At 66.7% G+C, this 110,906-nt stretch carries 111 protein-coding genes and 1 other RNA gene (1 of these 112 running past the window's edge); 46 read left to right on the forward strand and 66 right to left on the reverse strand.

Annotated features, from left to right (window positions below; translation table 11 throughout):
• The first annotated feature begins 126 nt into the window (after positions 1-126).
• The 7 genes from LZ005_RS13220 (at position 127) to yacG (ending at position 6,976) form a co-directional block, all read left to right on the forward strand.
• Positions 127-1,395: an HlyC/CorC family transporter gene (locus tag LZ005_RS13220; RefSeq protein WP_237808547.1), complete on the forward strand. Its 1,269-nt coding sequence runs from the start codon at positions 127-129 to the stop codon at positions 1,393-1,395.
• A 118-nt stretch (positions 1,396-1,513) separates the two neighbouring features.
• Positions 1,514-3,238, forward strand: coding sequence for a type IV-A pilus assembly ATPase PilB (gene pilB / locus LZ005_RS13225; protein ID WP_237808548.1), 1,725 nt, complete (start codon positions 1,514-1,516; stop codon positions 3,236-3,238).
• A gap of 7 nt (positions 3,239-3,245) precedes the next feature.
• On the forward strand, positions 3,246-4,475 hold the full coding sequence (locus LZ005_RS13230) for a type II secretion system F family protein (protein ID WP_237808549.1): 1,230 nt from the start codon (positions 3,246-3,248) through the stop codon (positions 4,473-4,475).
• Positions 4,475-5,341 carry an A24 family peptidase gene (locus LZ005_RS13235; protein WP_307727804.1) on the forward strand — a complete coding sequence of 289 codons (867 nt, stop codon included), beginning with the start codon at positions 4,475-4,477 and terminating at the stop codon, positions 5,339-5,341. Before LZ005_RS13230 ends, LZ005_RS13235 begins: the two co-directional genes overlap by 1 nt.
• A 1-nt stretch (position 5,342) precedes the next feature.
• Entirely contained in the window at positions 5,343-5,969 is a 627-nt protein-coding gene (coaE, locus tag LZ005_RS13240) for a dephospho-CoA kinase (RefSeq protein ID WP_237808550.1), read from the forward strand.
• A gap of 61 nt (positions 5,970-6,030) precedes the next feature.
• Complete coding sequence (zapD, locus tag LZ005_RS13245; RefSeq protein WP_237808551.1) at positions 6,031-6,786, forward strand: cell division protein ZapD; 756 nt, start codon at positions 6,031-6,033, stop codon at positions 6,784-6,786.
• A gap of 1 nt (position 6,787) precedes the next feature.
• A complete protein-coding gene (yacG, locus tag LZ005_RS13250; RefSeq protein WP_237808552.1) occupies positions 6,788-6,976 on the forward strand; it encodes a DNA gyrase inhibitor YacG in 189 nt (62 codons plus the stop codon).
• A gap of 3 nt (positions 6,977-6,979) precedes the next feature.
• Here the strand turns inward: yacG and LZ005_RS13255 are convergent, their stop codons facing one another.
• Positions 6,980-7,462 (reverse strand): hypothetical protein, encoded by a 483-nt coding sequence (locus LZ005_RS13255; protein WP_237808553.1) that lies wholly within the window; start codon positions 7,460-7,462, stop codon positions 6,980-6,982.
• Positions 7,463-7,594: 132 nt separating this feature from the next.
• On the opposite strand from LZ005_RS13255, the gene LZ005_RS13260 reads away from it, so the two are divergent.
• Positions 7,595-8,038: a GNAT family N-acetyltransferase gene (locus LZ005_RS13260; RefSeq protein ID WP_237808554.1), complete on the forward strand. Its 444-nt coding sequence runs from the start codon at positions 7,595-7,597 to the stop codon at positions 8,036-8,038.
• On the opposite strand, the gene LZ005_RS13265 is transcribed toward LZ005_RS13260, so the two are convergent.
• Genes LZ005_RS13265 through argJ form a run of 4 tightly spaced genes read right to left on the reverse strand, consistent with a single transcriptional unit; the run spans position 8,028 to position 11,842 of the window.
• Positions 8,028-9,323: a D-amino acid dehydrogenase gene (locus tag LZ005_RS13265; protein ID WP_237808555.1), complete on the reverse strand. Its 1,296-nt coding sequence runs from the start codon at positions 9,321-9,323 to the stop codon at positions 8,028-8,030. The genes LZ005_RS13260 and LZ005_RS13265 overlap by 11 nt on opposite strands.
• On the reverse strand, positions 9,320-9,751 hold the full coding sequence (locus LZ005_RS13270) for an NUDIX domain-containing protein (protein WP_237808556.1): 432 nt from the start codon (positions 9,749-9,751) through the stop codon (positions 9,320-9,322). The genes LZ005_RS13265 and LZ005_RS13270 overlap by 4 nt, the downstream gene beginning before the upstream one ends.
• Positions 9,744-10,616: an ATP-binding protein gene (locus LZ005_RS13275; RefSeq protein ID WP_237808753.1), complete on the reverse strand. Its 873-nt coding sequence runs from the start codon at positions 10,614-10,616 to the stop codon at positions 9,744-9,746. The genes LZ005_RS13270 and LZ005_RS13275 overlap by 8 nt, the downstream gene beginning before the upstream one ends.
• On the reverse strand, positions 10,616-11,842 hold the full coding sequence (argJ, locus tag LZ005_RS13280) for a bifunctional glutamate N-acetyltransferase/amino-acid acetyltransferase ArgJ (protein ID WP_237808557.1): 1,227 nt from the start codon (positions 11,840-11,842) through the stop codon (positions 10,616-10,618). The genes LZ005_RS13275 and argJ overlap by 1 nt, the downstream gene beginning before the upstream one ends.
• A 132-nt stretch (positions 11,843-11,974) precedes the next feature.
• Here argJ and LZ005_RS13285 point away from each other — a divergent pair, with 132 nt between their 5' ends.
• Positions 11,975-13,987 carry a PAS domain-containing sensor histidine kinase gene (locus tag LZ005_RS13285; protein ID WP_237808558.1) on the forward strand — a complete coding sequence of 671 codons (2,013 nt, stop codon included), beginning with the start codon at positions 11,975-11,977 and terminating at the stop codon, positions 13,985-13,987.
• A 2-nt stretch (positions 13,988-13,989) separates the two neighbouring features.
• On the opposite strand, the gene LZ005_RS13290 is transcribed toward LZ005_RS13285, so the two are convergent.
• The 3 genes from LZ005_RS13290 to secA all read right to left on the reverse strand — a co-directional run bounded on the left by LZ005_RS13290 (position 13,990) and on the right by secA (position 19,260).
• A complete protein-coding gene (locus tag LZ005_RS13290) occupies positions 13,990-14,328 on the reverse strand; it encodes a four-helix bundle copper-binding protein (RefSeq protein WP_237808559.1) in 339 nt (112 codons plus the stop codon).
• Between the two features lie 73 nt (positions 14,329-14,401).
• Positions 14,402-16,411, reverse strand: coding sequence for a S9 family peptidase (locus LZ005_RS13295; RefSeq protein ID WP_237808560.1), 2,010 nt, complete (start codon positions 16,409-16,411; stop codon positions 14,402-14,404).
• A gap of 89 nt (positions 16,412-16,500) precedes the next feature.
• The gene (secA, locus tag LZ005_RS13300) at positions 16,501-19,260 is read right to left on the reverse strand and encodes a preprotein translocase subunit SecA (RefSeq protein ID WP_237808561.1); all 2,760 of its coding nucleotides are present in this window, start codon (positions 19,258-19,260) and stop codon (positions 16,501-16,503) included.
• Between the two features lie 241 nt (positions 19,261-19,501).
• Between secA and LZ005_RS13305 the strand changes: the two genes are divergently transcribed.
• Together LZ005_RS13305 and LZ005_RS21895 are read left to right on the forward strand one after the other, a co-directional pair.
• The gene (locus LZ005_RS13305; protein WP_237808562.1) at positions 19,502-19,990 is read left to right on the forward strand and encodes a DciA family protein; all 489 of its coding nucleotides are present in this window, start codon (positions 19,502-19,504) and stop codon (positions 19,988-19,990) included.
• Positions 19,983-21,149, forward strand: a complete 1,167-nt coding sequence (locus tag LZ005_RS21895; RefSeq protein ID WP_237808563.1) for a DUF418 domain-containing protein — start codon at positions 19,983-19,985, stop codon at positions 21,147-21,149. The genes LZ005_RS13305 and LZ005_RS21895 overlap by 8 nt, the downstream gene beginning before the upstream one ends.
• On the opposite strand, the gene lpxC is transcribed toward LZ005_RS21895, so the two are convergent.
• The 20 genes from lpxC to rnpB form a co-directional block, all read right to left on the reverse strand.
• Positions 21,142-22,077 carry a UDP-3-O-acyl-N-acetylglucosamine deacetylase gene (gene lpxC, locus LZ005_RS13315; RefSeq protein ID WP_237808564.1) on the reverse strand — a complete coding sequence of 312 codons (936 nt, stop codon included), beginning with the start codon at positions 22,075-22,077 and terminating at the stop codon, positions 21,142-21,144. The genes LZ005_RS21895 and lpxC overlap by 8 nt on opposite strands.
• Positions 22,078-22,100: 23 nt before the next feature.
• Positions 22,101-22,982 carry a DMT family transporter gene (locus LZ005_RS13320; protein WP_237808565.1) on the reverse strand — a complete coding sequence of 294 codons (882 nt, stop codon included), beginning with the start codon at positions 22,980-22,982 and terminating at the stop codon, positions 22,101-22,103.
• Between the two features lie 104 nt (positions 22,983-23,086).
• On the reverse strand, positions 23,087-23,593 hold the full coding sequence (locus tag LZ005_RS13325; protein WP_237808566.1) for a peroxiredoxin: 507 nt from the start codon (positions 23,591-23,593) through the stop codon (positions 23,087-23,089).
• A gap of 230 nt (positions 23,594-23,823) precedes the next feature.
• Positions 23,824-25,023, reverse strand: coding sequence for a cell division protein FtsZ (gene ftsZ / locus LZ005_RS13330; protein ID WP_237808567.1), 1,200 nt, complete (start codon positions 25,021-25,023; stop codon positions 23,824-23,826).
• A gap of 137 nt (positions 25,024-25,160) precedes the next feature.
• Complete coding sequence (gene ftsA / locus LZ005_RS13335) at positions 25,161-26,393, reverse strand: cell division protein FtsA (protein WP_237808568.1); 1,233 nt, start codon at positions 26,391-26,393, stop codon at positions 25,161-25,163.
• 14 nt (positions 26,394-26,407) lie between these two features.
• On the reverse strand, positions 26,408-27,217 hold the full coding sequence (locus tag LZ005_RS13340) for a cell division protein FtsQ/DivIB (RefSeq protein ID WP_237808569.1): 810 nt from the start codon (positions 27,215-27,217) through the stop codon (positions 26,408-26,410).
• A gap of 6 nt (positions 27,218-27,223) precedes the next feature.
• Positions 27,224-28,177, reverse strand: a complete 954-nt coding sequence (locus LZ005_RS13345; RefSeq protein WP_237808570.1) for a D-alanine--D-alanine ligase — start codon at positions 28,175-28,177, stop codon at positions 27,224-27,226.
• A 2-nt stretch (positions 28,178-28,179) separates the two neighbouring features.
• A complete protein-coding gene (gene murC / locus LZ005_RS13350) occupies positions 28,180-29,571 on the reverse strand; it encodes a UDP-N-acetylmuramate--L-alanine ligase (protein WP_237808571.1) in 1,392 nt (463 codons plus the stop codon).
• Positions 29,568-30,644 carry an undecaprenyldiphospho-muramoylpentapeptide beta-N-acetylglucosaminyltransferase gene (gene murG / locus LZ005_RS13355; RefSeq protein ID WP_237808572.1) on the reverse strand — a complete coding sequence of 359 codons (1,077 nt, stop codon included), beginning with the start codon at positions 30,642-30,644 and terminating at the stop codon, positions 29,568-29,570. Before murG ends, murC begins: the two co-directional genes overlap by 4 nt.
• Entirely contained in the window at positions 30,641-31,849 is a 1,209-nt protein-coding gene (ftsW, locus tag LZ005_RS13360) for a putative lipid II flippase FtsW (RefSeq protein ID WP_373889333.1), read from the reverse strand. The genes murG and ftsW overlap by 4 nt, the downstream gene beginning before the upstream one ends.
• Positions 31,849-33,348 carry a UDP-N-acetylmuramoyl-L-alanine--D-glutamate ligase gene (gene murD / locus LZ005_RS13365; protein WP_237808573.1) on the reverse strand — a complete coding sequence of 500 codons (1,500 nt, stop codon included), beginning with the start codon at positions 33,346-33,348 and terminating at the stop codon, positions 31,849-31,851. The genes ftsW and murD overlap by 1 nt, the downstream gene beginning before the upstream one ends.
• Positions 33,348-34,517 (reverse strand): phospho-N-acetylmuramoyl-pentapeptide-transferase, encoded by a 1,170-nt coding sequence (gene mraY / locus LZ005_RS13370; RefSeq protein WP_237808574.1) that lies wholly within the window; start codon positions 34,515-34,517, stop codon positions 33,348-33,350. Before mraY ends, murD begins: the two co-directional genes overlap by 1 nt.
• A gap of 1 nt (position 34,518) precedes the next feature.
• A complete protein-coding gene (murF, locus tag LZ005_RS13375) occupies positions 34,519-35,910 on the reverse strand; it encodes a UDP-N-acetylmuramoyl-tripeptide--D-alanyl-D-alanine ligase (RefSeq protein ID WP_237808755.1) in 1,392 nt (463 codons plus the stop codon).
• Complete coding sequence (locus LZ005_RS13380; RefSeq protein WP_237808575.1) at positions 35,910-37,430, reverse strand: UDP-N-acetylmuramoyl-L-alanyl-D-glutamate--2,6-diaminopimelate ligase; 1,521 nt, start codon at positions 37,428-37,430, stop codon at positions 35,910-35,912. Before LZ005_RS13380 ends, murF begins: the two co-directional genes overlap by 1 nt.
• On the reverse strand, positions 37,430-39,205 hold the full coding sequence (locus LZ005_RS13385; RefSeq protein ID WP_237808576.1) for a penicillin-binding protein 2: 1,776 nt from the start codon (positions 39,203-39,205) through the stop codon (positions 37,430-37,432). The genes LZ005_RS13380 and LZ005_RS13385 overlap by 1 nt, the downstream gene beginning before the upstream one ends.
• Complete coding sequence (gene ftsL, locus LZ005_RS13390) at positions 39,202-39,471, reverse strand: cell division protein FtsL (protein ID WP_237808577.1); 270 nt, start codon at positions 39,469-39,471, stop codon at positions 39,202-39,204. The genes LZ005_RS13385 and ftsL overlap by 4 nt, the downstream gene beginning before the upstream one ends.
• A complete protein-coding gene (rsmH, locus tag LZ005_RS13395) occupies positions 39,468-40,430 on the reverse strand; it encodes a 16S rRNA (cytosine(1402)-N(4))-methyltransferase RsmH (protein WP_237808578.1) in 963 nt (320 codons plus the stop codon). Before rsmH ends, ftsL begins: the two co-directional genes overlap by 4 nt.
• Positions 40,431-40,439: 9 nt before the next feature.
• Positions 40,440-40,868, reverse strand: a complete 429-nt coding sequence (gene mraZ / locus LZ005_RS13400) for a division/cell wall cluster transcriptional repressor MraZ (RefSeq protein WP_237808579.1) — start codon at positions 40,866-40,868, stop codon at positions 40,440-40,442.
• A gap of 425 nt (positions 40,869-41,293) precedes the next feature.
• Entirely contained in the window at positions 41,294-42,793 is a 1,500-nt protein-coding gene (gene glpK / locus LZ005_RS13405) for a glycerol kinase GlpK (protein ID WP_237808580.1), read from the reverse strand.
• A 17-nt stretch (positions 42,794-42,810) separates the two neighbouring features.
• Positions 42,811-43,144, reverse strand: an RNA gene (rnpB, locus tag LZ005_RS13410) — RNase P RNA component class A.
• Between the two features lie 113 nt (positions 43,145-43,257).
• On the opposite strand from rnpB, the gene LZ005_RS13415 reads away from it, so the two are divergent.
• Entirely contained in the window at positions 43,258-44,958 is a 1,701-nt protein-coding gene (locus LZ005_RS13415) for a thiamine pyrophosphate-binding protein (protein ID WP_237808581.1), read from the forward strand.
• Here LZ005_RS13415 and LZ005_RS13420 read toward each other — a convergent pair.
• From LZ005_RS13420 to LZ005_RS13445, 6 genes are read right to left on the reverse strand one after another with little or no spacing between them, the layout of a single operon-like run.
• Entirely contained in the window at positions 44,955-45,368 is a 414-nt protein-coding gene (locus LZ005_RS13420) for a nuclear transport factor 2 family protein (protein WP_237808582.1), read from the reverse strand. The genes LZ005_RS13415 and LZ005_RS13420 overlap by 4 nt on opposite strands.
• Entirely contained in the window at positions 45,365-46,129 is a 765-nt protein-coding gene (locus tag LZ005_RS13425; protein WP_237808756.1) for an SDR family oxidoreductase, read from the reverse strand. The genes LZ005_RS13420 and LZ005_RS13425 overlap by 4 nt, the downstream gene beginning before the upstream one ends.
• The gene (locus LZ005_RS13430) at positions 46,129-46,665 is read right to left on the reverse strand and encodes a chalcone isomerase family protein (RefSeq protein ID WP_237808583.1); all 537 of its coding nucleotides are present in this window, start codon (positions 46,663-46,665) and stop codon (positions 46,129-46,131) included. Before LZ005_RS13430 ends, LZ005_RS13425 begins: the two co-directional genes overlap by 1 nt.
• Entirely contained in the window at positions 46,662-47,867 is a 1,206-nt protein-coding gene (locus tag LZ005_RS13435) for a cyclopropane-fatty-acyl-phospholipid synthase family protein (protein ID WP_237808584.1), read from the reverse strand. Before LZ005_RS13435 ends, LZ005_RS13430 begins: the two co-directional genes overlap by 4 nt.
• Positions 47,864-48,640 (reverse strand): DUF1365 domain-containing protein, encoded by a 777-nt coding sequence (locus tag LZ005_RS13440; protein WP_237808585.1) that lies wholly within the window; start codon positions 48,638-48,640, stop codon positions 47,864-47,866. The genes LZ005_RS13435 and LZ005_RS13440 overlap by 4 nt, the downstream gene beginning before the upstream one ends.
• The gene (locus LZ005_RS13445; RefSeq protein WP_237808586.1) at positions 48,627-49,901 is read right to left on the reverse strand and encodes an NAD(P)/FAD-dependent oxidoreductase; all 1,275 of its coding nucleotides are present in this window, start codon (positions 49,899-49,901) and stop codon (positions 48,627-48,629) included. The genes LZ005_RS13440 and LZ005_RS13445 overlap by 14 nt, the downstream gene beginning before the upstream one ends.
• Before the next feature lie 134 nt (positions 49,902-50,035).
• On the opposite strand from LZ005_RS13445, the gene LZ005_RS13450 reads away from it, so the two are divergent.
• From LZ005_RS13450 to ggt, 7 genes are all read left to right on the forward strand, one after another.
• Complete coding sequence (locus LZ005_RS13450; RefSeq protein ID WP_237808587.1) at positions 50,036-50,968, forward strand: MerR family transcriptional regulator; 933 nt, start codon at positions 50,036-50,038, stop codon at positions 50,966-50,968.
• Between the two features lie 39 nt (positions 50,969-51,007).
• On the forward strand, positions 51,008-52,156 hold the full coding sequence (gene ftsY, locus LZ005_RS13455; RefSeq protein ID WP_237808588.1) for a signal recognition particle-docking protein FtsY: 1,149 nt from the start codon (positions 51,008-51,010) through the stop codon (positions 52,154-52,156).
• A gap of 11 nt (positions 52,157-52,167) precedes the next feature.
• Complete coding sequence (locus tag LZ005_RS13460; RefSeq protein WP_237808757.1) at positions 52,168-52,827, forward strand: cell division ATP-binding protein FtsE; 660 nt, start codon at positions 52,168-52,170, stop codon at positions 52,825-52,827.
• Positions 52,824-53,744 (forward strand): permease-like cell division protein FtsX, encoded by a 921-nt coding sequence (gene ftsX / locus LZ005_RS13465; RefSeq protein ID WP_237808589.1) that lies wholly within the window; start codon positions 52,824-52,826, stop codon positions 53,742-53,744. The genes LZ005_RS13460 and ftsX overlap by 4 nt, the downstream gene beginning before the upstream one ends.
• Before the next feature lie 244 nt (positions 53,745-53,988).
• Positions 53,989-54,882 (forward strand): RNA polymerase sigma factor RpoH, encoded by an 894-nt coding sequence (rpoH, locus tag LZ005_RS13470; protein ID WP_237808590.1) that lies wholly within the window; start codon positions 53,989-53,991, stop codon positions 54,880-54,882.
• Between the two features lie 86 nt (positions 54,883-54,968).
• Positions 54,969-55,355 carry a hypothetical protein gene (locus LZ005_RS13475; protein WP_237808591.1) on the forward strand — a complete coding sequence of 129 codons (387 nt, stop codon included), beginning with the start codon at positions 54,969-54,971 and terminating at the stop codon, positions 55,353-55,355.
• The gene (ggt, locus tag LZ005_RS13480) at positions 55,352-57,109 is read left to right on the forward strand and encodes a gamma-glutamyltransferase (protein WP_237808592.1); all 1,758 of its coding nucleotides are present in this window, start codon (positions 55,352-55,354) and stop codon (positions 57,107-57,109) included. The genes LZ005_RS13475 and ggt overlap by 4 nt, the downstream gene beginning before the upstream one ends.
• Positions 57,110-57,111: 2 nt before the next feature.
• Here the strand turns inward: ggt and LZ005_RS13485 are convergent, their stop codons facing one another.
• Complete coding sequence (locus tag LZ005_RS13485) at positions 57,112-58,140, reverse strand: DUF475 domain-containing protein (RefSeq protein ID WP_237808593.1); 1,029 nt, start codon at positions 58,138-58,140, stop codon at positions 57,112-57,114.
• Positions 58,141-58,234: 94 nt separating this feature from the next.
• Between LZ005_RS13485 and LZ005_RS13490 the strand changes: the two genes are divergently transcribed.
• The 5 genes from LZ005_RS13490 (at position 58,235) to LZ005_RS13510 (ending at position 63,675) form a co-directional block, all read left to right on the forward strand.
• Positions 58,235-59,101: a LysR family transcriptional regulator gene (locus tag LZ005_RS13490; RefSeq protein ID WP_237808594.1), complete on the forward strand. Its 867-nt coding sequence runs from the start codon at positions 58,235-58,237 to the stop codon at positions 59,099-59,101.
• Positions 59,102-59,139: 38 nt separating this feature from the next.
• Complete coding sequence (locus LZ005_RS13495; RefSeq protein WP_237808595.1) at positions 59,140-60,462, forward strand: hemolysin family protein; 1,323 nt, start codon at positions 59,140-59,142, stop codon at positions 60,460-60,462.
• A gap of 55 nt (positions 60,463-60,517) precedes the next feature.
• Complete coding sequence (locus LZ005_RS13500; protein ID WP_237808596.1) at positions 60,518-61,303, forward strand: ABC transporter substrate-binding protein; 786 nt, start codon at positions 60,518-60,520, stop codon at positions 61,301-61,303.
• 91 nt (positions 61,304-61,394) lie between these two features.
• Entirely contained in the window at positions 61,395-62,171 is a 777-nt protein-coding gene (locus LZ005_RS13505) for an ABC transporter substrate-binding protein (protein WP_237808597.1), read from the forward strand.
• Between the two features lie 112 nt (positions 62,172-62,283).
• Entirely contained in the window at positions 62,284-63,675 is a 1,392-nt protein-coding gene (locus tag LZ005_RS13510; RefSeq protein ID WP_269106704.1) for a kelch repeat-containing protein, read from the forward strand.
• A 193-nt stretch (positions 63,676-63,868) separates the two neighbouring features.
• Here the strand turns inward: LZ005_RS13510 and LZ005_RS13515 are convergent, their stop codons facing one another.
• The 5 genes from LZ005_RS13515 to LZ005_RS13535 are packed head-to-tail and all read right to left on the reverse strand — an operon-like array spanning position 63,869 to position 67,760.
• Positions 63,869-64,456, reverse strand: a complete 588-nt coding sequence (locus LZ005_RS13515) for an SCO family protein (protein WP_237808598.1) — start codon at positions 64,454-64,456, stop codon at positions 63,869-63,871.
• 2 nt (positions 64,457-64,458) lie between these two features.
• Positions 64,459-65,358, reverse strand: a complete 900-nt coding sequence (cyoE, locus tag LZ005_RS13520) for a heme o synthase (RefSeq protein ID WP_237808599.1) — start codon at positions 65,356-65,358, stop codon at positions 64,459-64,461.
• Positions 65,355-66,476 (reverse strand): heme A synthase, encoded by a 1,122-nt coding sequence (locus LZ005_RS13525; protein ID WP_237808600.1) that lies wholly within the window; start codon positions 66,474-66,476, stop codon positions 65,355-65,357. Before LZ005_RS13525 ends, cyoE begins: the two co-directional genes overlap by 4 nt.
• The gene (locus LZ005_RS13530) at positions 66,476-67,030 is read right to left on the reverse strand and encodes a cytochrome C oxidase subunit I (RefSeq protein ID WP_237808601.1); all 555 of its coding nucleotides are present in this window, start codon (positions 67,028-67,030) and stop codon (positions 66,476-66,478) included. Before LZ005_RS13530 ends, LZ005_RS13525 begins: the two co-directional genes overlap by 1 nt.
• Before the next feature lie 4 nt (positions 67,031-67,034).
• Complete coding sequence (locus LZ005_RS13535; RefSeq protein ID WP_237808602.1) at positions 67,035-67,760, reverse strand: SURF1 family protein; 726 nt, start codon at positions 67,758-67,760, stop codon at positions 67,035-67,037.
• Positions 67,761-67,795: 35 nt separating this feature from the next.
• On the opposite strand from LZ005_RS13535, the gene LZ005_RS13540 reads away from it, so the two are divergent.
• Positions 67,796-67,996: a twin transmembrane helix small protein gene (locus LZ005_RS13540; protein ID WP_237808603.1), complete on the forward strand. Its 201-nt coding sequence runs from the start codon at positions 67,796-67,798 to the stop codon at positions 67,994-67,996.
• An 85-nt stretch (positions 67,997-68,081) separates the two neighbouring features.
• Here LZ005_RS13540 and LZ005_RS13545 read toward each other — a convergent pair whose 3' ends face one another.
• The 7 genes from LZ005_RS13545 to LZ005_RS13575 form a co-directional block, all read right to left on the reverse strand.
• Complete coding sequence (locus LZ005_RS13545) at positions 68,082-68,942, reverse strand: cytochrome c oxidase subunit 3 (RefSeq protein ID WP_237808604.1); 861 nt, start codon at positions 68,940-68,942, stop codon at positions 68,082-68,084.
• Positions 68,943-68,976: 34 nt separating this feature from the next.
• Positions 68,977-69,180, reverse strand: coding sequence for a DUF2970 domain-containing protein (locus tag LZ005_RS13550; protein WP_237808605.1), 204 nt, complete (start codon positions 69,178-69,180; stop codon positions 68,977-68,979).
• Positions 69,181-69,720, reverse strand: a complete 540-nt coding sequence (locus LZ005_RS13555) for a cytochrome c oxidase assembly protein (protein ID WP_237808606.1) — start codon at positions 69,718-69,720, stop codon at positions 69,181-69,183.
• Positions 69,720-69,824 carry a cytochrome oxidase small assembly protein gene (locus LZ005_RS13560; RefSeq protein ID WP_237808607.1) on the reverse strand — a complete coding sequence of 35 codons (105 nt, stop codon included), beginning with the start codon at positions 69,822-69,824 and terminating at the stop codon, positions 69,720-69,722. Before LZ005_RS13560 ends, LZ005_RS13555 begins: the two co-directional genes overlap by 1 nt.
• Positions 69,824-71,419, reverse strand: coding sequence for a cytochrome c oxidase subunit I (gene ctaD / locus LZ005_RS13565; RefSeq protein ID WP_237808608.1), 1,596 nt, complete (start codon positions 71,417-71,419; stop codon positions 69,824-69,826). Before ctaD ends, LZ005_RS13560 begins: the two co-directional genes overlap by 1 nt.
• A 12-nt stretch (positions 71,420-71,431) precedes the next feature.
• Entirely contained in the window at positions 71,432-72,619 is a 1,188-nt protein-coding gene (gene coxB / locus LZ005_RS13570; protein WP_237808609.1) for a cytochrome c oxidase subunit II, read from the reverse strand.
• 287 nt (positions 72,620-72,906) lie between these two features.
• Positions 72,907-73,818, reverse strand: a complete 912-nt coding sequence (locus LZ005_RS13575) for a methyltransferase domain-containing protein (RefSeq protein ID WP_237808610.1) — start codon at positions 73,816-73,818, stop codon at positions 72,907-72,909.
• On the opposite strand from LZ005_RS13575, the gene LZ005_RS13580 reads away from it, so the two are divergent.
• The 3 genes from LZ005_RS13580 to LZ005_RS13590 all read left to right on the forward strand — a co-directional run bounded on the left by LZ005_RS13580 (position 73,817) and on the right by LZ005_RS13590 (position 75,674).
• Complete coding sequence (locus LZ005_RS13580; protein ID WP_237808611.1) at positions 73,817-74,602, forward strand: ComF family protein; 786 nt, start codon at positions 73,817-73,819, stop codon at positions 74,600-74,602. The two genes, LZ005_RS13575 and LZ005_RS13580, sit on opposite strands and share 2 nt — an antisense overlap.
• Positions 74,581-75,051, forward strand: coding sequence for a tRNA (uridine(34)/cytosine(34)/5-carboxymethylaminomethyluridine(34)-2'-O)-methyltransferase TrmL (gene trmL, locus LZ005_RS13585; protein ID WP_237808612.1), 471 nt, complete (start codon positions 74,581-74,583; stop codon positions 75,049-75,051). The genes LZ005_RS13580 and trmL overlap by 22 nt, the downstream gene beginning before the upstream one ends.
• A 113-nt stretch (positions 75,052-75,164) precedes the next feature.
• Positions 75,165-75,674 (forward strand): hypothetical protein, encoded by a 510-nt coding sequence (locus LZ005_RS13590; RefSeq protein WP_237808613.1) that lies wholly within the window; start codon positions 75,165-75,167, stop codon positions 75,672-75,674.
• On the opposite strand, the gene LZ005_RS13595 is transcribed toward LZ005_RS13590, so the two are convergent.
• The 3 genes from LZ005_RS13595 to LZ005_RS13605 are packed head-to-tail and all read right to left on the reverse strand — an operon-like array spanning position 75,675 to position 77,560.
• Positions 75,675-76,157 (reverse strand): adenylyltransferase/cytidyltransferase family protein, encoded by a 483-nt coding sequence (locus LZ005_RS13595; RefSeq protein WP_237808614.1) that lies wholly within the window; start codon positions 76,155-76,157, stop codon positions 75,675-75,677.
• Positions 76,154-76,366 carry a DUF3717 domain-containing protein gene (locus LZ005_RS13600; protein WP_237808615.1) on the reverse strand — a complete coding sequence of 71 codons (213 nt, stop codon included), beginning with the start codon at positions 76,364-76,366 and terminating at the stop codon, positions 76,154-76,156. Before LZ005_RS13600 ends, LZ005_RS13595 begins: the two co-directional genes overlap by 4 nt.
• The gene (locus LZ005_RS13605; protein WP_269106705.1) at positions 76,367-77,560 is read right to left on the reverse strand and encodes a PilT/PilU family type 4a pilus ATPase; all 1,194 of its coding nucleotides are present in this window, start codon (positions 77,558-77,560) and stop codon (positions 76,367-76,369) included.
• A 116-nt stretch (positions 77,561-77,676) separates the two neighbouring features.
• Between LZ005_RS13605 and LZ005_RS13610 the strand changes: the two genes are divergently transcribed.
• The 5 genes from LZ005_RS13610 to LZ005_RS13630 all read left to right on the forward strand — a co-directional run bounded on the left by LZ005_RS13610 (position 77,677) and on the right by LZ005_RS13630 (position 80,565).
• Positions 77,677-78,606 carry a LysR substrate-binding domain-containing protein gene (locus LZ005_RS13610; protein ID WP_237808616.1) on the forward strand — a complete coding sequence of 310 codons (930 nt, stop codon included), beginning with the start codon at positions 77,677-77,679 and terminating at the stop codon, positions 78,604-78,606.
• A 19-nt stretch (positions 78,607-78,625) separates the two neighbouring features.
• Complete coding sequence (gene ubiA / locus LZ005_RS13615) at positions 78,626-79,480, forward strand: 4-hydroxybenzoate octaprenyltransferase (RefSeq protein ID WP_237808617.1); 855 nt, start codon at positions 78,626-78,628, stop codon at positions 79,478-79,480.
• A gap of 76 nt (positions 79,481-79,556) precedes the next feature.
• Positions 79,557-79,886 (forward strand): YqjD family protein, encoded by a 330-nt coding sequence (locus tag LZ005_RS13620; protein ID WP_237808618.1) that lies wholly within the window; start codon positions 79,557-79,559, stop codon positions 79,884-79,886.
• Between the two features lie 9 nt (positions 79,887-79,895).
• Positions 79,896-80,288, forward strand: a complete 393-nt coding sequence (locus LZ005_RS13625) for a phage holin family protein (protein WP_237808619.1) — start codon at positions 79,896-79,898, stop codon at positions 80,286-80,288.
• A complete protein-coding gene (locus tag LZ005_RS13630; RefSeq protein WP_237808620.1) occupies positions 80,269-80,565 on the forward strand; it encodes a hypothetical protein in 297 nt (98 codons plus the stop codon). The genes LZ005_RS13625 and LZ005_RS13630 overlap by 20 nt, the downstream gene beginning before the upstream one ends.
• Before the next feature lie 190 nt (positions 80,566-80,755).
• Here LZ005_RS13630 and proC read toward each other — a convergent pair whose 3' ends face one another.
• On the reverse strand, positions 80,756-81,559 hold the full coding sequence (gene proC, locus LZ005_RS13635; RefSeq protein ID WP_237808621.1) for a pyrroline-5-carboxylate reductase: 804 nt from the start codon (positions 81,557-81,559) through the stop codon (positions 80,756-80,758).
• Complete coding sequence (locus LZ005_RS13640) at positions 81,556-82,257, reverse strand: YggS family pyridoxal phosphate-dependent enzyme (RefSeq protein ID WP_237808622.1); 702 nt, start codon at positions 82,255-82,257, stop codon at positions 81,556-81,558. Before LZ005_RS13640 ends, proC begins: the two co-directional genes overlap by 4 nt.
• 45 nt (positions 82,258-82,302) lie before the next feature.
• Between LZ005_RS13640 and LZ005_RS13645 the strand changes: the two genes are divergently transcribed.
• The 3 genes from LZ005_RS13645 to LZ005_RS13655 are packed head-to-tail and all read left to right on the forward strand — an operon-like array spanning position 82,303 to position 84,995.
• The gene (locus tag LZ005_RS13645) at positions 82,303-83,346 is read left to right on the forward strand and encodes a type IV pilus twitching motility protein PilT (protein ID WP_237808623.1); all 1,044 of its coding nucleotides are present in this window, start codon (positions 82,303-82,305) and stop codon (positions 83,344-83,346) included.
• A 24-nt stretch (positions 83,347-83,370) separates the two neighbouring features.
• Positions 83,371-84,510: a PilT/PilU family type 4a pilus ATPase gene (locus LZ005_RS13650; protein ID WP_237808624.1), complete on the forward strand. Its 1,140-nt coding sequence runs from the start codon at positions 83,371-83,373 to the stop codon at positions 84,508-84,510.
• A gap of 2 nt (positions 84,511-84,512) precedes the next feature.
• Positions 84,513-84,995 (forward strand): glutathione peroxidase, encoded by a 483-nt coding sequence (locus LZ005_RS13655; RefSeq protein WP_237808625.1) that lies wholly within the window; start codon positions 84,513-84,515, stop codon positions 84,993-84,995.
• 6 nt (positions 84,996-85,001) lie between these two features.
• On the opposite strand, the gene glcF is transcribed toward LZ005_RS13655, so the two are convergent.
• The 3 genes from glcF to LZ005_RS13670 are packed head-to-tail and all read right to left on the reverse strand — an operon-like array spanning position 85,002 to position 88,743.
• Positions 85,002-86,216 (reverse strand): glycolate oxidase subunit GlcF, encoded by a 1,215-nt coding sequence (gene glcF / locus LZ005_RS13660; RefSeq protein WP_237808626.1) that lies wholly within the window; start codon positions 86,214-86,216, stop codon positions 85,002-85,004.
• Complete coding sequence (glcE, locus tag LZ005_RS13665) at positions 86,206-87,261, reverse strand: glycolate oxidase subunit GlcE (RefSeq protein ID WP_237808627.1); 1,056 nt, start codon at positions 87,259-87,261, stop codon at positions 86,206-86,208. The genes glcF and glcE overlap by 11 nt, the downstream gene beginning before the upstream one ends.
• Entirely contained in the window at positions 87,262-88,743 is a 1,482-nt protein-coding gene (locus LZ005_RS13670) for an FAD-linked oxidase C-terminal domain-containing protein (RefSeq protein ID WP_237808628.1), read from the reverse strand.
• 83 nt (positions 88,744-88,826) lie between these two features.
• Here LZ005_RS13670 and LZ005_RS13675 point away from each other — a divergent pair, with 83 nt between their 5' ends.
• Both LZ005_RS13675 and LZ005_RS13680 read left to right on the forward strand, forming a co-directional pair.
• The gene (locus tag LZ005_RS13675; protein WP_237808629.1) at positions 88,827-89,381 is read left to right on the forward strand and encodes a cob(I)yrinic acid a,c-diamide adenosyltransferase; all 555 of its coding nucleotides are present in this window, start codon (positions 88,827-88,829) and stop codon (positions 89,379-89,381) included.
• Positions 89,382-89,412: 31 nt separating this feature from the next.
• Positions 89,413-89,811, forward strand: coding sequence for a DUF1761 domain-containing protein (locus tag LZ005_RS13680; RefSeq protein ID WP_237808630.1), 399 nt, complete (start codon positions 89,413-89,415; stop codon positions 89,809-89,811).
• A 4-nt stretch (positions 89,812-89,815) separates the two neighbouring features.
• Here LZ005_RS13680 and LZ005_RS13685 read toward each other — a convergent pair whose 3' ends face one another.
• Positions 89,816-91,129 carry an ATP-binding protein gene (locus LZ005_RS13685; protein ID WP_237808631.1) on the reverse strand — a complete coding sequence of 438 codons (1,314 nt, stop codon included), beginning with the start codon at positions 91,127-91,129 and terminating at the stop codon, positions 89,816-89,818.
• Complete coding sequence (locus tag LZ005_RS13690; protein ID WP_237808632.1) at positions 91,126-91,791, reverse strand: response regulator; 666 nt, start codon at positions 91,789-91,791, stop codon at positions 91,126-91,128. Before LZ005_RS13690 ends, LZ005_RS13685 begins: the two co-directional genes overlap by 4 nt.
• A gap of 110 nt (positions 91,792-91,901) precedes the next feature.
• Between LZ005_RS13690 and LZ005_RS13695 the strand changes: the two genes are divergently transcribed.
• Positions 91,902-94,094 carry a carbohydrate binding family 9 domain-containing protein gene (locus LZ005_RS13695; protein WP_237808633.1) on the forward strand — a complete coding sequence of 731 codons (2,193 nt, stop codon included), beginning with the start codon at positions 91,902-91,904 and terminating at the stop codon, positions 94,092-94,094.
• A 147-nt stretch (positions 94,095-94,241) separates the two neighbouring features.
• On the opposite strand, the gene dxs is transcribed toward LZ005_RS13695, so the two are convergent.
• Genes dxs through LZ005_RS13710 form a run of 3 tightly spaced genes read right to left on the reverse strand, consistent with a single transcriptional unit; the run spans position 94,242 to position 97,250 of the window.
• Positions 94,242-96,113 carry a 1-deoxy-D-xylulose-5-phosphate synthase gene (gene dxs, locus LZ005_RS13700; protein ID WP_237808634.1) on the reverse strand — a complete coding sequence of 624 codons (1,872 nt, stop codon included), beginning with the start codon at positions 96,111-96,113 and terminating at the stop codon, positions 94,242-94,244.
• Positions 96,114-96,995, reverse strand: coding sequence for a polyprenyl synthetase family protein (locus tag LZ005_RS13705; RefSeq protein ID WP_237808635.1), 882 nt, complete (start codon positions 96,993-96,995; stop codon positions 96,114-96,116).
• Positions 96,996-97,007: 12 nt separating this feature from the next.
• A complete protein-coding gene (locus tag LZ005_RS13710; protein WP_237808636.1) occupies positions 97,008-97,250 on the reverse strand; it encodes an exodeoxyribonuclease VII small subunit in 243 nt (80 codons plus the stop codon).
• Between the two features lie 256 nt (positions 97,251-97,506).
• Here LZ005_RS13710 and LZ005_RS13715 point away from each other — a divergent pair, with 256 nt between their 5' ends.
• Genes LZ005_RS13715 through LZ005_RS13730 form a run of 4 tightly spaced genes read left to right on the forward strand, consistent with a single transcriptional unit; the run spans position 97,507 to position 100,909 of the window.
• On the forward strand, positions 97,507-98,607 hold the full coding sequence (locus tag LZ005_RS13715; protein WP_237808637.1) for an aromatic ring-hydroxylating dioxygenase subunit alpha: 1,101 nt from the start codon (positions 97,507-97,509) through the stop codon (positions 98,605-98,607).
• Positions 98,607-99,497 carry a DMT family transporter gene (locus LZ005_RS13720; protein ID WP_237808638.1) on the forward strand — a complete coding sequence of 297 codons (891 nt, stop codon included), beginning with the start codon at positions 98,607-98,609 and terminating at the stop codon, positions 99,495-99,497. The genes LZ005_RS13715 and LZ005_RS13720 overlap by 1 nt, the downstream gene beginning before the upstream one ends.
• 9 nt (positions 99,498-99,506) lie before the next feature.
• On the forward strand, positions 99,507-100,355 hold the full coding sequence (locus LZ005_RS13725) for a sulfurtransferase (protein ID WP_237808639.1): 849 nt from the start codon (positions 99,507-99,509) through the stop codon (positions 100,353-100,355).
• Positions 100,356-100,408: 53 nt separating this feature from the next.
• On the forward strand, positions 100,409-100,909 hold the full coding sequence (locus LZ005_RS13730; RefSeq protein WP_237808640.1) for a Rid family hydrolase: 501 nt from the start codon (positions 100,409-100,411) through the stop codon (positions 100,907-100,909).
• 4 nt (positions 100,910-100,913) lie between these two features.
• Here the strand turns inward: LZ005_RS13730 and LZ005_RS13735 are convergent, their stop codons facing one another.
• From LZ005_RS13735 to polA, 5 genes are all read right to left on the reverse strand, one after another.
• A complete protein-coding gene (locus tag LZ005_RS13735; protein ID WP_237808641.1) occupies positions 100,914-101,888 on the reverse strand; it encodes a hypothetical protein in 975 nt (324 codons plus the stop codon).
• A 28-nt stretch (positions 101,889-101,916) separates the two neighbouring features.
• The gene (locus LZ005_RS13740; RefSeq protein ID WP_237808760.1) at positions 101,917-102,594 is read right to left on the reverse strand and encodes a ZIP family metal transporter; all 678 of its coding nucleotides are present in this window, start codon (positions 102,592-102,594) and stop codon (positions 101,917-101,919) included.
• A gap of 163 nt (positions 102,595-102,757) precedes the next feature.
• Positions 102,758-103,687 carry a TIGR01777 family oxidoreductase gene (locus tag LZ005_RS13745; RefSeq protein WP_237808642.1) on the reverse strand — a complete coding sequence of 310 codons (930 nt, stop codon included), beginning with the start codon at positions 103,685-103,687 and terminating at the stop codon, positions 102,758-102,760.
• A complete protein-coding gene (locus LZ005_RS13750; protein WP_237808643.1) occupies positions 103,684-104,319 on the reverse strand; it encodes an HAD family phosphatase in 636 nt (211 codons plus the stop codon). Before LZ005_RS13750 ends, LZ005_RS13745 begins: the two co-directional genes overlap by 4 nt.
• Entirely contained in the window at positions 104,316-107,063 is a 2,748-nt protein-coding gene (polA, locus tag LZ005_RS13755; RefSeq protein ID WP_237808644.1) for a DNA polymerase I, read from the reverse strand. Before polA ends, LZ005_RS13750 begins: the two co-directional genes overlap by 4 nt.
• A gap of 86 nt (positions 107,064-107,149) precedes the next feature.
• On the opposite strand from polA, the gene LZ005_RS13760 reads away from it, so the two are divergent.
• The 3 genes from LZ005_RS13760 to LZ005_RS13770 are packed head-to-tail and all read left to right on the forward strand — an operon-like array spanning position 107,150 to position 109,329.
• Positions 107,150-107,584 (forward strand): hypothetical protein, encoded by a 435-nt coding sequence (locus LZ005_RS13760; protein WP_237808645.1) that lies wholly within the window; start codon positions 107,150-107,152, stop codon positions 107,582-107,584.
• Between the two features lie 15 nt (positions 107,585-107,599).
• Complete coding sequence (locus LZ005_RS13765; RefSeq protein ID WP_237808646.1) at positions 107,600-108,559, forward strand: homoserine kinase; 960 nt, start codon at positions 107,600-107,602, stop codon at positions 108,557-108,559.
• The gene (locus LZ005_RS13770; RefSeq protein ID WP_237808647.1) at positions 108,556-109,329 is read left to right on the forward strand and encodes a BPSS1780 family membrane protein; all 774 of its coding nucleotides are present in this window, start codon (positions 108,556-108,558) and stop codon (positions 109,327-109,329) included. Before LZ005_RS13765 ends, LZ005_RS13770 begins: the two co-directional genes overlap by 4 nt.
• A gap of 88 nt (positions 109,330-109,417) precedes the next feature.
• Here the strand turns inward: LZ005_RS13770 and LZ005_RS13775 are convergent, their stop codons facing one another.
• Positions 109,418-110,906, reverse strand: the 3' portion of a protein-coding gene (locus LZ005_RS13775) for a UvrD-helicase domain-containing protein (RefSeq protein ID WP_237808648.1). The gene runs 797 nt beyond the window's last position; the window shows 1,489 of its 2,286 coding nt (coding positions 798-2,286); the start codon falls outside the window, past its right edge — the gene reads right to left on this strand; the stop codon is at positions 109,418-109,420.

Consider the following 110,906-nt stretch of genomic DNA (forward strand, 5'->3'; position numbering starts at 1 on the left):
AGAAAAATGGGGTCTGACCCCGATTTGTTTGCGCGGCAATTCCGGGCGGTGTTGGGGCTGGATGGGCCTTGGTAGTACAATCCGGAACACTGTGGCCGCAGATTCGGCTGCCTCCCTCCACGCCAATTGGATACCGTTCCCTTGTGGGCTTTGTTGCTCGCACTCGCTTTTCTGATTCTCTGTTCGGCCTTTTTCGCCATGGCGGAAACGGCCTTGATGGCCGCCAACCGCTACCGCCTGCGCCACCAGGCCAAACGCGGCAGCCGCGCCGCCGCCACCGCGCTGTGGCTGCTTGAACGCACGGACAAACTGCTGTCGCTGGTGCTGATCGCCAATACCCTGATCAATGCCATGGTCACGGCCCTGGTCACGGCCATCGCCATCGGCCTGTTCGGGCGCGAGGAAAGTGTGATCACGATCGCCACCGCCGTGGTGGCCTTCCTGCTGATCGTGTTCGCCGAAATTTCGCCCAAGGTCATCGGCGCCACCTACCCGGAAAAAATCTCGCTCGCCTCCTCGTTTGTGCTCAAGGCCATGATGGCCCTGGCCAAGCCGGTGATCTGGTTCGTCAATCTGTTCGTCAGCCTCGTGCTCAAACTGTTCCGCGTGCAGACGGTCGGGGCCGGCCACGACCACCGCCTCTCGCCCGAGGAATTGCGCTCGATCGTTCTCGAAGGCGGCAATTTCATTCCGCAAAAGCACAAGAGCATCCTGCTCAATCTGTTCGACTTCGAGGCCATCTCGGTCGAGGACATCATGACCCCGCGCGCCCAGATCGAGGCGCTCAACCTGGCCGTGCCGGTCGAGGAGATCAAGCACCAGCTGGTGACCTGCTACCACAACAAGCTGCTCGTCTACGAAGGCGAGATCAACCGCGTGCTCGGCATCCTGCACGTGCGCAAGGCGATGGCCCTGCTGAGCGAGGAAGAGCTGACGCCCGAGCATTTCAAGGCCCTGCTGAGCCCGCCCTACTTCATTCCGCAGGAGACCCCGGTATTCGCCCAGCTCCAGTATTTTCAGGAGAAGAAGGAGCGCCTGGCCGTCATCGTCGATGAATACGGTGAGCTGCAGGGCCTGGTCACGCTCGATGACATCATCGAGGAAATGATCGGCGAGTTCACCACCACCCTGCCGGGCACGGGCCGCAATGACCGCTTCCAGTGGGACGAGAAAGGCGAATGCCTGCTCGAGGGCAGCACGCCTCTGCGCGACATTAACAAATTCCTGCAGCTGCAGCTGCCGCTCGACGGCCCCAAGACCCTGAACGGCCTGATCCTCGAACAGCTGCAGGACATCCCCGATGCCGCGATTGCAATCAGGATTGCCAATTGCATCATTGAAGTGGTTCAGGTGCAAAATCAGTCGATCAAAGTCGTGAAATTGATCCGCTCCTGAAGTGCAACACGATTCGGCGCAAGGCTTTACACTTGCTCCCCTATGATGCATGATCCGTGGCAACAGCTCTGGTGGCTCTGCCATCCGAGCCTTTTCGTCCATCCAAAACGTCAAGACCATGGCCGCTGTTCTACCCAATGCGACGTCCGGGCCGCCCCTGTCGGGCTTGGCACGTGCATTGGTGCAAGCGGGCAAACTCTCGCTGCCGCAGGCTGAGGCCGCAAGCAAGAAGGCCGCCGCCGACAAGACCGCCTTCATCGACGCCCTGATCGCCAGCGGCGCCATCGACGCGCGCAGCCTGGCCATCTTCTGTTCCGAGACCTTCGGCTATCCGCTGCTCGACATTGGCGCGCTCCAGCTCGAGGCCCTGCCCCAGCAGGCCATCGACAACAAGCTGATGCAGGGGCAGCGCGTGATCGCCCTGTCCAAGCGCGGCAACAAGATGAGCGTGGCCCTGTCGGACCCGACCAATACCCAGGCGCTCGACCAGATCAAGTTCCAGTCGGAGTCGATGGTCGAGCCCGTGATCGTGGCCCATGACGCGCTGCTGAACCTGCTTGCGCGCCTGGCCAAGTCGGCCGAGCAGAGCATGTCGGAACTGGTCGGCGACGAAGCCGATCTGCAGTTCCAGGACGACGAGCCGCCGCCGCCCGAGCCCGAAGTCCAGGCCGATGTCGAAGACGCGCCGATCGTCAAATTCCTCAACAAGATTCTGATGGACGCCATCCATCTGGGCGCCTCGGACATCCACTTCGAACCCTACGAAAAGTTCTACCGCATCCGCCTGCGCATCGACGGCGTGCTGCGTGAACATGCGATGCCGCCGGTGACGATCCGCGAAAAGCTGGTCTCGCGCATCAAGGTCCTGTCCAAGCTCGACATCTCGGAAAAGCGCGTGCCCCAGGACGGGCGCATGCGCCTGATCGTCTCGCCGACCAAGGTCATCGACTTCCGCGTCTCGACCCTGCCGACCCTGTTCGGCGAAAAGACCGTGATGCGGATTCTCGATCCGTCCTCGGCCACGCTGGGTATCGACGCGCTCGGCTACGATCCGGACCAGAAGGCCAAGCTGCTCGACGCCATCGAGCGCCCGTACGGCATGGTGCTGGTGACGGGGCCGACCGGCTCGGGCAAGACCGTGTCCCTGTACACCTGCCTGAATCTGGTCAACAAACCGGGCATCAATATCTCGACGGCGGAAGACCCGGCCGAGATCAACCTGCCCGGCATCAACCAGGTGAACGTCAACGACAAGGCCGGCCTGACCTTCGCGGCCGCGCTCAAGTCCTTCCTGCGCCAGGATCCGGACATCATCATGGTCGGTGAGATCCGCGATCTGGAAACGGCCGACATTGCCATCAAGGCGGCCCAGACCGGCCACATGGTGTTCTCGACCCTGCACACGAATGACGCGCCGACCACGCTGACGCGTCTGATGAATATGGGGGTGGCGCCGTTCAACATCGCCTCCTCGATCATCCTGATCACGGCCCAGCGCCTGGCGCGCCGCCTGTGCACCTGCAAGCAGCCGATCCATATCGAACAGGAAGTGCTGCTGGCGGCCGGCTACCGCGAGAGCGATCTGGATGGCAGCTGGCAGCCGTACGGCCCGGTCGGCTGTGAACGCTGCACCAACACCGGCTACAAGGGCCGCGTCGGGATCTATCAGGTGATGCCGATTTCCGAGGAAATCAGCCGCATCATCCTGAACCAGGGCAACTCGATGGAGATCGCCGCCCAGGCCGAGAAGGAAGGGGTCAACTCCCTGCGCCGTTCGGGCCTGATGAAAGTGAAACAAGGCCTCACGAGCCTCGAAGAAGTGCTCGGCTGTACCAACGAATAGGAGCACCATGGCCACCTCTGCGAAAGCCGACAAAGGCATCCAAGTCAAGGAAGAGATTTACGCCTGGGAAGGCAAGGACAAGAGCGGCAAGACGGTGCGCGGCGAAATGCGCGCGGCCGGCGAGGCCATCGTCAATGTCGCCCTGCGCCGCCAGGGCGTGATGGTCACCAAGGTCAAAAAGAAGGTGATGCGCAGCGGGAAGAAGATCACCGATGCCGACATCACCATGTTCACGCGCCAGCTGGCCACGATGATGAAGGCCGGCGTGCCCCTGCTGCAGTCCTTCGACATCGTCGGCAAGGGCCACTCGAATCCCTCGGTCGCCAAGCTGATCCTGGATCTGCGCGCCGACATCGAGACCGGCACCAGCCTGAACAACGCGTTCCGCAAATACCCGCTCTACTTCGACCCGCTGTTCTGCAACCTGGTGGGCGCCGGCGAGCAGGCCGGTATTCTCGAAGACCTGCTGACCCGGCTTGCCATCTACAAGGAAAAGACGCTTGCCATCAAAAAGAAGATCAAGTCGGCGCTGACCTATCCGGTCTCGATTCTCGGCGTGGCCTTCATCGTGACGGCGGTGATCATGATCTGGGTGGTGCCGGCCTTCAAGTCCGTGTTCACGAGCTTCGGCGCCGAACTGCCCGGCCCGACCCTCTTGGTGATGGCGATCTCGGAGTTCTTCGTCAAGTGGTGGTACATGATCTTCGGCTCGATCTTCGCCAGCATCTACTTCTTCTTCCAGGCCTGGCAGCGCTCGGCCAAGATGCAGCGCTTCATGGACCTGGCCCTGCTGAAGGCGCCGATCTTCGGCGACGTCATCATGAAGGCGGCCGTGGCGCGCTGGACGCGTACCCTGTCGACCATGTTCGCCGCCGGCGTGCCCCTGGTCGAAGCGCTCGACTCGGTCGGTGGCGCCTCCGGCAATGCCCTGTATTCGGAGGCGACCAAGAAGATCCAGTCGGAAGTCTCGACCGGTACCGGCCTGACCGTGGCCATGCAGAACACCAATGTCTTCCCGGCCATGGTGACCCAGATGGTCGCCATCGGCGAGGAGTCGGGCGCGCTCGACGCCATGCTCGGCAAGGTGGCCGACTTCTATGAGGAAGAAGTGGACGAGGCCGTCGCTTCGCTGTCCTCGCTGATGGAGCCCTTGATCATGGTGATCCTGGGTGGCATCATCGGCGGCCTCGTGGTGGCCTTGTATCTGCCAATTTTCAAACTGGGATCGGTGGTCTGATGTTCGACATGATTTTCTTCGCGGCCCCGAGCGCCGTGCTCCCGGCCGCGGTGGCGGCTGTGTTCGGCCTGCTGGTCGGCAGCTTCCTCAACGTGGTCATCCACCGCCTGCCGGTGATGATGCAGCGCGAGTGGGACAATGACCTGGCCGAGGCCAATGGCCAGCCGCCCCAGCATACCGAGCGCTACAACCTGGTGCTGCCGCGCAGCGCCTGCCCGCACTGCGGCCACCAGATCACGGCGCTGGAAAACATCCCCGTGCTCAGCTACCTGATCCTGGGCGGCAAATGCAGCGCCTGCAAGGCGCCGATCGCGGCGCGCTATCCGGTCATCGAGGCGCTGACGGCGGCGCTGTCGGGCTTTCTGGTGTGGCACTTCGGCAGCGGCTGGATGGGTCTGGCCACGCTGCTGTTCACCTACTACCTGATCGCGATGACCTTCATCGACGCCGACACCCAGTTCCTGCCGGACGTGCTGACCCTGCCGCTGCTGTGGATCGGTCTGCTGCTCAATACCGAGGCCCTGTTCGTGCCCCTGAAGGACGCCGTGCTCGGTGCCGCGGCCGGCTACCTGGCCCTGTGGAGCGTCAACTACCTGTTCAAGCTGCTGCGCGGGATCGACGGCATGGGCGGCGGCGACTTCAAGCTGCTGGCCGCCCTCGGCGCCTGGATGGGCTGGATGATGCTGCCGACGATCATCCTGCTGTCGGCCGCAACCGGCGCCGTGGTCGGCATCGCGCGCATCCTGTTCTTCCGCCACGGGCGCGAGGTGCCGATCCCGTTTGGTCCCTACCTGGCCGCCGCCGGCCTGCTGGCCCTCGTGCATGGCAAGGACCTGGCACGCCTGACTTTCGGCATCGGCGGCTGAGATGCTGCGGATCGGCCTGACCGGCGGCATCGGCAGTGGCAAAAGCACGGTGGCCGCGCTGTTCGCCGAGCATGGGGCCAGCATCGTCGACGCCGACCTGATCGCCCACCAGCTGACCGGCCCGGACGGGGCTGCCATGGCCGCGATCACGGCCGCCTTCGGGCCCGGCTATGAAACGCCCGAGGGCGCACTTGACCGCGCCGCCATGCGCCGCCTGGTGTTTGCCGACCCCAGCGCGCGCCACCGGCTGGAAGCGATTCTGCATCCGCTGATCCGCGCCCGCGCCGAGGCCGAGGCGGCCGCGGCCACGGGCCCGTATGTGATGTTCGTCGTGCCCCTGCTGGTCGAGTCGGGCGGCTGGCGCGAGCGCGTCGCGCGCATCCTCGTGGTCGACTGTCCCGAGGCGGTGCAGGTGGCGCGCGTGATGGCGCGCTCGGGCCTGGCGCGCGACCAGGTCGAGGCCATCATGGCCAGCCAGGCCAGCCGCGAACAACGGCGCGCAGCCGCCGACGACGTGGTCGACAATGGCGGCGATCCGGCCGCGCTGGCGCCGCAGATCGCGCAGCTGCACGCAGCCTATTTGAGTATTTCCGCACGGATCGACGCAAATTCACCATTGCGTTTGTAATTTTGCTTCGCTTGGTTCAGAATCACAGGATGTCTTCACTGCCCACCCAAAGGGAACCACTTTGATCGTCTACGAATACCCTTTCAACGAGCGCATACGCACGTTGTTGCGGCTGGAAGACCTTTACGAGAAGTTCAATTTCTTCGTCCATCAGGAACACCCCTACCAGCATCATGTCGCCCTGGCCACGATCTTCGACATGCTCGAAGTGGCCGGCCGCGCCGACCTGAAATCCGACCTGCTGCAGGAACTCGAGCGGCAAAAACAAAGCCTGCTGTCCTTCCGCGCCAACCCGAGCGTGGACCCGGGCATCGTCGACGCCATCCTGGCCGAAGTGGAACAGGCGGCCAGCAACCTGGTCGGCGCCCAGGGCAAGACCGGGCAGAACGTGCGCGACAATGAATGGCTGATGAGTATCCGCGGGCGTACCATCATCCCGGGCGGCGCCTGCGAATTCGATCTGCCCAGCTACTATGCCTGGCAGCAGCGCGACGCCCAGTTGCGCTTTAACGATATTGCGAATTGGTTTGCGCCGCTGGCGCCGCTGTTCGATGCCCTGTCCCTGGTGCTGCGCCTGCTGCGCGACTCGGGCGGCCCGATCAAGATGATTGCCGGGGCCGGCAGCTATCAGCAAATGCTGCAGGGGAAGGTGTACCAGATGCTGCGCCTGTCCGTTGACGAGCGCCTCGGCGCCATCCCCGAAATTTCGGCCAACAAATACATGCTGTGGGTCCGCTTCACCTCGCAAGGCGGGGACATGAAGCCGCGCCCGCTGGAAGAAGACATCCCCTTCGAGCTCACGCTCTGCAATTTCTGAAATGCCAACTGTCAGCTGTCCCACCTGCGGCGCCAAGGTCGAATGGACCGAAGCCGCCACCTACCGCCCCTTCTGCTCCGAACGCTGCAAACAGATCGACCTGGGTGCCTGGGCCGAGGAAAAGTACAAGATCCCCGGCAGTGCCCCGACCGAAGCCGATCCCGAAGGCGAGGACGAGCGCCTGAACTAAGGCCTAATTGAGTTTCAGCCGCAGCTGGACCGAGATCCCGCCGTGCAGGCGCTCGCCCCAGCCGGGCACGATGGTCGTCATCAGGCCCAGGCGGCCCCATTCGGCGCTGGCGACCGGCAGCACGCTGGGGAACCAGCCGCCGTTGCGGAAATGCGGATAGCCATTGAAGGCGCCGCCGACCACGCCGAGCCGGACCGGTCCGATCTGCCAGGGCTGGTAGTAGACCCCGACATAGTTCGAATGTTCCCAGTCGCTGTTCTTGAAGCGCCCGGCCGTCGCGGCCAGCTGGGTGCTCCAGCGGTATTCGAGGCCCAGGCCCGGGTTCTTCCCGTTCAGGTTGCGGTCACGCTGAAAGTGATAGGTGGCAAAGCCCGGATTGACCCACAGTTCGGACAAGGGCTGGTCCTCGACCGAGCTGATGAGCGGATCGGCCAAGGCCAGCGGCGAAGCGGCCAGCAGGGCCGCGCACAGGGCAAGGGTTTTCATAGCCCCGCATTCTACGCCCCCGCCAAAAAATTGCCACGCCAACAAATCGGGGTCAGACCCCATTTTTCCAGCGAGATAAATGGGGTCTGACCCCGATTTTTCTTCGTGGTATGGTTGGGTATGGAAAAGCTTTTGATTCGGCGCGCTCATCCGTCCGAGGCGGCGGCCATCAGCGCCCTGATCCTCGACCTGGCGCCCTTCATGACGATCGCGCCCGATGGCGCGGGGGCGGAGGAATTTTTGGCCAGCCTGGGACCGACGCCTGTCGGCCTGCTGCTCGCCGATCCGGAGTTCCGCTATTTTTCGGCCTGGATCGGGACCCAGCTGGCCGGCGTCGTCGCCCTGCGCGGGCCGGCCCACTTGTACCACCTGTTCGTGGCGCGCCCCTGGCATGGCCAGGGCCTGGGCCGGCGGCTGTGGGACTTTGCCCGCGCCGAACTGGGCGCGCAGCAGTCCATCACGGTGAATGCCAGCGCCCATGCGCATGGCTTCTATCGGCGCCTGGGCTTTGCCGACAGCGGACCGCGCACCGAAGTGCGCGGCATCGCCTTCATTCCCATGCTGCTCAGGCAGTGATCCCCTGGGGCATGATGACCGGCTTGTTGGCGCGGCCGTAGCGGTCCATGAACAGGCCTTCGAGGCTGATCTCGGGCTGCTTGCCGCTGATGATGTCGGCCAGCACGCGGCCGGAGCCGCAGGACATGGTCCAGCCCAGCGTGCCGTGGCCGGTGTTGAGGAACAGATTGCGGTAAGGCGTCGGGCCGATGATCGGGGTGCCGTCCGGCGTCATTGGACGCAGGCCGCACCAGAAGCTGGCCTGGGCCACGTCGCCGCCACGCGGGAACAGGTCGCTCACCGAGTGCACCAGGGTCGCGCGGCGCGCCTCGCGCAGCGTCAGGTCGAAGCCGGACAGCTCGGCCGTGCCGCCCACGCGGATGCGGTCGCCCAGGCGCGTAATCGCCACCTTGAAGGTCTCGTCCATCACGGTCGACTCGGGCGCGCCGCTGGCATCGGTGATCGGCAGCGTGATCGAATAGCCTTTGACCGGATACACGGGCAGCCGCATGCCGAGTTCCTTGACCATCAGCGGCGAATAGCTGCCCAGCGCCAGCACATAGCTGTCGGCCGTCAGCATGCCCTCGGCCGTTTTGACGCCGGTGATGCGGTCGCCCTCGAAGGCCAGGCGCTCGATGTTCACGCCGTAGCGGAAGCGCACGCCCAGGCCCTCGGCCAGGGTGGCCAGGGCATTGGTGAACTTGAAGCAGTCGCCGGTCTCGTCGTTCGGCAGGCGCAGGCCGCCGACGAATTTGCCGCGCACATGGGCCAGGGCCGGCTCGGGCACTTCGCAACCCTTGGGATCGAGCACCTCGAACGGCACACCGTACTGCTTGAGCACAGCGATGTCGGTGGCGGCGCCATCGAGCTGCTTCTGGGTGCGGAACAATTGCAGCGTGCCCTGGCTGCGCTCATCGTAGGCGATGCCGGTGTCGGCGCGCAGCTGGATCAGCACGTCGCGCGCATACTCGGCCAGACGCACCATGCGGCCCTTGTTGATCGCATAGCTGTCGTGGTTGCAGTTCATCAGCATCTGGAACATCCAGCGCCATTGGGCCGGATCGAGCTGGGGCCGCACCACCAGCGGGCTGTGCTGCATGAGCAGCCATTTCACCGCCTTCTGCGGCACGCCGGGACCGGCCCAGGGCGAGGCATAGCCGGGCGAGATCTCGCCGGCATTGGCAAAACTGGTTTCCAGCGCGGGTCCGCTCTGGCGCTCGATGACGGTCACTTCATGGCCTTGCTGGGCCAGGTAATAGGCCGAGGCAGTCCCGATCACACCGCTGCCTAAGATGATGATTTTCACGGCTTGTCCTTCTCTTGGTTGGAGGCGTAGCGCACACGATCGAGCCAGGTCAGCAAAGGGATCGTGGCGGGCAGAAGGGGCTCGACGCCGACGGCGCCTTGCCAGGCAAAGGCCTGTCCTTCCAGACTTTGGGGTTCGCCACTCCAGTGGCGGCTGATGTAAAAGTGCAGGCGTACGTGGGCATGCGGATAAACATGCTCGACACCGCACCAGGGCTCGGCGTCGTGGATAACCACGCCGAGCTCTTCGACGAACTCGCGCTTGAGCGCGTCGAGAATACTTTCATTGGCTTCGACTTTACCGCCGGGGAATTCCCAGTAGCCGGCATAGGGCTTGCCTTCCGGTCGCTGGCCGAGCAGCACATCGCCGTTCGGCTTCATCAGGATGCCGACCGCGACATCGATGGGACGGCTGGCCGCTTCACTCATGGGCCAGCTTCCCCGCATAGTCTTTGGCGAACTGCCAGGCCACCCGGCCCGAACGCGAGCCGCGCCCCAGCGCCCAGCGCAGGGCCTCGGGCCGGGCCGCCGCGATCTGATCCGCGCTGCAGCCGAAATGCCGGAGCCAGTGGGCGCAGATGTCCAGGTATTCGTCCTGGCTGAACGGGTAGAAGGACAGCCACAGGCCGAAGCGCTCGGACAGGGAAATCCTTTCCTCCACCGTCTCGCCCGGATGCAGGTCGCCATCCTCGGTATGCCGGTAGCTGGCGTTGTCGCTCATCTTTTCGGGCAGCAGGTGGCGCCGGTTCGAGGTCGCGTAGATCAGCACATTGTCGCTGGCCCCGGCGATCGAGCCGTCGAGCGCCACCTTGAGGGCCTTGTAGCCGCTCTCCCCTTCTTCGAACGACAGGTCGTCGCAGAAGATCACGAAACGCTCGGGCCGCCCGGCCACGAGGTCGACGATATCGGGCAGGTCGGCCAGGTCGTCCTTGTCGACTTCGATCAGGCGCAGGCCGGCGTCCGCGAACTGGCCGAGGCAGGCCTTGATCAGCGAGGACTTGCCGGTCCCGCGCGCGCCCGTCAGCAGCACATTATTGGCCGGACGCCCGGCCACGAACTGGCGCGTGTTCTGCTCGATCGCCGCCTGTTGCGGGCCGATGTGCTGCAGATCGGCGAAGTCGATGCGGGCCGGATGCAGCACTGGCTGCAGACTGGGCAGCCCGCCCGCGCGCTTGCGCCAGCGGAAGGCAAAGCTCAGCTGCCAGTCCGGCGCGCGCAGGGGCTGCGGCAGGGTCTGCTCGAAGCGGGCCAGGACGGCCTCGGCCCGGGCCAGCAGCTGTTCCAGCGCCGTCATCACGAGCGGTAGTCGGCGTTGATCGACACGTAGTCGTGCGACAGGTCGCAGGTCCAGATGGTGGCGCTGGCGCCGCCGCGCGCCAGCTTCACGCGCACCGTGATCTCGGCCTGCTGCATCACGCGCTGGCCGTCGGCTTCCTGGTAGGCCGGGTTGCGGCCGCCGTCGCGCGCGACCCAGACATCGTCCAGATAAAGATTGATCTTGCTGACGTCCAGATCCTCGACGCCGGCATAGCCGATCGCCGCCAGAATCCGGCCCAGGTTCGGGTCGGACGCGAAGAAGGCCGTCTTCACCAGCGGCGAGTGGCCGATCGCGTAGGCGATCTGGCGGCATTCCTCGACGCTGCGGCCGTCTTCCACGGTGATCGTGATGAATTTGGTGGCGCCTTCGCCGTCGCGCACGATGGCCTGGGCCAGGAAGCGCGCCAGATCGGTCACGGCGGCGCGCAGCTGCTGGTATTCGGGCGAACTGGTGCTGTTCACTTCAAGGGTGCCGGCGCCGGTGGCGATCAGCATGAAGGAGTCATTGGTCGAGGTGTCGCCGTCGATCGTGATGCAGTTGAACGAGTGGTCGGCCGCATGGCGCACCAGTTCCTCCAGCACCGGCTGGCTGACGCGGGCGTCGAAGGCCAGATAGCCGAGCATGGTGGCCATATTCGGCTTGATCATGCCGGCGCCCTTGGAGATGCCGCTCAGCGTCACCGTGTGGCCGCCGATCACGGCCTGGCGCGAGGCGGCCTTCGGCTGGGTATCGGTGGTCATGATGGCCTCGGCCGCGGCAAACCAGTTGTCGGCCTTGGCATTGGCGATGGCGGCCGGCAGGGCCGCGACGATCTTCTGGACCGGCAGCGGCTCGAGGATCACCCCGGTCGAAAACGGCAGAATCTGTTCCGGCTGGCAGCCCAGCAGGCCGGCCAGGGCGGCGCAGGTGGCCTGGGCATTGGCCAGACCCGGTTCGCCCGTGCCCGCATTCGCATTGCCGGTATTGACCACCAGCGCGCGCACGCCGCGGCCGCTGGCCAGGTGGGCTTTGGCCACCTGCACGGGCGCCGCGCAGAAGCGGTTCTTGGTGAACACGCCGGCCACGGTGGCCGTCGGGGCCAGCTTCATCACCAGCACATCCTTGCGGCCCGGCTTCTTGATGCCGGCTTCGGCATAGCCGAGTTCGATACCAGGGACGGGCGCCAGCTCGGCGGCGACAGGCAGGGGGGAATTGACGGCCATGGGCTTCTCTCAGATCAGAAAAAACGAAAACCCCTATTGTAACGCGCCCGCGCCGGCCCTTTGCCCATGCAAATTTGCTGACTGTCCATACCCGGCAGTGATACCCTTGCCGTGTTTCCAAGGAGCCCTGCGGTGAGCCTGTCCCTGCGTGCCAAATTTCTGCTCTCCAGCGGCCTGGTCCTGGCGCTGGTGGTCAGCCTGCTGATCTGGAACAGCCTGCGCCTGCTCGACAATGCGGTCAGCAAGAATGCCGACCGCGTCGCCCACGAATACGCGGTCACGCTCAATCTCTCGCTCAGCCCCTACGCCAGCAGCGGCCGCCTGAACGACATCCGCAGCTATCTGCAGGAAATGCTGTCCGACCCGCGCGACAGCTTCGTGCGCTACATCGCCGTGCTCGACCCGGCCGGACGGCCGCTGCTGCAGGTGGGCCAGCCGCCGAACCAGCTGCCGGCCCTGTTCCGCACGCCGGCCCTGCGCCAGGCCGAAGGGCTGAGCACGGTCCAGACGGGGCGCGTGCTGCATGCGCGCAGCCCGCTGCTGCTGAAGGACAATGCCATCGGTGCTCTGCATTTCGGCATCTCGACCGAAGACCTCGACAAGGCGCGCGACGAAGTCCTGCTGCAGGGCGGCGCCATCGCCGCGGTCGGCTTTGTCAGCGGCCTGCTGCTGGTGGTGGCCTTCACAGCCGGGATCGGCCGGCGCCTGCGCGCCCTGTCCGAGCAGGCGCGCGGCCTGGTGCTCAGCCATTTCGACCTGGCCCTGCCGGCGCGCGGCGGCGACGAGCTCGACGTCTTCAGCCATTCGCTGCAGACCCTGACGCGCGCGCTACAGCGGCGCATGGGCGAACTGGACGCGGCCGAGCAGCGCCTGCGCGAATCGGAGGCGCGCTTTCGCATCCTGTTCGACACCGCCCCGGTCCCGCTGACGGTGACCAATGAGAGCGGCACCATCGTGGCCATGAACCAGGCCCTGACGCGCACCTTCGGCCTGACCGTGGACGAGGTGCTGGGGCGCCGCAGCGACCAGTTCGCGTTCTGGGACAGCGCGGCCGAGCGCGAACGCATCTGGGGCCTGTATCAGCGCGAAGGCGTGATCCGCGGCGAGATCGCCAAGACCCGCCTGGCCGACGGCAAGACCGGCGACATTGCGATCTGGACCTCCTCGCTGCGCCTCGACGGCGGCCCAGCCGTGGTCTGGGCCCTGATGGACCTGACCGCCGAACTCGAAGCCAAGCGCGCCCTCAAGGAACTCAATGCCTCGCTCGAGCAGCGCGTGCGCGAACGCTCGGCCGCGCTCGAACGCGCCAATGCCGACCTGTCGGCCGCGCTCGAGAACCTGCAGCGCGCCCAGGGCGAACTGCTGGCCTCGGAAAAGATGGCCTCGCTCGGCGCCCTGGTGGCCGGCATCGCCCACGAACTCAATACGCCGATCGGCAACAGCCTGCTGGCGGCCACCACCCTGTCCGACCACGTGGCCCAGTTCCGCGCCCAGGTGGCCCAGGGCACGCTCAAGCGCTCGGTGCTCGACGCCAGCCTGGCCGACATCGACATGGCCAGCCAGCTGATCGCCGGCTCCCTCAACAAGGCGGCCCAGCTGATCGCCTCGTTCAAGCAGGTGGCGGCCGACCAGACCAATGACCAGCGCCGCCGCTTCGACCTGCGCAATGTGATCGACGACACCATCGCCACCTTTGCGCCGCGCCTGCGCCGCGCCCAGTGCGAAGTTCAGCTCGACGTGGCGGCCGGGATCGAACTCGATTCCTACCCGGGCAGCCTGTGCCAGGTGATCAATAATCTGACGACCAATGCCCTGGCCCATGCGTTCGAAGACCGGCGCCACGGCCGCATCACGATCAGCGCCGACAACCTGCCCGATGGCAGCGTGGCCCTGCACTACGCCGACGACGGCATCGGCATGACGCCCGAGGTGCTGCACCGCGTGTTCGACCCCTTTTTCACGACCAAGATGGGGCGCGGCGGCACGGGCCTGGGCATGCACATCGTCTACAACATCGTCACGGCCATGCTGGGCGGACGCGTCGAGGTCGACACCACGCTGGGCCGCGGCACCTGCATCACCTTGACCCTGCCGCGCCAGGCGCCGCAGCGGCGCGGCAGCCCGGAGACCCTGGTCGGCGCCTGAGCCTAGGGGCTGCCCGGCTTGAGCGCGTCGCAGGCGGCCGCGCATTTTTCGCAGGCCTTAGCGCAGGCCTGGCAGTGGTCCATCTCGAACTGCTGGCATTCGGCCGCGCACACGCGGCACAGCATGGCGCACAGCACGGCGGCCGAGCCGAGGAATTCGCTGTCGCGCGCGACCATGCCGGCCAGCAGATGGCACAGGGCCGCGCAATCCATATCGATGGCGATGCAGCGCGCCATCGGCGCCGGGTCGTCTTCACGCAGACAGCTGGCGGCGCAGCGGTCGCAGGCCTCGGCACAGGCCGCGAGCGCGGCCAGGGCCGCCTGCACAGGGTTCTTGGACATGGGAGCCTCCGCAAAGACTCCAGCCTAAGGGCCAGTCCGCGCGCCTTCTGTGCAGGCACGCACACAAGCGCGCTCAGGGCGCCGGCGTACCGATCTGGGCAGCGAGGAATTGCTCGACGCGGCCCCAGAAGTCATAGCGGTTCTTCGGCAGCGACCAGCCGTGGCCCTCCTCCGGATACACGACCCAGCTCACCTGCGGATTGACGGCCTTGACCGCTTCATAGAACTGCTTGCCGTGGTAGATCGGCACGCGCAGATCGGAACCGCCATAGGCCAGCAGCAGCGGCGCCTTGATGCGCGCGGCCTGCTGCACGGGCGAGGTGGCGGCCAGCTGGGCCGCATCCTTGACCGGGTCGCCGACCAGCTGCGGCATGCCGTACTGGCGGTAGGCGGCCGACAGATCGGACTGGCGGCTCCAGTGGCCCGTGTACATCAGCTGGATATCGGTCACGCCGGCCCAGGACACGCCGCATTTGTACAGGTCCGGGTCATTGACCAGGCCCATCAAGCTGGCATAGCCGCCATAGCTGGCGCCGGCGATACAGATGCGGGCGGCGTCGGCATAGCCCTTCTCGATGGCCCAGCGCGCACCGTCGGCAATATCGTCCTGCATCTTCAGGCCCCACTGCTTCCAGCCGGCGCGGAAATGCTCATAGCCATAGCCGGTGCTGCCGCGGAACTCCGGCTGCAGCACCGCATACCCGCGCGAGGCCAGGAACTGCACTTCGGGATCGAATTCCCAGGCGGCGCCGCGCAGCCACGGCCCGCCATGCACGAGCACCACCAGCGGCAGGCGGGTCCCGGCCGCCTTGCTGCGCGGCAGAGTCAGCCAGCCCGGAATCTCGCGCCCGTCGCGCGCCGTGTAGCGCACCATCTGGGTACGGCCGAGGCTGGCCGGATCGATGCCGGGCAGACTGTCGCCGAGCTTGCTCAAGGCCTTGGTCTCGCGGTTGTACACATAGAAGCGGTGCGGCAGCGCATCGGCAAAACTGTCGATCAGCACCCAGGGCGCGCTGCCCTCGCTGGGCACCGCGATCTGGTTGATGGTGCCCGGCAGCAGGCCATCGACGGTCTTCTGCAGGGCCTGCAGTCCGGCATCGAACCATTCGGTGCTGGGCGCGTCGGCCACGAAGCGCACCCCGAGCACGCGTCCCTGCCCGTACACGAGCTCGCCGCGGAAATCGAAGTCCTTGAGGCGCACCACGGCCTGCTCGGACAGCTTGCCGCTGGCAATGTCATACGCAAACAGCGCGCCCTTGTCGCTGCCGCGCGCCATCGTCACATACACGGTGCGCGCATCGGCCCCGATCGGGCGGAAGCCTTTGCCGCCGACAAAGGCGTCAAACGCGCTGATCTGGCGCCAGCTGCCGTCCTCATTGCGCAGATGGACTTTGCGCTCGCCGTTTTCGAGCGAGATCGCCAGGCGCGGCTCGCCCGTGGCGTCGAGCACCCAGTCCTGGATGAAGTAAGGCCGGTTGACCGTCGTGCTGCGGCCGCTGCGCGTGTCGAGCTTGACCAGGTCGACGAATTTGACCGCATCCAGGCCATCGAATTCCGGCTTTTGCAGATACACCTCGCCGCCCTTGGCGATGCCGGGCAGGTCGAGCAGATAGTGGTTCCAGGTCAGCTTGTTGCGCGCCTTCAGCTTGAAGCCCTGCACGGCTTCGCTTTCGTTGTTGGTATCGTGCGCGACCAAGTGACGGAAATCGCTGCCATCGGCATTCACCCCGTACAGGCCGGGCGCCCCCATGGCCTCGCCGATGCCGACGCGCTTGTCGGTGATATCGAACACCAGCCGGTCGGGCGCCACCCACTGGTAGTCGCCGACATCCATATTGCCGAAGCGCGCCACGATGCGCAGGGCCATGGCCTGCAGGTCGAGCACGGCAAGCCCGTCGCGCCCGTCGCCCTGGGCCATGCGCACGGCCACATAGCGGCCGTCGGGCGACAGGCTGGGCGTACCGAACTTGGGATTGGCGAAGATGGCCTCGATGGCCGGCGCGGCCGCCTGCGCCGGACGGATGGCGGGAGCGGACAGCAGCACGGCAGCGCAGACGGCCAGGAGCAGGCGGGACAGGGACATGGTGTGATGAATATGCAATTTTAGGAAAATCGCATTATTCATCAGACATGCCAAAACAACAAGGGGCGCCGCAGCGCCCCTTGGGAGGATCAGGCCAGCTTACCGTGGCACTGCTTGAACTTCTTGCCGCTGCCGCAGGGGCAGGGATCATTGCGGCCGACCTTCATCTCCATCTGCACCGAGGCATTGACCAGGTCTTCCTCGGGCGCCGGGGCCAGCAGCTCTTCGGGCGCGGCGTTCGGATTGAAGTCCGCGTGCTGGTAGTGGACGTTTTCCAGATGCGACTGGGCCAGCGCGGCCTCGGCGGCCTCGACTTCCTCGCGCGTCTGGATGCGTACCGTCATCACCATGCGGATGACTTCGTTCTTGATCATGTCCAGCATGGCGCCGAACAGTTCGAAGGCCTCGCGCTTGTATTCCTGCTTCGGATTCTTCTGCGCATAGCCGCGCAGGTGGATGCCCTGACGCAGGTGGTCGAGCGCGGCCAGGTGTTCGCGCCAGTGCGTGTCTATGCTCTGCAGCATGACATTGCGTTCGAAGCCGCCGAAGGCTTCCTTGCCGACGATATCGACCTTGGCCTGGTAGGCCGCCTTGGCCGCCGCCAGCACGCGTTCGAGGATGTCCTCGTCGGTGAGGTTGGCGTCGCCCTCGAGCATCTGCACGAGCGGCACGTCGAGCATCCACTCGCTGGCCAGCACGTTCTGCAGGGCGGCCAGGTCCCACTGTTCCTCGACCGACTCGGCCGGCACATAGGTGCGCACCACATCGGTGAACACGCCCTTGCGCAGCGAGGCGATCAGTTCGGCGATCTCGGTCTGCTCGAGCAGCTCGTTACGCTGGGTGTAGATGACCTTGCGCTGGTCATTGGCGACGTCGTCGTATTCGAGCAGCTGCTTACGGATGTCGAAGTTGCGCGCCTCCACCTTGCGCTGGGCCGATTCGATCGAGCGCGTGACGATGCCGGCTTCGATCGGCTCGCCTTCCGGCATCTTCAGGCGTTCCATCACGGCGCGCACGCGGTCGCCGGCGAAGATGCGCAGCAGCGGATCGTCGAGCGACAGATAGAAGCGCGAGGAGCCCGGGTCGCCCTGACGGCCGGAACGGCCGCGCAGCTGGTTGTCGACGCGGCGCGACTCGTGGCGCTCGGTGCCGACGATGTGCAGGCCGCCGGCATTGACCACGTGGTCGTGCAGGGCCTGCCATTCGTCGCGCAGGGTCTGGGCCTGGGCGGCCTTCTGCTCGGGCGACAGCTCGGGATTGGCTTCGATGAACTGGATCTGCTTGTCGACATTGCCGCCAAGGACGATGTCGGTACCGCGGCCGGCCATATTGGTGGCGATGGTGATCATCTTCGGACGGCCGGCCTGGGCCACGATCTCGGCTTCCCGCGCGTGCTGCTTGGCGTTCAGCACATTGTGCGGCAGACCGGCCTTGGTCAGGATGCTCGACAGCAGCTCCGAGTTCTCGATCGAGGTGGTACCGACCAGCACCGGCTGGCCGCGCTCGTAGCAGTCCTGGATGTCCTTCAGCATGGCCTGGTATTTCTCGTCGGCCGATTTGTAGACCTGGTCCTGACGGTCCTTGCGCTGGGACGGACGGTTGGGCGGAATCACCACCGTTTCCAGGCCATAGATTTCCTGGAACTCATAGGCTTCCGTGTCGGCCGTCCCGGTCATGCCGGACAGCTTGCTGTACATGCGGAAGTAGTTCTGGAACGTGATCGAGGCCAGGGTCTGGTTCTCGTTCTGGATCTTGACGCCTTCCTTGGCTTCGACCGCCTGGTGCAGGCCATCCGACCAGCGCCGGCCCGTCATCAGACGGCCGGTGAATTCGTCGACGATCACGATCTCGTCGTTCTGCACCACGTAGTGCTGGTCCTTGTGGTAGAGCGCGTGGGCGCGCAGGGCCGCATACAGGTGGTGGATCAGCAGGATATTGGCCGCGTCGTAGAGCGAGGCGCCCTCCGGCAGCAGACCCATCTTGGTGAGGATGTCTTCGGCGTGCTCATGGCCGGCTTCGGTCAGCAGCACCGTGTGGGCCTTCTCGTCGATCGTGTAGTCGCCCGGGACCTCGATCTTGCCCTTGCCGTCCGGCGTCTCTTCGCCGATCTGGCGCTTGAGCAGGGGCGGCACCGAGTTCAGCTTGTAGTACAGGTCCGTATGGTTTTCGGCCTGGCCCGAGATGATCAGCGGCGTGCGCGCCTCGTCGATCAGGATCGAGTCGACCTCGTCGACGACGGCGAAGTTCAGGCCGCGCTGAACGCGGTCGGCCACGTCGTAGACCATGTTGTCGCGCAGGTAGTCGAAACCGAATTCGTTATTGGTGCCGTAGGTGATGTCCGAGGCATAGGCCTGCTGCTTGACGCTGTGCTCCATCTGCGACAGGTTGATGCCGGTCGACAGGCCGAGCCAGCCGTACAGGCGGCCCATCCATTCGGCGTCGCGCTGGGCCAGGTAATCGTTGACCGTCACCACATGCACGCCCTTGCCGGACAGCGCATTCAGATAGGTCGGCAGGGTCGCCATCAGGGTCTTGCCCTCGCCCGTGCCCATCTCGGCGATCTTGCCGTAGTGGAGCACCATACCGCCGATCAGCTGGACGTCGAAGTGGCGCATCTTGAGCACGCGCTTGGCCGCTTCGCGGCAGACGGCGAAGGCTTCCGGCAGGATCGCGTCGAGCGATTCGCCATTGGCCACGCGCTGTTTGAACTCCGGCGTCTTGGCTTGCAGCTCCGCGTCCGACAGCTTCTCCATCGCAGGCTCGAGAGCATTAATCGCACGCACCGTCTTTTGGTATTGTTTGAGCAGGCGCTGGTTGCGGCTACCGAAAATTCGGGTCAGTAGGGACATAGTGTTGAGCAAGTCAAAGGCCAAAAAGATATCAAAATGATATCCAACTGCGGCCGATCATGGCAAAAAAGACCGACATTTTATCATGCGAACCGGCCGCACATGGGGATGGCCGGGAGCGATTACAAGCCTTGCCACCCATAAAAATCGGGGTCAGACCCCAATTTGTCGGGTTGGCAAAATTTCCAGTAGGGGAAATCGGGGTCTGACCCCGATTTTATTCTGTGGTAATGTTCGGGCCATGAGCCAACGTCCCTATACGATCTTCGGCACGCGCGACAAGCCGACGGCCTTTGGGGCCAGCCATTTTTTGCGCGGCGATGCGCGCCTGGCGCGCCTGCTGCCGGCCGCCGAACGCATGGCCCGCCTGCAGCGCGATGTGGCCGCCGTGCTGCCGCAACTGGCCCAGCTGGCGGCCGTGCTGTCCTTCGAGAGCGGCTGCCTGGTGCTGGCCGTGCCGAACGCGGCGGTTGCCGCCAAACTCAAACAGCAGACCCTGAAACTGCAGCAGGCCCTCGGCCAGCGCGGCTGGGCCGTCGAGCAGGTGCGCCTGAAAGTGCAGGTGATGCCGCCGCCGGCGCCGGAAACCCGCGCCGGCTCGCTCGAACTGTCGCCGGCCGCCGTGCGCGCCTTCGATGAGCTGGCCCACACGCTCGAACCTTCGGCCCAGAACGCCACGCTGATCGGCGCGCTGCAGCGCCTGACCGCGCGCCGCCAGGGCCGTGGCTGAGGAACGCCTCGCCCACATCGACGCCCTGCGCGGGCTGGCCCTGGCCGGCATCGCCCTCGTCCATTTCGCCGATGGCTTCGCCGCCGGGCCGCTGCCGCCTGCGCCGTCCGATGCGCTCAGCAGCGCCCTGATGCAAGTCGTTGAGAGCTTCATCAGCAACAAGGCCTATGCCCTGTTCGCGTTTCTGTTCGGCTTTTCTTTCTACCTGCAGATGAGCGCCTACGGGCGGCGCGAACGCCATCCGGACCTGCGCTACGCCTGGCGCCTGGTCCTGCTGTTGCTGCTCGGCGTGCTGCACGGCCTGTTCTGGCTGGGCGACATCCTGCTGATCTTCGCGCTGCTGGGCTTTGGCCTGATGGCGCTGCGCCGCGCCGACGATGAGGTGCTGCTGCCACTGGCCTTTGCCCTGGTGCTCAACCTGCCTGGCATCTGCTGGGACATCGTCGCCGCCGTGGCCGATCTGCCGCCCCTGCCCGAGCTGTTCGATCCGCACGCCTATCTGCGCGTGCTGCAGCATGGGAGCCTGGCCGAACTGCTGCGCTTTCATCTCGAGGCGCAGCCGGCCAAGCTCGCTTTCCAGGTCGGCAGCGGCCGTCTGGCGATGACGTTTGGGATGTTTGCGCTCGGCCTGTGGGTCGCCCGCAATGGCTGGCTGCAGGCGCCCCAGCAATACCGCCACGGCCTGCGCACGGCGGCGCTGGCCGGCCTGCTGGGCCAGCTGGCCATGCTGGCCGTGGCCATCGTCTTCCATATGCTGGCGGCGGCCTTCCAGTGGCATTCGCCGCTGAGCGCGCTGGTGTTCGGCCTGTTCGGCAGCGTGCACACGCTCGGCATGGTGACCATCTACGTGGCCGGGCTCACGCTGCTGATGGCGCAGCCGCACTGGCATGCGCGCCTGGCCTGGCTGCTGCCGGCCGGGCGCATGAGCCTGAGCGTGTATCTGGCCCAGACCGTGTGCGGCCTGCTGCTGTTCTATGGGATCGGTCTGGGGCTCGTGCAGAAAACGCCGCAGGCGCTCAATCTGCTGCTGGGCGCCCTGTGCTTCGGCGCCCTGGCCTGGGCCAGCCGCTGGTGGCTGGCGCGCTATCGCTACGGGCCGCTCGAATGGGCCTGGCGCAGCGCCACCGCCCTGCGCCCGCTGCCGCTGAAACTCAGTTAAACGCCCATTCGCGCGCCAGCTGGCGCACCACGGCGGCCGGCGCATTCGCCACTTCGTCGAAGGAGACGATCTCGTAGGCGTCCGGCTGGCGCAGCAGCTCACGCAGCAGTTCGTTGTTCAGGGCGTGGCCCGATTTATGGGCCGTGTAATGAGCCAGCAGCGGTTTGCCGACCAGGTAAAGGTCGCCGATCGCATCGAGGATTTTGTGGCGTACGAATTCGTCGTCGTAGCGCAGGCCGTCGCTGTTGAGGATGCGGTATTCATCCATGACGATGGCGTTTTCGAGCGAGCCGCCGCGCGCCAGGCCCATGCCGCGCAGGCTTTCCACGTCCTGCATGAAGCCGAAGGTGCGCGCGCGCGCCACGTCGTGCACGTAGGAGACCTCGGCGAAATCGACGCTCGCGCGCTGCGCGGTGCCGTCCACGGCCGGGTGATTGAATTCGATGAAGAAGTCGAGCTTGAAGCCGTCGAGCGGGCTCAGACGCGCCCATTTCTCGTGCGCGCCGCTACCCTGGCGCACTTCGATCGGGCGCAGCACGCGGATGAATTCACGCGCCGCGTCCTGCTCCTCGAGGCCGGCCTGCTGCAGCAAAAACACGAAGCTGGCGGCCGAACCATCCATGATGGGGATTTCTTCGGCGCTCACATCGACCACCAGATTGTCGATCCCGAGGCCGGCGCAGGCGCTCATCAGATGCTCCACCGTCGACACGCGCGCGGCGTCCTTGATCAGCACCGAGGCCATGCGGGTGTCGCCGACCACGTCGGCGCTGGCCGGAATGCTGACCACGGGGTCGACGTCGACCCGGCGGAACACAATGCCGCTGCCCGCCGGCGCCGGGCGCAGCGTCAGTTCGACCTTGGTGCCGCTGTGCAGACCGACGCCGGTCGTGCGGATCACTTGTTTGATGGTGCGTTGCTTGAGCATCCGGGCATTATAGTCGGGAATAATCAGGGGTGCTCGGACTCGACGTGGTTGCGCTCATTGCGCACCAAATACAGCCCGCTTCCGATGATGATGGCGGCGCCGAGCAGGGTGGTGCCGTCGGGCAGGGCCTGCCACATCAGCCAGTCGATGGCCACGCCAAAGGCCAGGGCCGTGTACTCGAAGGGCGCCACCACCGAGGCCTCGCCGCTGGAAAACGCGCGCGTGATGGCGATCTGGCCGAAGAAGCCGGAAATGGCCAGCACCAGCAGCACGCCGGCATCGGCCGCGCGCACGCTGACCCAGCCCGGCGCCGCCAGCGCGCCGGCGCCGATGGCCATCAGCAGCATCAGCCAGAACATCATGTGCTCGAGGCGGTCGGTGCGCGCCAGGATCCGGCCGCTGATGGCGGAGACGGCATAGGCGACGGCGGCGCCGACGATGGCCAGCCCGCCCAGGGTCAGCATCCCCGCCCCGCTCGGGCGCAGCACCACGATCACGCCGAGCAGGCCGATCACGATGGCGATCCAGCGGCCGGCGTTGACGCGCTCCTTCAGCACCCAGACCGAGAGCGCCGTCACCATGCCGGGGGCGACGAAGAAGATCGTGTAGGCCTCGGCCAGCGACAGGCGCTTGAGGCCAAAGGCAAACAGCGACAGCATGCCGATCCCGAGCGCGCCGCGCAGCAGCTGCAGGTCCCAGCGCACCTGCAGCAGCGTGGGACCGGCGCCGCGCAGCAGCGCATACGCGGCCACCAGCGGCAGCGCGACAATCGCGCGCAGCGCCGCCACCTGGACCGAGGGATAGTGGGCGGCCAGCAGCTTCATCGTGGTGTCCATCACCGAGAAACAGGCGACGGCACACAACATGGCGTAGATACTGCGCAGATTGGCCTGGTGGCGGGTCATGCGGGGGCTCCGGTGGCTGCGTGCGCGCGGGCCTGAATACCCGCGCACACTGGTAAACGACAAGCGGCGCCGCAGCGCCGCTCGATCCTGCTGTGGGCCGACGCTTAGCCCAGCTGCTTGAGCATGGTTTCGGCGTTCGAGACTTCGAAGGCGCCGCCCTGCTCCACGTTCAGATGCTTGACCACGCCGTCTTCCACCACCATCGAGTAGCGCTGCGAGCGGGTGCCCATGCCGAACTTGGAGAAGTCGGCGTCCAGGCCCAGGGCCTTGCTGAAGGCGGCATTACCGTCGGCCATCATGCGCACGGTGCCGGTGGCTTTCTGGTCGCGGCCCCAGGCGCCCATCACGAAGGCGTCGTTGACCGAGATGCACCAGATTTCGTCGATGCCCTTGGCCTTGAGTTCGGCCGCATGCTGCACATAGCCGGGCACGTGCTTGGCCGAGCAGGTCGGGGTGTAGGCGCCCGGCAGGCCGAAGATGGCGATCTTCTTGCCCTTGACGAGGTCGGACACGTTGAAGGTATTCGGGCCGAGGCTGCAGCCTTCGGTTTCGACGTCGATGAATTCGGCCAGCTGGCCTTCCGGCAGACGGTCGCCGATCTGGATGGTCATGGGTGACTCCTTGCATTGGTTGGGAAAGGGCGCACAGTGCGCCGTCGCGAACCGCGAGTATGCCCGAAGTCGCGCACCCTTGCAGGAAAGACCATGAAAACAATGGGGCGGCGGGTCCCGTCCCGCTGCCCGGCGTGGTCGAAGCGCCGGGCAGCGGGTTGCGGGACCCGCCGTTCTTGGGTGGGGTGGCGCGCCGGCTGGTCGAGGGCCGGCGCGCCCGTCATCATGGCTTAGTCGGCTTGCTTGCGCAGGAAGGCCGGAATGTCATAGGTCTCCATGCCATTGCGGGCCAGCGCGGCCACCTGCTCGGAGGCCGTTTCGCGGCGCCACACGGCCGGCTGCTTGAGCGGCGAATCCATGCCGCCGACGCTGGCCGAACCCATGCCGATGGTGGTGCCGCCGATGGCATTGGTGCCCATCACCGGAGCGTTGTGGGTACCGGTGCGCAGCATCGGGGTCTGCACCAGCTGGACGGTCTTTTTGGCTTTGCCCAGGCCGGTGGCGACCACGGTCACGCGCAGTTCGTCGCCCATATTGTCGTCGTAGGCGATACCCTGGGCGATCGAGGCGTCATCGGCGGCGAAGGCGCGCACGGCAGCCATGACTTCCTTGATTTCCTTACCTTTCAGGCTGCGCGAGGCGGTCACGTTGACCAGCACGCCGCGCGCGCCCGACAGGTCGACACCGTCCAGCAGCGGCGAGGCGATCGCCTGTTCGGCGGCCACGCGCGCGCGGTCGACGCCGGAAGCGGTGGCGGTGCCCATCATGGCCTTGCCCTGCTCGCCCATGATGGTCTTGACGTCGTTGAAGTCGACGTTGATGTGGCCCGGGACGTTGATGATCTCGGCGATACCGGCCACGGCGTTGTTCAGCACGTCGTCGGCGTGGGCCATCCACTCCATCATCGATTCGTCTTCGTAGATCTCTTCCAGCTTCTCGTTCAGGATGACGATCAGCGAGTCGACGTGCTTGGACAGTTCATCCAGGCCGTCTTCGGCGATATTCATGCACTTGTTGCCCTCGTAGGAGAAGGGCTTGGACACCACGGCCACGGTCAGGGCGCCGAGCGACTTGGCCACTTCGGCCACCACCGGGGCAGCGCCGGTGCCGGTGCCGCCGCCCATGCCGGCCGCGATGAACACCATGTGCGCGCCACGCAGGGCGTCTTCGATGCGCTGGCGCGATTCCTCGGCCAGGGCGCGGCCCACGTCCGGCTTCATGCCGGCGCCCAGGCCGGTCTCGCCGATCTGGATCACATTGTGGGCGGTCGACATGCGCAGTGCCTGCGCGTCGGTGTTGGCAGCGATGAATTCGACGCTGCTCATGCCCTTGTTGATCATGTGCTGGACCGCGTTGCCACCGGCGCCACCGACGCCGACGACCTTGATGATAGTGCCCAGTGCTGCGTTATCGACCATATCAAACTCCATGATGAACTCCTGAATCAAATTGCGGCTTCCAAGCCCCAGGCCTCGTTGGACAACCAGAACTGAGGCTTGAAAACTGCGTTACGTTTTAATAGATTTTGTGTACCACCCAAGAACTGCCACTACCACTACCCACCGCCTTAAAAATTCCCCAAGAACCACTCCTTCATGCGCTCCCAGACGGCTTTCATCGACCCATCCTGGCGCGTCACGATATGCCCGCGCAGGTACTGCTTCTTCGCTTCCAGCAGCAGGCCGAGCACGGTGGCATAGCGCGGGCTACGCACCACGTCGGCCAGCTGGCCGCGATACTCCGGCGTGCCAAGGCGCGCCGGCTTGAGGAAAATGTCTTCGGCCAGTTCCACCATGCCCGGCATGATGGCGGTGCCGCCGGTGAGCACGATGCCGCTTGAGATCACGCCTTCGTAGCCGCTCTCGCGCACCACCTGGTGCACCATCGCGAACAGCTCTTCGACGCGCGGCTCGATCACGGCGGCCAGGGCCTGGCGGCTCAGGGTGCGCGGACCGCGGTCGCCCAGGCCCGGCACTTCCAGGTACTCGCCCGGATCGGCCAGCACCTGCTTGGCCACGCCGTAGCGGATCTTGATTTCTTCGGCTTCCGCGGTCGGCGTGCGCAGCGCCATCGCGATGTCATTCGTGATCTGGTCGCCGGCGATCGGGATCACGGCCGTGTGGCGGATGGCGCCGTCGGCGAACACCGCGATGTCGGTGGTGCCGCCGCCGATGTCGATCAGGACCACGCCGAGTTCTTTTTCATCGGCCGTCAGCACGGCTTCGGCCGAGGCCATCGGCTGCAGCAGCAGGTCCGACACTTCGAGGCCGCAGCGGCGCACGCACTTGACGATGTTCTGCACGGCCGAGACGGCGCCGGTGACGATGTGCACGCGCACCTCGAGGCGGATGCCGCTCATGCCGATCGGCTCGCGCACGTCTTCCTGGTTGTCGACGATGAACTCCTGCGGCACCGTGTGCAGCAGCTGCTGGTCGGTCGAGATGTTGACCGCCTTGGCCGTCTCGATCACGCGCGCCACGTCGGTGGCCGTGACCTCCTTGTCCTTGATGGCCACCATGCCGCTTGAATTGAAGGAGCGGATATGGCTGCCCGCGATGCCGGCGTAGATATTGCGGATCTTGCAGTCGGCCATCAGCTCGGCTTCTTCGAGCGCCTTCTGGATCGATTCGACGGTCGCTTCGATGTTCACCACCACGCCCTTTTTCAGGCCGCGCGACTCGTGCTGGCCAAGCCCGATGACTTCGTGGCGCCCGTCAGGCATCACCTCGGCCACCACGGCCACCACCTTGGAGGTACCGATATCGAGACCGACGATCAGGTTTTTCGCGTCTTTTGTCATGTGCTTCGCCCTACTTATGTGTGCTTGGTTTTGGTGTTGCTCGTTTTCTTAACCGGACGGACCGGCTGCTTGCCATCGGCCGGCACGTGCAGATCGGCCGCGGCCAGCGCCAGCCCGTTCGGATAGCGCATGTCGACCGAGGTGATGTTCTGCACGCGCTCGGTCAGCTGCGGCCAGATCGTGACCAGACGCGCCACGCGGTCCTTCAGCATGCGGTGGTCCTGCTCCCGGCCCAGGGCCACGTTCATGCCGTTATCCAGCTTCACCGTCCACGCATAGCGCGAGGACAGATTGACTTCTTCCGGCGTCAGCTTCAGCGGCGCGAACCAGCTGCGCAATTCGCCGTAGCGGGCCAGCACTTCCTTCTCGCTGCCAGCCGGGCCGCTGAAGGCGGGCAGCGGATGGTCCTCGTCCGCCTCAGCCAGGTTGGCGGTGAACACATCGCCCTTCACCGACAGCAGCGCGCCGTCTTCGCCCCAGGTGCCGAGCGCCTCATGCTCCTCGATCGCCACGATCAGCTGGTTCGGCCACTCGCGCCGCACCGAGGCGCGGCGCACCCAGGGCACCGACTCGAAAGCCGTGCGCACCTGCTCCAGATTGGTGGTGAAGAAGTTGCCCTTGAATTTGCCGATCGCGTTCTGGCGCAGGGTCAGCTCGTTCACGTGTTTCAGTTCGGCGCCGGCCAGGCCTTCCACGCGGATCGTACGCAGCGTGAACATCGGGCGCTGCGACAGCCACCACACGCACGACGCCACACAGGCGAGCAGGGTCAGGGCAAACAGGCCCGTCGCCGTCGCGTTGAGGGTGCGTGCGTCCTGCCACATGGCGCTTTAGCCTTTCACCGTTTTCAGGCGTGCCGTCGCCAGAATCTCGAGGCACAGTTGTTCATAGCTGATGCCAAGCGCGCGCGCGGCCATCGGCACCAGCGAGTGTCCGGTCATGCCGGGCGAGGTATTCACTTCGAGCAGGAAGGGCTGCTGGTCGCTTTCGCGCAGCAGCACGTCGACCCGGCCCCAGCCCTCGCAGCCGACCGCGCGGTAGGCCTCGACCGCATAGCGCTGCATGCGCTCGGTCAGGGCCGCGTCCAGCGGGGCCGGGCACAGATACTGGGTGTCGTCGGTGAAGTACTTGTTGTTGTAGTCGTAGTTGCCCTGCGGGGCGCGGATCTCGACGATCGGCAGCGCGCGCGCATCCTTGCCGGCGCCCAGCACGGCCACCGTGAATTCGCGCCCGCTGACGAACTGCTCGCACAGCACTTCGTCGTCGAAGCGGGCGGCGGCCTCGTAGGCGGCCTGCAGCGCGTCGAGCTGTTCGACCTTGGTGATGCCGATGGTCGAGCCTTCGTGCGGCGGCTTCATGATCGCCGGCAGGCCCAGTGTCGCGGCCACCGCCTGCAGATCGCTGTCCGGGGTCAGCACGGCGTAGTCGGGCGTGGGCAGGCCCTGCTGCTGCCACAGCTTCTTGGTGGTGATCTTGTCCATGCCGACGGCGCAGGCCATCACGCCGCTGCCGGTGTAGGGAATGCCGAGCAGTTCGAGCGCGCCCTGGATCGTGCCGTCTTCGCCGAAGCGGCCATGCAGGGCGATGAACACACGGTCAAAGCCGGCCGCGGCCAGCTCGGCCAGCGACTGCTGGCCCGGATCGAAGGCATGCGCATCCACACCCTGGCTTTGCAGGGCGGCCAGCACGCCGCTACCGGACATCAGCGAGACTTCGCGCTCGGCGCTTTTGCCGCCGAACAGGACGCCGACTTTACCGAGCGCTTTGGGATCGATGGTCGTCATGCTTATGCCTTTGCTTGTTGCGTCAGTTTGGCGGGAACGCCGCCAATCGAGCCCGCACCCATGGTGATCACGACGTCGCCGTCGCGCGCCACATTCAGGATGGTGGCGGGCATGTCATTGATCGATTCGACAAAGATCGGTTCGACCTTGCCGCGCGCGCGCAGCGCATGCGCCAGCGCGCGCCCGTCGGCCGCCTTGATCGGCTGCTCGCCGGCGGCGTACACCTCGGCCAGCAGCAGCACATCGGGAATGCCGAGCACTTTGACGAAATCTTCGAACAGGTCACGCGTGCGCGTGTAGCGGTGCGGCTGGAAGGCCAGCACCAGGCGCCGGCCCGGATAGGCGGCGCGCGCGGCCTTCAGCGTCACCTCGGTTTCGACCGGGTGGTGGCCGTAGTCGTCCACCAGGGTGAAGCTGCCGCCGCTGGGCAGGGCCACTTCGCCATAGCGCGTGAAGCGGCGGCCGACGCCGGTGAATTCGGCCAGGCCGCGCTGGGTGGCGCTGTCGTCGACGCCGATTTCGCGCGCGATCGCCACCGCCGAACAGGCATTGAGCACATTGTGCATGCCGGGCTGATTGAGCACCACGTCCAGATCCGGATAGCCCTTCTGGTGCACGGTGAAGTGCATCTGGGTGCCGACCGCGCGCGCGTTCGAGGCGCGCACCTGGGCGTCCTCGCTGAAGCCATAGGTGGTGACCGGCTTGCTCACCTGCGGCAGAATGGCGCGCACGTGCGGATCGTCGATGCACAGCATGGCGCGGCCATAGAACGGCAGGCGCTGGGTGAACTGCACGAACGCCGCCTTCAGCTTGTCGAAGTCGTGTTCATAGGTGTCCATGTGGTCGGCGTCGATATTGGTGATCACCTCGATCATCGGCGCCAGGTTCAGGAAGGAGGCATCCGATTCGTCGGCTTCGGCCACGATGTATTCGCCGGTGCCCAGCTTGGCGTTGGCGCCGGCGCTGTTCAGACGGCCGCCGATGACGAAGGTTGGATCGAGGCCGCCGGCGGCCAGCACCGAGGCCACCAGGCTGGTGGTGGTGGTCTTGCCGTGGGTGCCGGCGATGGCGATGCCGCGCTTCAGGCGCATCAGCTCACCGAGCATGATCGCGCGCGGCACCAGCGGAATGCCCTGCTCGCGCGCCAGCGCCACTTCCGGGTTATCGGCCGGCACCGCACCCGAGATCACCACGCAGTCGGCGTCCTGCACATTGGCGGCCGCATGGCCCTGCGCGACGCGCATGCCAAGGCTGGCCAGGCGCTGGGTGACGGCGGTGTCGCCCAGGTCGGAGCCGGACACCGTGTAGCCCAGGTTGTGCAGCACCTCGGCGATGCCGCTCATGCCGCTGCCGCCGATGCCGACGAAGTGAATATGTTTGACCTTGTGCTTCATGCCTGTCCTGCCAGTTGTTCGAGCACCTCGGCGATCGCCGCGTTGGCGTCGCGCTTGCCGAGGGCGTGCGCGGCAGCGGCCATGGCGGCGCACTGCGCCCGGTCCAGGCCCTGCAGCAGCGCAGCCAGCTGCTCGGGGTGCAATTGCGCTTGCGGCACGTGGAGCGCCGCCTTGTTCTTGTCCATCCACTCGGCGTTGTCGCGCTGGTGGCTGGTGGTCGAGGCCACGAACGGCACCAGCACGCTGGCCACGCCGGCGGCGGTCAGCTCGGACACGGTGATGGCGCCGGCGCGGCAGATCACCAGGTCGGCGTCGCGGTAGGCGCTGGCCATGTCGTCGATGAAGTCGACCACGTTCGCCGTCACCCCGGCCTGCTCGTAGGCGGCGCGCAGGGCGGCGATGTTCTTCTTGCCCGACTGATGGGTCACGAGCGGACGCTGCTCGGCCGGGATGCGCGCCAGCGCGGCCGGCACCGCATCGTTCAGGGCCTTGGCGCCGAGGCTGCCGCCGACCACGAGGATGCGCAGCACGCCGCTGCGGCCGGCGAAGCGCGCGGCCGGCGCCGGCACGGCCAGGATCTCGGCGCGCACCGGATTGCCGGTGACGATGGTCTTGGCGGCGGCGCCGCCGACATCGGCCGGGAAGCCCATCAGCAGGCGGTCGGCCAGCGGGGCCAGGGTTTTATTCGACAGCAGCAGGGCCGCGTCGGCGTTGACCAGGGCCAGGCGCTTGCCGCGCAGGCGCGCCATCAGGCCGCCCGGCACGCACACATAGCCGCCCATGCCGAGCACCACGTCGGGCTGGCGCGCGCCGATCAGGCCGAAGCAGCGGAAGAACGAAGCCACCAGCTTGACGGCGCCGCGCAGCGTGTGGCCGAGGCCCTTGCCGCGCATGCCCGAAAAATCGATGCTGTCCATCGGGATGCCGTGGCGCGGCACCAGTTCCTGTTCCATGCCGGCGGCCGTGCCGAGCCAGGTCACGGTCCAGCCGCGCGCGCGCATGGTGTCGGCGATGGCGATGCCGGGGAAGATGTGGCCGCCAGTACCGGCCGCCATGATCATCAGGCGCTTCATAGGCGTCCTCCGCGCATCTTGATGCGGTTCTCGTAGTCGACGCGCAGCAGAATCGCGAGCCCCAGGCAGTTGATGACGATGCCGGTGCCGCCATAGCTCATCAGCGGCAGGGTCAGGCCCTTGGTCGGCAGCAGGCCCAGGTTCACGCCCATGTTGATGAAGGTCTGGGTGGCGATCCAGATGCCGATGCCCTTGGCGACCAGGCCGGCGAAGTGCTGGTCGAGCACGATGGCCTGGCGGCCGATGTCGAAGGCGCGCTTGACGATCCAGTAGAACAGCGAAATCGTCACCAGCACGCCGACCAGGCCCAGTTCTTCGCCGATCACGGCGAGCAGGAAGTCGGTGTGCGCTTCCGGCAGGTAGTGCAGCTTCTCCACCGAGCCGCCGAGGCCGACGCCGAAAATCTCGCCGCGTCCGAAGGCGATCAGCGAGTGGGTCAGCTGGTAGGCCTTGCCCAGCGCATTGTCTTCCTGCCAGGGGTCGAGGTAGGCGAACATGCGGTCGCGCCGGAATTTCGACAGCGCGATGATGGCCCCGAAGATCGACACCAGCACGGCCGTGATCCCGCCGAACCAGATCGCATTGATCCCGCCCAGGAACAGCACGCCCATGGCGATGCAGACGATTACCCCGAAGGCGCCGAGGTCGGGCTCGAGCAGCAGCAGCAGGCCGACAAAGCCGATCGCCGCGGCCATCGGCATGAAGCCCTTGGTCAGGCGGTTCATGAACTGCTGCTTGCGCACCGTGTAGTCGGCCGCGTACAGCACCGCCACCAGTTTCATCAGCTCGGACGGCTGGAAGCCGAAGAAGCGCAGGTTCAGCCAGCGCTTGCCGCCATTGACCTTGGTGCCCAGGCCCGGAATCAGCACCAGCACCAGCAGCACCAGCGCGGCCACGAACAGCAGCGGCGCCAGGCGCTGCCACTCCTCGACCTTGACGCGGAAGGCGAACAGGCCAAGCAGCAGCCCGGCCGACACGAACACGGCCTGGCGCATGGCCCAGCCATAGCTCTTGTAATTGGCGTACTTGGGCGAATCCGGCAGCGCGATCGAGGCCGAATACACCATCACCAGGCCGAACATCATCAGCAGGAACACGACCCAGAACAGGGGCTGGTCGTATTCCATCATCTTCGACTGGGCGCCGCGGATATTCATGCGCGGCGGCGCGTCGGCCGGTTTCAGCAAAGGCAGGGTGAAGGCCATCAGATCTCCATCCCTTTGTCGAGCGCCAGTTCGCGCACGGCGTCCACGAAGACCTGGGCGCGGTGGGCGTAATTGGTGAACATATCGAGGCTGGCGCAGGCCGGCGACAGCAGCACGGCGTCGCCCGCCTGGGCGCGCGCGGCGGCGGCCTGCACGGCCTCGGGCAGGCTGGCGCAGTCGACCAGTTCCACTCCGCTGGCGCCCAGGGCGGCGCGGATGGCCGGGGCGTCGCGCCCGATCAGCAGCACCGCGCGCACGTAGCGGCTGGCCGGATCGGCCAGCGGCGCGAAGTCCTGGCCCTTGCCGTCGCCGCCGGCGATCAGCACGATCTTCTGCTGCTCGCCGCCGAAGGCTTTGCCCAGGCCATTCAGGGCAGCCACGGTGGCGCCCACATTGGTGCCCTTGGAATCGTCGTAGTAGGCCACCTCGTCCAGCGTGGCGACCAGCTCGACGCGATGCGGCTCGCCCTTGTACTCGCGCAGGCCATGCAGCAGGGCCGCCATCGGCAGGCCGATGGCGCGGCACAGGGCCAGCGCGGCCAGGGCATTGGCGGCATTGTGCAGACCGCGGATGCGCAGGGCGTCGGCCGGCATCAGGCGCGACAGCGTGACGGCGACCGGCTCCACCGGCTCGCCCTTGCGGCGCTTCTTCTCGCCGCCCTCCTCGCTGGCCACGGCCAGGGTCAGCCACTGGACGTCGCGCTCGGCCACCAGGCCGAGGCAGTTCGGCGCGCTCGGCGCGTTCAGACCGAAGCTGATGCAGGTGGCATTGGCGTCGGCCATGGCCATCACGGCGCTGTCGTCGCGGTTCAGTACGCGCACGGTGTCCGGGCCGAAGATGCGCTGTTTGGCGCGCGCATAGGCGGCCATGTCGCCATGCCAGTCCAGATGGTCCTGGGTCAGGTTCAGCACGGTGGCAGCGTCCGGGTTCAGGCTCGAGGTCGCGTGCAGCTGGAAGCTCGACAGCTCGAGCACCCAGCACTGCGGCAGGTCGTCGGCGGCCAGGGCCTCGCGCAGCACGTCGAGCGCGGCCGGGCTGATATTGCCGGCGATGCGCGTGCTCAGGCCGGCGCGCTGGCACAGCAGGCCGGTCAGGCTGGTGACGGTGGTTTTGCCGTTCGTGCCGGTCACGGCCAGCACTTTCGGCGCGTAGCCGCGTTCGGCCTTGAGCGCGGCCAGGGCCTGGGCGAACAGTTCGATCTCGCCCCACACCGGCAGCGCCGCCGCGGCGGCGGCCGGCAGCAGGGCCTTGAGTTCGCGCTCGGGCATCAGGCCCGGGCTGAGGGCGATGAAGTCGACCCCTTCGAGCAGGGCCGGCAGCAGCGGTCCGCCGACAAACTCGGCCTGCGGCAGGCTGGCACGCAGCGCGTCCAGGCGCTGCGGCGCCGCGCGCGTGTCGGCCACGCGCAAGCGGGCACCGCACTGGGCCAGCCAGTGCGCCATCGCCAGGCCGGATTCTCCGAGCCCGAGGACGAGTGCCAGTTTGCCGTCGTAGTTCATCAGCGCAGTTTCAGCGTCGAGAGGCCCACCAGGACCAGAATCATCGTCACAATCCAGAAGCGGACCACGACCTGGGTCTCCTTCCAGCCTTTTTGCTCAAAATGGTGGTGCAGCGGCGCCATCAAAAACACGCGCCGCCCGGCGCCGTAGCGCTTCTTGGTGTACTTGAACCAGCTGACCTGGATGATCACGGACAGGGTCTCGGCGACGAACACGCCGCCCATGATGAACAGGACGATCTCCTGGCGCACGATGACGGCGATAGTGCCGAGGCCGCCGCCGAGGGCCAGCGCGCCAACGTCGCCCATGAAGACCTGGGCCGGGTGGGTGTTAAACCACAGGAAGGCCAGACCGGCGCCGGCCAGCGCGCCGCAGAAAATCAGCAGCTCGCCCGCACCCGGGATGTGTGGGATGAACAGGTATTTCGAGTAGATGGCCGAACCGGTCAGGTAGGCGAACAGGCCGAGCGCCGAACCCACCATCACGGTCGGCATGATGGCCAGGCCGTCGAGGCCATCGGTGAAATTGACGGCATTGCTGGTGCCGACGATCACGCAGTAGGTCAGCACGATGAAACCCCACACGCCGAGCGGATAGCTGATCGTCTTGAAGAAGGGGACGATCAGGTCGGCCTTGGGCGGCAGGTCCATCGAGAAGCCCGACTGCACCCACTGGAAGAACAGTTCAACCACGGCGGCCGGGGTCGCGGCCGACACCGAGAAGGCCAGGTAGAAGGCGGTCAGCAGGCCAATCAGCGACTGCCAGAAGTATTTTTCGCGCGAGCTCATGCCGTTCGGGTCCTGGTAGACCACCTTGCGGTAGTCGTCCACCCAGCCGATCGCGCCGAAGCCCAGGGTCACCACCAGCACCGGCCAGATCAGGCGGTTCGAGAAGTCCGACCACAGGAAGGTCGAGACGGCGATGGCGATCAGGATCAGCACCCCGCCCATGGTCGGCGTGCCGTGTTTTTTCAGGTGGGTCTGGGGACCATTGGTGCGCACCGCCTGGCCGACCTTCATGCGGGTCAGCGTGCGGATCACGGCCGGGCCGGCGCCCAGGCCGATCACCAGGGCCGTGATGGTGGCCATCACGGCGCGGAAGGTGATGTAGTTGAAGATCCGGAGCGGGCCCAGATCCTGTTGAAAGTATTGCGCGAGCCAGAGCAGCATATCAGTGGGCGTCCTTGCCAAGTGTGGGTGAATCCAGCAGGTGTTGGACCACGCGTTCCATCTTCATGAAACGCGAGCCCTTGACCAGCACAGTTGCGTCAGATTTGCTGCCCAGTTGTGAATCCAGTGCTGCCAGTAAGTCGTCGAACTGCGGGTAGTGCCGCGCGCCGTGGCCGGCCATATGGCGGGCCAGCTCACCGGTGCACAGCACTGTCTCGATGCCTTTGCCTTGGGCATAGGCGGCGATCTCTTCGTGAAATTGCGGGCCCTGCTCGCCGACTTCGCCCATGTCGCCCAGCACCAGGATGCGTGGCGCATTCGCCTGCGCCAGCACGTCGATGGCGGCGCGCACCGAATCCGGATTGGCGTTGTAGGTGTCGTCGATGATGGTGGCGCCGCAGGCGGCCTGCTTGCGCTGCAGGCGGCCGGAGACGGGGGCGAAGGCTTCCAGCCCGCGCACGATGGCCTCGTCGCTGATGCCGGCGGCCAGCGCGCAGGCGGTGGCGGCCATCGCATTGCGCGCATTGTGCAGACCGGCGGCGGCCAGCTGCACGCGCAGCTGGCGCGGCGCGCCCACGCCCTTGATCTCGATATGCAGGGTGGAGCCGAAATCCTGCGGCACCCAGGCGCCCGACACATTCGAGTGCATGTCGAAGCCGAAGGTGATCACGCGCCGCTGGCCACGGCTGGTGGCCAGGTTGCGCCACAGCGGGGTGAAGTCCTCGTCGCCGGGGAACACGGCCACGCCATCGGCCGGCAGGGCGGCGATGACGGCGCCGTTTTCGATGGCCACGGCTTCCACCGTGTGCATGAATTCCTGGTGCTCGCGCTGGGCATTGTTGACCAGGCCGATGGTCGGCTCGGCGATGGCGCTCAGGCGCGCGATCTCGCCCGGGTGGTTCATGCCCAGTTCGACCACGGCGGCGCGGTGGTGCGGCGCCAGGCGCAGCACGGTCAGCGGCACGCCGATTTCATTATTCAGGTTGCCGCTGGTGGCCAGGCGCCCCTCGGCGCCGAAGGCCGCAGCCAGGATGGCGGCGATCATTTCCTTGACCGTGGTCTTGCCGTTCGAGCCGCACACCCCGATCAGCGGAATCGGATGCTGGCGGCGCCAGGCCTTGCCGATCTGGCCCAGGGCCTGCAGGGTATCGGGCACCACGATGGCCGGCAGCGTGCAGCCGGCCGGCAGCTGCTCCACCACCACCGCGGCCACGCCTTTCTGGCCGACCTGCTCGATGAAGTGGTGGCCGTCGAAATGCTCGCCGCGCAGGGCGACGAACAGCATGCCGGGACCGGCCGTGCGGCTGTCCGTGGTAACGCCGGCAAACGCGGCCTGGCCGTGCACGCGGGCGCCGGCCAGCTGGGGAGCGAGTTGGGCCAGGGTCGACTGCATCATGCTGGCCTCATCATGGTCATGCGCGCCGACAGCGCCAGCTGGGCGTGGTCGGCGTCGGAGAACGGCATCTTGCGGCCCTTGATCTCCTGGTAGGGCTCGTGGCCTTTACCGGCCAGCAGAATCACGTCCTGCTTGCCGGCCTGGCGCACGGCGGCCAGGATGGCGGCGGCGCGGTCCTCGATGCACTGGGTGCTCGAGGCCGGGTGGGCGGCGTCCATGCCGGCCACGATCTGTCCGATGATCGCGTGCGGGTCTTCGCTGCGCGGATTGTCGCTGGTGACCAGCACGTGGTCGGCCGCCTGGGCGATCGCCCCCATTTGCGGGCGCTTGCCCGGATCGCGGTCGCCGCCGCAGCCGAATACGCACCACAGCTTGCCGCCGCGCTCCTCGGCCACGGCGCGCAGGGTGCTCAGGGTTTTTTCCAGCGCGTCGGGCGTGTGCGCGTAGTCGATCACCACCATCGGCGCCTCCTGGCCGCCGATCTGCTGCATGCGGCCGGGGGCCGGCAGCAGGGCTTCGATGGCGTCCAGCGCGCTGCGCAGCAGCAGGCCCCGGGCCAGCAGCGCGCCCAGCACGGCCAGCGCGTTCGACACATTGAACTGGCCGACCAGCTGGGTTTTCACATTGGCGCCGCCGAACGGCGAATCGAGATGGAACTCGGTGCCCAGGTGGCGGCTGCGCAGCTGGCTGGCGCGCAGCAGGCTCACGCCGGCGGGCGCGCTCGCGTCCTGCACGGTATAGCCGATCACCATCACCTCGGGACGGGTGGCGCGCACATGGGCGCAGTAGCGCTGGCCGGCGGCGTCGTCGAGGTTGATCACGGCCGTCTTCAGGCCGGGCCAGTCGAACAGCATGCGCTTGGCGTCCTCATAGGCCGCCATGGTCTTGTGGTAGTCGAGGTGGTCGCGCGTCAGATTGGTGAACACGGCGACGTCGAAGTGCATGCCTGCAGCGCGCTCCTGCACCAGGCCGATCGACGAGACTTCGATCGCCAGCGCGCGCGCACCGGCGTCGCGCATGGCGCCCAGGCGCGTGGCCAGCAGCAGCGCATCGGGCGTGGTGTTGCCGGTTTCCTCGAACTGGGCTTCCTGGCGGCCCTGGAACAGGCCGACGCCGAGCGTGCCGATCACGGCGCACGGGTCGCCCGCCCGCGCCAGCGCCTGGCCGAGCCAGACGGCGCACGAGGTCTTGCCATTGGTGCCGGTCACGCCGACGGTGAACATGCCCTGGTCCGGCATGCCGAGCACCGCATGGGCGATCGGGCCGGCCAGCGGCTTGAGGCCGGCCACGGCCAGATGCGGGACCTGCCAGGCCGGATTCCATTCAAAGCCGGCCGCCTCGTGCAGCACGGCGCTGGCGCCGGCTTCGATAGCCTGCTCGATGAAGCGGCGGCCGTCGCCGGCCTCGCCCGGATAGGCGAAGAACACGTCGCCGCGCTGCACCCGGCGCGAGTCCGAAGTCATGCCGGCCTGCGGGGCCTGGCGCTGGATCCATTGGCAGATATCGGCCACGCGCATCACATGCTCTCCTCGATGGCGTTGGCCGGGATGATGATATTGGTGACCGAAGAATCGGGCGGCACATTGGCCGCGCGCAGGGCGTTCGCGGCCAGCAGCGAGAAGGTCGGCGCGGCCACGCCGCCGCCGGTGTGCACGGCGCCGACCGGATCGTCGACCATCACCGCGATCACGAAGCGCGGCTTGGACATCGGCGCGATGCCGACGAAGGAAGCAATGTAGTGCGACTGCGAATAGCGGCCGTTGATGATCTTCTGGGCGGTGCCGGTCTTGCCGCCGACGCGGTAGCCGGGCACCTGGGCCTGCGGCGCCGTGCCTTCCGGGCTGACCACCATTTCCAGCATTTCGCGCATCTGGGCCGCCGTCTTGGGCGAGATCACCGGGGTGCCTTGGGGCGGCTCGCTGAGCTTCTGGAAGGACAGCGGAATGATGTCGCCGTCGCGCCCGTAGATCATGTAGGAGCGCGCCAGCTGCAGCAGCGACACCGAGATGCCCTGACCGAAGGCCATATTCGCCTGCTCGATCGGACGCCAGGATTTGTAGGGGCGCACGCGGCCCGCCACGGCGCCGGGGAAGCCGAATTTGGGCGCCTGGCCGAAGCCCGACTTGGTGAAGATCTCCCACATGTCCTGGGCCGGCATCGGCAGCGCGATCTTCGACATGCCGACGTTGGAGGACTTCTGGATGATCTGCTTGACCGTCAGCAGGCCGTGCGCGTGCGAGTCGCGCACCGTGTGGTCGCCGATGGTGATGCGGCCGGGCGAGGTGTCGAACACCGTCTCCGGCGTGATGCGCTTGTTCTCCAGGGCCAGGGCCACGGTCAGCGGCTTGAGCGTGGAACCCGGCTCGAAGGTGTCGGTCAGCACGCGGTTGCGCAGCTGCTCGCCGGTCAGGGTCGAGCGCTCGTTCGGGTTGTACGAGGGCCAGTTGGCCAGGGCCAGCACTTCGCCCGTGTGGATGTCGAGCACCACCGCGGCGGCGGCCTTGGCGTTGTACTTCTGGACCGCTTCCTTGATCTGGGTGAAGGCGATGTACTGCAGCTTGGAGTCGACCGACAAGGTCAGGTCCTTGCCGTCGCGCGGCTCCTTCATGGCGCCGATGTCTTCGATGATGCGGCCGAGGCGGTCGCGGATCACGCGCCGGCTGCCGGGCTGGCCGACCAGGGTCTTCTGCTGGCCGAGTTCGATGCCTTCCTGGCCGACGTCTTCCACGTTGGTGAAGCCGACCAGGTGGGTCATCACTTCGCCCTGCGGGTAGAAGCGCTTGTAGTCCTTGCGCAGGTCGATGCCGGGCAGATCGAGCTTGGCGATCTGCTCGGCCGCGTCGAGCTCCACCTGGCGCTTGATCAGCACCGAGTCGCGCTGCACGCTGAGCTTCTTGCGCAGCTCGGCTTCGGGCATCTCGAGCAGCTTGGCCAGCTCGCTCAGTTTGGCGGCCGGGGCTTCGCGCAGCACTTCGGGCTCCACGTACAGGGCCTTGGCCGGCAGCGAGGAGGCCAGCACCTGGCCATTGCGGTCGGTGATCTTGCCACGCGTGGCCGGCAGTTCGAAGGTGCGCGCGTAGCGGATTTCGCCCTGGCGCTGCAGGAACTGGGTCGACATGCCCTGCAGCCAGAGCGCACGCACGGCCAGCGCGGCGAAGGCGAGGAACAGCACGAACACCACGAAGCGCGAGCGCCAGCTCGGCATGCGCACGGCCAGCACCGGGCTGGTCGTGAATTTCACGCCCTGGCCGGCCGCCACACGCTGCTGGTGGGTGCGCTCGCTGCGCTTCATTTCTTCTCCGTCAGATACTGGGTGCGGGCCGCCGTCAGCGGCACCATGTTCAGATCGGTGCGCGCGATCTGCTCGATGCGCGCGCTCTTGCCCAGGGTCGACTGGTCGAGCTGGAGCTGGGTCCATTCGATGTCGAGCTGGCGCGTTTCGCTGTTCGCGCGCTCGACTTCGATGAACAGGTGGCGCGCCTGGTACTGGGCATTGACCAGCGAGGCGGCGCTGGCCACCAGGCCGGCCGTCAGCAGCAGATTGAGCTTGCCGTTCATGCGGCCTCCCGCAGGGCGAGGCGCTCGGCCACGCGCAGCACGGCCGAACGGGCGCGCGGGTTGTCGGCCACTTCGTCCGCGCCCGGCTTGAGCTTGGCCACCAGCTTCATCTCGGGCTGGGGCAGGTCTTCGGCGCGGATCGGCAGGCGGCGGTCGGGCTGGGGAGCCTTGGCTTTGCTGGCCAGGAACTGCTTGACCATGCGGTCTTCCAGCGAGTGGAAGGCGATCACGGCCAGGCGCGCGCCCGGGGCCAGCAAGGCGTAGGCGGCGTTCAGCCCAGCTTCGAGGTCCTCAAGCTCTTGATTGACGAAAATCCGGATAGCTTGAAAGGTGCGAGTGGCCGGATCTTTGCCCTTTTCCCGGGTTTTAACTGCGTCCGCCACGATACCGGCAAGCTGCCGTGTGCCTGAAATTGGCTCGACTGCCCGGCGAGCAACAATCGCCTTTGCAATCTGAAAAGCAAACCGTTCTTCCCCATAATCTCGAATCACCTTCTCAAGTTGTTGTTCAGTCACGACGGCGAGCCAGTCGGCCGCCGACATGCCGCGCGTGGTGTCCATGCGCATGTCGAGCGGACCGTCGTTGCGGAAGGAAAAGCCACGTGCCGCATCGTCCACCTGGGGCGATGAGATACCGAGGTCGAGCAAAATGCCGTCGACCTGGTGGATGCCGCGCGCTTCCAGCGCCGCCCGCATCGTGGCAAACGAATCGTGCACGATGGAGAAGCGCGGATCGTCGATGCGCGCGGCCGTGGCAATGGCTTGCGGATCTTTGTCGAAGGCGATCAGGCGCGCCCCGGGAGCGAGTTGCGAAAGGATCAGGCGGCTGTGGCCCCCGCGGCCGAACGTGCCGTCGACATAGGTGCCGGCGGCGCGCGGGCCTGCCAGATTCAGGGCAGCCACAGCTTCGTGGAGCAGCACCGTGCGGTGCTCAAATTGCGGCAGGGCCGGGTGCGTCATCGACCTGCCTTAGAAAGTGAAGTTAGCCAAAGCGTCGGGCATGCCGCCGGCGATGGCGGCCTGCTCGTCCTGCGCCAGCTTGGCGGCGTCCCAGATCTCGAACTTGGCGCCCATGCCAAGCATCATCACGTCCTTTTGCAGACCGGCAGCGGCGCGCAGCTCGCCCGGAATCAGAATGCGGCCGGCGCTGTCCATATCGACATCGCTGGCCGAGCCCAGGTAGATACGCTGCCAGGCGCGCGCCTGGATCGGCCAGGCGGCGATTTTCTCGCGGTGCTGCTCCCACACGGGGCGCGGGAACAGCAGCAGGCAGCCACTCGGGTCCTTGGTGAGCGTGAGCCGTCCTTCGCACTGGATAGCCAGTACGTCGCGATGCTTGGCAGGGATACTCATCCTGCCCTTGGCATCGAGATTTATCGCGGACGTGCCTTGAAACACGGTGGTCCTTCGCTCAGGAGTTTGTCTTTATTTTTGGTGAAACTTGGCGCGGCTTGCCAAAAAATCCCACAAAACGACACTTTTTCACACTGGCGCCCACTTTAAAGGACGGGTCCTGCGGGGTCAAGCGTTTTCAGGCGTCCAAAATCGTGTTTTTTTCCAACAATTCAAAGACTTAGCGCACATCGCTGAAGTCTGATGCAAGGAAAAAATCGAGATAAATTAGGTACTTAGAAAACGAACTGAATGTGGCGTGTGAGCAATACACATGGGTTTTTCATTGCCGAAAATTTTCGACGGCAAGGAGTTGTGTATTTGCTACTGGATGCGAGCGGGATAGGCGCGGCCGCGGTGGGCCGCCGGATTCGATAGGTAAATGCCGGGATGCAGCGACAGCGCGATTGTCAGGGCGCGCGGGAAATAATTCAAGCAAGCTCGTCCGGACGAGCCCAGTCGCGCGCCCGCGCCACCGCGCGCGCCCACTCGGCCATGCGGGCCGCGCGCTGCTCGGCCGCCATGCGCGGTTCGAACACGCGTTCGCTGCGCCACAGGGCGGCGATTTCTTCGCGCGTCTCCCAGAAGCCGACCGCCAGCCCGGCCAGATAGGCCGCCCCCAGGGCCGTGGTCTCGGTCACGCGCGGGCGCACCAGCGGCACCCCGAGCAGATCGGCCTGGAACTGCATCAGCAGGTCGTTGCGGGCGGCGCCGCCGTCGGCGCGCACCTCGCTGACGGCGGTGGCGGCGTCGCTCTGCATGGCCGCCAGCAGCTCGGCGCTCTGGTAGGCGATGGCTTCGAGCGCGGCGCGCGCGATATGGGCGCGCGTGCTGCCACGGCTCATGCCGAGCAGGGTGCCGCGCGCATACGGGTCCCAGTGCGGCGCGCCGAGGCCGACGAAGGCCGGCACCAGGAACACGCCGTCGCTGTCGGGCACGCTGGCGGCCAGGGCTTCGACCTCGCCGCTGTGGGCGATGATGCCCAGCCCGTCGCGCAGCCACTGGACGGTGGCCCCGCCCATGAACACGCTGCCCTCGAGCAGATAGTCGGTGGCGCCGTCGATGCGCCAGCCGACCGTGGCCAGCAGGCGGTTGACCGAGTGCGGCACGTGGCGCCCGGCTTGCATCAGCATGAAGCAGCCGGTGCCGTAGGTATTCTTCACCATGCCAGGGCGCAGGCAGGCCTGGCCGAAGGTGGCGGCCTGCTGGTCGCCGGCGATGCCGGCCAGCGGCACCGGCGCGCCGAACAGGTGGGCGTGGGTCGGGCCGATTTCCTCGGCCGAGGAGACGATCTGGGGCAGCAGGCTGTCGGGGATATTCAACAGGTCGAGCAGCTCCTGGTCCCAGCGCAGCAGGTGGATATTAAACAGCATCGTGCGCGAGGCATTGCTGACGTCGGTGACATGGCGCCCGGTCAGCTGCCAGGCCAGCCAGCTGTCGATAGTGCCGAAGGCCAGTTCGCCGCGTTCGGCGCGCTGGCGCGCTCCGGGCACATGGTCGAGCAGCCAGGCCAGCTTGGAAGCGGAAAAATACGGGTCCAGCTCCAGGCCCGTATTGGCGCGGATGCGGGCCGCCTTGCCGGCGCTGCGCAGCGCGTCGCAGTCGGCCGCCGTGCGCCGGTCCTGCCAGACGATGGCCGGGGCCAGCGGTGCGCCGCTCGCGCGGTCCCACAGCACCGTGGTTTCACGCTGGTTGGCGATGCCGATCGCGGCCAGCTGGCGCGCCGTCACGCCCTGCTCGGCCAGCACCTGGCGCGCGCAGGCCAGCTGGCTGCGCCAGATCGCCATCGGATCGTGCTCGACCCAGCCGGGCATGGGAAAGGATTGGGGAAATTCCTGCTGGGCGCTGCCGCAGGGGACGCCCTCGTGGTTGAACAGGATGGCACGCGAACTGGTCGTGCCTTGGTCGAGCGCCAGAATATAGCTCTGCATAAGACCCCGCATGCAAAATGTGAAGCGAGCCGATAGGCCGGATTCTGTTACGGCGCTTGCGCGCTATGACAGCCATTCCTCTAGGCGCCCCATTGCTGGTGCGCTCAAGCTCCCTACCCGCACGCTCCGCGAGCCGCCTCAACGCGTGCCTATTTGGGATTGCTCCAGGTGGAGGTTACCGCGTTTCACCGTAACTGAATACGCTCGTCTCTGTGGCCCTATTCCTCGCCTTATACCCGTCAAGACGGGCTTTCAGCGGACGGCCGTTAGCCGTCACCCTGCTCTGTGGAGTCCGGACCTTCCTCCCGCCCGGCCCTTGCGGACCCGGCCAGCGGCTGTCTGGCTCACTTCACGCCGCCATTATAGCCTGCGGCGGATTCTGAAAGTTAGTGTCGTTTTTTGAAAAGCCCGCGCCGCGAGGGCCCTCGTACAATGGCGCAGAGCCTGTTTTGCGAGACACCATCATGACCCACCCCTCCCGCAGCGGCGGCCAGATCCTGGTCGACGCGCTCGCCGTGCACGGCGTCGATACCGCTTTCGGCGTGCCGGGCGAATCCTATCTGGACGTGCTGGACGCCCTGCACGACTCGAACATCCGCTTCATCATCAACCGCCAGGAAGGCGGCGCCGCCTTCATGGCCGAAGCCTATGGCAAGCTGACCGGCCGCCCCGGCATCTGCTTCGTCACGCGCGGCCCGGGCGCCACCAATGCCTCGATCGGCGTGCATACGGCCTACCAGGACTCGACCCCGATGATCCTGTTCATCGGCCAGGTCGGCTCCGACTTCATGGACCGCGAAGCCTTCCAGGAAGTCGACTACCGCCGCATGTACGGCCAGATGGCCAAGTGGGTGGCCCAGATCGACCGCGCCGACCGCATCCCCGAATACATCGCGCGCGCCTTCCAGGTCGCCACCAGCGGCCGGCCCGGCCCGGTGGTGCTGGCCCTGCCCGAAGACATGCTGACGGCCCGCGCCGCCGTGGCCGACACGCGCCGCTACACGCCGGTGCAGGGCGCGCCCAGCGCCGCCCAGATGGCTGAACTGCGCCAGATGCTGGCCGCGGCCCAGCGCCCGCTGGTGCTGGTCGGCGGCGGCACCTGGACGCGCCAGGCCTGCGCCGATCTGCTGCGCTTCGTCGAAGCCAATGCCCTGCCGGTGGCCTGCGCCTTCCGCTTCCAGGACCTGGTCGACAACCAGCATCCGCACTACGTGGGCGACGTTGGCATCGGCATCAATCCGAAGCTGGCCGCGCGCGTCAAAAACGCCGACCTGTTGATCGCCATCGGCCCGCGCCTGGGCGAGATGACCACCAGCGGCTACAGCATCATCCAGGCGCCGGTGCCGAGCCAGCGCCTGGTGCACGTGCACATGGACCCGGAAGAACTGGGCTCCGTGTATCAGGCCGAGCTGATGATCGCCAGCGGCATGCCGCAGTTCGCCGCCGCGCTGGCCGCCATGGCCCCGGTCGACACGCGCGCCTGGCAGGGCAGCGTGGCCGAGGCGCGCGCCGAACTGGTGGCCTGGCAGAGCGAACCGGCCATCTTCCGCGACACCGGCGCCCCGCTCAATCTGTGGCAGATGGTGCAGGAGCTGCAGCGCCAGGCCCCGGCCGACACCATCATCACGAATGGCGCCGGCAACTACGCCACCTGGGCGCACCGCTTCTTCCGCTATGGCGCGCTGCGCACCCAACTGGCCCCGACCTCGGGCGCAATGGGCTACAGCGTGCCGGCCGCGGTGGCGGCCAAGATTCACGACCCGGCGCGCACCGTGGTCGCCTTTGCCGGCGACGGCGAGTATCTGATGAACGGCCAGGAGCTGGCCACGGCCGTGCAGTACAAGGCGGGCGTGATCATCCTGGTGTTTAACAACCAGATGTTCGGCACCATCCGCATGCACCAGGAGCGCGAATACCCGGGCCGGGTGTCGGGCACCACCCTGCACAATCCGGATTTCGCCGCGCTGGCGCGCGCTTTTGGCGGCCAGGGCGAAGTGGTCGAGACCACCGAGGCCTTCGGTCCGGCTTTCGCGCGCGCGCTGGCCTACACGCGCGAACAGTCGCTGCCGGCCCTGATCGAGCTGCGCTACGACGGCAACCTGATCACGCCGGGGGCCACGCTGGCCACGATCCGCGCCAACGCCGAGAAGGCGAAGGCGGCTTAAAGCGGGGTGCGCAGGCGCCGTTTCAGCCAGCGCATCAAGCTGCCGAGGACGGGGAGCTTTTCATACAGCTCCTCGGCCGCGTCCCAGTAATCGCGGTGCAGGATCACGCGCCCGTCCGGGCCGAAGCGCACATGGGTGGCGCCGCGGATGCACATGCGGGCGCGCCCGACGAAGTGAAATTCCCAGGTCAGAAAACCATCGTCGCCATGGCGCGCCTGGTCGAGCACGCGAAAGCGCGGCGCCTCCACCTGGGTGTACATGTGATGGAAGATGGCGGCGATCGCGGCCAGGCCCTGCACTTCGTTGAACGGGTCCTTGAAGCGCGCCTCGGGCGCGTACACGCGATCGAGGCCGGTGTCGATGCTGGCCGGGCTCAGGGTTTCGTAGAAATGCACCAATTCGTCCATCATCGGGCGACTCTCCCCACCAAGGCAAAATACAAACGGTACGGCAGCAGCCGCAGCAGGCGCAGCACATTGCTGAAGCGGCGCGGAAAATGGATGTGAAACTGGCCGCGCGCCAGCCCTGCCAGCAGGGCCTCGGCCGCCTCGGCCGGCTGCATCAGGGCCGGCATATGGAAGTCGTTGGCGCTGGTCAGGCGGGTGGCGACGAAGCCCGGATTGACCAGATACACGCCGATCCCGCGCGGGTGCAGATCGAGGTAGAGGCTTTCGCACAGATTGATCAGCGCCGCCTTGCTCGGCCCGTAGGCGAGCGCGCGCGGCAGGCCGCTGTAGCCGGCCACCGAGGCGATCACGGCGATGCCGCCCGCGCCCTGGCGCAGCAGCAGCGGCAGGCTGGCGTCGAGCACGCGGTAGACGCCGCCCACATTCACATCGAGGATGCGTTCGGCCGTGCCAAGGTCGAAACTGTCGGCGCGCATCGGCGTGTAGATCCCGGCCGCGAACAGCACCAGGTCGACGCCGCCCCAGACGGCGGCCAGCTGGTCGGCGCCGGCACGCACGCTGTCGGCATCGGCCACGTCGAGCGGCAGCACCAGACTGCCCGCCAGGGCCGCGCCCAGTTCCGCCAGCACGTCGGCGCTGCGGGCCGACAGGGCCAGGCGCGCGCCGCGCGCATGCAGGGCGCGCGCGCAGGCCTCGCCGATGCCGGCCGAGGCGCCGACGATCCAGACGCGCTTGCCCATCCAGTCGCGCAGGGGTGGATTCATCATTGCGGGGCTGCCTCCTTGAGCAGACGGGCGCGCAGCTCGGGCGCGCTGGTGGCCGGATCGAGCCAGATGGCGAAGAAGGCGCGCGCCAGCAGCGGGTCGGCCACTTCGCCGATCAGATCGGCGCCGCGGTAGAAACGCGCGCCGCGCTGCGGCAGATACAGGCCGGTCAGGCGGGTGCCGTTCTCGACGTCGGGGAAGATGGTGCGCAGCGCCGCCAGCCAGGTCTGGCGCTGGGCCGCCGTGCCGACCCCGAGCTTGGCGATTTCGTCGATGCTGCGTTCGGCGATGCGCTGGCCCGACAGGCTGCGCAGGTAGTGCAGCTCGAGCGCGAAGGCCGCCGCTTCAGGCGCCTGCGGGCGGTAGCCCTGGGCGCCCACGTACAGGCGGGCCTCATAGATGGCCAGGCCAAACCAGCTGAAGCGCCCTTCCCCGGCCAGGCGCGGGCGCGCCAGTTCGCCCGCCACCGGCGGCGGCAGGGCCTGGGCGCTGGCGGCGGCCAGCGCCAGCAGGGCAGCGGCCAGGAGGCGCTTCATGGTTTCTGCAGCGTGAACTGGTAGACGTCGCAGTTATGCGAACGGAAGGCCGCCTCGCAGTAGCACAGGTAGAACTCCCAGGTACGCAGGAAGCGCTCGTCGAAGCCCTGGGCGCGCACCTCGGACAGGTGGGCGCGGAAGCTGCGCCGCCAGGCCGCCAGCGTGCGTGCATAGTGCAGGCCGAAGCCGAAGTCGTTCACCACGCGCAGGCCATGCGCCTCGGCCAGCTCGCGGAAGCGGGTCGGGGTCGGCAGCATCCCGCCCGGGAAGATGTACTGCTGGATGAAGTCGGTGCCGGCGCGGTAGCGCTCAAACAGGGACTCGTCGATCGTGATGGTCTGGATGCAGGCGCGCGCCCCGCTTTTCAGGCGCTTGGCCACGGTGGCGAAATAGCTGTCCCAGTAGCTCTCGCCGACCGCCTCGAACATTTCGATCGAGGCGATGCCGTCGTATTCGCCTTCGCTGTCGCGGTAGTCGCGCAGTTCGAGCGTGGCCTGCTCGGCCAGACCGGCCTGGGCGAGGCGCGTACGCGCATAGGCCAGCTGCTCGGTCGACAGGGTCAGGCCGTTGACGTGCATGCCGGCGCGCGCGGCCGTCTCGGCAAAACCGCCCCAGCCGCAGCCGATTTCCAGCACGCGTGCGCCCGGTTCGAGCGCCAGTTCGCTCAGGATGCGGCCGTACTTGGCCGCCTGGGCGGCTGCCAGATCGTGCTCGTCCTCGCTCGCATACAGGGCGCTCGAATAGGTCATCGAGGGATCGAGCCAGAGCTGGTAGAAGGCATTGCCGATGTCGTAGTGGGCGTGGATATTGCGGCGGCTGCCCGCACGCGTATTCCGGTGCAGCAGGTGGCGCAGGCGGTACAGGATGCGGCCCCACCAGCTGCCATACACGAGGTCTTCCATCGCCTGGCGGTTACGCGCCAGCAGTTCGAGCAGGCCGGGCAGGTCATTCGTGTCCCAGTGGCCGGCGATATAGCTCTCGGCGAAACCGATGTCGCCCGAGCGCATGGCGGCGCGCAGGGCTTCCCAGTCGTGCAGGGTGAGCTGGACCGGCTGGGCGCCCTGGCCGAAGCGGTGCTGGCGCCCGTCCGGAGTATCGAGCACGAGGGCGCCATGCTGCAGGCGGGCCAGCAGCTTGAAGACGATTTGGATGGCGGCCGGCGGATCTTGGGCGGGCACGCGCGACAGGGATTCAGTGGTCATCGACTTACCTTTTCGATCGGTGGGGCGGGTTTGTGGAACCAGGGCACACGCCGCATCCACAGGCGCAGGGCCTGCCAGTGGATACGCGCGAGCACGGACATGCTCTGCAGCGGGAAACGCAGGAAGGCCGCCAGCACATGGCGTCCGCGCAGGGGCAGCGCGCAGCCCGTCAGACTGGTGTGCAGGATGGCGCCGGCCGCATCTTCGTAATCGATGCAGGCCAGGTGCACGGGATGGCCGCCGCGTTCGGTGCGCACGAAGCGGAAGCGGTAAAAGCCGCTGACTTCATTGAAGGGCGAGACGTGGAAGACCTTGCGCGCAAACAGCTGCTGGCCGTTTTCGATCGGCGCGCCGGTCTCCAGCAGATAGCAATGGCGCTCGCCGAAGGTGTTGTGGACGTCGCAGACGATCGCGCGCAGGCTGCCGTCGGCCCGCTCGCAGAAATAGAAGGAGACCGGATTGAAGGCATAGCCGAGCACACGCGGCATGCAGTGCAGCCAGATCTCGCCGTCGGCATCGTGCACGCCTTCGCTGCGCAGCAGCTGCTCGATCCATGGCAGCAGCGCGCCGTCCTGGCCACCGTGGTCGCGGTCATGGAAGGACAGCAGATGGAAGCCATTGCGCGCAAAGCCGGGCACGCGCAGGGCCTGGCCGTCCAGGCTGCGCAGCGGCAGGCGCAGATACAGGGCCGGATAGTGGAAGCTGTGGCGCGCCGGACGCAGGCGCGTGTGGCGCACCTGGCCGACCAGCAGCTGGGCTTCAGGCGGCCGCATGCTGGGCCACCTCATGCAGATCGGTCAGGCGGGCCGCCACCTCCAGGCCGGACTTGAGGCCGTCCTCGTGGAAGCCATAGCCGGTCCAGGCGCCGGCGAACCAGGTGTGGTCGCGCCCCTGCAGGCTGCCCAGGCGCAGCTGGGCGGCCAGGGCGCCGTCGTCGAACACTGGGTGGGCATACTCGAATTCGGCCAGCACCTGACGCGGGTCGGGCGCGTGGACCGGATTGAGCGAGACCACCACCGGGGTCTCGACCGGCAGCGGCTGCAGCATGTTCAGCAGGTAGTGCACGCAGACCCGCTGGTCCTGGCCGCCGCGCTCGTAGTTCCAGGCCGACCAGGCCTTGCGCGCGCGTGGCAGGCAGCTGGCATCGGTGTGCAGCACGGCGTGGTTCGGCTGGTAGCGGATGGCGCCGAGCACGCTACGCTCATCGTGGCGCGCGTCTTCCAGCAGGGCCAGGGCCTGGTCGCTGTGGCAGGCCAGCACCACGTGGTCGAACATCTCGCTGCCGCCGGTGTGGCGCACGCGCACAAAGCCGCCATTGAGGCCGGCCACGCGCGCCACCCCCAGCACCGGCGTGGCCAGGCGCTTGTCGGGCAGCTGGGCCAGCAGGCGCTCGACGTAGACGCGCGAACCGCCGCGCACGGTGCGCCACTGCGGCCGGTCGGTCAGCTGCAGCAGGCCGTGGTTGTCGCAAAAGCGCGCAAAACTCAGCAGCGGGAAGGCCAGCATCTGCTCGACCGGGCAGGACCAGATGCAGGCCGCCATCGGCAGCAGATACCAGTCGCGGAAGGCGGCGCCGTAGCCGTGCCGGTCGAGATAGGCGCCGAGCGTGGTGCCGCCGCTGTCGAGGCCGCGCGCAATCGCGGTGGCGGCGCGGTTGAAGCGCAGGATGTCGCGCAGCATGCCCCAGAACTGCGGGCGCAGCAGATTGCGGCGCTGGGCGAACACCGTGTCCAGATCGGCGCCGGCCCATTCGAGCCCGTTCTCCAGCTTGACGCTGAAGGACATGTCGCTGGTCACGCTGGGCACGCCCAGTTCCTCGAACAGGGCGATCAGGTTCGGGTAGGTGCGCTCATTAAATACCAGGAAGCCGGTGTCGACGCCGAAGCGCTGGCCCTCGACCGTGACATCCACCGTATTGCTGTGGCCGCCGAAATAGCTGCCCGCCTCAAACAGGCTGACCTGCATGCCGGCCAGGTGGAGCTGGCGGGCTGCTGCCATGCCGGCGATGCCGGCGCCAATCACCGCGATTTTCATCATATTGTCCTGGACAAATTAGCGTAGAAATTCAATTGTGCACTATTTTTCGGTTTTTTGTCATGGACAAATATTTCTACCCAGCGCGCCCCGTGTGCATTACAATCGGATTTTGTCCAGGACACACCAGCCCCATGAGCGACGCCGACCAGTCTTCCGCCGTTTTCACGATCAGCGACGTGGCGCGCGAGACCGGCATCGCCAAGGAGACCCTGCGCGTCTGGGAACGGCGCTACGGCTTCCCGCGCCCCGAGCGCGACGCCCATGGCGAGCGGGTCTACCCGGCCGATCAGCTGCAGCGCCTGCGCCAGCTGCGCCGCCTGCTCGACCTCGGCCACCGCCCGGGCAAGCTGCTGGGCATGAGCCCGGCCGAACTCGAGGCCCTGGCCGAACCGGCCGCCGCCGCCGTCTGCCCGCAGGACCCGCCTGAAATCCAGCACTGCCTGCGCCTGGTGCGCGAGCACCAGACCGACGAACTGCGCCACTACCTGACCCAGGCCGCCCTGCAGCGCGGCCTGCGCGACTTCGTCACCAGCCTGGCCGGCCCGCTGACCCAGCTGATGGGCGAGGCCTGGGCCAGCGGCCAGCTGGCCGTGTTCGAGGAACATCTGTTTTCCGAAGTGCTGCAGGTGGTGCTGCGCAATGCCATCTATGCAATGGGCCACCGCGGCCAGCGCCCGCGCATCCTGCTGACCACGGTGCCGCAGGAGCGCCATGCGCTCGGCCTGCTGATGGCCGAAGCCCTGTTCGCGCTCGAAGGCGCGCAGTGCATTTCCCTGGGCGTGGCCACCCCGCTCAGCGAAATCGCCAGCGCCGCCCAGGCCCAGCAGGCCGACGTGGTGGCCCTGTCGTTTTCGGCCTCGGTGCCGCAGCGCGCCACGCTCGAGGCCCTGGGCCAGCTGCGCGAGCGCCTGCCCGCCCACATCGGCCTGTGGGCCGGCGGGGCCGGCACCCGGCTGGCGCGGCGCCAGCTGCCGGCCGGCGTGCGGATTCTGGATCTGGGCGAAGTCGCCGGCACGCTGCAGGAATGGCGCGCCAATGCCGATTGGCAGGGGCAAGGGCTCTGATAAAATAAGGGCATCCCTATCGCGTGCCGCGCCGAGCCAATGTTCAGCTTCTTCAAGAAAAAGCCCCCCGTTCCCGAGACCCCGCCCCCCGCACCCACCGCCGCGCCGACTGAGGCGCCCGCGCCGGTCGCCGCCGCACCGCTGGCGCCTCCCCCTGTTGTGCCCACGCTGGCGCCGACCGCGGCCCCGACGGCGGCTCCCGTGCCGACTGAGGCGCCCGCGCCGACGCCTGCGCCGACACCTGCGCCAACGCCGGCACCGGAGCCGGAGCCGGCCGCCGAGGACGCGCCCAAGCGCTCCTGGATGCAGCGCCTGAAGGCCGGTCTGGCCAAGACCTCGTCCAATCTGTCGCTGCTGTTCGTCGGCGCCAAGATCGACGAGGCGCTGTACGAGGAACTGGAAACGGCCCTGCTGATGGCCGACGCCGGTGTCGAAGCCACCCAGACCCTGCTCGACGCCCTGAAGAAAAAGGTCAAGGACGACAAGCTGCTCGACGCCGCCCAGGTCAAGGCCGCGCTCAAGACCCTGATCGCCGACATGCTGCGTCCGCTCGAGCGCCCGCTCGAACTGGGCCGCCACGCCCCGCTGGTGATGATGATCGCCGGCGTCAACGGGGCCGGCAAAACCACCACCATCGGCAAGCTGGCCAAGCATATGCAGGTGCACCAGCAGTCGGTGCTGCTGGCCGCCGGCGACACCTTCCGCGCCGCCGCGCGCGAACAGCTGATCGCCTGGGGCGCGCGCAACAATGTGCACGTGGTGTCGCAGGAATCCGGTGATCCCGCCGCGGTCGCCTTCGACGCCGTGCAGTCGGGCAAGGCGCGCGGCATGGACGTGGTCATGATCGACACGGCCGGCCGCCTGCCGACCCAGCTGCACCTGATGGAAGAGCTGAAAAAGATCAAGCGCGTGCTCGGCAAGGGCATGGACGGGGCCCCGCACGAAACCCTGCTGGTCATCGACGGCAATACCGGCCAGAATGCCCTGGCCCAGGTCAAGGCCTTCGACGACGCCCTCCAGCTGAGCGGCCTGATCATCACCAAGCTCGATGGCACGGCCAAGGGCGGGGTGCTGGCCGCGATCGCGCGCGCCCGTCCGGTGCCCGTGTATTTCATCGGCGTCGGCGAACAGCTGGAAGACCTGCAACCCTTCCGCGCCGACGAGTTCGCGGAAGCCCTGCTCGGATAACGCCCATGCCCATGATCGAATTCGACGCGGTCTCGAAGCAGTATTCGGCCGACGCCTACGCGCTGCGCAATGTCAGCTTCGCCATCGAGAAGGGCGAGCTCGTGTATCTGGCCGGTCCCTCGGGGGCCGGCAAATCGACGCTGATGAAAATGGTGGCCGCGATCGAGCGCCCGAGCAGCGGCGCCGTGCGCGTCAATGGCCAGGACATCGGCAAGCTGCCGCGCGCCGGCCTGCCCTTCCTGCGCCGCAATCTCGGCCTGATTCTGCAGGAGCAGCGCCTGCTCGAGGACCGCACGGTGCTGGCCAATACCATGCTGCCGCTGATCGTGACCGGCGCCGCGCGCGACGAGGCCGAGCAGCGCGCCCGCGCCGCCCTCGAAAAAGTCGGCATGCTGGGCAAGGCCGAAAGCCTGCCGCTGGCCCTGTCGGGCGGCGAGCAGCAGCGCGTGGCGATTGCGCGCGCGATCGTCAACCGGCCGCAGATCATCCTGGCTGACGAGCCCACCGCCAACCTCGACCGTGCCAGCGCCGACAAGGTGCTCGACGCCCTGCGCGCCTTCAACGCGGCCGGCGTGACCTGTCTGATTTCCACCCATGACGAGCGCGAGCTGGGCAAGGCCGGGCGCGTGATTCAGCTCGTGCATGGACAGCAACTGGGAGCCAACGCATGAGAAGCTGGTTGCGTCAACACGGCTTTGCCCTGAGCGCCGCCCTGGCCAGCCTGCGCCGCGCGCCCGGCAGTTTTGTGCTCAATGTGGTGGTGGTCGCCACCGCCCTGGCCCTGCCCTTCATGGGCCTGACCCTGCTCGACAATGTGCGCCCGATGTCGGAGCAGCTGTCGGTCGACCCCGAAATTTCCGTCTTCGTCCAGCAGAGCGCCACGCGCGAGCAGGCCCAGGCGCTGGCCGCGCCGCTGCGCCAGATCGTCGGCGCGCACAAGGCGAAGATCGTGTTCAACCCGCGCGAGCAGGCGCTCGAGAGCCTGAAAACGCGCTCCGGCCTGTCCGATGTGCTGGCCACGCTGGGCGAGAACCCGCTGCCGGACAGCTATGTGATCAAGCTCGAAGCCTTTGGCAATGCGGCCGAGGCGGCCAGCATCGACCGCTATGCCGAGCAGATGCGCGCGCTGCCGGCGGTCGAGACGGTCCAGGTCGACTCGTCCTGGGTCAAGCGCCTGGCCGCCCTGCTCCACCTGCTGCGCCTCGGCCTGCTGCTGCTGGCGGCCACGCTCGGCGTGGTGGTGGTGGCGGTGGTGTTCAATACCATCCGCCTGCAGGTGCTGACCCAGCGCGAGGAAATCGCGGTGGCGCGCCTGCTCGGCGCCACCGACGGCTTCATCCACCGCCCCTTCTATTACACCGGGGCCCTGCTCGGTCTGGCGGCCGGGGCAGTGGCCCTGGGCGCGGTCAGCCTGGCGCTCAAGCCGCTGAATGCGGCCATTGCCGACTTCGCCCGCCTGTATGCCTCGGAATTCCAGCTGGCGCCGCTCGGCGCGGCCGGTCTGGCTGGCCTGCTGGCCGTGGCCGCCGTACTCGGCCTGCTCGGCGCGATGCTTTCCGTACGGCATCACCTGTCGCGCTTGCATTAATGGAAAGTTCGGCGCCGCACAGACGGCGCCGATGCGCGCTGCCATGCTGGCATCAGGCCTTGAAATCGCCCGCCGGCGCCCCATATTGAGCGGACGCAGGAGATCGTCTCTGCCTATCGCCGCGATCAAGGACTTCAACTAGCACTCACCTGCCGAGAGTGCTAATATATGAATGCAGGGTCAGTAAGACCCAAGCTGTACCAAGATTCAACCGTTGTCTTTGACGAGGAAACCACACATGCTGATGTCTGCACAAACCGCTCTGGTCCCTACCGGTAGCCGTGCGCTGGGCCTTGGCTTTTCGGGCAATCTGGGCAACCTGGACGCCTATATTTCGGCGGTCAACCGTCTGCCCATGCTGTCGCAGGAAGAAGAAGTCGACCTGGCCACCCGTCTGCGCGACAAGAACGATCTCGCCGCTGCCCAGCAGCTGGTGATGTCGCACCTGCGCCTGGTGGTGTCGATCGCCCGCGGCTACCTCGGCTATGGCCTGCCCCATGCCGACCTGATCCAGGAAGGCAATATCGGCCTGATGAAGGCCGTCAAACGCTTCGACCCGGGTCAGGGCGTGCGCCTGGTGTCGTATGCCATGCACTGGATCAAGGCCGAAATCCACGAATACATCCTGAAGAACTGGCGTCTGGTCAAAGTGGCTACCACCAAGGCCCAGCGCAAGCTGTTCTTCAACCTGCGCAGCAATAAGCAGGGTCTGGACGCGATGAGCCCGGCCCAGATCGACGAGCTGGCCAAGTCGCTCGACGTCAAGCGCGAAGAAGTGATCGAGATGGAAACCCGCCTGAGCGGGCGCGATATCGCCCTCGAAGCGCCGAGCGACAACGAGGACGACAACAAGTTCGCCCCGATCGCCTATCTGTCGACCGACGCCACCGAGCCGACCCAGGTGCTGGAAGCCAAGGCCGCCACGCGCCTGCAGTCCGAGGGGCTGGAACAGGCTCTGGCCAAGCTCGACCCGCGCTCGCGCCGCATCGTCGAAGCGCGCTGGCTGGCCAATGACGATGGTTCGGGCGCCACCCTGCACACGCTGGCCGAAGAATTCGGCGTGTCGGCCGAGCGCATCCGTCAGATCGAAGCCGCCGCACTCAAGAAAATGAAAGGCAGCCTGGCCGCCTACCTGTAAGCCAGGCGCGCCCAGCACGGGGCCCGGTCCCGGCCGCAGCACGCGGCTGGCGCCGGGCCCCGTTTTTCTTGTGCTAACATGCTGCGATGGCCCTGCTCCCCTTGTTCAGCATGCTTTGCCTGCCGCTCGCTCTGGGCCTGAGCGCGGCCGGTCCCGCCGCCCCGGCGCCCCTGACGCTGGCCCTGCACGCCCAGGCCACGCTGGCGCCCGCGCAGCTGCTGACGCTCGACAGCGTGCAGGACAGCCGCTGCCCGCAGGGGGCCCAGTGCATCCAGCAAGGTCAACTCATTTATCAGCTGCGCCTGCGTGTCGGCGACAGCGAGATTCCATTCAGCCTCAGCCGTGCCAACCCGAGCGTCAGCGCGGCCGGCTGGCAATTCACGCTCGATCCCGAGCGCGAGCCCGAGCGCATCCGCCTGCATGCGCCCGCGCCCGCGTATTTCATCGTCCTCCACCTCCGACCCGCACCATGACCTCTACGCCTTCGCGTCTGCTCGTTTCCGGTTTCGTTCTCTCCATCATCCTGAGCCTGCCCGCCGCCGCCCGCCAGCCGGTCGCCAGCGGCAGCGGCGGCGCGGTCGCCACGATCAGCGAGCAGGCCTCGCAATCGGCGCTGCGCATCCTCAACCAGGGCGGCAATGCGGTCGATGCGGCCGTGGCCGCGGCCGCCACGCTGGGCGTGACCGATCCCTTCAGCTGCGGCATCGGCGGCGGCGGCTTCATGGTCGTGTATCTGGCCAAGGACAAGCGCGTGATCACGATCGACCACCGCGAGATGGCGCCGGCCGCCACGCGCGCCGACCGCTTCCTCGAGCAGGGCAAGCCGATCGACTTCGAGGAGGCCGTCGCCAGCGGCCTGTCAGTTGGGGTGCCAGGTACGGTGCGCGGCTGGGACGAAGCCCTGCAGCGCTACGGCAGCATGTCCTTCAAGCAGGTGCTGGCCCCGGCCATCGAGGTGGCCAGCAAGGGCTTCCCGGTCGGCCCCCATTTCGCCGCGCTGTCGGGCGACAAGCTGGAGAAATTCGCGCGCTTCAGCAGCACGCGCGCGCTGTATCTGCCGAACGGCAAACCGATTCCGGCCGGGACGCTGTTCCGCAATCCCGACATGGCCAAGGCCTACCGCGCGATCGCGGCCGGCGGCGTCAAGGCCTTCTACAGCGGCCCGCTGGCCAAGGCCATCGTCGACGCGGTCCAGCATCCGCCCGTGGTCGCGGGCAAGCTGGCGCGCGCCGGCGACATGCAGCTGGCCGACCTGGCCAATTACGAGGCGCGCATCCGCCAACCGGTCCACACCAGCTACCGCGGCTATGACATCTATGGCATGCCGCTGCCGGGCAGCGGCGCCATCACCCTGGGCCTGGCCCTGAACCTGCTGGAAGGCTATGATCTGAAGGCCCTGCCGCGCGCCCAGGCCGAGCACCTGTACATCGAGGCCGCGCGCCTGGCCTTTGCCGACCGCAATGCCTACCTGGCCGACCCCGAATACGTCGACGCCCCGGTCGAGGGCCTGCTGTCGAAGGCCTATGCGGCCCAGCGGCGCCAGGCGATTTCGCTGCAGCAGGCGGCCGGCGCCCTGAGCGCGGGCGACCCCTTCGCCTTCCAGAAAGACCCGAGCTATCCGCTGCGCCCGGCCAGCGCCAAGCGCCTGCAGGCCGAGGGCATGCACACGACCCATCTGGTGGTCAGCGACAAGGACGGCAATGTGGTCTCCTACACCTACACGATCGAAGACTGGGGCGGCAGCGGCATCGTGGTGCCGGGCTGGGGCTTCATCCTCAACAATGAGATGACCGACTTCGACTTCAGCGCGCCCCACCCGAACGTGCCGGAAGCGGGCAAGCGTCCGCGCTCGAGCATGACGCCGACCATCGCCTTCAAGGACGGCAAACCGGCGTTTGCGATCGGCAGCCCGGGCGGTGCCACCATCATCACCACCGTGCTGCAGACTATGGTCAATTACATCGACCTGGGCATGGACATGCCGGCCGCCGTGGCCGCCCCGCGCATCAGCGCACGCAACAGCGCCACGCCCGAAGTCGAGCCCGGCTTCAGCAGCAGCCCCGCAGGGCGCGCGCTCGAAGCCTTCGGCCACCGCTGGGCCGAACGGCCGAGCGAAATCGGCATCGTCAACGCCATCGTGTTCAATCCGGACGGCACGGTCACGGCCGTGGCCGAACCCAAGCGCGCCGGCGGCGGCACGGCCCTCGTGCAGAAGGCCGGCCACTGAGCTTACTGGCTGCGCCGGCGGTGGCGCAGCGAGGACCAGATCGAGGCGCCGATCAGCAGGGCGCCGGCGAGGCCGGTGACGACCTCGGGAATTTCGTACTTCATGCTGACGAGCATGATCGCGGCCAGCACGCCAATCGCGTAATGGGCGCCATGCTCGAGGAAGACGAATTGCTCAAGCGTGCCCTTCTCGACCAGGTAGACGGTCATCGAGCGCACGAACATCGCGCCGATGGCCAGACCGAGCATGATGATGACGATGTCGGTGGTGATCGCAAACGCGCCGATCACGCCGTCGAAGGAGAACGAGGCGTCCAGCAGTTCCAGGTACAGGAAGGCGCCGATGCCGCCCTTCTGCACGAGCGCGCCGGCCGAGGCGCCGGCCTCGCCGCCGCCCAGCAGCTGGGTCAGGGCGCCGACACCGACATAGGCGAGGATGCCGTACAGACCGGCCGTCAGCGCCGCCAGCTGCTGGCCCGGGGCGACCAGCTGAACGCTGGCCAGCAGCACGGCCAGGGCCACCATCACCGACACCGAGGACACGCGCCCGAGCTTGCCGAGTTCACGCTCGATCGGGCCGAGCCAGTGCGCTTCCTTGTCCGCGTCCAGCAGGAAATTCAGGAACACCAGCAGCAGGAACATGCCGCCGAAGGCCGCCACCTCGGCATGGTGGGCGTGCAGGTGGTGGGCATAGGCCTGCGGATCATTCAGGGCCAGCTGCCACACGGCCGGCCAGGACAGGTCGGCCGCCACGGCCACGATCATGATCGGGAACACCAGCCGCATGCCAAACACGGCGATGATCATCCCGAGCCCGAGGAAGAGCTTGCGCCAGAACGCATCCCAGCCGCGCAGCACCGAGGCGTTCAGCACCGCATTGTCGAACGAGAGCGAGACTTCGAGCACGGCCAGGATGCTCGCCAGCATCAGGGCAGTCAGGGCGCCGCTGGCGCCGCCGCGTTCAAAGCCCCACCAGCCGGCCAGCGCCAGGCAGACCGCGGTCACGACGAAGGAAACGGTGAAGTGTTTCATGATGGATTCCTGATTTTGGTCAATGCCCGAGTGTAGGCCATGTTACCCTTCCAATAAATCAGATAAATCCACGCATTAACTTCGTAAAAATCTGATGAATTACCGCCACCTCTACTATTTCTGGCTGGTCGCCCGCGAGGGTTCGGTCACGCGCGCGGCCGAACGCCTGGGCCTGGCCGTGCAGACCGTCAGCGCCCAGCTGGCCGCGCTCGAACAAGAGCTCGGCAAGAGCCTGCTGGCGCCACAGGGCCGGCGCCTGGTGCTGACCGAGGCCGGCCGCCTGGCGCTCGGCTATGCCGACCAGATCTTCCTGCTCGGCAGCCAGCTGCGCGAGGCGCTCGAGGCCGCCGACAATGGCGCCGGCCGCCTCGCCGTCGGCCTGTCCGACGCGCTGCCGAAAGCCACCGCCTTCCAGCTGCTGGAGCCGCTGCGCCAGGCCGGCGCGCCGCTGCGCCTGGTCTGCCACGAGGCCAGCTTCACCGAGCTGCTGGCCGATCTGGCCCTGCACCAGTACGACCTCGTGCTGACCGACCGCCCGGTGCCGCCCGGCGGCCACCTGCGCGTGCGCAGCCGCCTGCTGCAGGACGTGCCGATGCTGATCGTGGCCAGCCCGGCGCTGGCGGCGGCCTGGCCCGATCCGGCCCGGCTGACGGGCGCGCCCTTCCTGCTGCCCACGCGCAGCAGCGCCCTGCGCCTGCAGCTCGACCAGTGGTTCGAGCGCCACAAGCTGCACCCGCAGGTGGCCGGCGAGTTCGAAGACACGGCCCTGCTGACCACCTTCGGACGCGCCGGAGCCGGCCTGTTTTTCGTGCCCGACATGGACGCGACCGCGCTGCGCGAGCAGTTCGGCGCCGTCGCCATTGGCCCGGCCGCCGAGGTACGCAGCCAGTGCTACGGCATCTCGAGCGAACGCAAGATCGACCACCCGCTGGTGGCGCGCCTGCTCGGCCTGTCCGGCTGAACTGCTAAGATGGGGGCTTTCTCACTCGCTCCGCCTGCATGGAAAATCTGCTGCTGGTCATCCTGGCCCTGGTCCTGGTGGCCCTGAACGGCTTCTTCGTTGCCGCCGAATTCGGTATCGTCACCCTGCGCCCGACGCGCGTGCGCGCCATCGCCCGCCGCGGCGGCTGGCGCGGACGCATCCTGGCCAATGTGCACGGCCAGCTCGACGCCTATCTATCGGCCTGCCAGCTCGGCATCACGCTCGCTTCGCTTGGCCTCGGCTGGGTCGGCGAACCGGCCTTTGCCGGCCTGCTCGAACCCCTGTTCGCCGCGCTCGGCCTGCGCGACCCCGAATGGATCCACGGCCTGTCGTTCGCGATCGCCTTCGGCGTGATCTCCTTCCTGCATATCGTGGTCGGCGAGCTGGCCCCGAAGTCGCTGGCGATCCGCCTGCCCGAGCGCGTCGCGATCGGCGCCGCCGTGCCGCTGTACGGTTTCTACTGGCTCATGTATCCGGCCATCTGGCTGCTCAATGCGAGCGCCAACGCCACCCTGCGCCTGGCCGGTCTGGGCGCGCCCGAGGGCCACGACGGCGGCCACGGCAGCCCGCATTACTCGAACGAGGAACTGAAGCTGATTCTGCGTTCGAGCCAGCCGGGCCAGACCGGGCCGGAGCGCCAGGTGCTGCTGCAGGCCCTCGATTTTTCCCAGCGCACGGCGGCCGATCTGATGCGCCCGATGAACGAGGTGATCGGTCTGTCGGCCGCCTGCACGCGCGAGGAGAATCTCGCCACCATGGTGCGCAACCGCTTCTCGCGCTATCCCTACCTGGACGCCAGCGGCGAACAGGTGCTCGGCCTGATCCATGTGAAAGACCTGTTCCTGGCCCAGCGCCCGCCCGAGGACCTGGCCGCCTTCCTGCGCCCGGTCGAGACCTTCCCGGCGCGCACGCCGGCGCAGGAAGTGTTCCGCCATTTCCGCGCCGGCGCGCCCCACTTCGCCCTGGTCGGCGAAAAGGGCAAGCGCCCGATCGGCTTTCTCACGCTCGACAATCTGCTCGGCGCCTTGGTCGGGGAAATCCACGACGAGTTCCGTCTCAACGAAAACGACTGGCTGCCCCAGGCCGACGGCAGCCTGGTCGGTAAAGCCAGCCTGCCCCTGGTCTCGCTCGAACGCGCGCTCGGCATCGAGCTGGGGCCCGAGGAAAGCGGGGGCGGCGAAGTCGAATCGGTGGGCGGCCTGCTCATGCTGCGCCTGGGCGACGTGCCAAGCCAGGGCCAGCGCGTGCGCTTCGCCCATTTCGACGTGGTGGTGCGCAAGATGAAGGGCCCGCGCATCATGCTCGTGAAGGTGATCCCGCATCGGCCCGACGAGCAATAGTTGGTGACAAACGCCAGGCCTTCGACCACAATGGCTGGGTTGTCATCGGAGGAATATGCGTTTCTCTTTTGCCATTTTGGCAGCCTTGCTCTGCCTCCCGGCCGCGCGCGCGGCCGACCCGCCCTGCGGCGATATGTCGGTCGGCCTGTACGAATCGGGCCTGCTCTACTACCAGCATGACGGCCGCTGGAAAGGCATCAACAAGGACCTGCTCGACGAGCTGAGCAAGCGGACCGGCTGCAATTTCAAGACGGCCCTCGACTCGCGCGTGCGCATCTGGGCCGCGCTCGAGGCCGGCAATCTGGACATGACCGTCACCGCCCTGCGCACGCCCGAGCGGGAAAAATTCGTACGCATCATTCCCTACGTCAGCTCGCACAACTATGTCATGGTGCTCAAGGGCATGCCGCCCGAGACCCAGACGCCCGAGGGCTTTCTCAACAGCGAACTGCGGGTCGGCGTGGTCAAGGCCTTCCGCCACGGGCCCTTCTACGACGCCTGGCTCGAGCAGATGCGCGCACGCGGGCGCGTGTACGAGGCGGCCGACCTGCCCGGCCTGGTCAAGCTGATGCGCAACCAGCGCGTGCACGCGATCATCGGCCCGGCCGGCAACTGGACCTATATGCGCGACATGCATCTCGAGGGTCAGGTCAACCTGCTCAACTGGGCCGGCGAAGAGCGCCTGCTGGCCGGCCTGGCCGTGTCGCGCAAGCGCGTGCCCGAGGCCGACTACCAGCGCATGGCCCAGGCGATCGCCCAAATGCATGCGGACGGTACGCTCGAACGCATCTACCGCCGCTATGTGAACGCCGAGATGGCGCGCGACATGATCACTTTCTGAGTCCTGCTGTTATTTTTGTCTCGCCAAAATCGCGGACCTGCCCTAGAATTTTGCGATCATAAAAAAAGGGGACGCGATGGCTCGGTTCGGCTTGGCAGCGGCACTGTGCTCCCTGGCCTTAGGCCAGGCGCATGCGGCCGCGCCCGCCTGCGGCGAGTTCGGTGTCGGCTACTACGAACACGGCGCCCTCTACTACCAGACCCGCAACGGCTGGGCCGGAATCGACAAGGACATCATCGAGGAACTGTCCCGGCGCACCGGCTGCCAGTTTCGCGGCCAGCTCGAATCGACGGTGCGCATCCAGACCGGGATGGAAGCGGGCCGTCTGGCCATGACCGTGTCCTCGATCCCCACGCCCGAACGCAACCAGTACGCACGCTCGGTTGTCTACATGAGCTCGCGCCACTACGCCGTGCTGAGCAAGATGGTGCCGCCGGCCGCGCGCACGATGGATGGTTTCCTCGCCAGCGATTACAAGGTCGGGGTCGTGCGCAATTTCCACCACAGCCCCACCTACGAAGCCTGGCTGGCCAATCTGCGCATCAAGGGGCGCGTGTACGAGGCGGCCGATATGCCGGCCCTGGTGCGCCTGCTCAAAGCCGGGCGCGTGCAGGCGCTGGTGCTGCTGCCGACCAACTGGCCGCTGCTGAAGGAGGCCGGTCTGCTCGAGCAGGTCCACCTGCTCGACTGGGCCGAACCGCAGGAGCGCATCCGCGCCGGTTTGCTGCTGTCGCGTAAGCTGGTGCCCGAGGAGCGCGCCGAGCAGTTCCAGCAAGCCATCCTGGCCATGCGCAATGATGGCACGCTGGAAGCGATTTTCCGCCGCCACCTCGGCCCCGAGCTCGCGCACGCGATGATCGGCTTCTGAAGTATGCACACAATTGCCGCGATTTAGCGGCAGAATCGCGACAATTTAATACAGCCAAGCGCGTCGGAACGACCTACACTCGGTGCTTTGCCCTCATCAACAGAGCCCCCTTATGGATCGACGTGAACTCCTGCGCGCCCTGGCCGCGCTTAGCCTGCCCGGCGCCCTGGTCGCCTGCGGCGGTGGCGGCGGCGCCCCCGTCCCGGCCCCGAGCCCGACCCCGCCCGCGCCCGGCGCGCCCAGCATCAGCGGCCTGAGCAGCGACAAGAGCAGCTACCAGGTCGGCGACAAGCCCAAGCTGACGGCCACCTTCAGCGGCGGCACTGGCCGCCTCGAGCCCGGTGCGATCGCCGTCACCAGCGGCGCCGCCGTCACCCTGCCGGCCCTGGCCACCAGCACGCGCTACCGCCTGATCGTCAGCAATGGCAGCCAGGAGGCCACGCGCGACATCGACCTGAGCGCCAGCTACCGCAACAGCTTCAGCACGATCGCCCTGCCGCTGGCCCGCTCGCAGCACGTGGCCGTCGCGACGCCGAGCGGCACGGTGTACGTGGTCGGTGGCGAAGGCAAGCCCGGCATCAGTTTTGAAGTGCTGAGTTTCGACATGGCCAGCGAGAGCTTCCGCGTGGCCGGCAATCTGATGAGCGGCCGCACCCTGCACACGGCCAATCTGCTGCCCGATGGCAGCGTGCTGATCATCGGCGGCAGCCGCACCGTGTCGGGCACGCCGGTTGCCGAGCGCTTCGACCCGGTCAGCGGCACCGCGCGCGCGACCAGCGGCCAGCCCCAGACCAGCCGTACCTACCACACGGCCACCATGCTGGCCGACGGCCGCGTGCTGATCGCCGGCGGCATCACCCAGGCCGGCCCCAGCCTGGCCACCAGCCTCGAGGTGTACGATCCGGCGACCGAGCGCTTCACCACCCTGCCCTTCGGCCTGCAGCAAAGCCGCTACGGCCACGTCTGCGTGGAGATCGGGCAAGGTCTGGTGATGCTCTACGGTGGTGCCATGATAGACGGCAAGCCGGCACGCCCCGAAGTGATCGACTTCATCGGCAATGGCACGACCCTGCTCAATCCCTCGTTCGACAGTGGCGTGCGCCTGTACGCGAATGCCGTCAAACGCGCTGGCGCCGACTGGGCCGTGCTGGGCGGCGAGACCCTGATCGACAGCGCGCCGCTGCCGACCACGCTGAACATCGGCATCGGCGGCCTGATGCTGCAGCCCGGCCCCAGCCTGCTGAGCGCGCGCAGCCAGCACGCCAGCGCCACCCTCGGCGACGGCCGCGTGCTGATCACGGGCGGCACGGCCGACATCCTGTCGAAGGCCGTGGCCAGCACCGAGATCTACCACCCGACCCAGAGCACCGGCGTGGCGGGCCCGAACATGGCAACGGCGCGCATGATGCACAGCGCCACCGCCCTACCGAACGGCAAAGTGCTGATCATCGGCGGCGTCGGCACTGACCGGCTGGCCCTGCCCACCGCCGAGCTCTACAGCTAAAAAACCGCCCCCCAAAAAATGGGGTCTGACCCTGATTTATCCCAACGGAAAAATCAGGGTCAGACCCCATTTGTTTGGGCGGAAATTTTTTGAGTGTTGGGCGTGGCGCTGCCGGGTGCCGGCCAGCGTGGCATTGGCCTCAAACAAAATGGGGTCTGACCCCATTTTGTTTGGGCGGAAAGTGTTGCGTGGGTCAGGACTGCTTGAGCAGGATTTTGAGGTCGTGCACGATCGGCGCGGCGCCCTGGCCGTGGCGCAGGAACAGGCGCGGCTTGCCCTTGGTGTCGAATACGAAGGAACCCGCCGTGTGGTCCATCGTATAGGTCTTCTCGTCCTTGCCCGGCACTTTGCTGTAGAAAACCTTGAACTGTTTGGCCGTCTGCGCGGTCTGATTATTGTCGCCCACCAGACCGAGGAAGCGCTTGTCGAACTGCGGCACATACGAGGCCAGCAGGGCCGGCGTGTCGCGCTCGGGGTCGACACTGATGAACAGCACCTGCACCTTGTCGGCGTCCGAACCGAGCTCTTTCATCACGTTCGCCATTTCGGCCATCGTGGTCGGGCACACATCCGGGCATTGGGTGTAGCCGAAGAAAATCACCACCACCTTGCCGGCGAAATCGGCCAGCTTGCGCGGCTTGCCGTTCATGTCGGTCAGGCTGAAATCCTGCGCATAGTCGATGCCGGTGATGTCGGTATTCTGGAAGCTCTGGGCTTCGGGCTTCTTGCAGCCGGCCAGCAAGGCGGCCGTGGCGATCAGGGCGAGCAGTAGTTTTTTCATGGTCAGAAACGGATGTAGTGATCGAGCAGCAGCGCGCCGAACAGCAGGGCCAGGTAGATGATCGACCAGGCGAAAGCCTTGCGCGCGACCAGGTCGCTGTAGTGGCGGTAAATGCGCCAGCCATACCAGATGAACACGGCGTTCAGCACGAGGGCGCTGGCCAGGTAGAGCCAGCTGGCCATCTTGACGGCGAAGGGCAGCAAGGTCGTCGCGGCCAGCATGATGGCGTACAGGAAGACGTGGAAGGCCGTGAAATGCATGCCGTGCGTGACCGGCAGCATCGGCAGGCCGGAGCGCGCATAGTCGTCGCGCCGGTACATGGCCAGGGCCCAGAAATGCGGCGGGGTCCAGACGAAGATGATCAGTACCAGCAGCCAGGCCTGCATCGGCACGTCATTCGCGACCGCGGCCCAGCCGAGCGCCGGCGGCATCGCGCCCGACAGGCCGCCGATCACGATGTTCTGTGGTGTGGCCGGTTTCAGCACCAGGGTGTAGATCAGCGCATAGCCGACAAAGGTGGACAGGGTCAGCCACATGGTCAGCGGATTGACGAGCGCGTACAGCACCCAGATGCCGGCAGCGCCGATCGCGCTGGCAAAGCCGATCGTCTGCGCCGTCGTCAGTTCGCCGGCGGCGGTGGCGCGGCGCGCCGTACGCGCCATCTTGGCGTCGATGCGCGCTTCGAGCAGACAGTTGACGGAGAAGGCGGCGCCCGCCAACAGCCAGATGCCGAGCGCGCCGAACAGCACGGTGCGCCAGGGCGGCAGGCCGTCGTCGGTGGCGAGGAACATGCCGATCACCGCGCAGAACACGGCCAGCTGCGTGACCCGCGGCTTGGTCAAAACCCAGTACTGGGCCAGGCGGTTGCCCGGCTGGGGGGCGGCGGAGGTGCGGCTGCTCATGGTTGGCGATGGGATTGGGCCAGGTCGCATTGGTACTTAGCCTTGTAGTTTAACACGCTGGCCAGCAGCACCAGACCGGCGGCGCCGGCATTGTGGAGGGCGGCAATGGCCAGCGGACTCTTGAAATAAATGGTGGCGATGCCGGTCACGAACTGCGCGAGCACCAGGGCGAGCATGGCGCGCACGGTCGGGCGCAGCGCGGCCTGGGGCCAGGCGCGCCAGGCCGTCAGGCCGACCAGCAGGGCCACGATCCAGGCCATATTGCGGTGCACCCAGTGGATGGCGGTCAGCGCGGCGAACGGAATATAGTGGCCGGCCGCCGTCTTGCCGAGCTCGCGCCACAGCGTGTAGCCGTGCTCGAAATCCATCTCCGGCACCAGGCGCCCGGCGCACAGCGGATACTCGGTGCAGGCCAGGGTCGCGTAATTGGTCGCCACCCAGCCGCCGAGGAAGACCTGGAGCGCGACCACGGCCGCCGTGGCCAGGGCCAGCAGGCGCGCGCTGCGCAGCTGGGCGAGGCTGTGCCCGGCATTGCTGTTGCCGAGATTGGCCTCCTGGCGCGCGCCCAGCCAGACCAGGCTCGCGAGGAAAGTCATGCCCAGCATCAAGTGGGTGGTGACGATGATCGGCTGCAGCTTGAAGGTGACGGTCCAGGCCCCGAAGGCGCCCTGCAGGCAGACCAGCAGAAAAATCCCGAGCGGCAGCCAGGGCGAGTGCTCGGCAAAGCGGGTCTTGCGGTACTTGAGGATCGACCAGACCAGGATCACGATGGTGAGCACGCCGACGCCCGAGGCCAGGGCGCGGTGGATCATCTCGATCCAGGCCTTGAAGGTGGTCACCGGACCGCTCGGCAGCATGGCCTCGGCCGCGTCGATATGCTCCTGGGCGAGGAAGGGATTGGCATGGCTGAAGCAGCCCGGCCAGTCCGGACAGCCGAGCCCGGAATCGGTCAGGCGTGTGTAGGCGCCGAACACGATCAGGTCAAAGGTCAGGAAGATGGTGACGCGTACCAGCTTGCGGAACTTGTTGCTGTCGGGCGAACGCAGCACATGCAGCAGCGGCAGGCTGGCAATCAGCAGCGCCGTCAGCGACAGCAGAAACAGGGTCGTGGCCGACATCAGCCGATCCCCGAGGCCTTGAGCACCTTGCCGATGTCCTTGCTGACCTTCTTCGGATCCGGGTCTTTCGGCCAGCGCATCATCAGATTGCCGAGCGGGTCAATCATGAACACGTGCTCGGGCAAGTGCATGCCGGTTTCCAGCGGCAGCCAGGCGGCCAGGCGGGCCGGATCGACGCGCAGCACGCGCATGCCCTCGAGCTGCTTGAGCAGCAGCGGCTCGATCGGCGCGTCGTCGGTGACCAGCCAGACGCGCTCGACGCGGTCCATCTCCTTGCCCTGCATCAGGCGTTCCTGACGCATGAAGTACAGCTGCTCCTGGCAGCGCTGCGGACAGGCGCCGCCGTCGGCCTTGACCAGCAGCCACTTGCCGGCGAAGTCCTTGAGGCCGGCCGGCTTGCCGTCGAGCGTGCGGCTGCCCAGGTCTGGAATCGGATACTGGCGCGGATCGATCAGCGTGCCATAGTTATTGCGCGCGCTCGGCTTCAGCACATAGTAGGTGAAATAGGACGCGATGACGGGGGCGGCGCAGACGGCCAGCACGGCCCACAGCATGCGGCTACTTTTGGGGTTCGCTTTCTTTTCTTCCACTGCGAAATCCTGTGATGATGAAATAGAGAATGGCGGCCACGGCCAGCGCATACCACTGGAAGGCATAGCCGCGGTGCTTGTTGATATCGACGTTGGGCGCCGGCCAGTCGCGCACGAGGCCGTCGCCGGTATCGCTGCGCTGTTCCAGCACCAGCGGTTCGAAGGCCAGGCGGCTGGCCGTGGCCACCTCCTGCCAGCCGGCATTGAGGACGATGGCGCCGGCCGTCGGCGCCACATCCTGGCCGAGCGCCAGCGCGTGCCCGAGGGCGCCATGGGCGACGCCCGTCAGCGTGATCTCGCCGGCCGGGGTCGGATAGGGGGCGATGCGTTCGCGCGCGGCCGGGTCGCGCGGCAGCCAGCCGCGCGCGACCAGCACATGGCGTTCGCTGTCGGCCAGGCGCAGCGGCATCAGCACGTAGAAGCCGGGGCGGCCCTGGTATTGGCGGTTTTCCAGATACACGGGATAGCCGGCGACGAACGTGCCGCGCACGCGCACCGGCTGAAAATCGGGCTGGCGGTCGCCGGCCGGCGTACGGTTCAGGTCGACCGGAGCCTGCTCGGCGCGCGCCTGCAGCTCGGCCTGCAGGGCGAGCTTGGCGGCCGCACGCCGGTCCTGCCATTGGCCGGCGGACACGCCAATCGCCACCAGCACACAGGTGGCGAGGAAGGGCACGAGTCGGAAGCGAAAGCGCATTACAATGTCACCTCAAACCGCAAGTTTCGCACATCATGAAATATTACGTTGCCATTGCCTTTGTCCTCATCATCGCCAGTCTCGGCTCCGCGCTGGTGTTCATCATGCGCGATAAGGGCAAAAGCAATCGGACGGTCGGGGCCCTGGCCATGCGCGTGGGCCTGTCCATCCTGCTGTTCGTGAGCATCCTCGTGCTCAACCATTTCGGCTACATCCAGCCGACCGGCATCCGCTGAGCGGCGCCGGCATCAGCAAAAAAGCCGCAGCGGACCGAGTCCTCCTGCGGCTTTTTCGCCTGGCGGCCACGCGGGCCGCGCCGGATTACATCCAGTAGACGACGACGTACAGGCCGAGCCAGACCACGTCGACGAAGTGCCAGTACCAGGCCGCGCCTTCGAAGCCGAAGTGACGCTCGGCGGTGAAGTCGCCGCGGATCACACGGTAGAGCACGACGGACAGCATGATCGCGCCCATGGTCACGTGGAAGCCGTGGAAGCCGGTCAGCATGAAGAAGGTCGAGCCGTAGATGCCCGAGGTCAGCTTCAGGTTCAGTTCGTGGTAGGCGTGGATGTACTCGTAGGCCTGGAAGCCCATGAAGGTCGCGCCCAGCAGCACGGTCAGGAACAGCCACAGCGCGGTCTTGCTGCGCTGGCCCGCGCGCAGTGCGTGGTGGGCGATGGTCAGGGTCACGCCCGAGGTCAGCAGCAGCGCCGTGTTCAGGGTCGGGATCGGGAACGGGCCCATCTTGGTGAAGGACTCGACCGTGCCGGCCGGCGAGGCGCCCGCCCAGATGCCTTGGTAGTCGGGCCAGATCACCTTGTGATCGAGGTCGGCCAGCCAGGGCATGGTGATCGAACGTGCATAGTAGAGGGCGCCGAAGAAGGCGCCGAAGAACATCACTTCGGAGAAGATGAACCAGCTCATCGACCAGCGGTAGGACAGGTCGATCTTGTCGCTGTACTGGCCCGCTTCGGATTCCGCGATGGCGGTGCCGAACCAGAAATACAGCACGCACAGGGTGGCCAGGATGCCGGCGATGTTCGCCGCCGGCCCCCAGGAGATGCCATTGACCCAGGCGGAGGCGCCTGCCATGGTCAGCAGCAGGGACATACCGGCCAGCACCGGATACTTGGAGGGACCGGGTACGAAATAGTACGGCGCGGTCGCTTGCGGTGACTTCATTCTGATCTCCCTAAACAAAAACTCTCTGTAATTCTTACTTGGCTACCACCATACGCACAATACTCAGCAGCACCAGGATGAACACGACGGCGCCGATGACGCCGGCGATGATCACATACACCGGGTTAAGCTGCTGCGCATCCTTCTCGTAATCGCTTTTCTTCCGGATCCCGAAGAAGGACCAGAGCACGGCCTTCATCGTGGCTAGGAAGGAAGCGGAACGCTTCGGTGCATTCATTCAAGTCCCTGCGACTTCAAAAAACGTGTACGACAGCGTGATGGTCTTGATATCGCGCGGCAGGGCCGGATCGATATAGAACATCACCGGCATCTGCTTGGCTTCATGCGGTTTCAGCGTCTGCTGTTTGAAGCAGAAGCATTCGACCTTCTTGAAGTGCTGCATCGCCTGCTTCGGGGCATAGCTGGGGATCGCCTGGGCGCTCACCTGCCGCCCCTGGGTGTTGACCACTTCGTAGACGATGGTGGTCAGTTCACCCGGGTGGACCTCGACACTGCTCTTGACCGGGCGGAAGCGCCACGGCCCCTGGGCATTGCCGTCGAATTCGACCGTGATCGTGCGCGAGGTATCCACTTGCGTGTTGGTCGGCATGGCCACGGTGCCATCTTTCTGGGTCAGGGTGTTGATCCCGAGTGCTTCGCACACGGCCTTGTAGGCGGGGATCAAGGCATACCCAAACCCGAACATCACAACCGCGATCACGATCAGCTTGCCCATCGTGGCGCGGTTCAGGCGGCGCAGGAAGGAGTTCTCAGCCATTATTTCAGCAGGTGGCGCACAATCACCGCCACGAAGAACACCAGGGCCACGCCGCCCAGAATCAAGCCGAGCCTTGCATTGCTCGGCTTTTTCCCATCACTCATTACTTCACCGTCGGCGGGGTCTCGAAGGTGTGGAACGGTGCCGGCGACGGCACGGTCCACTCGAGGCCTTCGGCGCCTTCCCAGGGCTTGGCGTCGGCTTGCTTGCCGCCTTTGATCGAGGGCAGCACGACGAACAGCAGGAAGTAAGCCTGCGACAGGCCGAACCAGAAGGCGCCCACGGTGGCGATCTGGTTGAAGTCGGTGAACTGGGCAGCGTAGTCGGCATAGCGACGCGGCATGCCGGCCAGACCCAGGAAGTGCATCGGGAAGAAGGTCACGTTGAACGAAATGATCGACGACCAGAAGTGAATCTTGCCGCGCGTTTCGTTGTACATGAAACCAGTCCACTTCGGACCCCAGTAGTAGAAGCCGGCGAACAGCGAGAACAGCGAGCCGGCCACCAGCACATAGTGGAAGTGGGCCACGACGTAGTAGGTGTCCTGGATCTGGATGTCGATCGGGGTCATCGCGCAGATCAGGCCGGTGAAGCCGCCCATCGTGAACACGAAGATGAAGCCGACCGCAAACAGCATCGGGGTTTCAAAGGTCATCGCCCCTTTCCACATGGTGGCGACCCAGTTGAACACTTTCACGCCGGTCGGCACGGCGATCAGCATGGTCGCGTACATGAAGAACAGCTGCGAGGTCACCGGCATGCCGGTCACGAACATGTGGTGGGCCCAGACGATGAAGGACAGAATCGCGATCGAGGCGGTGGCGTACACCATCGAGGCGTAGCCGAACAACGGTTTGCGGGCGAAGGCCGGGATGATCTGCGAGACGATGCCGAAGGCCGGCAGAATCATGATGTAGACCTCGGGGTGGCCGAAGAACCAGAAGATGTGCTGGTACATGACGGGGTCGCCGCCGCCGGCCGCGTTAAAGAACGAGGTGCCGAAGTGACGGTCGGTCAGGGTCATGGTGATGGCGCCGGCGAGCACCGGCATCACGGCGATCAGCAGGTAGGCGGTGATCAGCCAGGTCCAGCAGAACATCGGCATCTTCATCAGGGTCATGCCCGGGGCGCGCATGTTCAGGATCGTCACGATGATGTTGATCGAACCCATGATCGACGAGGCGCCCATGATGTGCATGGCGAAGATACCCATGTCCATGCCGATGCCCATCTGGGTCGACAGCGGCGCATACAGGGTCCAGCCGGCGGCGGTGGCGCCGCCCGGCACGAAGAAGGAACCGACGAGCAGGATCGCGGCCGGCGGCAGCAGCCAGAACGAGAAGTTGTTCATGCGCGCGAAGGCCATGTCGGAGGCGCCGATCTGCAGCGGGATCATCCAGTTGGCGAAGCCGACGAAGGCCGGCATGATGGCGCCGAACACCATGATCAGGCCGTGCATCGTGGTCAGCTGGTTGAAGAACTCCGGCTGGAAGAACTGCAGGCCCGGCTTGAACAGCTCGGTACGGATCATCAGGGCCAGCACGCCGCCCGAGAGCAGCATGATGAACGAGAACCACAGGTAGAGGCTACCGATGTCCTTGTGGTTGGTCGCGAACAGCCAGCGACGGAAGCCCGTCGGGTGATCGTGATGGTGATCGTGCGCGTGATCGTGTGCGTGATCCAAAGTGGTCGTGCTCATATTAACTCCCGATTACTTACGTGCAGCCAGCACTTCAGCCGGTTGGACAATGTTTTCTTCCGCCTTGTTCGACCAGCTGTTGCGGGTGAAGGTGATGACGGCGGCGATGTCGGTATCCGACAGGGCCTTCCACTCCGGCATGGCCGACGGGAACTTGCCGCTCTTCTTACCGTTCAACAGCACATTGATCTGCTCAGCTTTCGGACCGGTCACGACCGGCGAACCATCGAGCGCAGCGAAGGCGGCCGGCACACCCTTGCCATTCGGCTGGTGGCAGACGGCGCAGTTGGTGTTGTACACCTTCTCGCCGCGCGACTTCAGCTCGTCCAGGGTCCAGACCTTGGACGGGTCGTCCGCCTTGGCGGCCATTTCCTTCTTCTTGCCTTCGACCCACTTCGTGTAGTCTTCGGCCGAGACCACCTTCACGACGATCGGCATGAAGGCGTGTTCTTTACCGCACAGCTCGACGCAGTTGCCGCGGTAGGTACCGATTTTCTCGGCCTTGAACCAGGTGTCGCGCACGAAGCCCGGGATCGCGTCCTGCTTGACGGCGAAGGCCGGGATGGTCCACGAGTGGATCACATCGTTGGCGGTGGTAATCAGGCGGATCTTCTTGTTGACCGGGACCACCATCTCATTGTCGACTTCGAGCAGGTAGTTTTCGCTGCGCTGGCCGACCGGGGCCACGCCGGGCTGGCCGACCTGTTCGCGCGGGGTGGACAGGGTCGACAGGAAGCCGATGCCCTCGCCTTCGCCCTTGAGGTAGTCGTAACCCCATTTCCACTGCATGCCGGTGACCTTGATGGTGATGTCGGCGTTCGAGGTGTCTTTCATCGCGACCACGGTCTTGGTGGCCGGCAGGGCCATGCCGATCACGATCAGGAAGGGCACGATGGTCCAGGCGATCTCGACGGCGGTCGATTCGTGGAAGGTGGCCGGTTTGTGACCCAGCGATTTGCGGTGCTTGAACACCGAGTAGAACATCACGCCGAACACGGCGATGAAGATCACCAGACAGATGATCATCATCATGGTGTGCAGGTTATAGACGTCGGCAGCGATCTGTGTGACCGGTTGCTGCAGGTTGAGCTGAAGCTCAACCGGACGGCCCTGCACGCCCGCTTCCTGTGCCAGAGCCGGCAGACCGGCAGTCATGGCCAGACCGAGCATCGAGGCTTGAAGTCGCTTTACATTAATCATGTTCTCCCCAACCACCCAAAAAATTAGAATCTTTTCACTTTGCAGAACTGCAAAGTCCTGCAGGCTGACAGACTTCCACACAAAAAGGCCCCGCGCCGGGCCTCCGGCGGGAACCTTCCATTGTGAATACAGACTTTTGTTACAGCGCACTAGTCCACATTCGACAAAATTAGTCGTTGATTATAATCAAGGACTTCTGACTCTATCAAGGGAAAAACTGACCGGCAGGGCTTGACAAGCAGAATTTTGCCCCCATGTGGGGCGCGTTTTTTATTATTGCAAAGAAATTATGCTTGCTTGCGCGGCATGAAACGGATGATGGCTTCGCCGTCCTGGGTGACGCGCGGGGCCGGCCGGAAGGCGTGGCCGTAGATCACCTCCAGGCTCAGGGCCAGGCTGCCGTCGGGCCGGCGCTGGGCCTCGAGCGCGGCGCGCACCCGCTGCCAGGCAGCGCGCCCGATCAGGCCGCGCCGGCGCGTGGCCAGCGGATTGCCGCCAAATGCGCGCACGTCGGCCAGCAGAGCATCGACCGTGTCATAGGTCAGCGTGATCACCTCCATGTCCATGACCGGCGTGGTGAAGCCGGCCGCCACCAGTTGATCCCCAAAATCGTGCATGTCGACGAAGGGCAAGGTGTGGGCATGCTGGTCGAGCGTGGCGAAGGCCGCGCGCAGCTGCTTGAAGGTGTCCGGCCCGAAGGTGGAGAACATCAGCAAGCCATCGACGCGCAGCACCCGCCGCCATTCAGCGAACACCTGGTCCGGCTGGGGATGCCAGTGCAATGCGAGGTTGGACCAGACCAGATCGAAAGAGTTCACGCCGAACGGCAGCTGGGCGAAATCGGCACAGACCAGGTCGGTGCCGGTCTTGCGTGGCATCAGCTTGCCGAGCAGTCCGCTGAGCCCGCCAGCGGCCGGGCGCTGGGCCGCGGCCGCCGCCAGCATGGCCGGGGCGGCGTCGACCCCAACCACCTGGGCCGCGCCATAGCGCTGCTGAAACACGGCCAGATCGGCGCCGGTGCCGCAGCCGGCATCGAGCACGCGCTGCGGTTGAACTTTCACCAGCTCCAGACGCTCATGCATACGGGAGGCGATTTCACGCCGCAGGAAGTCGGCCAGCGCCAGCCGCTCCGGACGGGCGAACAGACGGCGCACGCGGGCCAGATCGATCGGGGCACTGAGTTCGGACGGAGCAGCCATGGACAGCGACAAACAAGAACAGGAAAGGCGCCAGTGTAACCGTTTGGGCCGCTGGGCGGCGGCGCTGGGCGCGTTTTGCCTGCCCGGCGCCTGCCTGCTGTGCGCCGGCCCGGCGCGCGCGGCCGTCTGCGCCGCCTGCGACGCCTGGGCCTGCCCGCCGATGGCGCGCTGCCCGTGCTGCGCCAACCCGCTCGCGCCCGCCAGCGGCGGCCTGTGCGGCGCCTGCCTGGCCCAGCCGCGCCATTTCGACGCCACGCTGGCGGCCGGTCCGTATGCCGAGCCGCTCGACCGCCTGGTGCTGCAGCTGAAATTCGGCCAGCGCCTGGTGCTGGCGCCATGGGGCGCGGCGCGCCTGCAGGCGGCCCTGGCCGGCGCCGCCCTGCCTGATCTGCTGTGCCCGGTACCACTGGGTGCGGCGCGCCTGCGCCAGCGCGGCTACAACCAGGCGCTCGAGCTGGCGCGGCCGCTGGCGCGCGCGCTCGGCCTGCCGCTGCGGGCCGATCTGCTGCGGCGCGTGCGCGAGACGGCCGCCCAATCAAGCCTGGCGCCGGCGGCGCGCGCGGCCAATGTGCGCGGCGCATTCGGCCTGACAGCCGCTACAATGGCAGAGCTTGACGGGCGCCACATCGGCGTCGTCGATGACGTGATGAGCAGCGGCCACACGCTCGACAGCATTGCGGCCCTGCTCAAGCGCCATGGCGCACGCCGCGTGAGCAACATCGTGCTGGCGCGCACCCCGCCCCATCGAGAGGAGAAGCCCCCTTGTTTCATGTCGTACTCGTGAACCCCGAGATTCCGCCGAACACCGGCAATGTGATCCGCCTGTGCGCCAACACCGGCGCCCAGCTGCATCTGATCGAGCCGCTCGGCTTTCCTCTCGATGACAGCAAGATGAAGCGCGCCGGCCTCGACTACCACGACTATGCCAGCATGAAGGTCCACCCGAGCTGGGAAGCGTTTCTGGCCAGTGAGAACCCGGCGCGCACGCGCATGTTCGCCATGACCACCCACGGCGCGCGCCCGTTTGCCGCGCTGGACTTTGCCCCGGGCGACTATTTCATCTTCGGCTGCGAGACGCGCGGGCTCGATCCGGCCCTGCGCAACAGCTTTCCCGAAGCGCAGCGCATCCGCCTGCCGATGCTGCCGCACAGCCGCAGCCTGAACCTGTCGAACACGGTCGCCGTGGTCGTCTACGAAGCCTGGCGCCAGCAGGGCTACGCCGGCGGCGCCTGAAGCCGCCGCTGCAAACCGGAAAAATGGGGTCTGACCCCATTTTTCTTAAACGACAACTTTGCGCGCCAAATCTCTGCCAGAATAGGCTGGTGTACGTCGTTGAGGTCGCTGTCATGCGTCATTTTCTTGCTCTGCTTCTTTGCTGTGTGTGCGGCCTGGCCCAGGCCGGGGAAGGCTTTACCCTGTTCGGCCCGCCGGCCACGGGCAGCAATCTGCGCCGTATGATCGTCAGCAATCATCCGGTCCCCTTCGACAAGGCCTATGCCGAACTGACGCCCGAGCAGCAGCAGTGGGTGCGCAATCAGTACAAGGAACTCGGGCCGAACGATGTGCCGCCCTTCCCGCGCGCCGGCCTGGCCGAGCTCTACCGCGCGGCCGCCCTGGTGGCCGACCGCATCGACAGCGGCGGCTATCTGTATCTGGTGGCGCGCGTCAATGCCGAGGGCAAGGCCGAGGAGATCGAGGTTTACAACACGCCCGACACGCTCGTGTCGCGCTATGTGGGCATGGCCATGCTGCTGGAAAAATACACGCCGGCGCGCTGCAACGGCGTGCCCTGCGCGATGGAATTCCCGTTCCGTCTGAACGTCTCGCGCAGCGGCCTGTATCCGAACGTGCTGTGATCAGCGGCTGAAGGCACGCACCTTAGCCAGCAGCTTGCTGGTCGAGCGGTCGTGGGCGAAGTCGATCGCCACCGCCTGGCCGCCATAGGCCATCACCGCCTGGCCCTCGGGAATCGCGTGCATGTCGTAGTCGCCGCCCTTGGCGTAGATCTCGGGGCGCGCGCTGAGTACGGCTTCGAGCGCCGTGTCTTCCTCAAAGTCCACCACCAGACTGACCGATTCGAGCGCGGCCAGCACGGCCATGCGGTCGGCGCAGGTATTGACGGGCCGGTCATCGCCCTTGCCCAGGCGCTTGACCGAGGCATCGGTATTGCAGGCCACCACCAGCGAAGCGCCGAGCGCGCGCGCCTGGGCCAGATAAGTGACATGGCCGCGGTGCAGAATGTCGAACACGCCATTGGTCATGACGACGGGCTTGGGCAGCTGGGCCACGCGCGCGGCCAGCTCGGCGCGCGTACAGAGTTTGGTTTCGAAATCGATCATTGCTGTGTCAGGGCGGCCTCGATCAGGCCGCGTGGGTAGGAATCAAGCGCGGCCGTATCAAGGCACGCGCGCCGTTCGTAAATCATCCGTCCGTACAGAGTGGCCAGGGCACTGAGCTCGGGCGCCAGCACGCCTTCCGGTCCGCGCGCCGGCAGGCGGGCGCGCCAGAAGTTGATGGCGCTTTCCAGTTGCGCTAGCGAACACTCCATTTATTTTTTCTCCGGCTCGCCGCCTTCCTCGTCTTCCTCGGGTTCTTCCTGGATCGACAGGCTGACGCCGCCCTTGCTGTCCTCCGCGCCCGGCTCCTTGCGTTCGCCCTTGAGCTTGATCTGCAGGCGCAGGCCATTGGCCGAGTCGGCATTGCGGATCGCCTCGTCGTAGCTGATATAGCCTTTGTTGTACAGCTCGTAGAGGGCCTGGTCGAACGTGCACATGCCCAGTTCACGCGACTTATGCATGATCTCTTTGATCGACTGGAAGTTCCCCTTCAGGATCAATTCGCTGATGGTCGCCGTGTTGAGCAGAATTTCGATGGCGGCCTTGCGCCCCTTGCCGTCCTCGGTGCGCACGAGGCGCTGGGAAATGATGGCGCGCAGATTCGAGGACAGGTCCATCAGCAGCTGCTGGCGCCGCTCTTCGGGGAAGAAGTTGATGATCCGGTCCATGGTCTGGTTGGCATTGTTCGCGTGCAGCGTGCCCAGGCACAGGTGGCCGGTTTCGGCAAAAGCGATCGCATGCTCCATGGTTTCGGTGTCGCGGATCTCACCGATCAGGATCACATCGGGCGCCTGGCGCAGCGTGTTCTTCAGCGCGTTATGCCAGGACAGGGTGTCGACCCCGACCTCGCGGTGCGTGATCAGGCAGCCCTTGTTCTTGTGCACATACTCGACCGGGTCCTCGACCGTGATGATATGGCCGAGCGAATTGGTATTGCGGTAGTCGATCATCGCCGCCAGCGTGGTCGACTTGCCCGAGCCGGTGCCGCCCACCACCAGCACCAGGCCGCGCTTGGTCATGATGACATCCTTGAGCACCTCGGGCAGGTCGAGCTTCTCGAAGTTCGGAATCTCGGAGGCAATCGTGCGGATCACCATGCCGACATTTTGCTGCTGCACGAAGACATTCACGCGGAAGCGGCAGACATTCGGCAGCGAGATCGCGAAATTGCATTCGAGGTCGGCCTCGAACTCGGCGCGCTGCTTGTCGTTCATCAGGCTATAGGCCAGGGCGCGCGTGACGTCGCCGGTCAGCTTGGTCTGGCTCATCGGCTTCATCTGGCCCTGGTGCTTCATCGAGGGCGGGAAATCGGCCGAGATAAACATGTCGGAGCCACCCAGCTGGTGCATCCCCGTCAAGAGTTTGTGAATATAGGCCTGGGCTTCGGCCGGACCAAGAGTGGACATAGGCAGCTTCCGTCGTGAAAGGTTGGCGGGGAACGCTGTATGATTATATCGACAGCAATAAGCTAAAATAAACTGGTTTCTGGCCACTTTCGCAGTCCTCGTGTTCCTCCCCTGCCATGACACTGACTGAACTGAAGTACATCGTTGCCGTAGCACGCGCCCGCCACTTCGGTCATGCCGCCGAGGCCTGCTTCGTGGCCCAGCCCACTTTATCGGTCGCCATCAAGAAGCTCGAAGACGAGCTCGGCGTCGTGTTGTTCGAACGCGGCGGCTCCGAGGTTTCGGTCACGCCCCTGGGCGCGCAGATCGTGGCCCAGGCCGAGCGCGTGCTCGAACAGACGGCCGCCATCAAGGAGCTGGCCAAGCAGAACAAGGACCCGCTGTCGGGCCCGCTGCGCCTGGGCGTGATCTACACGATCGGCCCCTATCTGCTGCCGCCGCTGGTCAAGACCATGATCGACACCCTGCCCCAGATGCCGCTGGTGCTGCAGGAAAATTTCACGGCGCGCCTGCTCGACATGCTGCGCCAGGGCGAACTGGACGCGGCCATCATGGCCCTGCCCCTGCCCGAGCACGGCATGGCCGTGGCCCCGCTGTACGACGAGCCCTTTGTCGTGGCCGTGCCGCGCAACCACCCGTGGACCAAGCGCAAGGCCATTCCCGCCGAAGACCTGAAGAACGAGACCATGCTCCTGCTCGGCAACGGCCATTGCTTCCGCGACCAGGTGCTCGAAGTCTGTCCCGAGATGGCGCGTTTCGCCGCGCCCGGCAATGGCATGCAGCGCAGCTTCGAAGGCTCCTCGCTCGAAACCATCCGCCACATGGTGGCCAGCGGCATCGGCCTGACCGTGCTGCCGCGCGCCTCCGTGCCCGACATGCATCCGGCCGACGGCATGCTGCGCTTCCTGCCGTTCGAAGAGCCGGCGCCCTCGCGCCGCGTGGTCATCGTCTGGCGCAAGAGCTTTACGCGCAAGGCCGCGATCGACGCCGTCTGCCAGGCCGTGGCCGCCTGCAAACTGCCGGGCGTGAGCATGCTCAGCCAATAGGCCCTCGTATAATGCGGGCATGAACAAACTCGCCCTGTACTTTCGCCTGGTGCGTCTTGACAAGCCGATCGGCATCCTGCTGCTGCTGTGGCCGACGCTGAACGCCATCTGGATCGCCAGCCACGGCCACCCCGATCCGCTGATCCTGACGATCTTCGTGCTCGGCACCGCGCTCATGCGTTCGGCCGGCTGTGCGATCAATGATTTCGCCGACCGCGACTTCGACAAGCACGTCAAGCGCACGGCCGAGCGGCCCCTGACGGCCGGCAAGATCGCCGCCTGGGAGGCCGTCGCCGTGGCCGGTGCGCTGGCCCTCGTGTCCTTCCTGCTGATTCTGCCGCTCAATGGCCTGACCAAGCAGCTGAGCGTGGCGGCCCTGCTGATTGCCACCAGCTATCCCTACTTCAAGCGTTTCTTCGCGATTCCCCAGGCCTATCTGGGGATCGCCTTCGGCTTCGGCATTCCGATGGCCTGGGCCGCGCTCACCGGCAGCGTGCCCCTGCTGGCCTGGTGGCTGCTGGTAGCGAATGTGTTCTGGGCCGTGGCCTACGACACCGAATACGCGATGGTCGACCGCGACGACGACCTGAAAATCGGCATCAAGACCTCGGCCATCACCTTCGGCCAGTTCGACGTGGCCGCCGTCATGCTGTGCTATGGCGTGTCGCTGGCGATGATCCTGGTGGGCGGCTGGGCGGCCGGCCTGCGCTGGGCCTTCGTGGCCGGCGTGCTGGTGGCGGCCGCCATGGCCCTCTACCACTACACCCTGATCCGCGGGCGCGAGCGCATGGCCTGCTTTGCCGCCTTCCGCCATAACAACTGGCTGGGCGCGGCCATTTTCGCTGGCGTCGCCATCGACTACTTGTTACGATAGAGACAATTGACCTCGCTCAAATACAGAACTTGAGCGTATCGCTAGACTGCATCCTTCAACTCAGGAGTAAAGGCCCATGATGGAACCGATCCCCACCACTTCCGGCGCGCGCGCCGCACGCGATCAACTGATGGACGACCTGCGCACCGTGATCGCCGATGCCGAGGTCTGGCTGCGCCAGAGCGGCAATGCCGCCGGTGAAGAATTCCAGGCTGCCAAGGCCCGTTTCGAGCGCACGCTGCAAAACGCCAAGGCCGATCTGGCCGTGCTCGAAGAGCGCGCGCTGGAAAAAGCCAAAGAAGCGGCCAAGGCCACCGACACCTATGTGCGCGAAAACCCCTGGAAGGCCGTCGGCCTGGGCGCGGCGATCGGCGTCGTGGTCGGCATGCTGATCGCCCGCAAGTAAGGGCAGCGCATGGCCATGCTCGAATCGGCGGGACGCATCGTCGCCACCCTGGTGGCGATGGTGCAGACACGGCTGGAACTGGCCGCGGTCGAGGTCGAAGAGGAGTCGCTCCGTTTCCTCAACACCTTGCTGCTGTCCCTGCTCGCCCTGTTCCTGGTCGGCCTGGCCGTGCTGCTCGGCAGTTTCTTCATCATCCTGCTGTTCTGGGACACTTACCGCTTCGCGGCCGTGCTCGGTCTGGCGGCCGTGTATCTGGTGGCCGGCGTCGCCCTGTTCCTGCGGGTGCGCGCCAACATGGTCAACAAGCCGCGCCTGCTGCAGCAAACCATGGCCGAGCTGGCCAAAGACATCGAAGCGATCAAAAACGCCACGGCGGACCCGCATGCATCCGAATCCCACTAGCCACGCGCAAATCCTGGCGGCCCGGCGCGAGGTGCTGGTCACGCAGTGCGCGCTCCAGCGCATCATGATCGTGACCGAGACCCAGGCCCTGCTCGAGCCCTTGCAGCCGAGCGGCTGGCGGCGCTATCTGGGTCCGCGCATGCAAGTGCCGCTGACCATCGCCGGCGTACTGCTCGGCCTGGCGGTCAGCCGTCCGAAGGGCGTACTGCCGCTGATGCGCAGCGCGCTCGGCATCTTCGGCCTGCTGCGTTCGGTCCTGCCGATGCTGCGCAAATAAGCGCCGCCGCACTCCCCCACAAAAAACCAGGCCCTTTTTTCCCCGCAGATAAATCGGGGTCTGACCCCTTTTTTCTGCCTGGATAAATGGGGTCTGACCCCATTTTTCCAGACCCCTTTTTTCCACGAAGATAAATCGGGGTCAGACCCTTTTTTTCCGCCGAGATAAATGGGGTCTGACCCCATTTTTCTTACTGGCCAAGTTCGCGGCCGAGTTCTTCGCCGCGCGCGGCGGCGGCTTTCACGGCGCGGATGATCGCTTGCTTGATGCCGTCCGCTTCCATGCTGCTCAGCGCGGCGTAGGTGGTGCCGCCCTTGCTCGTCACGCGCTCGCGCAGCACGCTCACGGGCTCGTCGGCGTTCACGGCCAGCTGGGCCGCGCCCTCGAAGGTGGCCAGGGCCAGCGCGCGGCCCTGCTCGGGTGTCAGGCCGAGCTCCTCGGCCGCCTGCTGCAGCGCTTCGATGAAATAGAAGACGTAGGCGGGGCCGCTGCCGGACACCGCCGTCACCGGGTCGATCTGGGCCTCGCTGTCGAGCCAGACAGTGCGCCCGACCGCGCGCAGAATCGCATCGGCCTGCGCGCGCTGCGCCGCGCTGACGCCGTCCAGCGCGAACATGCCGGTGATGCCTTTGCCGATCAGGGCCGGCGTGTTCGGCATCGTGCGCACGATCGCGTCCCAGCCGCCGAGCCAGCGCGACAGATCGGCCGCGCGGATGCCGGCCGCAATCGACAGCACCAGCGCACCGGCGCCAAGCGCGGGCTGCAGGGCGGCGGCCACGGCCTTCATCTGCTGCGGCTTGACGGCCAGCACCACCACCGATGCGGCGCTGACCTGCGCGTCGATGGCGCTGGCCGTGCTCACCCCATAGCGCGCGGCCAGGCGCGCCAGGGCCTCGGCGTTCGGGTCGACCACGTGGATGGCCTGGCCGGTCGCTGCCAGGCCGGCGATAAGGGCGGTGGCCATATTGCCGCCGCCGATGAAGGCGATGCTCATGCGGGTGCTTTCTGTGAATAGTCGCGGGCGCCGAACAGGGCGGTGCCGATCCGGATCAGGGTCGCCCCTTCCGCAATCGCCGCCTCCATATCGGCCGACATGCCCATCGACAGGGTATCGAGCGCGAGGCCGTCGCGCTGCAGTTGTTCATAGAGCGCGCGCAGACGCGCAAAATCGGCGTGCTGCTGGGCCACATCGGTGGTCGGCGCCGGTATCGCCATCAGCCCGCGCAGGCGCAGCTGGGGCAGCCTGGCCACGGCCTGGGCCAGGGCTGGCAGCTCGGCCGGCGTCACGCCGCTCTTGGTCTCCTCGCCACTGATGTTGACCTGCAGGCAGACGTTGAGCGGCCCTTTCTCGGGCGGGCGCTGGGCCGACAGGCGCTCGGCGATCTTCAGCCGGTCGACCGATTGCACCCAGTCGAAATGCTCGGCCACGGGGCGCGTCTTGTTCGACTGGATCGGACCGATGAAATGCCAGCAGATGCCGGGGCCGAGCGCTGCGATTTTGTCGAGCGCCTCCTGCAGGTAATTCTCACCAAATGTGTGCACGCCGGCGGCCACGGCCTCGCGCAGGGTCTCGACCGGATGGGTCTTGCTGACCGCGATAAATTGCACGGCATCACGGGGGCGGCCAGCAGCTTCCACTGCGGCAACTATCCGCGCGTCGAGCGCTTGCAGTTTCTCAAGCATTGGGGACATAATCGACTTCGTCTTTTCACCTGTATCAATCCTCAGGGATTATAAATGGACATCTCCGAACTGCTTGCTTTCTCCGTCAAGAACAAGGCTTCCGACCTGCACCTGTCGGCCGGTCTGCCGCCGATGATCCGGGTGCATGGCGACGTGCGCCGTATCAACGTGCCGGCCCTGGAGCACAAGGAAGTGCACAGCATGATCTATGACATCATGAACGACGGCCAGCGCAAGTCCTACGAGGAAATCCTCGAGTGCGACTTCTCGTTCGAGATTCCGGGCCTGGCCCGTTTCCGGGTCAATGCCTACAACCAGCAGCGCGGCGCTTCGGCCGTGTTCCGCACGATTCCGTCCAAGATCCTCTCGCTCGAAGATCTGAACGCGCCCAAGATCTTCGCCGAATTCGCCCTGCGTCCGCGCGGCCTGGTGCTGGTCACCGGCCCGACCGGCTCGGGCAAATCGACGACGCTGGCGGCGATGATCAACCACCTCAACGAAAACGAATACGGCCACATCCTCACCATCGAGGACCCGATCGAATTCGTGCACGAATCCAAGCGCTGCCTGATCAACCAGCGCGAAGTCGGCCCGCACACGCTGTCATTCAACAACGCGCTGCGCTCGGCCCTGCGCGAAGACCCGGACGCGATTCTGGTGGGCGAACTGCGCGACCTCGAAACCATCCGCCTGGCCCTGTCGGCCGCGGAAACCGGCCACCTCGTGTTCGGCACCTTGCACACCTCGTCCGCCGCCAAAACCATCGACCGTATCGTCGACGTGTTCCCGGCCGATGAAAAGGAAATGGTGCGTGCGATGCTGTCCGAATCGCTGCAGGCGGTGATCTCGCAGACCCTGCTCAAGACCAAGGACGGCAACGGGCGCGTGGCCGCGCACGAAATCATGGTCGGCACGCCGGCCATCCGCAACCTGATCCGCGAGGCCAAGATCGCCCAGATGTATTCGGCCATCCAGACTGGCTCGAACGTGGGCATGCAGACCCTCGACCAGAACCTGACCGACCTCGTGCGGCGCAATGTCATCTCGTCCGCAGCAGCGCGCGCTGCGGCCAAGATTCCGGAAAATTTCCCCGGCTAACCGGGCGCGCTGGAGACTCACACGATGGAACGCGACCAGGCTTCCCGCTTCATGTTCGACCTGCTGCGCCTGATGCTCAACAAAGGCGGTTCGGACCTGTTTATCAATGCGGGCTTCCCGCCTGCCATCAAGATCGACGGCAAGATGACGCCGGTGTCGAACCAGGCGCTGACGGCCCAGCACACGGCCGATCTGGCCCGCGCGATCATGAACGACAAGCAGACCGCGCAGTTCGAATTGCACAAGGAGGCCAACTTCGCCATCAGCCCGGGCGACCTGGGCCGCTTCCGGGTGTCGGCCTACGTGCAGATGGGTTCGGTGGCGATGGTGCTGCGTGTCATCACCTCGACCATTCCCAAGCTCGAAGACCTGGACATGCCGCCGGTGCTGAAGGACATCATCATGACCAAGCGCGGCCTGGTCATCATGGTCGGCGCCACCGGCTCCGGCAAATCGACGACCATGGCGGCCATGGTCGGCTACCGCAACGAGAACAGCTACGGCCACATCATCACGATCGAGGACCCGGTCGAATTCGTCCACCCGCACAAGAACTGCGTGATTTCGCAGCGCGAAGTCGGCGTCGATTGCGAGTCCTTCGAGATCGCGCTGAAGAACACCCTGCGCCAGGCGCCCGACGTGATCCAGATCGGCGAAATCCGCGACCGCGAGACCATGGAGCATGCGATCGCCTTTGCCGAGACGGGCCACCTGGCGATTGCTACGCTGCACGCCAACAGCGCCAACCAGGCGCTCGACCGCATCATCAACTTCTTCCCCGAAGAGCGGCGCGCCCAGCTGCTGATGGACCTGTCGCTGAACCTGAAGGCCATGCTGTCGCAGCGCCTGATCCCGCGCAAGGAAGCCAAGGGCCGCGTGTGCGCGATTGAAATTCTGTTGAACTCTCCGCTGATTTCGGACCTCATATTCAAAGGCGAGGTCCACGAGATCAAGGAGATCATGAAGAAGTCGCGCGAGCTGGGCATGCAAACCTTCGACCAGGCCCTGTTCGACCTGTACGAGGCCGACAAGATCAGCTACGAAGACGCGCTGCGCAATGCCGACTCCGTCAACGACCTGCGCCTGACCATCAAACTCAACAGCAAAAAAGGCACGAGCGCGTCGGAACTCACGGCTGCCACCGCCAAGCTCGGCCTGCTCTGACCATGAATACTTTCGACTTCAGCGCCAACAGCCTGCAGGGCAACAAGGTCGACCTAGCCCAGTACAAGGGCAAGGTCCTGCTCATCGTGAACACGGCCAGCGCCTGCGGCTTCACGCCCCAGTACAAGGGCCTGGAACAGGTCTACCAGCAATTCCAGGCCAAGGGCGTGGTCGTGCTCGGTTTTCCGTGCAACCAGTTCGGCGGCCAGGAACCGGGCTCGGCCGAAGAAATCGGCGCCTTCTGCGAAAAGAATTACGGCGTCAGTTTCCCGCTATTCGACAAGATCGACGTCAACGGCAGCCAGGCCCATCCGCTGTTCGCCTTCCTGAAAAAAGAGGCGCCCGGTCTGATGGGTACGGAAGCAATCAAATGGAATTTCACCAAATTCCTGGTGCGCAAGGACGGCAGCGTCTACAAGCGCTACGCCCCGCAGACTTCGCCCGAGGAAATGATCGGCGACATCGAGGCCCTGCTGGCCGAGTAAGCCCGCTCAGGCCAGCAGTTCGTCGAGCAGTTCGATCCAGTGGCGCACCGGCTGCGCCCCGCCCTGCAGCTGGCTGATGCAGCCGATATTGGCCGTGACCACCTCGGCCGCACCGGTGGCGGCCAAATTCTCCAGCTTGCGCGCGCGTAGCTGCTGCGACAGCTGCGGCTGCAGCAGCGCATAGGTGCCGGCCGAGCCGCAGCACAGATGGCTGTCGGCGCACAGCGCCACCTCCACCCCGACCGCCCGCAACAGGCCCTCGACGGCCCCGCGGATCTGCTGCCCATGCTGGAGCGTGCAGGGCGGATGGTAGGCCACGCGCTGACCGCGCGCCGCCACGCGCTGGGCGAACAGGGGCGTAAATTCCGCAAGCACTTCGACCACATCGCGCGCCAGCGCCGACACCCGCGCGGCCCGTTCGGCATAGGCCGGATCGTGCGCAAGCAGGTGGCCGTATTCCTTGACGCTGAGGCCGCAGCCCGAGGCCGTGATGACGATCGCCTCGACCGTGTCCAGATACGGCGTCCAGGCGTCGATATTGCGGCGCATATCGTCCAGGCCACCGGCCTGGTCGTTCAGGTGGTAGCGCAGCGCGCCGCAGCAGCCGGCCTGGGCAGGGCTGATCAGCTGCACGCCGCAGGCATCGAGCACGCGCGCGGTGGCGGCATTGATATTCGGGGCCAGGCCTGGCTGCACGCAGCCTTCCAGCAGCAGCATCTGGCGCGCCTGCGCGCGCTGCGGGCGCGGGCCGGCAGCGGCCGCCGGCATCAGCTTGGCGCGCAGGGCGCGCGGCAGCAGGGGGCGCAGCAGACGGCCGGCCTGCACGGCCGGGGTGAACACCCAGGGCCGCGTCAGGCTTTCCTTGAGCAGGGTGCGCAGGGCCTGCTGCGCGGCCGGGCGGCCCACCTTGTCCTCCACGACCTTACGCCCGATGTCGAGCAGGCGGCCATAGCGCACGCCCGAGGGACAGGTCGATTCGCAGTTGCGGCAGCTCAGGCAGCGGTCCAGATGCAGCTGGGTGGCGCGCGTCACCTCGCCCCCTTCGAGCACCTGCTTGATCAGATAGATGCGCCCGCGCGGGCCATCGCGCTCGTCGCCCAGCAGCTGGTAGGTGGGACAGGTGGCCGTGCAAAAGCCGCAGTGCACGCAGGCGCGCAGAATGCTTTCGGCCTCCTCGCCTTCGGGCGTGGCGCGGATGAAATCGGCCAGCTTAGTCTGCATACAGGCGCTCCCGGTCAAACACATGCTGCGGGTCGAACTCGTCCCACAGGCGGGCATGGATGCGCGCCACGGCCGGCGCCAGCGGATGGAAGGCGCCAACGGCCTTGTGCGGCGCGCGCCACAGCGTGGCATGGCCACCGGCGCGCGCGATCGCGTGGCGCAGACCAGCGGCGTCGAAGTCCGGGTCGATGCGCACCCAGCGCTGCGCCCCGCCCCATTCGATCAGCGTGTCGCCCAGGGCCAGCGGCAGGCCGTGCGCGGGCAGCGACAGGCGCCACAGGTCGCCCGGGCCCTGGAACCAGCCATGCTCCTGTTCGCGCAGGCTGCGCCAGAAGCCCTCGGCATCGGCCACCGGCTCGCCGCCGAGCAGGCGCTGGGCTTCCTCCACCGCAGCGCGGGCGCCGGCCAGGCGCACCCAGAGCGCGCCGCCGGTCCAGCAACTGGCCGACAGCGGCAGTGGCTGGCCACCCCAGGTATTGAGCAGGCGCAGCGCCTCGACCTGATCGCAGGCGATGCGCAGCGTGGCTTCGCACACGGGCTTGGGCAGCACCTTGACCGACACTTCCAGCAGCAGGCCGAGGGTGCCGAGCGATCCGGTGAGCAGGCGCGCGACATCGTAGCCGGCCACATTCTTCATCACCTGGCCGCCGAAATGCAGCACCTGGCCGCGCCCGTCCATCAGCACGGCACCGAGCACAAAGTCGCGCACCGCGCCGACACTGGCGCGGCGCGGACCGGACAGGCCGGCCGCAATCGCCCCGCCGAGGGTCGCATCGGGTCCGAAATGGGGCGGCTCGAAGGCCAGCATCTGGCCGCGTTCGGCCAGCGCCGCCTCGATCTCGGCCAGCGGCGTGCCGGCGCGCGCGGTGATCACCAGTTCGGCCGGTTCGTAGCTGACGATGCCGCGCCAGGCGCGCGTATCGAGCACCTCGCCGCGCGCCGCATTGCCATACCAGTCCTTGCTGCCGCCGCCGCGGATGCGCAGGCGGGCGCCGCGCGCGGCGGCGTCGAGGATACGGTCACGGAAGGAATCAACAGCCTGCATTCAGAACCTCGGCAAATCGGCAAACGGCAGGCGCCCGGCGCGCACATGCATCTTGCCGAATTCGGCGCAGCGGTGCAGCGTGGGGATGGCCTTGTCCGGGTTGAGCAGACCGGCCGGATCGAAGCCGCGCTTCACGCTGAAGAAGGCGCTCAGTTCAGCGTCGGTGAACTGCACGCACATCGAATCGATCTTCTCGATGCCGACCCCGTGTTCGCCCGTGATGGTGCCGCCCACTTCCACGCACAGCGCGAGGATGGCGGCGCCAAAGGCTTCGGCGCGGTGCAGCTGGTCGGGGTCATTGGCGTCGAACAGAATCAGCGGATGCAGGTTGCCGTCGCCGGCGTGGAAGACATTCGCGCAGCGCAGGCCGAAGCGCCCTTCCATCTCGGCGATCCCGCCCAGCACGCGGCCCAGGGCCTTGCGCGGAATGGTGCCATCCATGCAGTAGTAGTCGGGCGAGATGCGGCCGGCGGCCGGGAAGGCGTTCTTGCGGCCCGACCAGAAGCGCAGGCGTTCGGCTTCATCGCGCGAGACGGCGATGGCGGTGGCGCCCGCGCCCTCCAGCACGGCCGACATGCGCGCGATCTCCTCCTCCACTTCGGCCGGCGTGCCGTCGGCTTCGCACAGCAAAATGGCGGCGGCGTCCAGATCGTAGCCGGCCCGCACAAAGGGTTCGACCATGCGCGCCGAGGTCGCATCCATCATTTCGAGTCCGGCCGGGATGATGCCGGCGGCGATGATGCTGGCCACCGCCTGGGCGCCGGTCAGCACGTCGGCAAACGAAGCCATGATCACGCGCGCCACCTGGGGCTTGGGCACCAGCCTGACCGTCACTTCGGTGACGATGCCGAGCATGCCCTCGGAGCCGATGAACACGGCCAGCAGATCGAGGCCCGGCGCATCCAGGCCCTCGCCACCGAGTTCGATGATCTCGCCCTCGATGGTGGCCACGCGCACGCGCAGCACGTTATGGACGGTCAGTCCGTACTTCAGGCAGTGCACCCCGCCCGAGTTCTCGGCCACATTGCCGCCGATGGTGCAGGCGATCTGGGACGAAGGGTCGGGCGCGTAGTACAGCCCGTGCGGCGCGGCCGCCTCCGACACGGCCAGATTGCGCACCCCGGGCTGAACCACGGCCAGGCGCGCGTAGGGGTCGACGCGCAGGATGCGGTTCAGGCGCGCGGTGGACAGCACCACGCCCTCGCGCATCGGCTGGGCGCCGCCGGACAGGCCGGTGCCGGCGCCGCGCGGCACGACCGGCACGCCCAGCTCACGGCAGATATTCAGCACCGCCAGCACCTGGGCCTCATCCTGCGGCAGCACCACGGCCAGCGGCAGGCAGCGGTAGGCCGACAGGGCGTCGCATTCGTAGGGGCGGGTGTCCTCGGCGTCGACCAGCACGCACTGGGCCGGCAGGGCCGCGCGCAGGCGGCGCGCCACCAGCTGCTGGCGTTCGGGCGAGAAGGGGGGCGGATTGACCATGCCACGATTGTAGTCAAACGTGGTCGCGCTGTGCGTTTTATCGTATGCTCGCGCCTATTCGGTATAGACAACAAGGTATCACCATGGGTAATCGGCTTTCCAAGATCGCTACACGCACCGGCGATGATGGCAGCACCGGTCTCGGCGACGGCAGCCGCACCGGCAAGGACAGTGTGCGCATCGACGCCATCGGCGAGGTCGATGAACTCAATTCCCACCTCGGCCTGCTGCTGTGCGAGGCCCTGCCCGAGGACATCCACGCGGCCCTGATCGGCATTCAGCACGACCTGTTCGACCTTGGCGGCGAACTGTGCATCCCCGGCTACAGCCTGGTGAAGGAGGCCCACATCGCCCGCCTCGACGCCCTGCTGGCGACCCACAACGCCAGCCTGCCGCCGCTGACCGAATTCATTCTGCCGGGCGGTTCGCGCGCGGCCAGCCAGGCCCACGTCTGCCGCACCGTGTGCCGCCGCGCCGAACGCGCCGTGGTCGCCCTCGGCCATGCGGAGAGCATCAACGACGCGCCGCGCCAGTATCTGAACCGCCTGTCCGATCTGCTGTTCGTGCTGGCGCGCGTGTTGAACCGCCATGCCGGCGGCAGCGACGTGCTGTGGCAGCACGAACGCAAAGCGCAGTAAGTCTCGCCCCACCCACAACCAGGAGACCGCCATGCCCGAAGTGAACTACCTCGCCGTGATCGCCGCCGCCCTCGCCAGCTTCGCGCTCGGCGGCCTGTGGTACTCGCCGCTGTTGTTTGCCAAGGCCTGGCAGCGCGAGGCCGGCGTCAGCGACGCCCAGCTGGCCAATGCGAATATGGGTAAGATCTTCGGCCTGACCCTGGTGCTGTGCCTGATTTCGTCCTGGGTGTTCGCGCTCTTCCTCGGCCCCAAGGCCAGCCTCGGCCTGGGCGTGGGAGCCGGCTTTGCGGCCGGCCTGTGCTGGGTGACGGCCAGCTTCGGCATCAACTACCTGTTCGAGCGCCGCAGCCTGCGGCTGTTTCTGATTAACGGCGGCTACCACACGCTGCAATTCACCATCGTCGGCGCCATTCTCGGCGCCTGGCACTGAGGCCTCAGGCGGCGCAAGGCAGGTACAGCGCCGCCTCCAGACCGCCGCCAGCGCGCGCCTGCAGCTGCAGGCGGCCGCCAAAGCGCGCCGCGATGGCCTCCACGATCGACAGCCCCAGGCCGCTGCCATGGCCACCGCCGCGCCGCCAGAAGCGCTCCGTCGCCTGGGCCAGTTCGGCCGCCTCCATGCCGGGGCCGCGGTCGCGCACCACAAAGCCGATCTGCGCGCCCTCGCCCACCAGCGCCAGCTCGACCTCGCTGTCGGGCGGCGCCAGGCGCAGCGCGTTATCGAGCAGATTGCGCAGCGCCGTCACGGCCAGCGCCTGCGGCACCAGCGGACGCAGTGCGGCGCCGTCGCCGCTGATGCGCACACGTTCGCCGCCGCAGCCGGTGCAATCGCGCACGGCCAGCGTGGCCACCTCGGCCGCGCTGCAGGCCGGCGCGCCATCGGCGGCGGCGGCGCCCTCCACCTGGGCCAGAATCAGGAGCTGGGCCAACGTGTGCTGCAAGCGCGCCACGCCCTCTTCCGCATGATCAAGCGCCTGACGCGCGTCCTCGCCCTGCGACAGGCGCAGCACCTGCAGGTGCAGCTTGATGGCGGTGAGCGGCGTGCGCAGTTCGTGCGCCGCATCGGCCGTGAAGCGGCGCTCGCGCGCGAAGCTGTCGCGGATCCGTTCGAACAGCTCGTCCAGCGTGCGCACCAGCGGCACCAGATCGGGCGGCATCGCCATCGGCGGCAGCGGCGTGACCGCGTCGGGCGCGCGCGCGGCCAGCGCCTCGCGCAGCTTTTCGAGCGGACGCAGACCGCGCCCGACCCCGAGCCAGAGCAGCAGCAGGCCGACCGCCAGCGCCACGCCGAACGGCACAAAGGCCACCAGCAGCAGCTTGCGCTGCAGGCGCTCGCGCTCGAAGGCACGGTCGCCGGCGGTGACGATCATATTCCCCGCGCGCAGAGAGTAGGCGCGCCACGGATGGCCGTCCTCGTCGCGCAGGGTCAGAAAACCAAGCTGCGGCTTGCCCTGGCGGCGCAGGCTCCATTCGGTACTCGCCACGATTTCACCATGCACCGACTCCACCGTGCAGGCCATCGGCGATTCGGTCGCGGACAGCACGCGCGGCGTCTGTCCCGGGCGCAGGGCAAAGGCATCGGGATTGGAGCGCACCAGATCGGCCACCATCCCGGCCGCCATTTCAAGCCGCTGATCGAGGGCCGTATCCAGCTGGCGCGCCAGATCGGCGCGCAGCCACAGGGCCACGCCCAGCCACAGTAGCAGCAGCGCGCTGCCGATCATCAGCACCAGCCGCAGACGCAGACTCATGGCGCCTCCGTCCCGATGCGGTAGCCGAGCCCGCGCACGGTTTCGATCAGGCGCGGATCGAGCTTGCGGCGCAGGTGGTGGATGTGGACATTGAGCGCATTGCTTTCGATGTCCTCGTTGAAGTCGTACAGACTGTCCTTCAGCTGATCGACCGAGAGGATGCGCCCGCGCGCATTGAGCAGGGCCACCAGCAGCGCCAGCTCGCGCCGCGCCAGCGCCACCGGCTGGCCATGCAGCAGCACTTCGCCGCTGGCCGGGTTCACCTGCAGCGCGCCATGGGTGATCAGGTCGACGCTGCGGCCAGCGGCGCGGCGCGCCAGCGCATCCAGGCGCGCCACCAGTTCGGCCAGGTCAAAGGGCTTGGGCAGATAATCGTCGGCGCCGCTGCGCAGGCCGGCCACCCGGTCCGGCACGGCGTCGCGCGCCGTCAGCACCAGCATCGGCACGGCGCAGTCGCGCGCACGCAGGCGCCGCAGCAGGGCCAGGCCATCTTCATCGGGCAGGCCCAGATCGAGCACCACCGCATCCAGATGCGAGGACGCCAGCGCCGCTTCGGCCGCGCGCGCCGAGGCCACATGGTCGGCCGCATGCCCGTGGGCGCGCAGCCCGGCCAGCACGCCGCGCGCAATCAGTTCATCGTCCTCCACTACCAGTACCCGCATCGCCTGCCTCCCGTGGCGCGAATGTCACACATACAGATTAAATTGGCGTTAACACCGGCTTAATCCATGGCCTAGACTATGCGCCGACATCGACCATCCACGCCGACTCCATGAAACGACTGCTGCTGGCCGCCCTGCTTGCCGCCACCTTCGCCGCACCGGCCCGCGCCGACCTCCAAGCCTACCACGTGACGCAGCGCGTGCAGATGGACGGCCGCCTGTCCGATCCCGTCTGGGCCAAGGCCACCGTGCACGACCAGTTCTACCAGAACCTCCCGCAGGACAAGGTCCCCGCCATCTACAAGACCGAGATCCGCCTGCTGTACGACGCCCACAACCTGTACATCGGCATGCGCGCCTTCGATCCCGATCCCACGCGCATCCGCGCCCCCTACGCACGGCGCGACAAGACCTTCGCCGACCAGGACCTGTTCATCGTTTTTCTCGACCCGACCGGCAGCCGCAAGTCGGCCCAGTTCATCCGCGTGAATCCACAGGGCTCCGTCAGCGACGGCGTATTCTCCGACCTGTCCGGCGAAGACTTCTCGCCCGACTTCGACTTCGAGGTGATGACCGGGCGCTTCGACGGCGGCTGGAGCGCCGAGATCCGCATACCGTTTTCCGCGCTCGCCTACGACGATCCGGCGCGCACGCCCTGGAATCTGCTGGCCTTTCGCAGCATGCCGCGCGAAGAGCGCTACCGCATGACGAATACCGCGCTGCCCAAGGACAGCAACTGCTTCCTCTGCTACGCCGAACCGATCCGCGGCATGCGCGACCTGCCCACGGGCCTGAACTGGAGCGCCACTCCGCAAATCCGCACCCAGAGCGCGCGCGACGAAGAGAACGGCGTGCGCGGCCCGCGCCGCCACAAGACCGACCTCAGTCTCGACCTCAAGCTGCGCCTCGATCCGGCCACCACGATCGACACCACCATCAATCCCGATTTCTCGCAGGTGGAACTGGACGCGCCCCAGCTCTCCGGGAACACCACCTACGGCCTGTTCTTCCAGGAGAAGCGCCCCTTCTTCCTCGAAGGCGCCGACATGATCAGCACCCTGCAGAAGGCCATCTACACCCGCGCCATCACCGACCCCGCCTGGGGCGTGCGCTACACGCGCCGCAGCAACGGGGCCGACGCCACCATCCTCAGTGTGCGCGACAACGGCGGCGGCCTGGTGCAGCTGCCAGGTCCGTATGCCACCAACTACGCGCTGCAGGACTTCCGCTCCCAGGCCACGGTGGCGCGTGCCGACCTGCGCTTCGGCCAGGCCAGCGCCGGCGCCGTCTTCAGCGACCGGACCCTCGCGGACGGGCGCGGCTACAACCGCGTGCTCGGCCCCGACTTCAGCTGGAACGAAGGCGACAGCCTGCGCCTGCGCGGCCAGCTGCTGGCCTCCGACACCACCGCCCTGCCCGACCGCGACGGCCGCCTGGTCGAACAGCGCGCCGTGCGCGGCCACGCCTGGATGCTCGAAGGCGAAACCAATAGCGATGACTGGTCCAGCTTCGCCTCGCTGCAGAATGTCTCGCGCGGCTTCCGCGACGATAACGGCTTCTTCTTCCAGGCCGGCTATCGCGATCTGCAGGGCGAGCTGCGGCGCAAATTCGGCCAGGTCGGCCCCTTCCACACCTTCAACCTGTATGCGTTCGGCGGCGAGCAGATCGACCCACGCGGCGACACCATCCTCGCCTCGCGCGGGCTGGGCGTGTGGATGCAGGGCCCCTACGATTTGATCTTCAACGTGCAGCTGCATCCGGCCGAAAAGCAGCGCGTGCGCGAAGGCGGCCAGCTGCTTGGGCGCGACAAGCTGCGCCTCGAATGGGAGATCAGCCCGAGCGCGTGGCTGCCGAAAGTGGTGGGCAATCTCGAGCTGGGCGACGTGGTCGATGTGGACGCCGAGCGCGTCGGCCGCGGCGGCACCCTGAGTCTGACGCCGCGCTTCCGCCCCACCCCACGGCTCGAGCTCGAGCCCTCGATCAACCTGTCGCAATTCAGCGGACCACAGCGGCGCGCCTACCGCGAGCAGGCGCTGGCCCTGAACGGCATCTACCACTTGAGCGGGCGCGACACCCTGCGCCTGATCTGGCAGCACCGCCACACCGAGCGCGACCAGGCCCAGTACAGACAGCCCATCACGCCCGACAGCCGGTCCAGCATCACCTCGCTCGTGTACGCGCACACGCGCGGCCTCGGCACCGCGCTGTACGTGGGCGCCACGATTTCCGACAGCCGCGAGCAAGCCGCCCGTTACGGCCTGCGCCAGAACGAGCTGTTCATCAAAGCCTCCTGGCAAATCTGACCCCAAGAAAAATCGGGGTCAGACCCCATTTATCTGCGCGGAAAAATCGGGGTCAGACCCCATTTATCCGGAGGGCAAAAACGTTTCCGCCCAAACAAATGGGGTCTGACCCCGATTTGTTTGGGCGGAAAGGGATGGGAGACGGGCTTAGCCGTTGTTGACGACCAGGCGCGGTTCGGTTCGCTGGAAGTGGGTACGGATGGCGCTGGCAATGCCCTTGGCGTCGAGGCCGACACTGGCCAGCAGCACGGCCGGGTCGCCGTGGTCGATGAATTTGTCGGGCAGGCCGAGCAGCTGCAGCGGCTTGACGATACCGGCTTCGGCCAGGGCCTCGGCCACGGCGGCACCGGCGCCGCCCATCACGCAGCCTTCTTCCACCGTCACCAGGGCGTCGTGCTCGCGCGCCAGCTGTTTCACCAGCTCGACGTCGAGCGGCTTCACCCAGCGCATATTCGCCACCGTGGCGTCGAGCGCTTCGCCGGCGGCCAGGGCCGGCGCCACCATCGAGCCAAACGCGAGGATGGCGATGCCTTTGCCCTGGCGGCGGATCTCGCCGCGCCCGAGCGGCAGCGTGTCCAGCGTGGCGGCCGGCGTGACGCCGATCCCGGCGCCGCGCGGATAGCGCACGGCGGCCGGCCCATTGTGGTGGAAGCAGGTGCTCAGCAGCTGGCGGCACTCGTTTTCGTCCGAGGGCGCGGCCACGATCATGTTCGGGATGCAGCGCAGGTAGGCCAGGTCGTAGTTGCCGGCATGGGTGGCGCCGTCGGCGCCGACGATACCGGCGCGGTCGAGCGCGAAGGTGACGTCGAGGTTCTGCAGGGCGACGTCGTGAATCAGCTGATCGTAGGCGCGCTGCAGGAAGGTCGAGTAGATCGCCACCACCGGCTTCAGGCCCTCGGTCGCGAGGCCGGCGCCGAAGGTCACCGAGTGCTGCTCGGCGATGCCGACGTCGAAATAGCGCGCCGGGTACTGCTGCTCGAAGCGCACCATGCCCGAGCCTTCGCGCATGGCGGGCGTGATGCCGACCAGGCGCTTGTCGGCCGCGGCCATGTCGCACAGCCACTGGCCGAACACTTCGGTGTAGGTCAGCTTGCTCGGCGTGGCGGCCGGCTTGATGCCTTCGACCGGATTGAACTTGCCGGTGCCGTGGTACAGGATCGGCTCGGCCTCGGCCAGCTTGTAGCCCTGGCCTTTTTTGGTCACCACGTGCAGGAACTGCGGCCCTTTCAGGTGTTTGATGTTCTGCAGCGTGGGGATCAGCGAGTCGAGGTCGTGGCCGTCGATCGGGCCGATGTAGTTGAAGCCGAATTCTTCGAACATCGTGGCCGGCACCACCATGCCCTTGGCGTGCTCTTCGAGGCGGCGCGCGAGTTCGGCCACGGGGCCGGGCAGCACGCTCTTGCCGACATTGCGCGCGGCCGCGTAGAACTTGCCCGACATCAGACGGGCCAGATAACGGTTCAGCGCGCCCACGGGCGGCGAGATCGACATGTCGTTGTCGTTCAGGACCACCAGCAGCGGCAGGTCTTCCTGCACGCCGGCGTTGTTCAGGGCCTCGAAGGCCATCCCGGCCGTCATCGAGCCGTCGCCGATCACGGCGATGCAGTGGCGCTGCTCGCCCTTGATCTTGGCCGCATTGGCCATGCCGAGGGCGGCCGAGATCGAGGTCGACGAGTGGGCCGTGCCGAAGGTGTCGTATTCGCTTTCGCAGCGGCGCGGGAAGCCGGAGATGCCATTGAGCTGGCGCAGCGTCGGCATCTGGGCGCGGCGCCCGGTCAGGATCTTGTGCGAATAGGTCTGGTGGCCGACATCCCACACGATGCGGTCGTGCGGGGTGTTGAACACGTAGTGGAGCGCAATCGTCAGTTCGACCGTGCCCAGATTCGACGACAGGTGGCCGCCGGTCTTGGAGACGGATTCGAGCAGGAACTGGCGCAATTCGTGCGCGAGCGGCGTGAGCTGGTGACGGCCCAGCTGACGCAGGTCGGAAGGATCGTTGATGGTTTCGAGCAGTTTCATTTACGCTTTCCGCTGCACGACCAGATCTGCCAGTTCCCGCAGACGGCGTGCCTTATCACCAAACGGGGCCAGCGCCGCGTGCGCCTGCCCCCGCAATTGTTCGGCCAGGGCGATCGACGCCTCCAGCCCCAGAATCGACACATAGGTCGGCTTGTTGTCGGCGGCGTCCTTGCCGGCCGTTTTGCCCAGCGTGGCCGAATCGGCGGTCGCATCGAGCACGTCGTCCACCACCTGGAAGGCCAGGCCGATGGCGCAGCCGTAGTCGTCGAGCGCGGCCTGCTCGGCCGCGTCGAGCGCGCGCCCGGCCATGGCGCCGAGCACGATGGCGGCCTTCAGCAGGGCGCCGGTTTTCAGCTGGTGCATCTGTTCGAGTTCGGCCCGCGTCAGGGCCTGGCCGACGCTGGCCAGATCGATCGCCTGGCCGCCGCACATGCCGGCCGGACCGGCCGCGCGCGCCAGCAGGGCGACCATCTGCACCAGGCGCGCCGCCGGGGCGTCGCTGGCGGCCAACACCGCGAAGGCCTGGGACTGCAGGGCGTCGCCGACCAGCAGCGCCGTCGCTTCGTCATAGGCCACATGCACGGTCGGTTTGCCGCGCCGCAGGGCGTCGTCGTCCATGCAGGGCATATCGTCGTGCACCAGCGAGTACACGTGGATCATTTCGACGGCGCAGGCGGCGCGTTCCAGCACGGCCGGGGCGGCATCGGTCAGTTCGCCGGCCGCGTACACGAGCAGCGGGCGCACGCGCTTGCCGCCGCCCAGGGTGGTGTAGCGCATCGCCTCGTGCAGGCGCTGCGGCGCCAGGCTGGCCTGCGGCAGGTGCTCGGCCAGGGCCGTTTCCACGGCCGCCTGCACCCGCTTCATCCAGGTGGGGAAATCCATCGTCGCGTCCATTCAGGCGTCGCCCTCTTCGTCGGCGAAGGGCTTGAGCATCTCGCCCTCGAGCACCTTGACCTGGGACTCGACCTTCTCGAGCTGGGCGGCGCAGTATTTGACCAGGGCCGAACCGCGCGCATAGGCCGCCACCGAGGCTTCGAGCGGCAGCTGGCCGCCCTCCATCTGGGCCACGAGCTGGGCCAGTTCGGCCATGGCCGCCTCGAACGAGGCCGGCGTGTCTGGGGTTGCGGTCTTGGGCATAGGTGTTTCGGTATCAGCGGGCGGCGCCAGTCTAAGCGCCTATTTTAGAACAAGCCATCACAAACGGCGCAGCACTGGCGGGCGCGCGCAAAGGGTGGATTTTATCGTACTTGCACGAAGACGCTGGCAAAACATGCCGATTTAGCACGGTTTTAGCCGACTCTTGCGCGAAAAACGCGGGATTTATCAGGCCGACCACGGTATAATTGCCGGTTCTGTCTGTTTCACGATCACGCATTGAAAGGGGGGATTGGGGATGTCCGACCTGGGTACCCACGCCAAGCTGGCCCGCTCGCGCGCCCAGCTGCCGGTAAATGTCTACTTCGACGATGCGCTGCTGCAGCGCGAAATGCAGCTCCTGTTTAAGAACGGTCCCCGCTACGTCGGCCATGAGCTGATGGTGCCCGAGGTCGGCGATTACGCCACCCTGGCCGCGGAAAACGAGGGCCGCATGCTGGTGCGCTCGGCGCACGGCATCGAGCTGCTGTCGAACGTCTGCCGCCACCGCCAGGCCATCATGAAAAATGGCCGTGGCAACGCCACCAATATCGTCTGCCCGCTGCACCGCTGGACTTATGACCTCAAGGGTGAGCTGATCGGCGCGCCGCATTTCCCGGACACGCCCTGCCTCAACCTCAACCAGACCCGCCTGCAAAGCTGGAACGGCCTGCTGTTCGAACAGAACGGCTACAACGTCATGGAGCAGCTGAAGAATCTGTCGGTCACCAAGGACCTGGACTTCAGCGGCTATATGCTCGACAAGGTCGAAGTCCACCAGTGCGACTACAACTGGAAGACCTTCATCGAGGTCTACCTCGAGGACTACCACGTCGAACCCTTCCACCCGGGCCTGGGCAGCTTTGTCAGCTGCGACGACCTGCGCTGGGAGTTCGGGCGCGACTACTCGGTCCAGACCGTGGGCGTGAACCGCGGCCTGCGCAAATCCGGCTCGCCCGTCTATCAGCGCTGGCAGGAGCAGGTGCTCAAATACCGCAATGGCGAAGCGCCCCCCTTCGGCGCCATCTGGCTGACGCTCTACCCGAACATCATGGTCGAGTGGTATCCGCATGTGCTGGTGGTGTCGACCCTGTGGCCGGACGGCCCGCAGCGCACCCGCAACGTGGTCGAGTTCTACTACCCCGAGGAGATCGTGCTGTTCGAGCGCGATTTCGTCGACGCCGAACACGCGGCCTACATGGAAACCGTGATCGAGGACGATGAAATCGCCCTGCGCATGGATGCCGGCCGGCGCGCCCTGCTGGCGCGCGGCGAAAACCAGGTCGGCCCCTACCAGTCGCCCATGGAAGACGGCATGCAGCACTTCCATGAGTGGTACCGCAAGCACATCGAGGTCTGATGGCCGCTGCCTTATGGATGCTGCTGGCCAGCTTCTTGTTCGCCGCCATGGGCGTGTGCGTGAAGCTGGCCTCGGCCCTGTACTCGACGTCGGAAATCGTCTTCTACCGCGGCCTGATCGGGGTGATCCTGATTCCGCTGCTGGTGCGCTGGCGCGGCGGCAGCCTGCGCACCGCCCACCCGTTTGAACACACCTACCGCGGCACCGTCGGCGTGATCTCGCTGTGGCTGTGGTTCTTCGCCATCGCCAGCCTGCACCTGGCCACCGCCGTCACCCTCAACTACATGGCGCCGATCTGGATGGCCGTGTATCTGCTCGCCCTCGGCTGGTTCAAGGCCCACAAGAAGGTAGATCCGGCCCTGGTGGTGGCGATTCTGGCCTCGTTCGCCGGCGTCGTGCTGATCCTGCAGCCGGCCTTCTCCAGCCACCAGTGGCTGGGCGGGGTGGCCGGCGTGGCCTCGTCGATGATCTCGGCCCTGGCCTATCTGCAGATCCGCCGCCTGTCCCAGCTGGGCGAACCCGAATACCGGATCGTCTTCTACTTCGCCCTGGTGACTGTGGTCGTGGGCGGTGTCAGCACCCTGTTCGAGGGCGGCTTCCACCGGCCCGACCTGTACCACGCGGCCCTGCTGTTCGGCACCGGCCTGCTGGCCACCGTGGCCCAGCTGGCGATGACGCGCGCCTACCGCCTCGGCAAGGTGCTGGTGGTGGCCAACCTGGCCTACACCGGCATCATTTTCTCCAGCCTGTGGGGCCTGATCCTGTGGGGCGACGCGTTCGACTGGCACGTCTGGCTCGGCATGGCCATCATCCTGCTGTCGGGCGTGGCCGCGACGTTCTACAATAGTCGTGGCACGGCGCCCAGCAGCGCCCCGCTCGACAACGAATAAGGAGCCCGCATGTTCACCACTCTGATCAGCGCCAGCGAGCTGGCCGCCCGCCTGGGCGCGCCGCAGCTCGTCATCCTCGACTGCCGCCACGACCTCGTCGACCACAGCGCCGGGCGCACCGGCTACAACGTCGGCCATATCCCGGGCGCCGTCTTCATCGAGATGGAACACCAGGCCTCGGGCCCGCGCCGCGCGGCCGACGGCAGCTTCCGCGGACGCCATCCGCTGCCCGAGAAGACCGATTTCCTCGCCGTGCTGCGCAATGCCGGCGTCAATGACGACAGCCAGGTCGTGGTCTACGACGCCCAGGGCGGCATGTTCGCCGCGCGCGTCTGGTGGATGCTGCGCTGGCTCGGCCACAGCGCCGTGGCCGTGCTCGACGGCGGCCTGGCGGCCTGGCAGGCGGCCGGCCAGCCGATGACGGCGGCCGAACCGCATCCGGCCCAGGGCCACCTGAACCTGCGCGCGCCGCTGGTCGAATCGGTCGATGCGGCCATGGTGCTGGCCAATGTGCAGAGCCAGGCGCGCCTGGTGGTCGATGCGCGCGCGCCCGACCGCTTCCGCGGCGAGAACGAAACCCTGGACCCGGTCGGCGGCCATATTCCGGGGGCGCGCAACCGCTTCTTCCGCGAGAACCTGGAGGCCGACGGCCGCTTCAAGTCGCCCGCCCAGCTGCGCGCCGAATGGAGCGCCATCGTCGGTGACGAAGCGGCCCACCTGATCATGCAGTGCGGCTCGGGCGTGACGGCCTGCCACAATCTGCTGGCCCTGGAAGTGGCCGGCCTGCGCGGCGCCGCCCTCTATCCGGGCTCGTGGAGCGAATGGTGCGCCGACCCGGCGCGGCCGGTGGCGCGCTAATCCTGCCTTAATCCGCGCGCTCCAGACTGGGGCTCCTTTTTTCAGGAGTCCCCATGCTGCGTCTGATTCTTCCCCTGTTGCTGCTGACCGGTCCGGCCCTGGCCGAACCGGTGCGTATCCCCGCGCCCGGCGGCGCCGTGCTTGGCCTCAATGCCCAGCAATTCAATGTCCAGTACAACGAGTGGCACTATGCCCCGGCCCGGATCGAGGGCAAGCTGGTGTATCTGTCGGGCGTGGTGGCCGGCGCGGCCGATGGCAAACCGCTCGACGTGGCCGGCTTCGAGGCCTCGCTGCGGCGCGCCTTTGGCCAGATCGACCGCCTGCTGACGGCGGCCGGCAGCGACAGCAGCCATATTGTCGAGATCAGCAGCTTCCACGTGTTTGGCGCGCCGCTGGCGACCTTCGATAAGGCTGCCCATCTGGACGCGGTGCGCCGCGTGCATGCCGAATTCGTCAAGCCGCCCTACCCGGCCTGGACCGCGATCGGCGTGTCCGATCTGCTGCCGCCCGGCGGCATGGTCGAAATCCGCGTGCTGGCGCGCCTGAAGGACTGAGGCCCTAGAGGTCCATGCGCCCGCATGGAATGCTGAGCGTGAAGCTGTCGGCGAAGACGCTGTCGTTGGCCGCGTCCGGCAGATTCAGGCGGATCGTGCGCAGCCACTCCAGCAGCGGGCGGCGCGCCGCCTCGCTGCTCTCGACCTCGCGCACGATGTTGGGCGCATACGGCTGCAGGTAGAACACGCGCACGTCGAACGGGCAGCGCATCTGGGTGAAATCGAAATGGGCCGGCGCCGGATCGCGCGCGCCGGCGGCCAGCACGCGCAGCGGCATATCCTTGAGCACCTTCTTCTCGCTGCCGCTCAGGGTGAATTTGTAGATCATGTCCAGATCGATCGGCTGCCCGCCATAGCAGGGCAGGCGCACATCGCGCAGATAGTTTTCGAGCGACTGGCGAAAGCCGTGGTAGCCGGTCACCGCCAGGAACTGCACGGCCGGGGCGCTGTCGGCGCTGGTGAAATGCAGGCGCACCATGACCGAGCCGGTCACGCCATCCTGCAGGGCCTTGCGCGGCCACTGCGGGCGCGCGGCCGGGTCGCTGTGCACCATGCACTGCATGCGCGCCTGCTGCTTGCGCTCGTCCGCATCGGCCGTCTGCGGCGGCATCACGCGGCGGCCGTCCTCGGGCTTGAACACATAGCGCTGGTGCAGGGTCACGGGCGGGCCGCCGGCCACCATGCAGGGCACGCGCAGCTGCTGCGCGTAGGCGCGCACGGCATCGGCGAATTCGCCCTCGCGCCGCAGCTGTGGAAAATCGATCTCGGGCGCCTGGTCCGGCCCGGCAAAGCGCAATTCGACATCCACGCTCATACCCTCCTTGCGCTCAAACGCCTGCGGCGGATACACGGGCTGCTCGGGCGCGCCGGGCGTGCGCGTCAGGCAGGCCAGCATCGGCGAGGGTGCCAGAAACAGGGACTGGGCCTGGGCCAGGACGGGCGCCGCCAGCAGGGCGGCAAGCAGGAATCGGATCAGCATGCCTTATTGTAAAGGCAATCTTGAAAACTTAGCCAGCGCCGTGTGTCAGCAGCAGCACCAGCGACACGCCAAGCGCCACCAGGATCACCTGGGGCACGGTTTCGCGTACGGTGGCGCGGCGCTGCATCTGCGGCATCAGGTCGCTGACGGCGATGTACAGGAAGCCCGAGGACGCGAACACCAGCACATAGGGAATCAGGTGGCTGGCCTTGTCCAGCGTGTAGTAGCCGAGCACCCCGCCGGCCACGCCCATCAGGCTGCACAGCAGGTTGAACACATAGGCGCGCATGCGCGAGAAGCCGGCATTGAGCAGCACGATGAAGTCGCCGATCTCCTGCGGGATTTCGTGGGCGATCATGGCCAGGCCGGTGACCAGGCCCAGACGCGGCTCGGCCAGGAAGGCGGCGGCGATCAGGATACCGTCGGTGAAGTTGTGCAGGCCGTCGCCGACCAGGATCATCCAGCCCGATTTGCCGGCCTCGCGCGCGTCGTGCCCGTGCGCGTGGTGGTGGCCGTCGTGCTCGTGGTGATGCGAGTGGCGCAGCAGCGCCAGCTTCTCCAGCAGGAAGAAGGCCAGCAGGCCGGCCAGCAGCGTGGCGAACAGGGTGCGCGGATCGGCCTTGGATTCAAACGCCTCGGGCAAGGCATTGAGCAGGGCCGTCGACAGCATGATCCCCACCGACAGGCTGACCATGCGCTCGACCATCTTCGACAGCAGGGCGAACGAGAACAGGGCCGCCGCCGTGATCGAGACGGCGCCGCCCAGACTGGTCGCAAGCAGGATGGAGACGAGGATCGGGTCCAGAATCAAACCTTGGTGGACAAAACAGCCATTGTAACGGCTCGGACGGGGGCGCGCGTGGCCGGCTTCACTGGCACAGATCCGCGAGCGCGGCGTCGAGCGTGGCGAAGCGGAAGTGGAAGCCGCCCTCCTGCAGGCGGCGCGGCGCCACGCGCTGGCCCTCGAGCACCAGATCGCTCTGCTCCCCCAGCAGCAGGCGCATCGGCCAGCCGGGCGTGGGGAACCAGCAGGGCCGGTGCAGCACGGCGGCGGCCGTGCGCGCGAATTCGTGCTGGGTGCAGGCCGCGGGCGCGCACAGATTGTAGGCGCCATCGACCTGCGGCGCCTGCATCAGGTGGGCGATGGCGCGCACCAGATCGTCGATATGCACCCAGGACAGCACCTGGCGGCCGCCGGCCAGCGGCCCGCCCAGACCCAGCCGGATCGGCAGCAGCAGGCCAGGCAGCGCGCCGCCACGCCCCATCACAAAGCCGAAGCGCAGCGCCCCGACCTGGGTGCCGTGGCGCGTGATGCCCTGAGCCGCGGCCTCGATCTCCTGGCACAGCGTGGACATGAAGATCGGCTGCGGCGGCGCGCTTTCGTCGAGCGCGCGCGCATCGTCCTGCGCCTGCACGCCGTAGTAGCCGATGGCGGAAGCGGCCAGCAGCAGGCGCGGCTTGCGTTCGGTGCGGGCGATCCAGGCGTCGATCTGGGCGGTGATGCCGGCGCGGCTGGCGCGCAGCACCGCCTTGCGCGCGGCCGTCCAGCGGCGCCCGAAGATGCGCGCGCCGGCCAGATGCACGACCACGTCGACCGCGTCGGACGGGGCCAGCGCCTCCAGGCTGGGAATGGCGCGCACGCCCAGCCGGGCCGCGGCGCGCGCCGCATCGCGCGACAAGGCGATCACCGTATGGCCGTCGGCCACCAGAGCGCGCACCAGATGCTGGCCGACGAAACCGGTGGCCCCGGTGACCAGCACGGTCTGCGCTGGTCCGAAATGGATAGGACTCGTACTCATGCTTCCTCCACAAGAGCGGGCAAGGCGTCGATCCGGTCGATGACGCGCCAGGCCGCGCTGAAATCATGGTCGGCCGTCAGCCGGTGGCGCAGCACCACGCAGCGCAGGCCGGCCGCCTGGGCCGCCTGCAGGCCGCGCGGCGAATCTTCCACCACCAGCACCTCGTGCGGGGCCAGGCCAAGCGCGGCCAGGCCGCGCAGATAGGGTTCCGGATGCGGCTTGGGGCGCGCATAGTCTTCCGCCGTCAGCACGAAATCGAAATGCTGGCGCAGCCCCAGGTCCGCATGCATCTGGTCGAAGTGCTCGCGGTTGGCGCTGGTGACCACGCCCTTGGGCAGATGGGCCAGCGCCGCCAGCGTGGCGCCGATACCGCCGATCGGGACGATGCGCTCGGCCGCGAGGCGCGCGCTGTAGCGCCGGTTACGCTCGGCGCGCCAGACCGCAATCCGTTCGGGCGAGACGCCGTCGACCAAGTGCCAGGCGCCGCAGTTGTCGCGCAGGTACCAGTCGAGGAACATGCGCTCGCTAAGCGCCACCCCGAGTTCGGCCAGCAGCTCCCGGTTGACCTCGAAGAACAGGCCTTCGGTGTCGACCAGGACACCGTCGTTATCGAATAGCAGCGCGCGGATCAATGGGCCTCGTCCCAGTTGCTGCCGACGCCGACTTCGGCCAGCAGCGGCACCTTCAGGTCGGCCACGCCCGCCATCAGCTGCGGCAGTTTGACTTTGACCAGATCGAGTTCGGCCTGCGGCACCTCGAGCACCAGTTCATCGTGCACCTGCATGATCATGCGCGTACCCAGGGCGGCGCTCTCGATCCAGTCCTGCACGGCGATCATGGCCAGCTTGATCAGGTCCGCCGCCGTGCCCTGCATCGGCGCGTTGATGGCCGCGCGTTCGGCCGCCTGGCGGCGCGGGCCGTTCGGCGAATTAATCTCGGGCAGCCACAGGCGGCGGCCGAACACGGTTTCGACATAGCCGCGCGCCTTGGCGGCGGCGCGCGTATCGTCCATGTACTGGCGCACGCCGGCGAAGCGCTGGAAGTATTTGTCGATGTAGTTCTGGGCCGCGCCGCGCTCGATGCCGAGGTTGGACGCCAGACCAAAGGCGCTCATCCCGTAGATCAGGCCAAAGTTGATCACCTTGGCGTAGCGGCGCTGCTCGCTCTCGACCTGCTGCGGCGCGATGCCGAAGATCTCGGCCGCCGTGGCGCGGTGAATGTCCTCGCCCTCGGCAAAGGCGCGCAGCATGGCCGGGTCGCCCGAAATGTGGGCCATGATGCGCAGCTCGATCTGCGAGTAGTCGGCCGAGACGATCACCTTGCCCGGACCGGCGATGAAGGCCTCGCGGATGCGCCGCCCTTCGGCCGTGCGGATCGGGATGTTCTGCAAGTTCGGATCGTTCGAGGCCAGGCGCCCCGTCACGGCCACCGCCTGCGCGTAGTTGGTGTGCACGCGCCCGGTGTTCGGATTGACCATGCGCGGCAGCTTGTCGGTGTAGGTCGACTTCAGCTTGCTCATGGCGCGGTAGTCGAGGATCACCTTCGGCAGCGGGAAGTCCTCGGCCAGCTTCTGCAGCACTTCCTCGTCGGTCGAGGGCGCGCCGGTCGGCGTTTTCTTCACCACCGGCAGACCGAGCTTGCCGAAGAAGATCTCGCCGATCTGCTTGGGCGAGCCGAGGTTGAACGGGCCGCCGGCCAGTTCATAGGCCTGCTGCTCGAGCTGCACGATGCGCTCGCCCAGCTGCTGCGACTGCGCTTCCAGGCGCGCCGCGTCGATCAGCACCCCATTGCGCTCGATCTTCTGCAGCACCACGGCGGTCGGCAGTTCGATGCGGCGGTAGATGAAATCGAGCTTGGCGTCCTTCTCGACCTGGCCGATCATGGCCTGGTGCAGGCGCAGCGTGATGTCCGAATCCTCGGCCGCATACGCGGTCGCCTTGCCGATATCGGCCAGGTCGAAGGTGATCTGGCTGGCGCCCTTGCCGCACACGTCCTCGAACTTGATGGTCGTGTAGTTCAGGTGGCGCTGGGCCAGGCTGTCCATGTCGTGGCTGCGGTGCGACTCGAACACATAGGATTCGAGCAGGGTGTCGTGCACGATGCCGCGCAGGGTGATGCCATGGTTGGCGAAGATATGGCTGTCGTACTTGAGGTTCTGGCCCAGCTTCGGCTTGGCCGGGTCTTCCAGCCAGGCGCGCATGCGGCCCAGCACGAACTCGCGCCCGAGCTGCTGCGGCGCGCCGGCGTAGCGGTGCGCCAGCGGGATGTAGCAGGCCTTGCCCGCCTCCACCGCCAGCGAGATGCCGACCATCTGGGCCAGCATCGGTTCGAGCGAGGTGGTTTCGGTGTCGATCGAGGTGACGGCGGCCGTCTCGATGCGCGCCAGCCAGGCCTCGAGCTGGGCCTCGGTCAGCACGGTCTCGTATTCGCCCTGGCTGGCCGCCGGCGGCAGCGGCGCCGCCTCGCCGAACAGGTCGCCGCTGGCGGCGGCCGGCGCCGGGCGCGCGGCCGCGGCCTCGCCACCGAGCTCGCGCAGCATCGACTTGAAGCCGTACTGGGCGAAGAAGTCGCGCAGCTTGTCCTTGTCTTCGGGCTGGCCGACCAGGGACTCGGTGATCGACTTCATGTGCGCCGACAGGTCGCAGTCGCACTTCACGGTGATCAGCTCGCGCCCGCGCGGCAGCCAGCCGAGCGCCTGGCGCAGATTCTCGCCGACCGCGCCCGTGACGCTGGCGGCATTGGCCATCACGCCATCGAGGTCGCCGTACTGGCTGAGCCACTTGACGGCCGTCTTGGGGCCGCATTTGTGCACGCCGGGGACGTTGTCGACGGCGTCGCCGATCAGGGTCAGGTAGTCGATGATGCGGTTTGGCGCCACGCCGAACTTGGCCAGCACGCCCGCTTCGTCCATCTTCTCGTTGGTCATGGTGTTGACCAGGCTGACCTGGGGATTGACCAGCTGGGCCAGGTCCTTGTCGCCGGTCGAGACCACGGTGCGCAGGCCGAGGGCCGTGGCCTGGCAGGCCAGGGTGCCGATCACGTCGTCCGCCTCGACCCCATCGACCATCAGGATCGGCCAGCCCATGAACTTGACCACCGCGTGAATCGGCTCGATCTGCACGCGCAGGTCATCCGGCATGGACGGACGGTGCGCCTTGTACTCGGGGTAGAGGTCGTCGCGGAAGGTTTTGCCCTTGGCGTCGAACACGCAGGCGATGTAGGCGGCCGGGTAGTCCTGGCGCAGACGGCGCAGCATATTGACCATGCCGTGCATGGCGCCGGTCGGCGTGCCGTCCGGGCTGCGCAGGTCGGGCATGGCGTGGAAGGCGCGGTACAGGTAGCTGGAACCATCGACCAGCAGCAGGGTGTTGTCCATGAAGGCAGACGCGACAGAGTGGCACAGGGTGCCAATTATCGCAGGTTTGCTACAATGGCTAATACCCTCTTCTACGGTGTCACATCATGCAACGCTCTGCCCCGATCTGGACGCTCCTGGCCCTTGCTGGCGCACTTGCCGCAGGCCCCGCCCTGGCCCAACAGGCCCAAGCCGAAAAATCCTCGTCCGCGCCGCCCAAGCTCGAGCGCATCGACGACAACGCGGATCAGCCCATCACCGTGATCCCGCAAAAGCCGCAAACCCAGATCACCGAGAAAAAAGAGGGTGGCCGCACGACCGAAGCCCACGTCAAGGCCGGCAAGAGCGAATACACCGTCAAGGCCCACACCCCGGCCGGCAATGCCCAGGTAGGCGATGCCCAGACCGGCGGCGTGCGCGCGCCCCAGTGGCAGGTCATGGAATTCGACCTGAACAAGCGCAAGCCGAAAGACGTCGACAACCCCGAAAAAGCCGCCGCGGCGCCCGAGACCAAACAGGAAGCCCAGCCGGCCAAGAAATAAGGCCCCACCACGCCCATGGCAGTTTTCACCGCGGTCACCCTGGACGACCTGAAGTCCTGGATCCAGCAGTTCCCCCTTGGCGACGCACTGGCACTGAAAGGCATCGCCTCCGGTATCGAGAACAGTAACTTCTTCCTCACCACCGGCCGCGGCGAATACGTGCTGACGATATTCGAGAACCTCGGCTTCGAGCAGCTGCCCTTCTACCTTGAACTGATGCGCCATCTGGCCGAGCGCGGCATCCCCGTGCCGGCCCCGGTGCCGAACGCCGAGGGCAAGCTGTGCGTGCCCCTGCACGGCAAGCCGGCCGCCATCGTCAGCAAGCTGGCCGGCGCCTCGCAGATGGACCCGCAGCCGGTGCACTGCGCCGCCGTCGGCCGCATGCTGGCGCGGATGCACGTGGCCGGCCAGGACTTCGCGCTGCACCAGCCCAATCTGCGCAGCCTCGATTGGTGGAATATGGCCGCACCGGCCGTGGCGCCCTTCCTCGACGCCGCCACCGGCGCCCTGCTGCAGGACGAGATGGCCTTCCAAAACGCCTTCCACACGAGCGCCGCGTATGCCGCCCTGACACGCGGCCCGGTGCACGCCGACCTGTTTCGCAATAACGTGATGTTCGTCGGCGAGCAGCTGGGCGGCTTCTTCGACTTCTACTTCGCCGGAGTCGACACCTGGCTGTTCGACGTCGCCGTCACCCTGAACGACTGGTGCATCGACCTGGCCAGCGGCGCCATCGATCCGGCCCGTGCGCGCGCCCTGCTCGACGCCTACCACGCCGAGCGCCCGTTCAGCGCCAACGAGCAGGCCTGCTGGCAGCCGATCCTGCGCGCGGCGGCGCTGCGCTTCTGGCTCAGCCGCCTGTACGATCTGCATCTGCCGCGCGCGGCCGAGCTGCTCACGCCGCACGATCCGCGCCATTTCGAGCGCGTGCTGCGCCAGCGGCGCGACGCGGCCGTGCCGGCGCTGGTCGCATGAAGATGCTGCCCGCCAGCGCCGGTCTGCACTGGCTGCGCCAGGGGTTCGCCCTGTTCGCGCGCCAGCCCGGCGCCCTGTCCTTGCTGTTCGTGCTGTGGATGTTCGGCACCGCCCTGGTCACCCTGCTGCCGCGCGAACTGGCGCTGGCCTGCGCGCTGTTTCTGATGGCGCTCTACCCGCCCAGCATGATGCTGGCCTATCAGCGCGCCGCCAACGGCGAACGGGTCAGCCCGATGGTGTTCCGCGATGCCTTCAAGGGCAAGCGCCTGCTGGCCCAGGGCGTGCTGGCGGTCGGCTATCTGCTGCTGGGTGCGCTGGCCTTCAAGCTGATGCTGCATATCGCCGGCGACGTGCTGGTGCAGCTCCTGGCCGGCAAGGCCGACATGGAATCCGAGGCCGTGCGCAATTCCGCGATTCCCGAGGCGGTGCTGGCGATGATGGCCGTCTCGGCCCCGTCGACGTTGGTGTACTGGTTTGCCACCACCCTGGTGAACTGGAACGGCGCCGGGGTGATCAAGGCCCTGTTCTTCACCGTGGTCAGCGTATGGCGCGGGCTGAAGGCCTTCATCGTCTTCGCGGCCGGCCTGTTCATGCTGAATTTCGCATTCAGCGCGCTGGTAATGGTGCTCAGCGCCCTGACCGGCGCCCAGCAGATCGTGCTGTCGCTGCTGCTGCCGATGGTCGCCACGATCGTCCAGTGCGCGCTGTACGCCGCCTACATGCAGCTGATCGGCCCCGCCCCCACGCCCAGCATCGACACCACCGCCTGACCACCCGAAAAAAATGGGGTCAGACCCCATTTTTCCTGCGGGATAAATGGGGTCTGACCCCGATTTGTTTGGGGGGAAAGAGCGGGGCTTAGAGGCGCTCGAGCTTGGCGATCGAGAGGTCGAGCACCTTCATGCCGACCTTGCCGAAATTGATCTGGGCGCGCGCATTGCTGCCGCTGCCTTCGATGTTGACGATCACGCCTTCGCCGAACTTGGCATGCGCCACGTTCTCGCCGATGCGCCAGCCCGTGTCGTTGCTGCGCGTTTTCATGCGCGCGGCAATCGCATTGTCGGCCTGGCCGGGGGCCTCGTCCCAGGCCGACTTGGGCTTGGCGAACCAGTGCTGCTGCACCTTCGGCGACAGCCACTTGAGCGACTCGTCGGGCAGCTCGTCGAAGAAGCGCGAACGCAGGTTGTAGCGGGTCTGGCCGTGCAGCATGCGGGTCTGGGCGAAACTCATGTACAGGCGCTTGCGCGCGCGTGTGATCGCCACATACATCAAGCGGCGCTCTTCGTCGACACCATCGTATTCTTTGCTGGAACTCTCGTGCGGGAACAGGCCTTCCTCGAGGCCGGTGATGAACACGGCGTCGAATTCGAGCCCTTTGGCCGAGTGCACGGTCATCAGCTGCAGCGCGTCCTGCCCGGCCTGGGCCTGGGCGTCGCCGGCTTCCAGCGAGGCATGCGAGAGGAAGGCCGACAGCGGCGACATCACGGTCGCCAGCGGCACGTCGGCGTCGATCACCTCGATGCCGCCGGGCAGCGCGGGCGCGGCTGGTGCGGCCACGGCCGGGCCGAGCTGAGCCGGGGCATTGTGGGCGAAGCCTTCCTCCTGCACGAACTGGGTGGCGGCGTTGACCATCTGCTCGAGGTTCTCGATGCGGTCTTCGCCTTCCTTTTCGGTCGCGTAGTGGGCCAGCAGGCCGCTCATCTCGAGCACGATGCGCACCATCTCGGGCAGGGGCGCGTTCTGGGTCTCGAAACGGGCCGCTTCGATCAGGCGGACGAAGCCGGCCAGGCTATTGCCGGCCTTGCCGCTCACATGCGGCACGGCTGCGTACAGGGAAGCGCCATGCTGGTCGGCGGCGGCCTGCAGCTGCTCGATCGAACGCAGGCCGATGCCGCGCGCGGGGAAGTTCACCACGCGCAGGAAGGCCGAGTCGTTGTGCGGATTGTCCATCAGCTGCAGGTAGGCGATCGCATGCTTGACCTCGGCGCGCTGGAAATAGCGCAGGCCGCCATACACGTGGTAGGGAATGCCGGCCGAGAACAGCGCATGCTCGATCACGCGCGACTGCGCATTCGAGCGGTACAGCACGGCGATGTCGTGGCGCGCATAGCCCTCGGCCATCAGGCTGCGGGCTTCTTCGACCACCCATTGCGCTTCCTCGAGATCGCTGCTGGCCTCGAACACGCGCACCGGCTCGCCCGCGCCCTGGTCGGTGCGCAGGTTCTTGCCCAGGCGCTTGCTGTTATGCGAGATCAGCAGATTGGCGGCGTCGAGAATATGGCCGTGCGAACGGTAGTTCTGCTCGAGCTTGATCAGGTTCTGCACCTGGAACTCGCGCTCGAAGGCG

Source organism: Massilia sp. TS11 (assembly GCF_022012445.1).
GTDB lineage: Bacteria > Pseudomonadota > Gammaproteobacteria > Burkholderiales > Burkholderiaceae_D > Telluria.

Bases quoted from the DNA above. Each gene is read 5' to 3' on its own strand.
- murG (WP_237808572.1), bottom strand. From the start codon at position 30,644: ATGAAGCGCCTGATGATCATGGCGGCCGGTACTGGCGGCCACATCTTC.
- murF (WP_237808755.1), bottom strand. From the start codon at position 35,910: ATGCAGTCGACCCTGGCCCAACTCGCTCCCCAGCTGGCCGGCGCCCGC.
- ftsX (WP_237808589.1), top strand. From the start codon at position 52,824: ATGAGAAGCTGGTTGCGTCAACACGGCTTTGCCCTGAGCGCCGCCCTG.
- LZ005_RS13690 (WP_237808632.1), bottom strand. From the start codon at position 91,791: ATGCGGGTACTGGTAGTGGAGGACGATGAACTGATTGCGCGCGGCGTG.
- LZ005_RS13475 (WP_237808591.1), top strand. From the start codon at position 54,969: ATGGCCCTGCTCCCCTTGTTCAGCATGCTTTGCCTGCCGCTCGCTCTG.
- LZ005_RS13535 (WP_237808602.1), bottom strand. From the start codon at position 67,760: ATGCGCTTTCGCTTCCGACTCGTGCCCTTCCTCGCCACCTGTGTGCTG.
- LZ005_RS13555 (WP_237808606.1), bottom strand. From the start codon at position 69,720: ATGGCTGAGAACTCCTTCCTGCGCCGCCTGAACCGCGCCACGATGGGC.
- LZ005_RS13655 (WP_237808625.1), top strand. From the start codon at position 84,513: ATGAATACTTTCGACTTCAGCGCCAACAGCCTGCAGGGCAACAAGGTC.
- LZ005_RS13290 (WP_237808559.1), bottom strand. From the start codon at position 14,328: ATGTCCAAGAACCCTGTGCAGGCGGCCCTGGCCGCGCTCGCGGCCTGT.
- LZ005_RS13595 (WP_237808614.1), bottom strand. From the start codon at position 76,157: ATGATCGATTTCGAAACCAAACTCTGTACGCGCGCCGAGCTGGCCGCG.
- LZ005_RS13610 (WP_237808616.1), top strand. From the start codon at position 77,677: ATGACACTGACTGAACTGAAGTACATCGTTGCCGTAGCACGCGCCCGC.
- LZ005_RS13560 (WP_237808607.1), bottom strand. From the start codon at position 69,824: ATGAGTGATGGGAAAAAGCCGAGCAATGCAAGGCTCGGCTTGATTCTG.
- rsmH (WP_237808578.1), bottom strand. From the start codon at position 40,430: ATGACGCACCCGGCCCTGCCGCAATTTGAGCACCGCACGGTGCTGCTC.
- LZ005_RS13435 (WP_237808584.1), bottom strand. From the start codon at position 47,867: ATGACCACTGAATCCCTGTCGCGCGTGCCCGCCCAAGATCCGCCGGCC.
- LZ005_RS13725 (WP_237808639.1), top strand. From the start codon at position 99,507: ATGTTCACCACTCTGATCAGCGCCAGCGAGCTGGCCGCCCGCCTGGGC.
- mraY (WP_237808574.1), bottom strand. From the start codon at position 34,517: ATGCTGCTCTGGCTCGCGCAATACTTTCAACAGGATCTGGGCCCGCTC.
- glpK (WP_237808580.1), bottom strand. From the start codon at position 42,793: ATGCAGAGCTATATTCTGGCGCTCGACCAAGGCACGACCAGTTCGCGT.
- murC (WP_237808571.1), bottom strand. From the start codon at position 29,571: ATGAAGCACAAGGTCAAACATATTCACTTCGTCGGCATCGGCGGCAGC.
- LZ005_RS13380 (WP_237808575.1), bottom strand. From the start codon at position 37,430: ATGCGCGTGGCCGATATCTGCCAATGGATCCAGCGCCAGGCCCCGCAG.
- LZ005_RS13530 (WP_237808601.1), bottom strand. From the start codon at position 67,030: ATGCTGTGGGCCGTGCTGGCCGTCTGCGCCGCCCCCGTCATCGCGTCC.
- murD (WP_237808573.1), bottom strand. From the start codon at position 33,348: ATGAACTACGACGGCAAACTGGCACTCGTCCTCGGGCTCGGAGAATCC.
- LZ005_RS13740 (WP_237808760.1), bottom strand. From the start codon at position 102,594: ATGGTCGAGCGCATGGTCAGCCTGTCGGTGGGGATCATGCTGTCGACG.
- ctaD (WP_237808608.1), bottom strand. From the start codon at position 71,419: ATGAGCACGACCACTTTGGATCACGCACACGATCACGCGCACGATCAC.
- LZ005_RS13575 (WP_237808610.1), bottom strand. From the start codon at position 73,818: ATGGCTGCTCCGTCCGAACTCAGTGCCCCGATCGATCTGGCCCGCGTG.
- rpoH (WP_237808590.1), top strand. From the start codon at position 53,989: ATGTCTGCACAAACCGCTCTGGTCCCTACCGGTAGCCGTGCGCTGGGC.
- dxs (WP_237808634.1), bottom strand. From the start codon at position 96,113: ATGAAACTGCTCGAAACCATCAACGATCCTTCCGACCTGCGTCAGCTG.
- LZ005_RS13760 (WP_237808645.1), top strand. From the start codon at position 107,150: ATGCAACGCTCTGCCCCGATCTGGACGCTCCTGGCCCTTGCTGGCGCA.
- LZ005_RS13580 (WP_237808611.1), top strand. From the start codon at position 73,817: ATGGACAGCGACAAACAAGAACAGGAAAGGCGCCAGTGTAACCGTTTG.
- ftsA (WP_237808568.1), bottom strand. From the start codon at position 26,393: ATGACAAAAGACGCGAAAAACCTGATCGTCGGTCTCGATATCGGTACC.
- LZ005_RS13340 (WP_237808569.1), bottom strand. From the start codon at position 27,217: ATGTGGCAGGACGCACGCACCCTCAACGCGACGGCGACGGGCCTGTTT.
- LZ005_RS13325 (WP_237808566.1), bottom strand. From the start codon at position 23,593: ATGACCATCCAGATCGGCGACCGTCTGCCGGAAGGCCAGCTGGCCGAA.
- LZ005_RS13770 (WP_237808647.1), top strand. From the start codon at position 108,556: ATGAAGATGCTGCCCGCCAGCGCCGGTCTGCACTGGCTGCGCCAGGGG.
- LZ005_RS13270 (WP_237808556.1), bottom strand. From the start codon at position 9,751: ATGAGTGAAGCGGCCAGCCGTCCCATCGATGTCGCGGTCGGCATCCTG.
- LZ005_RS13385 (WP_237808576.1), bottom strand. From the start codon at position 39,205: ATGAAGCGCAGCGAGCGCACCCACCAGCAGCGTGTGGCGGCCGGCCAG.
- glcF (WP_237808626.1), bottom strand. From the start codon at position 86,216: ATGCAGACTAAGCTGGCCGATTTCATCCGCGCCACGCCCGAAGGCGAG.
- cyoE (WP_237808599.1), bottom strand. From the start codon at position 65,358: ATGAGCAGCCGCACCTCCGCCGCCCCCCAGCCGGGCAACCGCCTGGCC.
- LZ005_RS13730 (WP_237808640.1), top strand. From the start codon at position 100,409: ATGCTGCGTCTGATTCTTCCCCTGTTGCTGCTGACCGGTCCGGCCCTG.
- LZ005_RS13415 (WP_237808581.1), top strand. From the start codon at position 43,258: ATGACCCACCCCTCCCGCAGCGGCGGCCAGATCCTGGTCGACGCGCTC.
- LZ005_RS13680 (WP_237808630.1), top strand. From the start codon at position 89,413: ATGCCCGAAGTGAACTACCTCGCCGTGATCGCCGCCGCCCTCGCCAGC.
- LZ005_RS13640 (WP_237808622.1), bottom strand. From the start codon at position 82,257: ATGTCCCCAATGCTTGAGAAACTGCAAGCGCTCGACGCGCGGATAGTT.
- proC (WP_237808621.1), bottom strand. From the start codon at position 81,559: ATGAGCATCGCCTTCATCGGCGGCGGCAATATGGCCACCGCCCTTATC.
- LZ005_RS13255 (WP_237808553.1), bottom strand. From the start codon at position 7,462: ATGAAAACCCTTGCCCTGTGCGCGGCCCTGCTGGCCGCTTCGCCGCTG.
- ftsW (WP_373889333.1), bottom strand. From the start codon at position 31,849: ATGGCCTTCACCCTGCCTTTGCTGAAACCGGCCGACGCGCCGCCGCGC.
- LZ005_RS13620 (WP_237808618.1), top strand. From the start codon at position 79,557: ATGATGGAACCGATCCCCACCACTTCCGGCGCGCGCGCCGCACGCGAT.
- LZ005_RS13485 (WP_237808593.1), bottom strand. From the start codon at position 58,140: ATGAAACACTTCACCGTTTCCTTCGTCGTGACCGCGGTCTGCCTGGCG.
- LZ005_RS13675 (WP_237808629.1), top strand. From the start codon at position 88,827: ATGGGTAATCGGCTTTCCAAGATCGCTACACGCACCGGCGATGATGGC.
- ubiA (WP_237808617.1), top strand. From the start codon at position 78,626: ATGAACAAACTCGCCCTGTACTTTCGCCTGGTGCGTCTTGACAAGCCG.
- LZ005_RS13710 (WP_237808636.1), bottom strand. From the start codon at position 97,250: ATGCCCAAGACCGCAACCCCAGACACGCCGGCCTCGTTCGAGGCGGCC.
- LZ005_RS13705 (WP_237808635.1), bottom strand. From the start codon at position 96,995: ATGGATTTCCCCACCTGGATGAAGCGGGTGCAGGCGGCCGTGGAAACG.
- LZ005_RS13670 (WP_237808628.1), bottom strand. From the start codon at position 88,743: ATGGTCAATCCGCCCCCCTTCTCGCCCGAACGCCAGCAGCTGGTGGCG.
- secA (WP_237808561.1), bottom strand. From the start codon at position 19,260: ATGTCCCTACTGACCCGAATTTTCGGTAGCCGCAACCAGCGCCTGCTC.
- LZ005_RS13420 (WP_237808582.1), bottom strand. From the start codon at position 45,368: ATGATGGACGAATTGGTGCATTTCTACGAAACCCTGAGCCCGGCCAGC.
- LZ005_RS13685 (WP_237808631.1), bottom strand. From the start codon at position 91,129: ATGAGTCTGCGTCTGCGGCTGGTGCTGATGATCGGCAGCGCGCTGCTG.
- LZ005_RS13715 (WP_237808637.1), top strand. From the start codon at position 97,507: ATGTCCGACCTGGGTACCCACGCCAAGCTGGCCCGCTCGCGCGCCCAG.
- LZ005_RS13545 (WP_237808604.1), bottom strand. From the start codon at position 68,942: ATGAAGTCACCGCAAGCGACCGCGCCGTACTATTTCGTACCCGGTCCC.
- LZ005_RS13540 (WP_237808603.1), top strand. From the start codon at position 67,796: ATGAAATATTACGTTGCCATTGCCTTTGTCCTCATCATCGCCAGTCTC.
- LZ005_RS13460 (WP_237808757.1), top strand. From the start codon at position 52,168: ATGATCGAATTCGACGCGGTCTCGAAGCAGTATTCGGCCGACGCCTAC.
- polA (WP_237808644.1), bottom strand. From the start codon at position 107,063: ATGGACAACACCCTGCTGCTGGTCGATGGTTCCAGCTACCTGTACCGC.
- LZ005_RS13745 (WP_237808642.1), bottom strand. From the start codon at position 103,687: ATGAGTACGAGTCCTATCCATTTCGGACCAGCGCAGACCGTGCTGGTC.
- LZ005_RS13630 (WP_237808620.1), top strand. From the start codon at position 80,269: ATGCATCCGAATCCCACTAGCCACGCGCAAATCCTGGCGGCCCGGCGC.
- LZ005_RS13495 (WP_237808595.1), top strand. From the start codon at position 59,140: ATGGAAAATCTGCTGCTGGTCATCCTGGCCCTGGTCCTGGTGGCCCTG.
- coxB (WP_237808609.1), bottom strand. From the start codon at position 72,619: ATGATTAATGTAAAGCGACTTCAAGCCTCGATGCTCGGTCTGGCCATG.
- LZ005_RS13590 (WP_237808613.1), top strand. From the start codon at position 75,165: ATGCGTCATTTTCTTGCTCTGCTTCTTTGCTGTGTGTGCGGCCTGGCC.
- LZ005_RS13430 (WP_237808583.1), bottom strand. From the start codon at position 46,665: ATGAAGCGCCTCCTGGCCGCTGCCCTGCTGGCGCTGGCCGCCGCCAGC.
- LZ005_RS13645 (WP_237808623.1), top strand. From the start codon at position 82,303: ATGGACATCTCCGAACTGCTTGCTTTCTCCGTCAAGAACAAGGCTTCC.
- LZ005_RS13720 (WP_237808638.1), top strand. From the start codon at position 98,607: ATGGCCGCTGCCTTATGGATGCTGCTGGCCAGCTTCTTGTTCGCCGCC.
- LZ005_RS13625 (WP_237808619.1), top strand. From the start codon at position 79,896: ATGGCCATGCTCGAATCGGCGGGACGCATCGTCGCCACCCTGGTGGCG.
- pilB (WP_237808548.1), top strand. From the start codon at position 1,514: ATGGCCGCTGTTCTACCCAATGCGACGTCCGGGCCGCCCCTGTCGGGC.
- LZ005_RS13735 (WP_237808641.1), bottom strand. From the start codon at position 101,888: ATGCTGATCCGATTCCTGCTTGCCGCCCTGCTGGCGGCGCCCGTCCTG.
- LZ005_RS13305 (WP_237808562.1), top strand. From the start codon at position 19,502: ATGAGCCAACGTCCCTATACGATCTTCGGCACGCGCGACAAGCCGACG.
- LZ005_RS13515 (WP_237808598.1), bottom strand. From the start codon at position 64,456: ATGAAAAAACTACTGCTCGCCCTGATCGCCACGGCCGCCTTGCTGGCC.
- LZ005_RS13600 (WP_237808615.1), bottom strand. From the start codon at position 76,366: ATGGAGTGTTCGCTAGCGCAACTGGAAAGCGCCATCAACTTCTGGCGC.
- LZ005_RS13500 (WP_237808596.1), top strand. From the start codon at position 60,518: ATGCGTTTCTCTTTTGCCATTTTGGCAGCCTTGCTCTGCCTCCCGGCC.
- glcE (WP_237808627.1), bottom strand. From the start codon at position 87,261: ATGCAGGCTGTTGATTCCTTCCGTGACCGTATCCTCGACGCCGCCGCG.
- ftsL (WP_237808577.1), bottom strand. From the start codon at position 39,471: ATGAACGGCAAGCTCAATCTGCTGCTGACGGCCGGCCTGGTGGCCAGC.
- LZ005_RS13450 (WP_237808587.1), top strand. From the start codon at position 50,036: ATGAGCGACGCCGACCAGTCTTCCGCCGTTTTCACGATCAGCGACGTG.
- LZ005_RS13550 (WP_237808605.1), bottom strand. From the start codon at position 69,180: ATGAATGCACCGAAGCGTTCCGCTTCCTTCCTAGCCACGATGAAGGCC.
- ggt (WP_237808592.1), top strand. From the start codon at position 55,352: ATGACCTCTACGCCTTCGCGTCTGCTCGTTTCCGGTTTCGTTCTCTCC.
- LZ005_RS13695 (WP_237808633.1), top strand. From the start codon at position 91,902: ATGAAACGACTGCTGCTGGCCGCCCTGCTTGCCGCCACCTTCGCCGCA.
- lpxC (WP_237808564.1), bottom strand. From the start codon at position 22,077: ATGCTCAAGCAACGCACCATCAAACAAGTGATCCGCACGACCGGCGTC.
- ftsY (WP_237808588.1), top strand. From the start codon at position 51,008: ATGTTCAGCTTCTTCAAGAAAAAGCCCCCCGTTCCCGAGACCCCGCCC.
- LZ005_RS13345 (WP_237808570.1), bottom strand. From the start codon at position 28,177: ATGACGACCATCGATCCCAAAGCGCTCGGTAAAGTCGGCGTCCTGTTC.
- LZ005_RS13320 (WP_237808565.1), bottom strand. From the start codon at position 22,982: ATGACCCGCCACCAGGCCAATCTGCGCAGTATCTACGCCATGTTGTGT.
- ftsZ (WP_237808567.1), bottom strand. From the start codon at position 25,023: ATGGAGTTTGATATGGTCGATAACGCAGCACTGGGCACTATCATCAAG.
- LZ005_RS13425 (WP_237808756.1), bottom strand. From the start codon at position 46,129: ATGAATCCACCCCTGCGCGACTGGATGGGCAAGCGCGTCTGGATCGTC.
- argJ (WP_237808557.1), bottom strand. From the start codon at position 11,842: ATGGCCGTCAATTCCCCCCTGCCTGTCGCCGCCGAGCTGGCGCCCGTC.
- LZ005_RS13765 (WP_237808646.1), top strand. From the start codon at position 107,600: ATGGCAGTTTTCACCGCGGTCACCCTGGACGACCTGAAGTCCTGGATC.
- LZ005_RS13440 (WP_237808585.1), bottom strand. From the start codon at position 48,640: ATGCGGCCGCCTGAAGCCCAGCTGCTGGTCGGCCAGGTGCGCCACACG.
- LZ005_RS13525 (WP_237808600.1), bottom strand. From the start codon at position 66,476: ATGTCGGCCACGACCCTGTTTCTGCTGTCGCTGACGGCGCTGCTGATT.
- LZ005_RS13235 (WP_307727804.1), top strand. From the start codon at position 4,475: ATGTTCGACATGATTTTCTTCGCGGCCCCGAGCGCCGTGCTCCCGGCC.
- LZ005_RS13230 (WP_237808549.1), top strand. From the start codon at position 3,246: ATGGCCACCTCTGCGAAAGCCGACAAAGGCATCCAAGTCAAGGAAGAG.
- LZ005_RS13490 (WP_237808594.1), top strand. From the start codon at position 58,235: ATGAATTACCGCCACCTCTACTATTTCTGGCTGGTCGCCCGCGAGGGT.
- LZ005_RS13605 (WP_269106705.1), bottom strand. From the start codon at position 77,560: ATGTCCACTCTTGGTCCGGCCGAAGCCCAGGCCTATATTCACAAACTC.
- LZ005_RS13510 (WP_269106704.1), top strand. From the start codon at position 62,284: ATGGATCGACGTGAACTCCTGCGCGCCCTGGCCGCGCTTAGCCTGCCC.
- LZ005_RS13445 (WP_237808586.1), bottom strand. From the start codon at position 49,901: ATGAAAATCGCGGTGATTGGCGCCGGCATCGCCGGCATGGCAGCAGCC.
- coaE (WP_237808550.1), top strand. From the start codon at position 5,343: ATGCTGCGGATCGGCCTGACCGGCGGCATCGGCAGTGGCAAAAGCACG.
- LZ005_RS13650 (WP_237808624.1), top strand. From the start codon at position 83,371: ATGGAACGCGACCAGGCTTCCCGCTTCATGTTCGACCTGCTGCGCCTG.
- LZ005_RS13275 (WP_237808753.1), bottom strand. From the start codon at position 10,616: ATGACGGCGCTGGAACAGCTGCTGGCCCGGGCCGAGGCCGTCCTGGCC.
- LZ005_RS13295 (WP_237808560.1), bottom strand. From the start codon at position 16,411: ATGTCCCTGTCCCGCCTGCTCCTGGCCGTCTGCGCTGCCGTGCTGCTG.
- yacG (WP_237808552.1), top strand. From the start codon at position 6,788: ATGCCAACTGTCAGCTGTCCCACCTGCGGCGCCAAGGTCGAATGGACC.